70 protein-coding genes, 1 tRNA gene, 2 rRNA genes and 2 pseudogenes (2 of these 75 only partly in view) are annotated in these 96,798 nt (G+C 72.3%); 19 read left to right on the forward strand and 56 right to left on the reverse strand.

What is annotated here, in order from left to right:
- Nucleotides 1-2,478 carry the beginning of an SDR family NAD(P)-dependent oxidoreductase gene (locus OHQ87_RS13140; RefSeq protein ID WP_442930767.1) on the reverse strand. It extends 3,057 nt beyond the left edge of the window, so only the first 2,478 of its 5,535 coding nucleotides appear in the window; its start codon is at nucleotides 2,476-2,478; its stop codon lies off the left edge, out of view.
- A gap of 275 nt (nucleotides 2,479-2,753) precedes the next feature.
- Here OHQ87_RS13140 and OHQ87_RS13145 point away from each other — a divergent pair, with 275 nt between their 5' ends.
- Nucleotides 2,754-3,512, forward strand: a complete 759-nt coding sequence (locus OHQ87_RS13145; RefSeq protein WP_328348256.1) for a thioesterase II family protein — start codon at nucleotides 2,754-2,756, stop codon at nucleotides 3,510-3,512.
- Nucleotides 3,513-3,582: 70 nt separating this feature from the next.
- On the opposite strand, the gene OHQ87_RS13150 is transcribed toward OHQ87_RS13145, so the two are convergent.
- The 3 genes from OHQ87_RS13150 to OHQ87_RS13160 are packed head-to-tail and all read right to left on the reverse strand — an operon-like array spanning nucleotide 3,583 to nucleotide 20,935.
- The gene (locus tag OHQ87_RS13150) at nucleotides 3,583-4,470 is read right to left on the reverse strand and encodes an SAM-dependent methyltransferase (protein WP_328348258.1); all 888 of its coding nucleotides are present in this window, start codon (nucleotides 4,468-4,470) and stop codon (nucleotides 3,583-3,585) included.
- A gap of 27 nt (nucleotides 4,471-4,497) precedes the next feature.
- A complete protein-coding gene (mhpA, locus tag OHQ87_RS13155; protein WP_328348260.1) occupies nucleotides 4,498-6,117 on the reverse strand; it encodes a bifunctional 3-(3-hydroxy-phenyl)propionate/3-hydroxycinnamic acid hydroxylase MhpA in 1,620 nt (539 codons plus the stop codon).
- Nucleotides 6,118-6,151: 34 nt separating this feature from the next.
- On the reverse strand, nucleotides 6,152-20,935 hold the full coding sequence (locus OHQ87_RS13160) for an SDR family NAD(P)-dependent oxidoreductase (protein WP_328348261.1): 14,784 nt from the start codon (nucleotides 20,933-20,935) through the stop codon (nucleotides 6,152-6,154).
- A gap of 192 nt (nucleotides 20,936-21,127) precedes the next feature.
- On the opposite strand from OHQ87_RS13160, the gene OHQ87_RS13165 reads away from it, so the two are divergent.
- Nucleotides 21,128-21,952 carry a hypothetical protein gene (locus OHQ87_RS13165; protein ID WP_328348262.1) on the forward strand — a complete coding sequence of 275 codons (825 nt, stop codon included), beginning with the start codon at nucleotides 21,128-21,130 and terminating at the stop codon, nucleotides 21,950-21,952.
- On the forward strand, nucleotides 21,949-22,986 hold the full coding sequence (locus OHQ87_RS13170; protein WP_328348263.1) for a 3-dehydroquinate synthase family protein: 1,038 nt from the start codon (nucleotides 21,949-21,951) through the stop codon (nucleotides 22,984-22,986). Before OHQ87_RS13165 ends, OHQ87_RS13170 begins: the two co-directional genes overlap by 4 nt.
- 157 nt (nucleotides 22,987-23,143) lie before the next feature.
- On the opposite strand, the gene OHQ87_RS13175 is transcribed toward OHQ87_RS13170, so the two are convergent.
- From OHQ87_RS13175 to OHQ87_RS13185, 3 genes are read right to left on the reverse strand one after another with little or no spacing between them, the layout of a single operon-like run.
- The gene (locus tag OHQ87_RS13175; protein ID WP_328348265.1) at nucleotides 23,144-23,839 is read right to left on the reverse strand and encodes an HAD-IA family hydrolase; all 696 of its coding nucleotides are present in this window, start codon (nucleotides 23,837-23,839) and stop codon (nucleotides 23,144-23,146) included.
- A gap of 31 nt (nucleotides 23,840-23,870) precedes the next feature.
- On the reverse strand, nucleotides 23,871-24,992 hold the full coding sequence (locus tag OHQ87_RS13180; protein ID WP_328348266.1) for a Gfo/Idh/MocA family protein: 1,122 nt from the start codon (nucleotides 24,990-24,992) through the stop codon (nucleotides 23,871-23,873).
- Nucleotides 24,989-26,152 carry a DegT/DnrJ/EryC1/StrS family aminotransferase gene (locus OHQ87_RS13185; protein WP_328348268.1) on the reverse strand — a complete coding sequence of 388 codons (1,164 nt, stop codon included), beginning with the start codon at nucleotides 26,150-26,152 and terminating at the stop codon, nucleotides 24,989-24,991. The genes OHQ87_RS13180 and OHQ87_RS13185 overlap by 4 nt, the downstream gene beginning before the upstream one ends.
- A 522-nt stretch (nucleotides 26,153-26,674) precedes the next feature.
- Here OHQ87_RS13185 and OHQ87_RS13190 point away from each other — a divergent pair.
- From OHQ87_RS13190 to OHQ87_RS13205, 4 genes and pseudogenes are all read left to right on the forward strand, one after another.
- Entirely contained in the window at nucleotides 26,675-27,106 is a 432-nt protein-coding gene (locus OHQ87_RS13190) for a type II 3-dehydroquinate dehydratase (RefSeq protein WP_328348269.1), read from the forward strand.
- Between the two features lie 66 nt (nucleotides 27,107-27,172).
- Nucleotides 27,173-27,529 carry a DoxX family protein gene (locus tag OHQ87_RS13195; protein WP_328348270.1) on the forward strand — a complete coding sequence of 119 codons (357 nt, stop codon included), beginning with the start codon at nucleotides 27,173-27,175 and terminating at the stop codon, nucleotides 27,527-27,529.
- Between the two features lie 8 nt (nucleotides 27,530-27,537).
- Nucleotides 27,538-28,446 (forward strand): annotated as a pseudogene (locus OHQ87_RS13200) (ROK family protein); the annotation flags it as partial.
- A gap of 78 nt (nucleotides 28,447-28,524) precedes the next feature.
- On the forward strand, nucleotides 28,525-29,346 hold the full coding sequence (locus OHQ87_RS13205; RefSeq protein WP_328348833.1) for a shikimate dehydrogenase family protein: 822 nt from the start codon (nucleotides 28,525-28,527) through the stop codon (nucleotides 29,344-29,346).
- A 167-nt stretch (nucleotides 29,347-29,513) separates the two neighbouring features.
- On the opposite strand, the gene OHQ87_RS13210 is transcribed toward OHQ87_RS13205, so the two are convergent.
- Nucleotides 29,514-30,797 carry a glycosyltransferase gene (locus OHQ87_RS13210; protein ID WP_328348271.1) on the reverse strand — a complete coding sequence of 428 codons (1,284 nt, stop codon included), beginning with the start codon at nucleotides 30,795-30,797 and terminating at the stop codon, nucleotides 29,514-29,516.
- 593 nt (nucleotides 30,798-31,390) lie between these two features.
- On the opposite strand from OHQ87_RS13210, the gene OHQ87_RS13215 reads away from it, so the two are divergent.
- Nucleotides 31,391-31,825 carry a hypothetical protein gene (locus tag OHQ87_RS13215; protein ID WP_328348273.1) on the forward strand — a complete coding sequence of 145 codons (435 nt, stop codon included), beginning with the start codon at nucleotides 31,391-31,393 and terminating at the stop codon, nucleotides 31,823-31,825.
- A gap of 246 nt (nucleotides 31,826-32,071) precedes the next feature.
- Here the strand turns inward: OHQ87_RS13215 and OHQ87_RS13220 are convergent, their stop codons facing one another.
- The 4 genes from OHQ87_RS13220 to OHQ87_RS31360 form a co-directional block, all read right to left on the reverse strand.
- Nucleotides 32,072-32,377 (reverse strand): transposase, encoded by a 306-nt coding sequence (locus OHQ87_RS13220; RefSeq protein ID WP_328348275.1) that lies wholly within the window; start codon nucleotides 32,375-32,377, stop codon nucleotides 32,072-32,074.
- Between the two features lie 51 nt (nucleotides 32,378-32,428).
- Nucleotides 32,429-33,169, reverse strand: a complete 741-nt coding sequence (locus tag OHQ87_RS13225) for an MBL fold metallo-hydrolase (RefSeq protein WP_328348277.1) — start codon at nucleotides 33,167-33,169, stop codon at nucleotides 32,429-32,431.
- Between the two features lie 161 nt (nucleotides 33,170-33,330).
- A complete protein-coding gene (locus OHQ87_RS31355) occupies nucleotides 33,331-34,023 on the reverse strand; it encodes an FAD-dependent monooxygenase (RefSeq protein WP_442930824.1) in 693 nt (230 codons plus the stop codon).
- Complete coding sequence (locus tag OHQ87_RS31360; protein WP_442930768.1) at nucleotides 33,924-34,289, reverse strand: FAD-dependent monooxygenase; 366 nt, start codon at nucleotides 34,287-34,289, stop codon at nucleotides 33,924-33,926. The genes OHQ87_RS31355 and OHQ87_RS31360 overlap by 100 nt, the downstream gene beginning before the upstream one ends.
- Before the next feature lie 92 nt (nucleotides 34,290-34,381).
- On the opposite strand from OHQ87_RS31360, the gene OHQ87_RS13230 reads away from it, so the two are divergent.
- On the forward strand, nucleotides 34,382-34,969 hold the full coding sequence (locus tag OHQ87_RS13230) for a TetR/AcrR family transcriptional regulator (RefSeq protein WP_328348279.1): 588 nt from the start codon (nucleotides 34,382-34,384) through the stop codon (nucleotides 34,967-34,969).
- A gap of 616 nt (nucleotides 34,970-35,585) precedes the next feature.
- On the opposite strand, the gene OHQ87_RS13235 is transcribed toward OHQ87_RS13230, so the two are convergent.
- From OHQ87_RS13235 to OHQ87_RS13260, 6 genes and pseudogenes are all read right to left on the reverse strand, one after another.
- Nucleotides 35,586-35,858 (reverse strand): alpha/beta hydrolase fold domain-containing protein, encoded by a 273-nt coding sequence (locus OHQ87_RS13235; protein WP_328348281.1) that lies wholly within the window; start codon nucleotides 35,856-35,858, stop codon nucleotides 35,586-35,588.
- 322 nt (nucleotides 35,859-36,180) lie between these two features.
- Nucleotides 36,181-36,642 (reverse strand): cupin domain-containing protein, encoded by a 462-nt coding sequence (locus tag OHQ87_RS13240; RefSeq protein WP_328348283.1) that lies wholly within the window; start codon nucleotides 36,640-36,642, stop codon nucleotides 36,181-36,183.
- A 76-nt stretch (nucleotides 36,643-36,718) separates the two neighbouring features.
- On the reverse strand, nucleotides 36,719-37,426 hold the full coding sequence (locus tag OHQ87_RS13245) for a TetR/AcrR family transcriptional regulator (RefSeq protein ID WP_328348285.1): 708 nt from the start codon (nucleotides 37,424-37,426) through the stop codon (nucleotides 36,719-36,721).
- Nucleotides 37,427-37,470: 44 nt separating this feature from the next.
- The gene (locus OHQ87_RS13250) at nucleotides 37,471-37,809 is read right to left on the reverse strand and encodes a winged helix-turn-helix domain-containing protein (RefSeq protein ID WP_328348286.1); all 339 of its coding nucleotides are present in this window, start codon (nucleotides 37,807-37,809) and stop codon (nucleotides 37,471-37,473) included.
- The gene (locus OHQ87_RS13255; protein WP_328348287.1) at nucleotides 37,806-38,309 is read right to left on the reverse strand and encodes a hypothetical protein; all 504 of its coding nucleotides are present in this window, start codon (nucleotides 38,307-38,309) and stop codon (nucleotides 37,806-37,808) included. Before OHQ87_RS13255 ends, OHQ87_RS13250 begins: the two co-directional genes overlap by 4 nt.
- 387 nt (nucleotides 38,310-38,696) lie before the next feature.
- Nucleotides 38,697-38,924, reverse strand: a pseudogene (locus tag OHQ87_RS13260) (transposase family protein); the annotation flags it as partial.
- A gap of 132 nt (nucleotides 38,925-39,056) precedes the next feature.
- On the opposite strand from OHQ87_RS13260, the gene OHQ87_RS13265 reads away from it, so the two are divergent.
- Entirely contained in the window at nucleotides 39,057-39,257 is a 201-nt protein-coding gene (locus OHQ87_RS13265; protein WP_328348291.1) for a hypothetical protein, read from the forward strand.
- Nucleotides 39,258-39,334: 77 nt separating this feature from the next.
- Here OHQ87_RS13265 and OHQ87_RS13270 read toward each other — a convergent pair whose 3' ends face one another.
- Nucleotides 39,335-40,231 carry an SDR family oxidoreductase gene (locus OHQ87_RS13270; RefSeq protein WP_328348293.1) on the reverse strand — a complete coding sequence of 299 codons (897 nt, stop codon included), beginning with the start codon at nucleotides 40,229-40,231 and terminating at the stop codon, nucleotides 39,335-39,337.
- Nucleotides 40,232-40,376: 145 nt separating this feature from the next.
- On the opposite strand from OHQ87_RS13270, the gene OHQ87_RS13275 reads away from it, so the two are divergent.
- The 4 genes from OHQ87_RS13275 to OHQ87_RS13290 all read left to right on the forward strand — a co-directional run bounded on the left by OHQ87_RS13275 (nucleotide 40,377) and on the right by OHQ87_RS13290 (nucleotide 43,292).
- Entirely contained in the window at nucleotides 40,377-40,901 is a 525-nt protein-coding gene (locus tag OHQ87_RS13275; protein ID WP_328348294.1) for a TetR/AcrR family transcriptional regulator, read from the forward strand.
- 277 nt (nucleotides 40,902-41,178) lie between these two features.
- Nucleotides 41,179-41,949 carry an IS630 family transposase gene (locus tag OHQ87_RS13280; RefSeq protein ID WP_328348297.1) on the forward strand — a complete coding sequence of 257 codons (771 nt, stop codon included), beginning with the start codon at nucleotides 41,179-41,181 and terminating at the stop codon, nucleotides 41,947-41,949.
- A gap of 140 nt (nucleotides 41,950-42,089) precedes the next feature.
- Nucleotides 42,090-42,590: a hypothetical protein gene (locus OHQ87_RS13285; protein ID WP_328348299.1), complete on the forward strand. Its 501-nt coding sequence runs from the start codon at nucleotides 42,090-42,092 to the stop codon at nucleotides 42,588-42,590.
- Between the two features lie 33 nt (nucleotides 42,591-42,623).
- Nucleotides 42,624-43,292 (forward strand): O-methyltransferase, encoded by a 669-nt coding sequence (locus tag OHQ87_RS13290; protein ID WP_328348301.1) that lies wholly within the window; start codon nucleotides 42,624-42,626, stop codon nucleotides 43,290-43,292.
- A 43-nt stretch (nucleotides 43,293-43,335) separates the two neighbouring features.
- Here OHQ87_RS13290 and OHQ87_RS13295 read toward each other — a convergent pair whose 3' ends face one another.
- The 11 genes from OHQ87_RS13295 to OHQ87_RS13345 form a co-directional block, all read right to left on the reverse strand.
- Complete coding sequence (locus OHQ87_RS13295; RefSeq protein ID WP_328348302.1) at nucleotides 43,336-44,445, reverse strand: HAD-IIIC family phosphatase; 1,110 nt, start codon at nucleotides 44,443-44,445, stop codon at nucleotides 43,336-43,338.
- Between the two features lie 73 nt (nucleotides 44,446-44,518).
- On the reverse strand, nucleotides 44,519-45,652 hold the full coding sequence (locus tag OHQ87_RS13300; protein WP_091253105.1) for an acyl-CoA dehydrogenase family protein: 1,134 nt from the start codon (nucleotides 45,650-45,652) through the stop codon (nucleotides 44,519-44,521).
- Nucleotides 45,645-45,947, reverse strand: coding sequence for an acyl carrier protein (locus tag OHQ87_RS13305; protein WP_328348306.1), 303 nt, complete (start codon nucleotides 45,945-45,947; stop codon nucleotides 45,645-45,647). The genes OHQ87_RS13300 and OHQ87_RS13305 overlap by 8 nt, the downstream gene beginning before the upstream one ends.
- Complete coding sequence (locus tag OHQ87_RS13310; protein ID WP_328348308.1) at nucleotides 45,947-46,837, reverse strand: 3-hydroxyacyl-CoA dehydrogenase family protein; 891 nt, start codon at nucleotides 46,835-46,837, stop codon at nucleotides 45,947-45,949. Before OHQ87_RS13310 ends, OHQ87_RS13305 begins: the two co-directional genes overlap by 1 nt.
- Nucleotides 46,838-46,898: 61 nt before the next feature.
- A complete protein-coding gene (locus tag OHQ87_RS13315; RefSeq protein WP_328348310.1) occupies nucleotides 46,899-48,107 on the reverse strand; it encodes a Rieske 2Fe-2S domain-containing protein in 1,209 nt (402 codons plus the stop codon).
- Between the two features lie 10 nt (nucleotides 48,108-48,117).
- Nucleotides 48,118-49,569: a cytochrome P450 gene (locus OHQ87_RS13320; protein ID WP_328348312.1), complete on the reverse strand. Its 1,452-nt coding sequence runs from the start codon at nucleotides 49,567-49,569 to the stop codon at nucleotides 48,118-48,120.
- A 3-nt stretch (nucleotides 49,570-49,572) separates the two neighbouring features.
- Nucleotides 49,573-50,592 (reverse strand): 3-oxoacyl-[acyl-carrier-protein] synthase III C-terminal domain-containing protein, encoded by a 1,020-nt coding sequence (locus OHQ87_RS13325; RefSeq protein ID WP_328348313.1) that lies wholly within the window; start codon nucleotides 50,590-50,592, stop codon nucleotides 49,573-49,575.
- A gap of 17 nt (nucleotides 50,593-50,609) precedes the next feature.
- Nucleotides 50,610-56,525 (reverse strand): SDR family oxidoreductase, encoded by a 5,916-nt coding sequence (locus tag OHQ87_RS13330; RefSeq protein ID WP_328348314.1) that lies wholly within the window; start codon nucleotides 56,523-56,525, stop codon nucleotides 50,610-50,612.
- Nucleotides 56,522-58,024 (reverse strand): acyltransferase domain-containing protein, encoded by a 1,503-nt coding sequence (locus OHQ87_RS13335; protein WP_328348316.1) that lies wholly within the window; start codon nucleotides 58,022-58,024, stop codon nucleotides 56,522-56,524. The genes OHQ87_RS13330 and OHQ87_RS13335 overlap by 4 nt, the downstream gene beginning before the upstream one ends.
- A gap of 148 nt (nucleotides 58,025-58,172) precedes the next feature.
- The gene (locus OHQ87_RS13340; RefSeq protein WP_328348318.1) at nucleotides 58,173-58,487 is read right to left on the reverse strand and encodes a DUF5988 family protein; all 315 of its coding nucleotides are present in this window, start codon (nucleotides 58,485-58,487) and stop codon (nucleotides 58,173-58,175) included.
- A gap of 3 nt (nucleotides 58,488-58,490) precedes the next feature.
- Nucleotides 58,491-61,361: an ATP-binding protein gene (locus OHQ87_RS13345; RefSeq protein ID WP_328348320.1), complete on the reverse strand. Its 2,871-nt coding sequence runs from the start codon at nucleotides 61,359-61,361 to the stop codon at nucleotides 58,491-58,493.
- A gap of 918 nt (nucleotides 61,362-62,279) precedes the next feature.
- Here OHQ87_RS13345 and OHQ87_RS13350 point away from each other — a divergent pair.
- From OHQ87_RS13350 to OHQ87_RS13360, 3 genes are all read left to right on the forward strand, one after another.
- Nucleotides 62,280-62,606, forward strand: coding sequence for a hypothetical protein (locus tag OHQ87_RS13350; RefSeq protein ID WP_328348322.1), 327 nt, complete (start codon nucleotides 62,280-62,282; stop codon nucleotides 62,604-62,606).
- A 353-nt stretch (nucleotides 62,607-62,959) separates the two neighbouring features.
- Nucleotides 62,960-63,292, forward strand: coding sequence for a DsbA family oxidoreductase (locus OHQ87_RS31365; protein WP_442930825.1), 333 nt, complete (start codon nucleotides 62,960-62,962; stop codon nucleotides 63,290-63,292).
- A gap of 265 nt (nucleotides 63,293-63,557) precedes the next feature.
- Entirely contained in the window at nucleotides 63,558-64,622 is a 1,065-nt protein-coding gene (locus tag OHQ87_RS13360) for a tyrosine-type recombinase/integrase (RefSeq protein ID WP_328348326.1), read from the forward strand.
- 84 nt (nucleotides 64,623-64,706) lie between these two features.
- On the opposite strand, the gene OHQ87_RS13365 is transcribed toward OHQ87_RS13360, so the two are convergent.
- From OHQ87_RS13365 to OHQ87_RS13470, 22 genes are all read right to left on the reverse strand, one after another.
- Nucleotides 64,707-64,780, reverse strand: a tRNA-Pro gene (locus OHQ87_RS13365).
- Between the two features lie 184 nt (nucleotides 64,781-64,964).
- Nucleotides 64,965-66,362 (reverse strand): ribosome biogenesis GTPase Der, encoded by a 1,398-nt coding sequence (gene der, locus OHQ87_RS13370; protein WP_328348328.1) that lies wholly within the window; start codon nucleotides 66,360-66,362, stop codon nucleotides 64,965-64,967.
- Nucleotides 66,359-67,039, reverse strand: coding sequence for a (d)CMP kinase (cmk, locus tag OHQ87_RS13375; protein WP_328348330.1), 681 nt, complete (start codon nucleotides 67,037-67,039; stop codon nucleotides 66,359-66,361). Before cmk ends, der begins: the two co-directional genes overlap by 4 nt.
- Before the next feature lie 212 nt (nucleotides 67,040-67,251).
- Nucleotides 67,252-68,022, reverse strand: a complete 771-nt coding sequence (locus OHQ87_RS13380; RefSeq protein ID WP_328348331.1) for a pseudouridine synthase — start codon at nucleotides 68,020-68,022, stop codon at nucleotides 67,252-67,254.
- Complete coding sequence (scpB, locus tag OHQ87_RS13385; RefSeq protein WP_328348333.1) at nucleotides 68,009-68,893, reverse strand: SMC-Scp complex subunit ScpB; 885 nt, start codon at nucleotides 68,891-68,893, stop codon at nucleotides 68,009-68,011. Before scpB ends, OHQ87_RS13380 begins: the two co-directional genes overlap by 14 nt.
- Before the next feature lie 4 nt (nucleotides 68,894-68,897).
- On the reverse strand, nucleotides 68,898-69,836 hold the full coding sequence (locus OHQ87_RS13390) for a segregation and condensation protein A (protein WP_442930826.1): 939 nt from the start codon (nucleotides 69,834-69,836) through the stop codon (nucleotides 68,898-68,900).
- 162 nt (nucleotides 69,837-69,998) lie between these two features.
- Nucleotides 69,999-70,922 carry a ParA family protein gene (locus OHQ87_RS13395; RefSeq protein WP_067315071.1) on the reverse strand — a complete coding sequence of 308 codons (924 nt, stop codon included), beginning with the start codon at nucleotides 70,920-70,922 and terminating at the stop codon, nucleotides 69,999-70,001.
- Nucleotides 70,923-71,164: 242 nt separating this feature from the next.
- Nucleotides 71,165-72,127, reverse strand: a complete 963-nt coding sequence (locus OHQ87_RS13400; RefSeq protein ID WP_328348834.1) for a site-specific tyrosine recombinase XerD — start codon at nucleotides 72,125-72,127, stop codon at nucleotides 71,165-71,167.
- Nucleotides 72,128-72,249: 122 nt separating this feature from the next.
- Nucleotides 72,250-73,365, reverse strand: a complete 1,116-nt coding sequence (gene ald / locus OHQ87_RS13405) for an alanine dehydrogenase (RefSeq protein WP_328348340.1) — start codon at nucleotides 73,363-73,365, stop codon at nucleotides 72,250-72,252.
- Nucleotides 73,366-73,710: 345 nt separating this feature from the next.
- Complete coding sequence (locus OHQ87_RS13410) at nucleotides 73,711-74,316, reverse strand: NUDIX hydrolase (RefSeq protein ID WP_328348342.1); 606 nt, start codon at nucleotides 74,314-74,316, stop codon at nucleotides 73,711-73,713.
- The gene (locus tag OHQ87_RS13415; RefSeq protein ID WP_328348344.1) at nucleotides 74,313-76,094 is read right to left on the reverse strand and encodes a CTP synthase; all 1,782 of its coding nucleotides are present in this window, start codon (nucleotides 76,092-76,094) and stop codon (nucleotides 74,313-74,315) included. Before OHQ87_RS13415 ends, OHQ87_RS13410 begins: the two co-directional genes overlap by 4 nt.
- Nucleotides 76,095-76,223: 129 nt before the next feature.
- Nucleotides 76,224-78,626, reverse strand: a complete 2,403-nt coding sequence (locus OHQ87_RS13420) for a hypothetical protein (protein WP_328348346.1) — start codon at nucleotides 78,624-78,626, stop codon at nucleotides 76,224-76,226.
- Entirely contained in the window at nucleotides 78,626-79,846 is a 1,221-nt protein-coding gene (locus OHQ87_RS13425; protein ID WP_328348347.1) for a glycosyltransferase family 4 protein, read from the reverse strand. The genes OHQ87_RS13420 and OHQ87_RS13425 overlap by 1 nt, the downstream gene beginning before the upstream one ends.
- Nucleotides 79,843-81,513 (reverse strand): murein biosynthesis integral membrane protein MurJ, encoded by a 1,671-nt coding sequence (gene murJ, locus OHQ87_RS13430; RefSeq protein WP_328348348.1) that lies wholly within the window; start codon nucleotides 81,511-81,513, stop codon nucleotides 79,843-79,845. The genes OHQ87_RS13425 and murJ overlap by 4 nt, the downstream gene beginning before the upstream one ends.
- A gap of 1 nt (nucleotide 81,514) precedes the next feature.
- The gene (locus OHQ87_RS13435; RefSeq protein WP_328348349.1) at nucleotides 81,515-82,381 is read right to left on the reverse strand and encodes a hypothetical protein; all 867 of its coding nucleotides are present in this window, start codon (nucleotides 82,379-82,381) and stop codon (nucleotides 81,515-81,517) included.
- A gap of 58 nt (nucleotides 82,382-82,439) precedes the next feature.
- A complete protein-coding gene (locus tag OHQ87_RS13440; RefSeq protein WP_328348351.1) occupies nucleotides 82,440-83,375 on the reverse strand; it encodes a copper transporter in 936 nt (311 codons plus the stop codon).
- 27 nt (nucleotides 83,376-83,402) lie between these two features.
- Nucleotides 83,403-84,581, reverse strand: coding sequence for a putative cytokinetic ring protein SteA (gene steA, locus OHQ87_RS13445; protein WP_328348353.1), 1,179 nt, complete (start codon nucleotides 84,579-84,581; stop codon nucleotides 83,403-83,405).
- A 119-nt stretch (nucleotides 84,582-84,700) separates the two neighbouring features.
- Complete coding sequence (gene recN / locus OHQ87_RS13450; RefSeq protein ID WP_328348355.1) at nucleotides 84,701-86,458, reverse strand: DNA repair protein RecN; 1,758 nt, start codon at nucleotides 86,456-86,458, stop codon at nucleotides 84,701-84,703.
- Nucleotides 86,459-86,609: 151 nt separating this feature from the next.
- Nucleotides 86,610-87,494 (reverse strand): NAD kinase, encoded by an 885-nt coding sequence (locus OHQ87_RS13455; protein ID WP_067313367.1) that lies wholly within the window; start codon nucleotides 87,492-87,494, stop codon nucleotides 86,610-86,612.
- A gap of 109 nt (nucleotides 87,495-87,603) precedes the next feature.
- Nucleotides 87,604-88,449 (reverse strand): TlyA family RNA methyltransferase, encoded by an 846-nt coding sequence (locus tag OHQ87_RS13460; protein WP_328348359.1) that lies wholly within the window; start codon nucleotides 88,447-88,449, stop codon nucleotides 87,604-87,606.
- Nucleotides 88,450-88,471: 22 nt separating this feature from the next.
- Nucleotides 88,472-88,819 carry a hypothetical protein gene (locus OHQ87_RS13465; RefSeq protein WP_328348360.1) on the reverse strand — a complete coding sequence of 116 codons (348 nt, stop codon included), beginning with the start codon at nucleotides 88,817-88,819 and terminating at the stop codon, nucleotides 88,472-88,474.
- A 22-nt stretch (nucleotides 88,820-88,841) separates the two neighbouring features.
- Nucleotides 88,842-89,438: a phasin family protein gene (locus OHQ87_RS13470; RefSeq protein WP_328348361.1), complete on the reverse strand. Its 597-nt coding sequence runs from the start codon at nucleotides 89,436-89,438 to the stop codon at nucleotides 88,842-88,844.
- 111 nt (nucleotides 89,439-89,549) lie between these two features.
- Here OHQ87_RS13470 and OHQ87_RS13475 point away from each other — a divergent pair, with 111 nt between their 5' ends.
- Nucleotides 89,550-89,885, forward strand: coding sequence for an SCP2 sterol-binding domain-containing protein (locus tag OHQ87_RS13475; protein ID WP_328348362.1), 336 nt, complete (start codon nucleotides 89,550-89,552; stop codon nucleotides 89,883-89,885).
- A gap of 113 nt (nucleotides 89,886-89,998) precedes the next feature.
- Here OHQ87_RS13475 and OHQ87_RS13480 read toward each other — a convergent pair whose 3' ends face one another.
- Both OHQ87_RS13480 and OHQ87_RS13485 read right to left on the reverse strand, forming a co-directional pair.
- Entirely contained in the window at nucleotides 89,999-91,018 is a 1,020-nt protein-coding gene (locus tag OHQ87_RS13480) for an HAD-IIA family hydrolase (protein ID WP_328348363.1), read from the reverse strand.
- Nucleotides 91,015-92,061 carry a hypothetical protein gene (locus OHQ87_RS13485; RefSeq protein ID WP_442930769.1) on the reverse strand — a complete coding sequence of 349 codons (1,047 nt, stop codon included), beginning with the start codon at nucleotides 92,059-92,061 and terminating at the stop codon, nucleotides 91,015-91,017. Before OHQ87_RS13485 ends, OHQ87_RS13480 begins: the two co-directional genes overlap by 4 nt.
- On the opposite strand from OHQ87_RS13485, the gene OHQ87_RS13490 reads away from it, so the two are divergent.
- Nucleotides 92,020-94,014, forward strand: a complete 1,995-nt coding sequence (locus tag OHQ87_RS13490) for a hypothetical protein (protein WP_328348365.1) — start codon at nucleotides 92,020-92,022, stop codon at nucleotides 94,012-94,014. The two genes, OHQ87_RS13485 and OHQ87_RS13490, sit on opposite strands and share 42 nt — an antisense overlap.
- A 90-nt stretch (nucleotides 94,015-94,104) precedes the next feature.
- On the opposite strand, the gene rrf is transcribed toward OHQ87_RS13490, so the two are convergent.
- Together rrf and OHQ87_RS13500 are read right to left on the reverse strand one after the other, a co-directional pair.
- Nucleotides 94,105-94,221, reverse strand: a 5S ribosomal RNA gene (rrf, locus tag OHQ87_RS13495).
- 95 nt (nucleotides 94,222-94,316) lie between these two features.
- Nucleotides 94,317-96,798, reverse strand: a 23S ribosomal RNA gene (locus OHQ87_RS13500) (it continues 626 nt past the right edge of the window).

Consider the following 96,798-nt stretch of genomic DNA (forward strand, 5'->3'; position numbering starts at 1 on the left):
CCCATACAACGTGGCGACCCCGTCGGCGAACCGCACCGCCTCACGAACATGCCGCACCCAGTAATCCGGACCCGCGATCTCCACCGGATCCGCCACCCCACCGGTCAGATTCGACACCACCGGCAACCTCGGCGCACACCAGGCCAGACCCGCAATCGCGGCCCGGAACTCATCGAGCATCGGCTCCATCAACCGCGAATGAAACCCATGACTCACCAACAACCGCTTCACCCGCCAACCCCGCCCAACACACCACCCCGCCACCCGATCCAAATCCTCCACCAGACCCGACAACACCACCGACGCCGGACCATTCACCGCCGCCACATCCACACCACCACCAACCAACTCACGCACCTCGGCCTCAGAAGCACCGACGGCCAACATCCCCCCACCAACCGGCAACCCCTGCATCAAAGAACCCCGCGCCGCCACCAACACACACGCATCCTCCAACGACAACACCCCCGCCACCCACGCCGCCGCCACCTCACCCACCGAATGCCCGGCCACAAAGTCGCCGGTCACACCCCACGACGACAACAACTCATACAACGCCACCTCCACCGCGAACAACCCCGCCTGCGTGAACACCGTCTGATCCGCCAAACCCGCCAGATCAGACCCCGGCTCGGCGAACACCACCTCCCGCAACGAACGCGGAAGCCGACCCTCGAACAACCCACACACCCGATCGAACACATCCGCGAACACCGGGAACCGGTCGTAGAGTTCCCGACCCATGCCGGACCGCTGCGCACCCTGACCCGTGAACACCAACCCCAGACGACCAGACACCACCTCACCCGTCACCACACCAGGCGACGACCCGCCGTCGGCCAACGCCTCCAACCCCGCACACAGGTCATCCCGAGACGCGTCCAACACCACCGCCCGATGCTCCAACGCCGCCCGACTCGTCGCCAACGACCAACCCACATCCACCGGCGACAACTCGACGTGCTCCCGGACGAACCCCACCAACCGACCCGCCTGACCGACCAGAGCCTCCACCGACCGCCCCGACACCAACCACGGCACCACCGGCAGGTCCACCTCGACCGCCGCCTGCGATACATCCACGTCGGCCGGCAGGGGTTCGGGCTGCTCGATGATCACGTGCGCGTTCGTGCCGGAGATACCGAACGACGACACCGCCGCCCGACGCGGCCGACCCACCACCGGCCACGGCATCGCCTCCGTCGCCAACACCACCCCACCCACCGACCAGTCCACCCTCGACGAAGGCACATCCACATGCAACGACGGAGGAACAACACCATGCCGCATCGCCAACACCATCTTGATCACACCCGCCACACCCGCCGCCGCCTGCGTATGACCGATATTCGACTTCACCGAACCGAGCAACAACGGCTCGTCCCGCCCCTGCCCGTACGTCGCCAACAACGCCTGCGCCTCGATCGGATCACCAAGAGTCGTCCCGGTGCCATGCGCCTCCACCACGTCCACGTCCGCCGCGCCCAGACGGGCATTCGCGAGAGCCTGCCGGATCACCCGCTGCTGCGACGGACCGTTCGGCGCCGTCAACCCGTTCGACGCACCATCCTGATTCACCGCACTACCCCGCACCACGGCGAGGATTCGACGGCCGAGCCGCTGGGCGTCGGAGAGGCGTTCGACGAGAAGGACGCCGACCCCCTCGGCGAGGGAGGTGCCATCGGCGGCGTCGGCGAAGGCGCGGCACCGGCCGGTGCGGGAGAGGTTCCCCTGGCGGGTGAAGTCGACGAAGACCGCCGGGGTGGGCATCACGGAGACGCCGCCGGCCAGGGCCAGGTCGCACTCCCCCGACCGCAACGACTGCACCGCCAGGTGCAACGCCACAAGCGACGACGAACACGCCGTGTCCACGGTGACCGCCGGCCCCTCGAACCCGAAGGTGTAGGCGACCCGGCCGGAGCTGAGGCTGCCGGCGTTGCCGAGGCCGAGGTAGTCGACGACGCCGTCGGGCACGTCGGTGGCACCGGCCGCGTAGTCGCCGTGGGTGAGGCCGGCGAAGACACCGACCGGACCGCCCCTCAACGCGGTCGGGTCAACCCCGGCGGACTCGAACGCCTCCCAGGAGACCTCCAGCAGCAGCCGCTGCTGCGGGTCCATGGCCAGGGCCTCACGGGGCGAGATGCCGAAGAAGCGGGGGTCGAAGTGGCCGGCGTCGTGGAGGAAGCCGCCCTCCCGGACGGAGGAGGTGCCGGGGCGTTCCCCGGTCGGGTCATAGAGATCGTCGAGGTCCCAGCCCCGGTCGGCGGGGAAACCGGCGACGGCGTCCCCGGACGCGGCGACGAGTTCCCACAGCGCCTCGGGCGAGGTGACGCCGCCGGGGAACCGGCACGCCATCCCGACGATGGCGATCGGCTGCCGGGCCTCGTCCTCGACGTCACGGAGCCGTTGCCTGGTCCGCCTCAGGTCGGTGGTGACCCGCTTCAGATACTCCCGGAGCTTCTCTTCGGTGTCCATCAACCTGACCCATCGCAGTGGCCGGCGGAGACCTGACGCGGTTGACGGTGCGCATGCGCGAATTCTCAGGCCAGTTCGGTTCCACGTCCTTGAGTACACGTCACCCGAGAGCCACGGGTCCCCCTCTGCGGGGAAGCTATGGCGTCGTATGACCTGCGACAACCCCTAACCGGTACGGCCGGTCCGCTAGGGGTGGCCCACCTCCGGCGGCGCGGATAGCGTCCGGTGGAGTGGCCGGGTCGCCCGGGCCCCATCGCTGGGAAGGACCGCGCAGAGATATGACCGAGCACGACAACGGCCTGTGGGTACGCCGGTTCCACCCGGCTCCGGCCGGTACGCCCCGGCTGGTGTGCCTGCCGCACGCCGGCGGGTCCGCGAGCTTCTACTTCCCGGTCTCCCGGGCGCTGTCGCCGGCCGTGGAGGTCCTCAGCATCCAGTACCCGGGGCGGCAGGACCGCCGCCACGAGCCGTGCGTCGACAACATCCCGGAGCTGGCCCGGCAGGTCTTCCGGGTGCTGCGGCCCTGGATCGACGAGCCGTTGGCGATCTTCGGACACAGCATGGGCGCGAGCCTCGGCTTCGAGGTGGCGCGGCTGATGGAGGCGGAGACCGGCAGGCCGGTTACGCGCCTGTTCGCGTCGGGACGACGGGCGCCGTCCTGCCACCGGGACGAGACGGTGCACCTGCTCGACGACGAGGGCCTGCTCGCCGACGTGGAGAAGCTGAGCGGCACGAACGTGGCGACGCTCGGCGACCCCGACATGCTCCGGGCCGCGCTGCCGGCCATCCGCAACGACTACCGGGCGGCGGAGAAGTACGAATACACCCCCGGGCCGAAGCTGTCCTGCCCGGTGACGGTGTTCACCGGCGACGACGACCCGAAGACCACTGTCGACGAGGCCAGGGTGTGGCAGGAGCACACCACCGGGCCGTTCGACATGCACGTCTTCCCCGGCGGGCACTTCTTCCTGACCCCGCACCAGCCGGCGATCCTGCGTACCCTCTCGGCGACGCTGACCCGGACGGCGGTCGGCTGACCGGAGCTGCCCCGACGCACGTCGTGGCCCTCACCACCGGGTGTCCCCGGACGGTGAGGGCCACGTCGTGTCACGGCTTGTGGGCGACGGCGATGACGTAGTCGAGCAGGGCGATCTCCTTCTTGATCAGGTTCTCGTCGCGCCAGTGGTTCGCCATCCCCTTGACGGCGCTGCGCTCGGCGGCGGCCTGGAACGCCGGGTCGTCGGGCCGGGCGGCCTGGAACCGTCGCCATCCTTCCCAGGTGCGGTCCTGGATCGACTGCACGTCAGGATTGACGAACCCGGCCGCGGTGAGCTGCTCGGCGTAGACACTCCGGTCGTGCCAGTTCTCGTCCGGGATGCTGAACTTGACGAAGCTCAGCGGCCCGGAGCTGATGGACATCCGGGGGGTCCCGCCGTTGAGCGGGATGATGTCGGCGGTGGCGAGGGTGCCGCCGGGCTTGAGCACCCGGAACGCCTCGGCAAAGAAGGCGCTGCGCGGATAGAAGTGGAAGGCCGACTCGAGCGCGACGACCCGGTCGAAGGTGTCGTCCGGGAAGGGCAACTCGGTGGCGGTGCCGAGCTGGAAGTCGGTCTGCCCGGTCAGGCCCTCGCGCCGGGCACGGTCACGTGCGTGCTCGACGTGCCGGGGGGTGACGTTGATCCCGTGCACCTTCGCCACCCGGCGGTCGCGCAGCCAGGCGAAGTCCTGGTCACCGTAGCCGAAGCCGACGTCGAGGAGGGTGTCGTCGGGCTTGAACCCGGCGGCGTCGGCGAGTTTCCCGGCCAGCGCCTCGCCGGCCACGTCCAGGCTGGTCACGCCCTCCTCCCAGTAGCCGACGTTCATGTACCGGCTGCTGCGGGCGGCGAACTCCACGTCCGGGGACTGGATCTCGTAGAAGCGGCGGACCCGGGTCACCGGATCCTTGGTGGCCAGGGTGCGGATCACCCGGCCGAGGGTGCGGAGGTTCTCCAACATGTCTGCTCCTTCAGCAGCGGGGAATGGTCAGGGGTGCAGGGCCCGAGCGGAGACCTGGCGACGCAGGTCGTCCACGAGGGCGGCCGGGCCGGCCGGGCCGGCCGCCACGCCGAAGACGTAGAAGTCGGGTCGGACCAGCACGGCGTCGGCGTTCGCGTCGGCCAGCCAGGCCAGGTGGACGCCGTCGAGGTCGACGACGTCGATCGGCGCGGTGGGGTCGTCGACGGCGGGGGTGCCGCCGCCGGGGGCGGAAGGGGTGGTGTCGGTGTGGTCGGCGGTGCGCACGGTGACCCGGTGGGCACCGAGGGTGTGAAGGAACGCGGTGGCGTCCGGGTCGAGCGTGGCCGGACCTCGGGTGAGCAGGACGAATCCGGTGCCGACCACCTCGTCGAAGCGTCCGGTCCGGCCGCCGACGGCCACCCGACCCTGCACGGCGGGGGCGCCGGCGAAGGGGGCGGGGCTGCCGTCCGGGTTGCGGTGCAGTACGCCGTCGACGATCGCCTCACGCAGCGAGCGGGCGTGCCGCTGCTGGGTACGCCGACGCAGCGCGGCCAGCATCACCGCGTCCCGACCGGCGGCCTTCTTCTGGTCCGTCTCGCAGATCACGGTGCCGGAGTCGATGGACATCCGGATGGCGTGCTGCACGTGGGCCCGTCGCTCCGTCTCGTACGTGTCGAGCAGGGACTCGTCGGCGACGCCCCGGTGCACCAGGTCCAGCTTCCAGGCGAGGTTGACCACGGCCCGGAAGCCGGAGCTCATGCCCTGGCCGAGGAAGGGGGGCATGACGTGGGCGGCGTCGCCGGCCAGGAACACCCGCCCGGAGCGCCAGGTGTCGGCGTAGCAGGCCTGGGTGGTGTAGACGCCGTAGCGGTCCAGCCGGGCGGTGTCCGGGGTGATGTCGAACAGACCCAGCAGCCGCCAGGCGCTCGCCTCGCTGCGGAACTCCTCCAGGCTCTCCCCCGGCACCCGCATGAACTCCCACCGGCGGTGGTCGGGGCCCGCGGAGACGGCGGTGCGCGGCCGGGCCGGGTCGCAGATCTGGAGGTTGTTGGGCTTGAACTCGTGCGGCTCGTTGAGCACCACGTCGCAGACCAGCCAGTCGTAGCCGAAGCCCAGGTCGGTGACTGTGGTGCCGAGCCAGCGGCGGACGAAGCTGTTCGCGCCGTCGCAGCCGAGCACCCAGGAGGCGGTGAAGGTGTGCTCCGCGCCGTCGCCGTCGACGGCGGTCACGTCGACCCGGTCGCCGTGGTCGGTCAGGTCGGTGACCTCCAGCCCTCGGTGCACCTCGACACCGGGCAGGGCCCGCCCCCGTTCGGCGAGGCGGTCCTCCAGACCCGGCTGGTAGAAGGAGATGGAGTCCGGCCAGCCGGTGGGGCCGTCCTCGGCCACCTTGGCGTGCAGCAGCGTCCGGCCGAACCCGTTCTTCCAGGTGTACTCGCCGGACAGCTCGGTGACGGCGTCGAGGCGGTCGCCGAGGCCGCAGGCGGCGAGGATCCGGCTGGCCTCGCCGTCGTAGGACACCGCACGGGGCATGCTGTACGGGGTCGGCCACTTCTCCACCACGCGCACGGTGAATCCGCGCTGGGCGAGCAGGATCGCCGCCACCTGGCCCACCGGGCCGTAGCCCACGATCAGTACGTCGGTCATCGCCGTTCCTCGTGTGTCCGCGTCGGGCCGGGCATCAGAGCCCGAGTTCCGTGTCGATCAGGCTGAAGATCTCGTCGTCACTGGCCTGGTCGAGGTCCAGGTCGTGGTCGGTGGTGGAGGCGCCGCGCATGGTCCGCCACTTGGCGACCAGCACCTCCAGCCGGGCCGTGACCTGGATGTGCAGGTCGGCCCCGACTGTCGTCTCGACGAGGGTGCGTTCCAGGTTCTCCAGCTCGGTGAGGATGGCCGCGGTGGCCTCCGCGTCGTCGGGGACGAGCCGGGAGCGCAGGAACGCGGCGAGCGCTGTGGGTTCCGGGTAGTCGAAGACCGCCGTCGCCGGCAGTCGCTCGCCGGTCACCTCGGTCAGCCGGTTACGCAGCTCCACGGCGGTCAGCGAGTCGAAGCCGATCTCGTTGAACGCCTGCTCCGGCCGGATCGCGTCGGGGCTGGCGTGGCCGAGCACCGCCGCCGCCTCGGCCCGGACCAGGTCGAGCAGGAACGCGGACCGCTGGGTCGCGGTGAGCGCGCGCAACCGTCCGGCGAGGTCCTGACCACCGGCGACCGCCGTGGCCCGGGAACGGGGTCGCTCCCGCCGCACCAGGCCGCGCATCAGCGCCGGCACCACGGCCCGGCCGGCGAGGGCGGTCACGTCGACCCGGGTGGGCACCAGGTGTTCCTCGTCGGTGGCCAGACCGGCGTCGAACAGGGCCATGCCGAGGTCGGTGGGGATGGCCAGCTGACCGTCCCGGGCGGTGATCCGGGGGTCGGTGCGGTCCAGCCCTCCGGTCATCGCGCTGGCCTGCTCCCACAGCCCCCACGCGTACGACTGGGCGGGCAGGCCGGCGCCGCGCCGGTGCCGGGCCAGGGCGTCCAGGTACGCGTTGGCGGCGGCGTAGTTGCCCTGCCCGGGCACACCGAAGACACCGGCGCCGGAGGAGAAGAGCACGAACCCGGCGAGGTCGAGGTGGCGGGTCAGCTCGTCGAGGTGCCGGGCGGCGTCCACCTTGGGTCGGAAGACGGTGTCGATCCGGTCGGGGGTGAGCGCGGTGACCACCCCGTCGTCGAGCACCCCGGCGGCGTGCACCACGGCGGTGAGTGGGTGCGCGTCGGGCACCCCGGCGACGAGTCGGGCGACCTCGGTCCGGTCGGCGACGTCGGCGGTGGCCACGCTGACCGTGGCGCCGAGGGCGGTCAGCTCGCCGGTCAGCTCGGCCACGCCTGGGGCATCCGGGCCACTACGGCTGGCCAGCAACAGGTGCCGCACCCCGTGCCCGGTGACCAGGCGGCGGGCGACCAGCCCACCGAGCAGGCCGGTGCCACCGGTGAGCAGCACGGTGCCGTCCGGGTCCCACCTGGCGGGCATGGTGAGCACCACCTTGCCGACGTGTCGGGCCTGGCTGACGTACCGGAACGCGTCGGGGGCCTGGCGGACGTCCCAGGCGCTGACCGGCAGCGGACGCAGGGTGCCGTCGGTGAAGAGGGCCATCAGGGTGATCAGCATCCGCTGGATCTCGTCGGGATGCACAGTGGTCAGGTCGTACGCCTGGTAGGCGACGCCGGGGTGGTCGACGGCGACCCGGCCCGGATCGCGCAGGTCGGCCTTGCCCATCTCCAGGAACCGCCCGCCGCGCGGCAGCAGCCGCAGCGACGCGTCGACGAACTCGCGGGCCAGGGCGTCGAGCACCACGTCGACTCCGCGTCCGCCGGTGGCGGCGCGGAACCGCGCCTCGAAGTCGAGCGTGCGGGACGAGGCGAGGTGGTCCCCGGGGATGCCCATGGCCCGCAGCGCCGGCCACTTGCCGGGGCTGGCGGTGGCGTAGACGTCGGCGCCGAGGTGGGTGGCGATCTGGACGGCGGCCATGCCCACGCCACCGGCGGCGGCGTGCACGAGCACGGATTCGCCGGCCCGCAGCCCGGCCAGGTCGACCAGACCCCGGTACGCGGTGAGGAAGACCACCGGCACGGACGCGGCCTGGGCGAAGGTCCACCCGTCGGGCATCGGGGCCAGCAGCCGGCGGTCGGTGACCGCGACCGGTCCGAAGCAGCCGAGGAAGACCCCGAGCACCCGGTCACCGGGGCGCAGGTCGGTCACGGCCGCCCCGACCTCGGTGACCACGCCGGCAGCCTCGCCACCGGGCGGGCCGGGATCGCCTGGGTAGAGGCCGCGCGCGTTGAGCACGTCCCGGAAGTTCAGTCCGGCGGCGCGGACCCGGACGCGCACCTCCCCCGGACCGAGCGGGACGTCGGCCGCGTCGGTGGGCACCAGCGTCAGCTGTTCCAGGCTCCCCCGGGTCGGCACGTCGAGCCGCCACGCCGGGGCGGCCGGCGGGGTGAGTGTGGCCGCGTCGGCGCGGCGGGCCAGGCGCGGGGCGTACGGGGTGCCGTCCCGCCACGCCACCTGCGGCTCGCCGGTGGCGAGCACGGCGGCGAGCTGCCCGGCGTCCGGTGTGACGTCGGAGTCGAGCAGGACGAACCGGTCGGGGTGCTCGGACTGGGCGGAGCGGACCAGCCCCCAGGCGGTGGCCGCGTCCGGGTCGTCGACCTCGGCGGGACCGTGCACGCCGACGGCGCCCCGGGTGAGCAGGACCAGCGGGATGCCCACCCAGCGGGCGTCGGCGAGCCATGCCTGCACCGACGCGAGGGCCTCGGCGGCGACGAGCCGGGCCCGGTCGCCGGTCGCAGCGACGGCGGTGGCGCGCCGGCCGCCCGCCGTCGGCTCGGGCCAGCCCGGCGCGGCGAGCACGACGTCCGGCGTGGGTGCCCCGGCGTCGACCGACCGGGCGAGCGCGGCCGGGTCGGCGTGGTACGGGAACCCGCCGACGGACCGGCCGAGCGCGACCACCCGGGCCGGGGTGACGGGTTCGGGCACGGCCAGCGGCTGCCAGCCGAGCCGGAACAGCGCGTCGTCGACGGCCGCGTCCCGCGCGCCCAGTTCGGCGCGGGAGATGGGACGCATGGTCAGCGAGGCGACCTCGGCCACCGGGGCACCGGCCGCGTCGACGGCGGCCAGGGTGAAGGCGTGCGCGGCCACCCGGCGCAGCCGGACCCGCAGCGTGCCGGCCCCGGCGACGTGCAGGGTGACCCCGTTCCAGGCGAACGGCAGCAGTATGCGGTCGGCTCCGGCGTCGGCGAGTCCGCCCAAGTGCGCGGCGTGCAGCGCGGCGTCGAGCAGCGCGGGGTGCAGGCCGTACCGGTCGGCGTCGACGCGCGGACCGGCGGGCAGTTCCACCTCGGCGTGGACCTCGTCGCCGGTGGTCCAGACCGCCCGCAGACCCTGGAACGCCGGTCCGTACGCGTAGCCGTCGTCGGCCAGGCGGGCGTAGAAGCCGGTCAGGTCGACCGGGCGGGCGTCGCGCGGGGGCCAGGCGGGGAACTCCGGCGACGGCGTGCTCTCCCCGGCGGAGAGGGTGGCGGTGGCGTGCCGGGTCCACGGTGCCCCGGCCGGGCCGTCGGCGGGACGGGAGTGCAGGGTCACCGGGCGGCGGCCGTCCTCGCCGGGCGGGCCGACGGCCACCTGCACCTGGTTCGCCCCGTCGGCCGTGAGGGCGAGCGGGGCCTCGATGACCAGCTCGTCGAGGGTGGGGCAGCCGACCTCGTCACCGGCGCGCAGGCACAGCTCGACCAGGCCGGTACCGGGCACCAGCACCGTCCCGCCGACCGTGTGGTCGGCCAGCCACGGCTGGTCGGCGACGCAGAGCCGGCCGGTGAACAGGTGGCCGCGCGCCTCGGCCAGCGGCACGGACGCGCCGAGCATCGGGTGGTCGGCGGCGGCCAGGCCGACCGCGCCGACGTCGCCGCGTCCGGTCACCGGCCGGGGCCAGTAGCGGCGGTGGGCGAAGGCGTACGTGGGCAGGTCCACCCGCCGCCCGCCGGCCAGGGCCGGACGCCAGTCGACCGGGACGCCGCGCACGTGCAACTGGGCCAGGGAGAGCAGGAAGCGGTCCAGGCCGCCCTGGTCACGCTGGACCGACCCGACCGTCACCGCCCCGACATCGCCCTCGTCGTCGGAGAGGATCGGTTCGATGCCGACGGTGAGCACCGGGTGCGGGCTGCACTCGACGTACGTGTCGTGGCCCTCGGCGGCCAGCGCGCGGACCGCCCGCTCCAGCTCGACCGGCTGGCGCAGGTTGCGGTACCAGTACCCGGGGTCCATCTCCGGGCCGTCGAGCCAGCGCAGGTCGGTGGTGGAGTACAGCGGTACGGCGGCCGGGCCGGGCGTGATCCCCGCCAGTGCCCCGGCCAACTCGTCGCGGATCCGCTCCACCTGGGCGGAGTGGGAGGCGTAGTCGACCGCGATCCGGCGGACCCGGACCTGCTCGGCGGCGAGTTCGGCGAGGAGGTCCTCGACGGCCGTCTCCTCGCCGGAGACCACCACGGCGGCCGGACCGTTGACGGCGGCCACGGCGACCCGGTCGCCGAAGCGGCCGATCCGTTCCCGGACCACGTCGGCGGCGAGCGCCACCGAGGCCATCGCCCCCTGCCCGGCCAGCGTGCGGAGGGCGCGGCTGCGCAGCGCCACCACCCGGGCGGCGTCGGGCAGGGAGAGCACCCCGGCGACGCACGCGGCGGCGATCTCGCCCTGCGAGTGGCCGACCACGGCGGCGGGTTGGACGCCGTACGAGCGCCACAGCTCGGCCAGGGAGACCATCACCGCGAACAGGACGGGCTGCACCACGTCGACCCGCTCCAGGCCGGGCGCGCCGGGAACCCGACGCAGCACGTCCAGCAGGGACCAGTCCAGGTGCGGCCGCAGCGCGGCGTCGCAGGCGGACAGTCGCTCGGCGAAGACGGGGGCCTGGTCCAGCAGGTCCAGGGCCATGCCGTCCCACTGGGAGCCCTGCCCGGGGAAGACGAACACGCACCGGCGGTCCGGGCCGGCGTCGCCGCGCACCAGTTCGGGCGCGGAGCGGCCGTCGGCGAGCGCGTCGAGCACGGCGGCGATCCGGTCGGGATCGGTGCCGACGAGCACCGCCCGGGTGTCGAAGGTGGCCCGGGTGGTGGCGAGCGACCAGGCCATGTCGAGCGGACGCTGGTCGGGCCGCCCGGCGAGGTGGGCGCGCAGCCGCCGGGCCTGGCCAGCCAGTGCCTCGGGGGTACGCGCGGAGAGCAGCCACGGCAGGGCCGGCGCGTCGCGGGGCAGGTCGACGGCCGGCGGGTCGGCGGGTGCCCCGGCGGCCGGCACGTCGGCGGGTGCCCCGGCGGCCGGCTCGGTCCCGGGCACCGCCTCGACGATGACGTGCGCGTTGGTGCCGCTGATGCCGAACGAGGAGACGCCGGCCCGCGCCGGCCGGTCGGTACGGGGCCAGGGGCGGGTCTCGGTGAGCAGGTCGACCGACCCGGCGGCCCAGTCGACGCGGGAGGTGCGCTGTTCGGCGTGCAGGGTACGGGGCAGCAGGCCGTGCCGCATGGCGAGGACGACCTTCAGCACCCCGGCGACACCGGCGGCGGCCTGGGTGTGCCCGAGGTTGGACTTCACCGAGCCGAGCAGCAGGGGCGGGACGTCGGCCGGGCGCTGCCCGTACGTGGCGAGGATCGCCTCGGCTTCGATCGGGTCGCCGAGCGGGGTGCCGGTGCCGTGCGCCTCGACCACGTCCACGTCGGCCGGGGTGAGCCCGGCGGCGCCGAGCGCGGCCCGGATGACGCGTTCCTGGGAGGGCCCGTTCGGGGCGGTGAGCCCGTTGGACGCGCCGTCGGAGTTGACCGCCGTGCCGCGCACCAGGGCGAGCACGGGGTGGCCCCGCCGCCGGGCGTCGGAGAGCCGCTCCACGACGAGCATCCCGACGCCCTCGGACATGCCGAACCCGTCGGCGGACTCGGCGAACGCCTTGCACCGACCGTCGGCGGCGAGGCCGCGCTGACGGCTGAACCCGGTCAGACCGGCCGGAGTGGACAGCACCGACACACCACCGGCCAGCGCCAGGTCGCAGTCCCCCTGCCGCAGGGCCTGCACCGCCAGGTGCAGCGCCACCAGCGACGACGAACACGCCGTGTCCACGGTCACCGCCGGGCCCTCCAGCCCGAGCGCGTACGCCACCCGCCCGGAGAGGACGCTGCCGGCGGTGCCGGTGAGCAGATGTCCTTCGTCGGCGGTGGTCTCCCCGTCGTCGGAGGAGACTCCGGGGGCGATGTGGTCGGCGTAGTCCTGGCCGTGGGTGCCGGCGAAGACGCCGGTGCGGCTGCCGCGCAGTGTGCCGGGATCGATGGCGGCGTGTTCCAGGGCCTCCCAGGAGGCCTCCAGCAGCAGCCGGTGCTGCGGATCCATGGCGAGGGCCTCGCGGGGGCTGATGCCGAAGAACGCGGCGTCGAAGTCGGCGACGCCGGTGAGGAAGCCACCGGCGCGCACGTACGTCCGGCCGGGGGTGCCAGGGACGGGGTCGTACAGTTCGCCCAGCGGCCAGCCCCGGTCGGTAGGTAGGTCACCGACGACGTCGTCACCGGCGTCGAGCAGCCGCCACAGTTCCTCCGGGGAGCCGATGCCGCCGGGGAACCGGCAGGCCATGGCGACGATCGCCACCGGCTCGTCGAGGGCGACGGTGGTGGCGTCGGCGACCTCGGTGGCCGCGGTGCCGAGCAGCCGGGCGTGCAGGTGCGCGGCGAGCAGTTCCGGGGTGGGGTGGTTGAACACCGCGTGCGGGGCGAGCCGGACCCCGGTGACGGCGGAGAGCCGGTTGCTCAGCTCCACCGCCGTCAGCGAGTCGAAGCCGAGTTCCTTGAACGGGCGGTTCGGCTCGACGGCGGTGGGGTCGGTGTGCCCGATGACGGTGGCGCACCGGCTGCGGACCAGGTCCAGCAGCAGGGCGGCCCGTTCGGGCTCGGCGAGGCCGGCGAGGCGGTCGGCGAACCCGGCACCGGTGCGCGGGGCGGGGTCGGCGTTGACCGCCCGGCGGGGCGGCGGGGGCAGCAGCGCCCAGAGCAGGGCGGGCACCTCCCCTGAGGCGCGCACGGCGGCCAGGTCCAACCCGATCGGCACCAGGGTCGCCCGGTCGGCGGCCAGGGCGTCGTCGAAGAGGGCCAGGCCGGCGGCGGTGTCGAGCGGACGGGTGCCGCCACGGGCGAGGCGGGCCAGGTCGGCGGCGCCGAGGCGGCCGGCCATGCCGTCCTGCTCGGCCCAGAGTCCCCAGGCCAGCGCGGTGCCCGGCCGTCCGTGGGCGCGCCGGTGCGCGGCGAGCGCGTCGAGGAACGCGTTGCCGGCGGCGTAGTTGCCCTGGCCGGGACTGCCGAACACCGCCGAGGCGGAGGAGAAGAGCACGAACGCGGCGAGGTCGAGGCCGGCGGTCAGCTCGTGCAGGTGCCACGCGCCGTGCACCTTGGCCCGCAGGGCGTTGGACCACCGGACCGGGTCGAGGTCGGTCAGCAGCGCGTCGTCGGTGACGCCGGCGGCGTGCACGACGGCGACGAGCCGGTCCGCCAGCGGGGTGAGGACCGTTTCGAGGGCCGCGCGGTCGGCGACGTCGACGGCGACCACCCGTACGCTCACCCCGGTCTCGGCGAGCGCGTCCGTCCAGGGGGCCGGCCGACCGGTCCGGCTGAGCAGGACCAGTTCGGTGACGCCGTGCGCGGTGGCGAGGTGGGTGGCGACGTGCCGGCCGACACCACCGGTGCCACCGGTGACCAGCACCGTCCCGCCGGCGAGCATCGGCGGCGGGGTGCCGGGGTCGGGGTCGGCGGGGCGCAGCCGGGGCACCAGGGCCCGGCCGGCGCGCACGGCCACCTCCTGCTCGTCGACGGCGGCGGCCAGCGCCGCCCGGACGGTGGCGTCGTCGGTGGCGTCGAGACTGAGCAGCAGGAACCGGCCGGGGTGTTCGGCGCGGGCGACCCGGAGCAGCCCCACGACCGGCGCGTGCACCGGGTCGCCGTCACGGACCGCCACCGCGAGCCGGGTGGTCTCGGCGCGCGGGTCGTCGAGCCAGCTCCGGAGGACGCCGAGCAGTTCGAGGCCGACGGCGTGGGCCCGGTCGGGCACCGACACGTCGGGGCCGCCGTCGCCGACACGGAGCACGAGCAGCGGGGGCAGCGGTCCGGTCGGCGGGGTGCCGTCGGCGACGGTCCACGTGGGGACCGGCGTCGCCGGGGTCGCGGCCGGCAGCCAGTCGACCGTGTACAGGCCGGCGGGGTCGGTGTCGGCGGCCGGGGCCGCCACGTCGGCGGGCGGCACCGCCACCTCACGCAGGACGACGCGTTCCACGTCGAGCACCGGGGCCCCGGCGTCGTCGACGGCGCTGAGCGTCACCGCGTCGGCCCCGGCGCGGCCGAGGCTGACCCGCAGCGCGTGCGCGCCGGTGGCGTGCCGGCGGACACCCGTCCAGTCGGTGGTCACCGTCCGCCGGCCGTCGCCGGGGTGCGGGGCGAAGCCGGCGAGCGGGAGCAGGCGCAGGGCGGCGTCGAGCACCTGCGGGTGCACCCCGTACCGCTCGGCGTCGGCGTCGGCGGTGTCCTCGGGCAGGCGCACGTCGACGAGCAGCCGGTCCCCCGCGACCCAGGCGGCCCGGGCCAGGTCACCGGCGAGCATGCGGTGTGCGTCGACGGTCAGGTCCACCGGTCGGGCCCCGGCGGGCGGCCACGACGACCCGGCCGCGGTCGGGACGGCGGTCGGGTCGGCCGGGACGAGCAACGCCTCGGCCACCTCCCGCCAGGACTGGCCGGGTCCGCCGCGCACGTGGCAGCGGGCGGTACGGTGCCCGTCGGAGTCAGGGCCGGCGACCTCGACCTGCACGTCGACGGTCAGGTCGACCGGGAACGGGACCGGCTCGGGTACGTGCAGCCGCGCCACGGTGGGCACGCCGAGCTGCTCGCCGAGATGGGTCAGCACGTCCAGCAGTGCGGTGGCGGGCAGCAACGGTGCGCCCTCGGCGGTGGTCGGACCGGGCTGGCCGGCGGTGACCCGGCCGGTGCCGACCACCTGGCCGGTGCCGGCGACCGGCAGCACGCCGTCGAGGAGCGGGTGTCCGGCGTCGACGAGGCGGCCGGAGCCGGGACCGTCGGAGGGCAGCCAGTAGTGCCGGCGCTGGAAGGCGTAGGTGGGCAGGTCGACCCGGCCGTGCGGGCCCGGGCCGGTGACCGCGGCCCGGTCCACCCCCACGCCGCGTACGTGCAGTCGGGCGACGGCGGTGAGCAGCGCCTCCGGTTCCGGTGTACCGGTGCGCAGGGTGGGGACGAACGCCAACTGGTCGCCGGCGTCGGCGAGGCAGTCCTGGGCCGTGGCGGTGAGCACCCCGGCCGGTCCGACCTCGAGGAACGTGGTGACGCCGTGCCGGTGCAGGGCGCGCACCCCGTCGAGGAAGCGGACGGTGCCCCGGACGTGGTCGACCCAGTAGTCGGCGGAGCAGAGCCGCGCCGGGTCGACCAGCTCGCCGGTCAGGTTCGACACCACCGGCAGGCGGGGGGCGCGGTAGGTCAGGCCGGCGGCCACCTCGCGGAACGCGTCGAGCATCGGCTCCATGCGCGGCGAGTGGAAGGCGTGCGACACCCGCAGCCGGCTGGTCCGGCGGCCGGCGGCGCGCAGGGTCGCCGCGACGGCCAGTACGGCGTCGGTGTCCCCGGAGAGCACCACGCTGGTGGGGCCGTTGACGGCGGCCAGACCGACCCGTTCGGTGAGGTGGGCGGCCACCTCGTCCTCGGCCGCCTCGACGGCGACCATCGCACCCCCGGTGGGGAGCTGCTGCATGAGCCGGGCCCGCGAGGCGACCAGGGCGGCCGCGTCGACGAGCGGGAACACCCCGGCCACATGGGCGGCGGCCAGTTCACCGACGGAGTGGCCGAGCAGCAGGTCGGGACGGACGCCCCAGGACTCGACGAGCCGGTACAGCGCCACCTCGACGGCGAACAGCGCCGGCTGGGTGTAGAGAGTCTGGTCGAGCAGGGCGGCGCGCTCGTCCCCGTCGGGGGCGCAGACCACGTCGGCGACCGGGTGCGGGGCCTCCCCCGCCAGGTGCCTGTCGAGTTCGGTGCAGGCGGCGTCGAACGCCTCGGCGAAGACGGGGTACGCGGCGCGCAGCCCGGCGCCCATCCCGGGCCGCTGGCCGCCCTGACCGCCGAAGAGCACGGCGAGCAGCCCGTCGTCGACCCGGCCGGTGAGGACGGTGGGCAGGTCGGCGTCCCCCCGGGTGAGCGCGGTCAGCCCGGTCCGGGCCCCGGCCGGGTCGGAGACCAGCAGGACGGCCCGGTGGTCCAGCGCGGCCCGGGTGGTGGCCAGGGCGTGCGCGACGTCGCCCGGGTCGGCGTCCACCCCGGGGCCGTCGCACCAACCGAGCAGGCGGGCGGCCTGGTCCCGCAGACCCTCCCGACTGGCGGCGGAGAGCAGCCAGGGCACTGTCGTCCCGGTGCGGACCCCGGCCGGCTGCGGCGCGGCGGGGTCGGGCCGGGTGTCCGGGGCGGCGGGTTCGGGGGCCTCGACGATGACGTGGGCGTTCGTGCCGCTGATGCCGAACGACGAGACGCCGGCCCGGCGGGGTCGGTCGACCGCCGGCCACGGGCGGGCCTCGGTGAGCAGTTCCACCGCCCCGGCCGTCCAGTCCACCTCGGCGGTCGGCGCGTCCACGTGCAGGGTGCGGGGCAGCGTCCCGTGCCGCATCGCGAGGACCATCTTCATCACCCCGGCCGCCCCGGCGGCGGCCTGGGTGTGCCCGAGGTTGGACTTCAGCGAGCCGAGCAGCAGCGGCCGGTCGGCGGGACGGTCCTGCCCGTACGCGGCGAGCAGCGCCTGTGCCTCGATCGGGTCGCCGAGGCGGGTGCCGGTGCCGTGCGCCTCGACGGCGTCCACGTCGGCCGGGCGCAGGCCGGCGGCGGTCAGCGCCCGCCGGATCACCCGTTCCTGGGCGGGTCCGTTGGGCGCGGTGAGCCCGTTGGACGCGCCGTCGGAGTTTACCGCCGTCGCCCGCAGCACGGCGAGGACCGGGTGCCCGTTGCGTCGGGCGTCGGAGAGCCGTTCCAGCAGCAGGACGGCCACGCCCTCGGACCAGCCGGTGCCGTCGGCGGCCTCGGCGAACGCCTTGCACCGCCCGTCCGGGGCGAGACCGCGCTGGCGGCTGAACTCGACGAACGCCTGCGGGGTGCCCATCACCGCCACCCCGCCGGCCACGGCGAGGGAGCAGTCCCCGGCGCGCAGCGCCTGCGCGGCGAGGTGCAGTGCCACCAGCGAGGACGAGCAGGCGGTGTCGACTGTCACCGCCGGGCCCTCCAGCCCGAGCGTGTACGCGACGCGGCCGGAGACGACACTGCCGGCGGTGCCGACGCCCAGGTAGCCCTCGACGCCGGGCGGTGCCTGGCGCAGGTTAGCGGCGTAGTCATGGTGCATGACGCCGGTGAAGACCCCGGTGGCGCTGCCCCGCAGCGTGGTCGGGTCGATGCCCGCGCGCTCGAACAGCTCCCACGAGCTCTCCAGCAGCAGCCGCTGCTGGGGGTCCATGGCCAGCGCCTCGCGGGGACTGATCGCGAACAGGGTGGCGTCGAAGTCGGCCGCGTCGGCGAGGAAGCCCCCGACCCGCGCGTACGAGGTGCCCGGCTGGTCCGGGTCGTCGGAGAAGAGGTGGGCGAGGTCCCAGCCCCGGTCGGTGGGGAACCCGGTCAGTCCCTCCCGGCCCTGTTCGAGCAGCTCCCACAGTTCCTCGGGCGCGGTGACGCCGCCCGGGAGCCGGCAGGCCATGGCGACGATCGCCACCGGCTCGTCGGTGGATGACGGCGGGGCCGCCTCGTTCGCGGCCACCGGGGCGGCGCCGCGTAGCCGGGCGGCCAGGTGCCGGGCGAGCGCCTCCGGCGTCGGGTGGTCGAAGGCGGCCGTGGCCGAGAGCCGGGCCCCGGTCTCCCGGGCCAGCCGGTCGCGCAGGGCGACCGCGCCGACCGAGGTGAACCCGAGTTCCTTGAAGGCCCGCCCGGGGCGGACCGCCGCCGGACCGGGCATTCCGGCGACCTCGGCGGTGGCTGTCCGGACCAGGTCAAGCAGGAGCCGGTCGCCCTCGGCGGCGGTCAGCACGGCCAGCCGGCGGCGCAGCGCGCCGGCCGCGGCGACGGTGTCGCCCGCCGGCCGGCTGGGTTCCCGCCAGGCGGCATGGTCGGCGGCGGGCCGGGCGAGCAGGACGAGGTCGGCACCGTCGTGGGCGATGTCGAAGGCGTCGAGGTCGCGGCGGAGGTCCACGACCGCCGGGGTGGGGCCCCGGGTGACGGTGCCGGCCAGCCGGGCGGGGAGCCCGGCCGCGCGCCGTCGGGCGAGCAGGGCGTGCAGGGCGCCGACGACGGCGGCTGCCCGGTGGCCGCCGGCCGTCCCGAGCAGCGGCTCGGTCGGCACGAGCACGGTGAAGGCGGTGACGTCGGCGTGCCGGGTCCGCCGGTGCAGCCCTTCGGCGAGGGCGAGCAGCCGCCCCGCCTGGTCGTCGGCGTCGTCGTCGGGGCGGTCCCGACCCGGACGGGCGTCCGGGTCGGCGACGTCGGCGGTGAGGTCGTCGCCGGTGAGGCAGAGAACGGCCGCCCCGATCTCCTCGTCCCCGAGCGACGCGGCAGGGTCGGCGACGGGCCCGGGAGCCAGCGGGGTGGCCTCGGCGCCGGCGGCGGTGAGCTCCGCCGCCAGGGCGGCCAGGGCGGGGGCGTCCGCCGGGCCGGTGGGGAGCAGTCGCAGCCGCCGGACGCCGTGGGCGGTGACCAGGTGCCGGGCCAGCGCCGCCCCGAGCGGGGTGCCCGCGCCGGCCAGCACGACCGGTTCGGCGAGGGTGGCCGCGCGCCCCGAGGCCGGGACGGGTACCGGTCCGAGGTGCGCGTGGCGGACCTCACCGGACCGCAGGGCGACCTGGGCGGCACCCGTGGCCACGGCCACCGGCAGCAGGGCGGCCGGGTGGGCGTCGGTGTCCCGGTCGACCAGCACGATCCGGCCCGGATGAGCGGCCTGCAGACCCCGGGCCACCGTCCAGGTCGCGACGGCTGTCGGGGCGAGGTCGGGGTCGTCGGCCCGGTCCGGGGTGGAGGCGTCCACCGCCCCGCTGGTCAGCAGCACCAGCCGGGTGCGGGTGTAACAGTCGTCGGAGAGCCAGTCGCCCAGCCGGTCGGCGAGTGCCACCGGGTCCGCGTCCGCCGACCCGACCGGCAGGACCACCACGTCCGGCACCTGCTCGCTGTCGCGCAGGGCGGCCAGGTCGGGATGGAACCGGAGGCGGTCCGGGTCCGCCGCCGCGTCGAGCGCGTCGTCGGTGCCGACGACAGCCCAGTTCCGGTCCGGCACCGGCACGCCGGCCAGGTCCAGGGGAGTCCAGCCGATCCGGACCAGTTCGTCGTGGTGACTGCCGTTGACCGCGCGGAGCCGGGCCGGCTGGTCGGGCAGCAGCCGACGGGTGACCTTGCCGGAGGCCGTGCGCGGCACGGCAGCGATCTCGTACAGCTCCTGCGGGACCTTGTGATAGGCCAGCCGTTCGCGGCAGGCGGCCAGGGCGGCCCGGGGCGCGAAGCCCTCCGGTCCGGCGACGACGTACGCCACCGGTACGTCGCCGAGCACCTCGTGCGGCCGACCGGTGACCGCGACGTCGGCGACGCCGGGGACGGTGCGCAGCACCTCCTCCACCTCGGCCGGGTGGATCTTCTCGCCACCCCGGATGATCAGCTCCCGGTGCCGGCCGGTGACGAAGAGGTTGCCGGCGTCGTCCCGGCGCGCCAGGTCACCTGTGCGGTACCAGCCGTCGCGCAGCACCGCGTCGGTGTCGGTGGGCCGGCCGTGGTAGCCGAGCATGACGCTCGGTCCCCGTACCCACACCTCGCCCTCCACCCCGGCGGGGACGTCCCGGCCGGTCTCGGGGTCGACCAGCCGGACGTCGACGCCGGGCACCGGACGCCCGCAGGACCCCTCGACCCGGGGTTCGTCCGGGCGGGTGACGGCGATCGAGCCGCAGGTCTCGGTGCTGCCGTACGCGTCGAGCAGCGGCGCGTCGAAGACCTCCTCGAACGCCCGACGCAGCGGGCCGGTGGTGATCGCACCGCCGACCAGGCACACGCGCAGTGCGGGGGCCCGGAAACCGGTGTCCCGGGCGGCGGCGACCAGGTGGTGGTACATGGCCGGCACCCCGGCCAGCACCGTGGCCTCGTCCTGCTCGACCGCGCGCAGGACGTCCTCGGCGGAGAACCCGTCGACGAGCCGGGCGGTCGCGCCGACCGCGGTCACGCTGAGCACGCAGCCGATGTGGGAGAGGCTGTGGAACAGCGGCAACGGCCAGACCACCCGGTCCTCGGAGGTCAGACCGGGGATCGGCACGTAGCAGGAGGCGACGGACCAGAGGCAGGTGCGCTGGGTGGAGAGCACGCCCTTGGGCCGGCCGGTGGTGCCCGAGGTGTACAGCATCCAGGCGACCTCGTCGAGGCCGAGGTCGTCGCGGGCGTCCACGGCCGGCTCGGCGTCGGCACGTTCGGACCAGGCGGCGACGCCGTCGGGGAACGGACCGGTGCCGGTGACCCACACCCGCAGGTCGGGGCGGTCCCGGCGCAGCCGGAGCAGCTGGTCGAGGTGCTGCGGGTCGGTGACCACCAGTACCGCGCCGGAGTCGTCCAGCAGGTGGGCCAGCTCGGCGTCCGTGCTGCGCGGGTTCACCGGTACGCCGACCGCCGCCGCGCGCGTGACGGCCAGCCACGTCTCCACGGTCTCGACCCGGTTGCCCAGGCAGAAGGCGACCCGGTCGCCCCGGGCCACCCCGGTCGCGGCCAGGTGCCCGGCCAGGCGGCGGGTCCGCTCGGCGAGCGCGGCGTAGCCGACCGACCGGTACTCGTCGCGGAACGCGACCCTGTCCCCCAGCCGGGCGGCGTGGGCCCTCAGCAAGTCGGGCAACGGCTGGATCAGGTCGCTCCGAAGCATGTCGCCACATCCGTCCCTCGCCGTAACGGCCCAAGTCTTCCCAGCGACCTTCCGGTGACCTACCCCTGTCACCCCCTAAAGTCGTCCCCAGATCCCCAGGTGGAGGCGATGACCAGGGGCGTCGTGAGCCGATGATGGGGTGGCCCGGGGGCCGTCGCACCCGTCCCGGTCCCGCCCCGCCCACCAGTCGAGGTGCCGTCGTTGGAACGCTCCTGGATGTTCGCCCACCTCGCCGTACCCGGCGGGGGGCGTCCGGACGCCCGCGCGGCCGAGCTGGTCGGCACCGTCGTGGCGGGACTGGTCGCCGCCGTGCGCGCCGCCGACCCGCGGTCCCGCTGGTTCTACGACCGGCTCGGCTCCCCCGCCGGCCCGCGCCTACGCGTCGGTCTGCACGCCAGCGCCACCGCCCTCGACGCGGCCCGGCGGCGGCTGGGTGACGCGCCGACGGCCCTCGCCCCGGACCCGTACGCCGTCCGGGACGCCGCCCGCGGCGGGCCGCTGGCGCAGGCGGGCAGCGAGGTGGCCCTGACCCTGCTGGGAGGGGATGTGCCCAGGCTGACCGGCATGGAGCTGCCGCTGGCCGTTGCCCACCTGCGGCACCTGTGCGACCTCATGCCGGTGGCCGACCGGCCGGCCTTCCTCTTCCTGCACTGGCAGGACCGCAGCCGGTCGCTGACCGGCGCGCACCGTTGCGAACTCGCCGCCCAGGCGGACACCGGGGCGGAGAAGATCGCCCTGGCCGCCGGGGACCTGCCGTCGACCGGTCCGGTCGCGGCGGCCTGGCGGTCCTACCTGGACCGGGTGACCGAGGTGATGGGCGAAGACCACCAGACGGCACCGCGCGGTTTCCTACTGGCGGCGCACGCCCAGCTCACCCACGAGCGGTGGGGCATCGACGCCGCCGTCGACTCGCTGGCCGCGATGGCGCTCCGGCTGGCCCTGCTGCGGGACCGTCCCCCACCGTCCGCGCCGCCCGTCCCCACCGCCGCCTCGACGAGGAGAACCACCGCCGTATGAACCCCACCCGCGCCGACGGTCCCGACCCGACCGCCACCCGCGTCGACGTCGTCCTCGGCGACCGGAGCTACCCGGTGCTCGTCGGCCCGGGGATCCGCCACCAGCTGCCGGAGGAGGTGGCGCGCATCGGTGCGCGCCGGGTCGTGGTGGTCTCCGCCCGGCCACCGGAGTGGACCCCGGATCCTGGGGTGCCGCACCGCGTCGTGCCGGCCCGCGACGGCGAGCACGACAAGACGCTGTCCACAGTGGAACACCTGTGCCGGGCGTTCGCCGACTTCGGCCTGACCCGCGCGGACGCGGTGGTCTCCTGCGGTGGCGGCACCACGACCGACGTGGTCGGGCTGGCCGCCGGCCTCTACCACAGGGGGATCTCGGTGATCCACCTGCCGACCTCGCTGCTGGCCCAGGTGGACGCCAGCGTCGGCGGCAAGACCGCGGTGAACCTTCCCGAGGGCAAGAACCTGGTCGGCGTCTACTGGCAGCCCAGGGCGGTGCTCTGCGACACCGAGCAGCTCGACACCCTGCCCGCCGTGGAGTGGCGCAACGGCTACGGGGAGATCGCCCGGGCCCACTTCATCGGGGCCGGGGAGCTGCGCGACCGCCCGGTGACCGAGCAGATCACCGCGTGCGTGGCGCTCAAGGCGCGGGTGGTGGCCGCCGACGAGCGCGACGCCGGCCCGCGGCACATCCTGAACTACGGCCACACCCTGGGCCACGCGTTGGAACGCGCCACCGACTTCCTGCTGCGCCACGGTGAGGCGGTCGGAATCGGCACGGTGTTCGCCGGTCGGCTGGCCGGCCTGCTGGGCCGGATCCCGGTGGAGCGGGTCGACGAGCACCACGAGGTGGTCGCCGGCTACGGCCTCGACACCGGCCTGCCCGCCGGGGTGGACCACGACGGCCTGCTGGCGTTCATGCGGCGGGACAAGAAGTCCACCTCGGGCCTGTCCTTCGTCCTCGACGGGCCGACCGGTCCGGAACTGGTCGCCGACGTCGACGAGGCCGCCGTCCGGGCCGCCCTCGCCACCATGTGACGCCCCGGCGCTCCCGGCCCGCGAGCGCAGGCCCGGGTGGTCGCATCCCCGGCACGGTGCGGTCGGCGGCCCGGCCCGGCGCGGGCCGCCTGCTACCGCTTGCTGACGGGCAAGAGCCTCCTGCGACCCGACCGGAACCCGCCGGGCGAGCTGGTGGTCAGGCGGCGGGCACGGCCGGGCAGTGGGCGAGCAGTTCCTCCGGCTTGCGCGCGACCAGGTCGGGGGCGGCGGCCAGCAGGTCCTCGACGTCCCCGCCGTGCCAGGTGGTGGCGACCGTCGTCACCCCGGCGTCCCGGCCGCTGGTCAGGTCGGTGATCGCGTCACCGACCATCATCGCCTGCCGCGGGGGTACGCCGAGCAGGTCCAGTGCCCGCAGCACGATGTCCGGCGCCGGCTTCGGACGGGGCACCTCGTCCGAGCCGATCACGTGGTCGAACAGGTGGAGCACACCGAGCAGGTCGAGCAGCGAACGGGCCCGGGGGCCGCTCTTGCCGGTGGCGATCGCCATCCTGATGCCCCGCCCGGACAGCTCCTCCAGCGTCTCCCGGACTCCCGGGAAGAGCGGCACCCGGTGGGCGAGCCGGTAGCTCTCCCGGACGAAGGGCTCCTCCATCTCCAGCGGCAGCCCCATCAGCCGCATGATGTCCGGGAAGTACCGCCCCATGTGCTTGTTGTACTCCTCGAACGGCGCGGGACCCGTCCCGACCACCTCGGCGTAGGCGACGCTGAACGCCTGACGCATCACTGCCGAACTGTCGACCACGACCCCGTCGAGGTCGAAGACGACCGCCCGGATCGGGCCCGGTCGCGCCGGGACCGTGCTGGCCTCGATGGTGGACGGCGGATGGCTCATGGCTGCTCCCAGGTGGGTTCGCCGGTGGTTCTCACCGGTCGAGGGTTCCCGCCAGCGCGTACGTCGGCGCGGTGGGCCGGGCGCAGCGGTAGATCCGTTCGATGACGTCGATGGTCCGGCGGGCGTCGGCCGCCGCCCCCCGGCAGGTCTGCGCGGCGAGCAGCTCGGGCAGCACGTCGAGCTGACTGTCGTATTCGGCCCCGATGGGCTCCACGGGCAGCGGCAGGCGGACGGTCTCGCCGTCGCGGGTCCGGGTGAGGACCGGCGTCGGTTCGCGGTGGGGGCTGAACCCGAACGTGCAGTGCAGGGTCACCGAGCCCGCGATGCCGTGCACGGTGATGGTGGTACGGTCACGCGCCTCGTGCGAGGCCCAGCAGGCGTGCACACTGGCGGAGGCGCCGTCGGCGTTGAGCAGGAACGCACGGGCGGTGTCCTCGACGTCGCCACGGGCCCGGCCGGTCGCCGCGGCCGTGCCCCGCCAGGCCGCGGCGGCGTCGTCGTGGTTGACGAAGTCGTCCGAGACGCTGCCCACGGCATGGACCACCGGGGACGGGCCGAGCAGCGGCAGCACCGTGTCGAGCAGGTGCCAGCCGAGGTCGACCAGGGCTCCGCCACCGGCCAACTCCCGCCGGGTGAACCAGCCACCGGCGTCGGGCACGCCGCGCGCCCGTACCCAGGCCACGTCGACGTGGCGGATGGCACCCAGGTCGGCCGCGGCCTCGACCAGCGCCCGGACGTCCGCCCGGTAGCGGGCGGCGCTACCGGCGAGCAGCACCGCCCCGCCGGCCTCTTCGGCCTCGGCCAACTGCTCCGCCTCGGCGGAGCTGAGGCAGACCGGCTTCTCCAGGAAGACCGGTACGCCCCGGCGCAGCAACCGGGCCGCCACGCCCGCGTGCAGGTGGTTCGGCACGGCGACGACCACCAGGTCGACGGTGTCGGCGGGGACCTCGTCGACGTCGGCGTACGCGGACGGCACCCACCGGGCGGCGCGGGCCCGGTCGCGCGCCGCCGGGTCGGGGTCCACCACTGCGGTGACCTCGAAGCGCGGGTGCAGGGCGAGCCGGGGCAGCCAGATCTCCCGTCCGGCCCAGCCGAGGCCGGCCACGGCGACCCGGACCTGCCCCGGCGTCGCGGTCGACGACGGCACTGTCATTCGCCGAGGACGTCGGCGAGCACGGCGGCGATCTGGTGCATCTGCTCCTCGGTGCCGAGCAGCGTGCGGTGGTGCAGCCAGATGCAGTCGAGGTGGATCTGCTCGACGTTCGGGCACCGGGCGGCGACCTGGTCGACCGTCTCGTCCGGGGCACCGGCGAGCCAGAAGCCCTCACACCGGTAGATGGCGCGGAACGCGACGAAGGCGGGGATGCCCCGGGCGATCAGCTCGTCCACCACGACCCGGCGGCGCTTCTCACCGATGCCGGGGATCCGGAACATCGCCATGTAGTGCGGGTTGCGGTCGCCCCGCTCGTCGCGGCCCTGCGGCACCACGCCGGGGATCTGCGCGAGCAGGCTCGCCAGCAGCGGCCAACGCTGCTCGCGCAGCGCGATCTGGCTGTCCAGCCGGGACAACTGGGCCCGCAGGACGGCGGCGCTGAACTCGTTCATCCGGTAGTTCGATCCGGTGGTGCGGTGCAGGTAGTCGCGGTCGGTGCGCGGCCGGCCGCAGCTGTGCACGAGGAACGCCCGCTCGTACAGCTCCTGGTCGGGGAAGAGCACCGCGCCGCCCTCGCCTGCGGTCATCAGCTTGCCGTTCTGGAAACTGAACGCGGCCACCGAGCCCAGTTCGCCGACGCGCTTGCCCTGCCACTGCGCGCCGTGGGCGTGCGCGGCGTCCTGGAGGATCGCGGCTCCGGCGTCCGCGGCGATCTTGTCGAGGGCGTCCATGTCGGCCATCTGCCCGGCCATGTGCACCGGCATGATCACCCGGGTCCGGTCGGTGATCGCGGCGGCGACGGCCTCCGGCTGGATGCAGTACGTGTCCGGCTCCACGTCGACCGGTACGGCCACCGCGCCGAGCCGCTGCGCGGCCAGCGACGACGAGATGAACGTGAACGCCGGGACGATCACCTCGGTGCCCGGTCCGACCCCGAGCACCTCCAGGGCCACCTCAAGGGCGTGGGTGCCGTTGGTGACGGCCAGCGCGTGCGGCGTGCCGTGGTAGGCCGCGAACTCCGCTTCGAAGGTGTCGACCTCGCTGCCGCCGACCCGCCACCACTGGCCCTGCTCCAGGGCGCGGACCAGTCCGGCCCGCTCCTCGTCACCGAACTGCGGCCACTCGGGGAACTCCGGCGCGCTCGCCGACAGACCACTCATGATGTCCCACTTCCCAATCCTGGAACGGCGGTTCACTGGCCGTTCGCCGACGGCTGCGCCGCCCCGCGCCCAGGGGCACCGGGCGCCACCCGTGCCGCCCGGCGGGTTCTCGGGGCGGACGCCACCGTCGATAGCGGCGACGTGCCTGGCTCGCGGTGGACGCTAACCGACCTGACCGGCGGCTCAACTCCCCTAACGGCCCCTAACCGCCCCTAACCGCCCCTAGCCAGCATGTCTTACGGCGCCGTCCGGGCCGGCAGGGCAGTAAGGCTGCGGGGGCGACGCGAGCCGCCTCCGTGCCCGGATCGCCGACCCGCTCCCGGCCACTCGCGGGTGGGCATCGGACGGGCGGGGACCCGACCGGCCGGGCGGGTCGGCCGGTGCCCCTAGCTGCCCCTACGCACCCCTTAGTTCGCGCCGGGTGTCGCGGCCATCGGTGGTAGCCGACGCGATACTGCGGGGACCCGTCGTCCGAACCCCGTCGGGACGCCGACCGACGCCGACCGCTCCGCGAGGTGAACCGTGCCCCACGTGCTCCTGCTCAACGGCCCGAACCTGGGCATCCTCGGTCGGCGGGAGCCGGAGATCTACGGCACCGACACCCTGGCCGACATCGAGCGGGCGGTCGCCGAGGAGGTCGCGCCGCGCGACTGGCAGGTGGCCGCCGAGCAGCACGACTGCGAGGGCGCCCTGATCCGCGCGATCCAGGACAGCTACGACACGGTAGGCGCGATCGTCAATCCCGGCGCGCTGATGATCGCCGGCTGGAGCCTGCGGGACGCGCTGGCCAACTATCCCCGCCCGTGGATGGAGGTCCATCTGTCCAACGTGTGGGCGCGGGAGAGCTTCCGGCACGACTCGGTGCTCGCCCCGCTCGCCAGCGGGGTGATCGTCGGACTCGGCGCGCTGGGCTACCGCCTGGCCGCTCGGGCTCTCGTCGAGACCGTACCCTGATCGTTTCCCTCCACGGCCGTCACCAGCACGGCCGTCGTCCGTTCCGCCCGACCTGAGGACAGTCCCGTGCGTATCCCCATCATCACCCTGACCGTCATCATCGCCTCCGTCCTCATCTCCGTGGCGCTGCCGAAGCTCCTCGGCCAAGGGGAGATGCGGAAGCGGATGGCCCACATCGGCGTCTCGGCCGGCCTCACCCGGACGATCGGCGCGCTGGAGGTCGCCGGCATCGCCGGGCTGCTGCTCGGCCTGCTCTGGTGGCCGTTGGGCGTCGCCGCGGCGGTCGGGCTGACCCTGCTGCTGATCGGGGCGGCCGTCTACCACCTCCGCGCCAAGGACCCCGTTTCGATGGTGGCGGTGCCGGTGGCGTTCGCCCTGGCGGCGGCCGCGCTCGCCGTCCTGCACATCCTCCACAACAACTGACCGTCGACATGACGGGCGGGCCCGACGGCGGCGTCCTGGGGGTCGACGTCGGAGGCACGAAGGTGGCGTTGCGCGCCGAGGCGGCTGGCCGGACCGCGTACCAGTCGACCTTCACCTGGCCGCCCGGCGGCGATCCGGCCGCCGACCTGGCCGCGCTCGACGCGGCGGTGGCCGCGCTGCGCGCCGCCTGGGGACCGGTCAGCGCCGTCGGCGTGGCGATGCCCGCCATCACCGACCGGGACGGGAGGGTCCTGACCTGGCCGGGCCGGCCGAGCTGGGCCGGACTCGACCTCACCGCCGCGCTGCGGCGGCTCTTTCCCGACGTCCCGACCGCGTACGCCGACGACGGTGACCTCGCCGCGCTGGCCGAGGCGCGGAACGCCGGCCACGACGACCTGGTGTACCTGGGGGTGGGCACCGGGATCGGCGGCGGGATCGTGCTGGCCGGCCGACCCGTTCCCGCCCACGCTTCCGCCGAGGTCGGCCACCTGGCCGTCGACCTCGACGGCGACCGGTGCGACTGTGGCCGTACCGGATGCCTCCAGTCGGTCGCCTCCGGCCCGGCCACGCTGCGGCGGGCTGCTCGGGAACGCGGGGGCGAGGTCACGTTCGACCAGCTGCGGGCCGGGTTGCGGGGTCACCGGCCATGGGCGGTCGAGGCGGTCCACCGCAGTTGCGCCGCGCTGGCCGCGGCGGTGGTGAGCCTCGGCGAGCTGCTGGCCGTGCCCGTGGCGGTCGTGGGCGGCGGCTTCGCCGACGGACTGCCCGGCTTCGTCCCGCTCGTCGCGGACCTCGCCCGCCAGGCGGGACGCCCCGGACGACCGGCCCCGACGGTACGGGCCGCCGCCCTCGGCGGTCTCTCCTCGCTACACGGCGCGCTCTGGCTGGCCCGCGACCTCACGAACGGACAGGGCCCCCGGACCGACGGGACCGACAGGGCCCCCGGGACCGACAGGGCCCGACCAGGTGAGCCGCACCCGGAAGGAACGCGACCGATGGTCGTCGTCGCCGCCCCGGCGCCGACCGGGTCGGGGATCAGCGGCACCACCCGGGTGTACGCCCTGCTCGGCGACCCGATCGCGCAGGTACGCGCGCCCGGTCTGCTCAATCCGGTGCTCGCCCGACGCGGCGCCGACGCCGTGCTGGTCCCGGTGCACGTGACGGCGGCCGACCTCGAACCGGTGGTGCGCGAACTGCGGCAGATCGTGAACCTGGACGGGATGCTCGTCACCATGCCACACAAGGCGGCAGTCCTCGACCTGGCAGACCGGGTCACCGACCGTGCCCGCCTGGCCCGCAGCGCGAACGCGCTCCGCCGCGAGCCCGACGGCACCTGGACGGCCGACACCTTCGACGGTGACGGGTTCGTCCGCGCTCTGGTGGAGGCCGGCCACGATCCCCGGGGACGCCGCGTCTGCCTGGTGGGAGCGGGCGGCGCCGGAAGCGCCATAGCGGTCGCGCTGCTCGACGCCGGGACGGCCGAACTACGCCTGGTCGACACCGACCCCGGCCGGCTCGGCACCCTGCACCGGCGGTTGTCCCCGGTCTACCCGGGACGGATCGGTGCCTCGACCCACCCGCTCCTGACCGACGTCGATCTCGCGGTCAACGCCACGCCCCTGGGACTGCGTACCGATGATCCGCTGCCGTTCCCGGTGGCCGACCTGCCGGCGCACGCGGTGGTGGCCGACATCATCATGACTCCGGCGGAGACGGCGTTGCTGCGTGCGGCGACCGCCCGTGGCCTCACGGTCCAGCCCGGTCTACCGATGCTCGCCCACCAGATCGACGCCTACCTGGAGTTCTTCGGCCTCTAGCGGCATCCGGGACGGCCGGCCGCGCTGGTGGTCGAGGCGCGACCGGAACAGCCGCCGGTCGGCCTCTGACCACCATCGGAGGGCCGCCCGTCCAGCGGGCGGCACCTCGGTGGCCCGAACCGGCCGGCACCGCCCTCCGGCCGGCACCGCCCTCCGGCCGGGTCCGGTCAGCCGGCGACGGCTCCGGCGGGTTCGGGGGTCGGATCGACGAACGGGCCGCGCACCGTCCGGCCGATCCGCCCGGCCTCGGCCAGGACGTGCGCCCGCCACCGCCGGAGCGGGATCATCCGGGATGTCACCAGCACGACGTCGACCGCGTCATCGGGCAGCACGGTACGGATGCCGAGGCTGTGGTGGACGGTGTGTGCCGGGTCCGCCGGCAGCCCCCGGAGCAGCTCCTCGTCGAAGTCGAAGAGGTGGGCGGCGGGAAAGCCGGGCGGCAGGGTGCCGCCGCAGCCGATCACCGCGATCCGGCTGCCCGCCGGCACGGTGTCGCGCAACTGCGCCAACTCCGCCGTGACGTCGCGGTTGCGGGCGTAGGTGATCGCGCGCCGGATGGCTGGCAGTTCCTGCCGGAGATGCCCGGCACGGGTGTCCTTCAGTGGGGGCAGGTGCCGGCAGAACCATGCCCAGAGCAGTTCCATGACCGGCTCGGGATGCTTGTGCAGAAGAAGCAGCGTGTTGCTCGGATTGGTGCCGGTCGTCTCCCGTTTCTCCCGGGGGTGCGGGGTGTCGACCGCCCACGCGTCCCGATCGACCTCGAAGGTCAGGCCGTGCCGCTCCAACCGGTACCCCAGTTCGATGTCCTCCCCGCCCCAGGAACGGAAGTCCTCGTCGAACCCGCCCACGGCGTGGAAGTCCGTGGCCCGGACGGAGCAGTTCAGGGACCAGAACAGCTGCCAGGCCAGCGGGACCCGGGAGAGGTCGAAGCCACAGGAGGCGAACGTGGGGTACCGACCGTCCTGGAAGTCGGGTGACGTGCCCAGGGTGCGGACGATCTCCTCGGGTGTACGGGCACGGACGTCGCCCCCCGGTCCGGGGGTCGGGTCGTCGGGCCGGTAGCCGTAGGTGTAGCCGAGAACCGCGCGGGGCCGGCCGGGCCGCTGGTGGGCGGCGAGGTGTGCGGCGAGGAAGTCGGGTCCGGGTAGCACACCGGTGTCGACGAACACGAGGACCTCGCCGCTGGCGAGCCGGGCGCCGGCGTTGCGGGCGGCGGCGGCACGGAAACCCAGGTCGTCCTGGTGGTGGTAGCGCAGCGTCAGGCGCTCGGTGAACGCCTCCACCGTCTGTCGGGTGTCGTCGGTCGATCCGTCGTCGGCGACGACGACCTCGAACCGGGCCGTCGGCATCCGTTGGTCGGCCAACGCCGCGAGGGTGCGGTGCAGCAGCGCGGAGCGATTGTAGGTGGGGACGACGACCGAGATCAGTGGCGTTGCGGTGCCAGTGAACATGGTGGGGCTCCTGTGCCGTTTCTGTCACGCAGGTCAAGGGGTACGGCAGGCGAGGATCCGGCCTGGGCGAGGCTCCCGTGGGACAGCAGTCGACCGGGAACCGATGCCCCGACCGGGAGCCTCGCTGCTGTCATACCCTGCCGCGATCCGGCTGTCCACAGGCACCCGACGGCCACCGTCGAAAGAGGGGTGACCGTCGGCAACCCGGTGGGAGGGTCGGCTCCGCGGCGACGGCTCGCGGGTGTCGAGGATGCGGGCGCGGTGTGCGACCTGCAAGCGCCGGGGCGGGTCCGGCTGGGGCAGCACGCCACGAACGACGATTCCGGCGAGCATGACCGAGGCGGCTTTCACGGTCCGGGATCACCGCAGGTTTTCCCACCTTGGACGTAGGTCCGAGTCCCACGCCGACCGGTGGGGCAGCCGCTGCACACGGGTTCGGTGTCGCATCGGATCACGTGTTCGTCCGGCGAATCGACGAGTCGATCCGCGCCGACGGCAGCCCTGCGACCGGGTGGAGTCCGCGCGTTCTCGCCGAGCGGAACTGAGTACGCCGACTCATGCTTGGCCGGGGCGAGCCGTCCACGCTGGGCTGCATGACGTCTGAGACGGTCGGCGCAGGTCGGCGGGGTGGCCCGATCGTAGGATTCCTGGTCCTGGTCTGGGTCTGCGGGCTGATCGCGGCAGCCGTGTGGTGGGTGGGCATCGGCTTGGAGCAGTGGAGCGTCAGCTACGGCGACCGGCCCGGCGAGTTCGCGGACCTTAGACATCGGGCGAGCCTGGCCCTGCTCGTCGCCGCGTTGGTGGCGACCGCCGGGCCGGCAATCATCGCGTTCGTCGCGTACCGGCTGCGGCTGGTCCGCACCGCGGTCGTCTTTCTGGTGCTGGCCGTCGTGATCGCCGTGCCCGCCCTACCGTTCGCTGTGCTCGTCGGCCGGAACCTCGCTCCGGCGACGGCAACGACGACGCCTGGCCCGCCGGGGCACTGCGTGGAACACAGCGGCGGTGACACCCGCTGTCCGGGCGGCTGACGGGGAGCGGTTCCGTCGGACCATCATGCCGCTCACCCGGGGCGAGGAGCGCGGCGCAAGCTCCAGCAGGCTGTCGCACTCCCCGCCCTGACCGCGCTGGCCAACCACGACCCGCCGGCCGCCGCGGTCGACGCCGTCCACGACGCGGCGATCGCCCACGGCAACGACCGCGACCGCTTCCTCCGAGGCCCGTGCCGCCCTACCCTGAGCTACTTCCTGTCGCGGCAGCAGTGACGGCGTCGAAGCTCAGCCTTGATCGCCTTGCGAGAAGACAGAGGTGCACCTCGACGGCGCCGTGACCATGGATCGGATCTTCGACGCTGAGGCGTAGTCCCCCAGTTGGTCGCTGCCACTGACGCCAGGCCTGGTTCCGGCGTCGATGTCGGCCTGGCGCAGCCATGTGCACAGCGTCATCGGGTGGACTCCGCAGTCCTTGGCGATCTGCTCGACCGTCACGCCCGGGTCACGGTCCCGGGCCACCCGCATGACATCATCACGGAACTCACGAGGATAGGGCTCGGGCACAGCAACATCTTCTGCCAGGCCGCCCACAGGGCAAGCCACCTCAGATGTCACCTATCGGTGCAGCAGACCCGCTCATTCCTATCGCCGGTAGCTGTAGAGCTTTCGATGGGCGATGACCTCGCCGAGGTTCTTGTTGGGTTCGGTGTCGAACAGGCCCCCGTGATAGGTGATGATGGCGGCGATGTCGTATCCCGTGAGCTTCCTGAGAGCGGAAATGGCATCTTCCGCCACAACGCCGTCCTCGGCCATCGGGTCCTCGTTTGGACCGACCAGTTCTGCGTGCAGGATGTTCAGCGCGTCTCCGGCGATGAGGGTCCTGCTTGCGTGGTGGTAGAGGCAGATGTGGCCGACCGTGTGGCCCGGGGTGTGGATCACCGTCACGCCGCCACAGAATGGAAGTTGGTCACCATCGTGCAGGACTCGGTTCACCGGTGTGGCGGCGTTGTCAAACATTTGCAGGATCCGGGCCTGTTCCTCCTCGGAGCGGTCGGAAATGCGCTCCAGGAACGCGTCAGTCAGCCGGCTCAGCTTTTTCTCACCCCGGATGTGTGGCGCATCCTTCTCGTGGGCATACACAGCCACGCCGGGATTCCCGGCAAGAAGGTCTGCCGCACCCGAGATATGATCGATGTCCTGTTGCGTGAACACGATGTGGTTCAGCCTGGAAAACGGCACGCCGGCAGCCTCGGCCTGGTTCCTGATCTCTTCCAGGCTGCCCGCTACTCCGGTGTCGATGAGGACGACACTCTCTTCGTCCCACATCAGGGTCGGGTGGAACACCCGCGGAACGCCCATCACCCGCGTGTGCACGTCCAACATCTCGAGATTTTCTGCTACTCGCATAGCGCTGCTCCTCTTGGTCGTAGCGTTCGGATTTCGCCGTTGGTGGTCTCTCGTCGTGCCGGTGAGAGCTGTTGCCTTCCCCCGTCCCGGCGGCGCGCTAGGCCGTCGCCGGGCAGACCATCGGCGGCCCGCACGCGTCATGCACCGGTCTCGAACCATTTCCGTAACGCGCCGGTCATGTCTTCGCCCGGGGCGGTCCAGCACACGTATCCGTCCGGTCTGATCAGAACTGCCTGAACATCCACCCAGGGCAACGTGTCAGTCACCGTGGCGGCGATCCGATCCTGGTAGGGCACAGCGGCGCGAGGTATCTCTCGTCGCGGGCCAGTAGGACACCCTGGCACTTGTGGAACAGTTGGCTCGCCCAGCCCGTGCCCGCCGTGAAGTCGGTCGGCGACGTCCTCGCTCGCGACATCTCCTTCTGCCGCATCGGAATAGACGAACCGATACAGCCCTGGTTCCCCGAGCGGCACAATGCGGGCGAAGGTCCCATCCGCCCGGCGACGGGGCGCCATGCCCGCCAGCGACCAGCCGACCGGTGGCTGCGCCGCGCCCGGGCCGCATACGACGTCGGCTACGGCGGTCCACCGAGTGGCGTCGGTGCCGGCGAACTCGACGCCGAGCAGTTTGCGTACCGCGCTACGGCCGCCGTCGCATCCGATCAGGTACCGCGCTCGCAGTTGTTCGGGGCCATAGACGGTGACACCGTCGTCATCCTGATCGAACCCGGTCAGCCGCCCAGTTCCGGCGGACCCTTCCCCCGAGTTCCGCCAGCCGGTCCTGGAGAATCTCCTCGACGCGCGCCTGCGGGACGCCCACCTGGTAGGGATACCGGCTGTCGAGTGCGGCGTAGTCGAGGGATTCCGGCGAACTCTCCACCCTCGACCCGCCCGATCGACTGTTCGTCGACACCCGTCAACAGGCCCCGCATTGCCAAGATCTCAGCGGTTCGGGGCTGCAGGTTCGTCGCCTTGCTTTGCCCTGAGCGCGTCGTGAGTGTCTCGACCACGATGGCGCACACGCCCGCGAGGGCCAGCTCGGTCGCGAGCATCAATCCAGCAGGCCCAGCGCCCGCGATGACGACGTCCGTATCCATGGAAACCCCTTCAACGAAGACTGACACTGGTACGGTACCATACTTGGTATCGTACCACCCTTGCTCGAGTGTCTCGCCGGTAAGCTCAGATCGTGGATGCTGAACTGGCTCAGGCGGGACGCCGGGAGCGCAAGAAAGCGGCGACTCGTGCCCACATCTCAGCCACTGCGCTCAAGTTGTTCCTGGAGAAGGGGTACGAGAACGTGACCGTGCGTGACGTCGCGGCCGCTGCCGACGTCTCCCCCACGACGCTGCTGAACCACTTCGCGACGAAAGAAGCACTAGTTGTCGACCGCGGGAGCGAAATTTCGGCGGAACTCGTCCGAACGGTGGCCGACCGTGGTCCCGGCGTCGGCATTCTCGACGTCCTGCGTGTCTACGCCCACAACCGGATAGAGCAGGCCGTAGCCGCCGCCGACCCGAACACCCAGAGCTTCATGGCCCTTGTCGTCGGTAACCGCGATCTGTCGGAGTACTGGCACAGGACGTGGATGGGCCACGAGGACGTCCTCGCCGAGGCAATTCGCGAACAGGCCGGCGCCCCACCAGGGGATCCACGCCCCGCGGTCATCGCACATCTGGTGCTCGGCGCGATCGACTTCGCCTTACGCTCGGCCGATCCCCGGAGGATCCTCGATGCGGCATTCGACGTCATCATCAATGGTGGATCGATTGAGTGAAGGAGCAAGTCGTTGCCGAACTCCGCCGCGGGGTGTTGAGAGAGCGCCGCAAGCGCCGTATCGGCGGTCATAGCCAGAGCCGTCGGCTCTACCCACACCCGATCCCTCCCCGGGAAGCATCAGCTCCGGCGGAAGAGGCCCGCCTGCACGCCACCCGCTCCTGGCCGTCGTCGAGGTGCTGCATTTGGACACCGATTACTTGACGTGGTGGCGTCATGTGTTACGTGTGATTGGCGAGACGGATCCCCGGCGGCCGGCCTCGATCGTCATCTCCGCGATGTCCGGCACCGCCGGGCCGGCACGCTGGAGGCCCTGGTCTCACACCCTTGACCTTTGACCAGTCCGCCACCCTGGGGCACCAAACCCTCACCGGAAGCAGATTCGGTGAGGCATCCCGATCCGATGCTCGAGCCTGGCCGCGCCTGCGGGATGTGACCGAGGCCGCTCTACCCGACCCCGAGCAGACCGCAGCCGCGATCACTGCCATCGCTCGTGGGAGCGCAGGTCAGCCGCCAGAACGGAAGCATCGACCAAGTGCCCCAGACACCACACCCGCGTGGGCGGCAAAGCGCCCGGTGTCGTGCGTGGGTGTTGCGGTCGTCGAGCATTGGAAGGATCAGCAGTTGCCCGGTGATCGCGGGCCGCCGCGGTGACGGGCCAGGATGGAGACGGCGGCGGCCAGGCCACCGTCGGCGCTGTTGCCCATCACGGCGATGCGGGCTGGGTCGATGCCCAGTTCGCCGGCGTGTCCGTGCAGCCATTGCAGGGCTGGGTAGGCGTCCTCGACCGGGGCCGGGAACGGGTGTTCCGGGGCCAGGCGGTACTCGACCGAGAGGAACGGCCGCCCTGCGCGACACGATGCGGCTGATCGGGCCGTCTCACCTGGCAACGCTGTCGAGGATAATGCCTCCGCCGTGGAAGTAGGACACTGCCGAGCCGGGCTGGGCACCGGCTTTGGTATACCAGCGCAGCAGCAGATCGGCGCCGTCCGGGGTGGTGACTGGTGGTCGGTGGTGCTGACATCGTCAGGTACGGCTTCGATGCCGTGATCGCGGTGAGCATTCCGTCCATCGCGGTGCGGCGGGCTCCGACGTCACCGCCCGGCGGCGGCTTCACCTCGCCCGCGTTTTCCAAGATCGCGGTGAGAGCTGCAGCGATCTGCGGGTCGAGTGGCAACGTCATGCGTGCCTGCCCCCAGACAGGTGCAGGGGTCAGCGGGGCGGGCCGACGATGACGTTTCCGTATTCCGCGGCGATTGCCGGGTTCGGCGTGATCTTGAAGTCCGGCGGGCGAGGGGTGGACTTGTCCCGCCCGGATGCGCGGAACATGCCCTCGATGCCGGCCGGCGTATTGATCATCAGCAGGTCGGCCCGGTCGGAGGTGATGCGGTAGGCATGTGGGAGGCCTTTGGGTAGGAACACCACGCCACCCTCGGCCACCTCGTATTCCTGGTCGTCGTACCAGACCAGGGCGGTGCCCTTGATCAGCATGAAGACCTCGTCCTCGCGGGTGTGCGTGTGGTAGGGCGGCGCCTCACCTTTGCTGACGTCGAAACGGCCCATCATCAACTGGCCGTCGGTGGCCTTGCCGTCGAGCAACATGGCGAGCGTTCCGCCGTCGAGCCACTCCAGTTGTTGCTGCTGTTCGGGCTGCGCTAGGTAGAGCATGCTCATGTCGGTCTCCTTGCCTGAAGCACCGGGCCGGCGCGGCAAGCCACCAGCTTAGACGGAGGAAACCGTCCGGATAATTCTAGCGTCGGACGTACGGTTCGTCACTCCGGGGCGGCATGCCCGCAAGATAGACGTCTGCCGTCCGTCGTGCGACGAGGTCCCAATCCGTGATGTTGGGCAGCGGCTGGGCCAGCATCGTCGCCATCAGGATGAGGTCGAGGGGAGTCAAGCCGCTCTGGATCGTGCCGTCCGCGACCCCTCGGCGCAGGATGTCCTCAAGTTCTCGGCGGACGTCCTCGCGAAGTCCGGCCGCTTCGGCGCTGACCACCGCAGGGCCGCCGCGCAGTGGGAGGATCAGCTGGTCGCGGTGTTCGATCACGCGGTAGAAGTAACCCCGCACCGCGTCGAGCGCGGTCGCGGCGTCGCCGACCGCATCCCGGATCGCCTCGAGGACAACCCGCAGGGACCGTATGACCAATCCGTCCAGCAGTGCCGCACGGTTCGGGAAGTGGCGGTAGAGGGTGCCGATCCCGACCTCAGCCTCGGCCGCCACCGTCGCCAGGGGCACCTGCAGGCCGTCGCGGGCAACGACCACCGTCGCCACGGCGAGAATCCGCTGCCGGTTCTCCACGCCGTCGCTACGCTCGGCGCGCAGCCTCGACCGTTCTCGCCTGTCATCGGGCACGGCAGGAAAGTACCGCAGAAACCCCTGATGAGCAGACACGAACTGGAGTTCGTCAACCGGCGCCGGACTGACGAGGATCCCGGATGTGACCGGTGGGGTCATGATGGTCTCGTACTCGATAGGTCAACCGGGCTATGGAACGGGACCTAGAACCGCGGGTGTTCTTCGGCTTGAGCGCGTTCCACGATCATTCGGAGCGCCTCGACATGCCTCACGAAACGGGATCGGGCCTCGTCGGTGGCTCGCACCGTGGTTTTGGGCACCCGGCCGTGATACGTGCGCCGTTGCTCGATCTGCCCGTCGTTCTTGAGTGTGGTGAGCTGCTTGGACAGTGCCGAGTCCGACAGTGACACCGCGTCCCGCAGGAAGGCGAAGTCGCACCAGTCCGCAGCCGTCAGCACCGACATGATCGCCAGCCGTGTCGGATCCGAGAGCAGCCGGTCCAGGCCCGACGCCCGGCCGGCGGTTGGTGGTGAGTCGGTCATCGGCCGGTTCGGTGTTGGAAGGTCTCGCTCAGCAGCTGACTCAGGGCGAACAACGCGGTGAACGCAGCGCCGAGGAGCATCCCGGCGACGGTGTTCGGGTAGTTGCTCAGGCCGATCGCGCCGGCCACGTTGTCAGCGATCGTGTTGCCGTAACGGAAGAGCAACCAGACGCCGAGACCGCCGACGACCGCCACCGCACCGAAAGCCTGTGGCACGAACGTCTGCCTGCGCCGCACAGCGCGCAGCCTGCTCAGTGGCGCCGATCGGCCGGCATACGTGATCACGGCAACGATGACGAGCACGACCAGGACCACTGCGGCGAGCAGCTTGGCGCCATCGAGGTCGACGAAGTCGTTAGCCGCACATGCCGCGGCACTCAGGAGGAACATCGTTGCGTAGACCCACCACGGCACGCGCGCCGCACGCCGGGTCCGTTGCTGGTGCTCATGGATCGTGGCCAGAGTTGCTGCCGCGTTCTGCTGATCGTCCTGCCTGCTCATCGCGACCTCCTTGACTAGTTGCCTCACTGGAAAGTACTAGCTTCTTTCCAGTGAGGCAACTAGTCAGGTGGCCAGGGCGGCGACGGTGCGCGGATCTTCGCCGGACAGCACCTGAGCGAGACCCCGTCGGCGTGGAAGCGGGCGACGCCCGACTCATGCGTACAGCGGATTGTGCGGCCGAACACCGAAGCGGCGGCGCACCACCACCGTGCCCGACCCGGCAGCGGTCCTGCCGGCGGACCTGGTCCGCACTGCCCTGACACGGCGGCGATCCGGCGTCATGTCCACCCTCGGACACGGACCATTGCCCCGCGGTGCGCGCTGAGATGGATCTCAGCGCGCACCGTGTGCGTTTCCGGCTGGTAGTTCGGCCGGAGGCAGAGTTGTACGTACCCGGAGCACCACCGGCCGCGCATCGACCGGCAGGTCCGCAAGGGGCCGCTGGTGATACCCGTACACCCGGCCCGTCACGGCCGCGCACCCCGGACACGCCACTGGCCTCTGCGGAGTCCGAGCCCGCACCAGGATTCGCTCGCCCTCGTCCGTCACGTCGTCGATCACCAGCGGCAGCAATCCCGAGAACACCGTCTTCGTAAGATCAACGATCTCGCACACAAGGCCTCAACGACATCGACTACCTTCGGTCACCACCGAATGTGAGACAGAGCCGAAAGCTACGCAGTCCCAGGCTGCAAGGTCGCCGGAGCGTGGCACACGCGATCTGTTCGGGATTACCTTGCACCTTCGGTGGATCTTGTTTTGGGTCGGCTGTTCGGAGCTGGACGAGTTCCTGTTGGCCCGCGCGTTGGAGCACGACTCGCCGCTGCCGTTGTTCCGGCCGGCAACATCAGCTTTCTCGGCCCGATCGACGTCGACATCGAGGGCGAGTTGGCCCAGCTCGGCCCGACCGGAAACCGACCGCTGCGGGTACGCGACACCTTGTCCTGAACGGCCGAACGGCTTTCAGCGCGCACCGGTCAGCCTGCGCGGGTGCGCACGACGGCCTACGTCTCGTCGTCGGGTTGTCAGGCGTGGGAGTAGGCGCCTGTGTTGAGGTCGTCCAGGAGGGTGGGGCCGGTGGGTGTCCAGCCGAGGATTTCCTGGGTGCGAGTGCTGGAGGCGGGGATGTCCATGCCGAAGAATCCGCCGATCCAGCCGAAGTGAGCTGGTGCGTTCTCGGACGAGATGGAGGCGACGGGCAGGTCGAGCGCGTGGCCGATCGCCTCGGCGATATGGCGTGTCGGGATTCCTTCCTCGGCGATCGCGTGCAGGAGCGAGCCCGCGGGTGCTTTCTCCAGTCCGAGGCGGACGAGGCGGGCGGCATCGGAGCGATGCACTGCGGGCCACCGGTTCGTACCGTCACCGATGTAGCAGGCAACGCCCTTCTCCCGCGCGATACCGACGAGAGTGGTCATGAGGCCGTTGTCGCCCGCGCCGTGCGTGGTGGGGGCGAACCGCACCCCGACCACGTGCACGCCTCGGGCGAGGTAGTCCAGTGCGAGGTTCTCGCCGCCGCCGCGAGGGGTGTCGGGGCCGTGGAACGGGGAGGCATCGTCTTCGGTGGCGGGACGACCACCGCCGACCGGGATGATGCCCGAGGCGAACAGGAACGGCCGACCCGAACCTTCGAGGGTGTCCCCGATTGCCTCGATCGCGGCTCGTTCGGCCTTGTTCGAGACGGCGGGGTTGTCGAAGTCGTGCTTGTTGGCGAGATGAATCACGGCCTCCGCGTCCGCGGCGCCCGCGCGGATGCCGTCGAGGTCGTCGAGGTCGCCGCGCAGGACCGTGACGCCCATGGCTTCCAGAGCGGCGGCGGAGGCGTCGGAGCGGGCGAGGCCGACGACGTCGTGACCGGCCGCGAACAGCTCGTCGACGGTGGCGGAGCCGATCCAGCCGGATGCCCCGGTGACGAAAACGCGCATGGATGGATCTCCTTCTTGATGCCGGCCAACCAACACCCCGATGATGTCAGTCGCTGTCGTCACCTTAGCGCATGATGTCAGCCGCTGCCATCAGTATGCTCTCGCTATGGCGCGATGGGATCCAGGTGCGAGGCAGCGCCTACAGATGGCGGCACTGGAGCTCTATGTCCGACAAGGCTTCGAGAAGACGACCGTCGAAGAGATCGCCCAGAGCGTCGGCCTGACCGAGCGCACGTTCTTCCGTCACTTCGCCGACAAGCGCGAGGTGCTGTTCGACGGACACGACATGCTGCAACAGGCATTCCTGGACGGCGTGCGCGCGGCCCCGCCGTCCGCGTCGCCGCTGGAGATGGTCACCGCAGCCCTGGCGGTCTCGGCGGAGTCCTTCACCGACGAACGACGGCCCTGGTCACGTCAGCGCCACGCGGTCATCACGGCGAACCCCCGCCTACTGGAACGCGAGCTGCTGAAGAGGGCATCGCTCGCGGCGGTGGTAGCCGGCGCGTTGCGTGCGCGCGGCGTCGCCGAGCGAGCGGCCGTCCTCGCGGCGGAAACCGGCGTGACGGCTTTCACCGTGGCCTTCTCCGAGTGGATCGCCGAGGACGAACAGAGGTCACTAGCCGAGGTCGAGCGTGAGGTGCTGGAAGAACTGAAAGCACTGGCAGCTTGACATTCGTCGCCGTCGAAGCCCCGATGGCCGGCGGCGATGCGCAAGATCAATCCGAACGGCGCAAGATCATGTGCAACCTCAGCGCGGACGGTGCAGTCTCGACGCGTACAGGACATAACACAACCAGAATCACGCGACACTAGCGCCTCGTCTTTGAACGTTGGTCGGGTAATGCGTCGGTTCTGGGGATGGATCGGGCAGGCTGTCTCCCAGCACTCGTGGTGGGAGGTGGTGGCCGGTGGGCAGAAAGCCGGAAGTGTGCGTCCGGCAGGTGTCGATGGCTGAGGGCCAGCGGTTGCGGCGGATCACCAGGACGGCGAAGGACCCGGTGAAGCTGCGGCGGGCGATCGTGGTGCTGATGTCCGCCCAGGGACAGCCGGCCCCGGACATCGCTCACCTGCTCACGAGCAGCGTGGATGACGTCCGCGACGTGATGCACGCGTTCAACGAGCGGGGGTTCGACGCCCTGGACCCAAAATGGAGCGGGGGCGCACCGAGACGGATCGATGAGCAGACCCGCGACTGGATCTGCGTCACCGCCCGGTGCGACCCCCGCTTCCTCGGCCAACCGTTCTCCCGCTGGTCGCTTGCCGAACTGCGCGATTACCTCGTCGCCGCGGGTTACGTCACGACGATCAGCGTCGAGACCGTGCGTCGTGTCCTGCACGAACGCGGGGTGACGTGGCAGGCCACCAAGACGTGGAAGGCCAGCACCGACCCCGGCTTCACCACGAAGATGCGCCACCTCTACGACCTCCCACCCGCCGATGGCAGGGTGCTCTGCGTCGACGAGTTCGGGCCGCTGAACCTCAAACCCGCCCAGGACGGGGCCTGGCGACCCGTCGCACACCCGGTGCGACTTCGTGCCACTTACACCCGCGACCAGGGCGTACGACACATGATCGCCGCCCTGGACCCGGCCACCGGCCGCCTGCACTACCGCATCCGCGACCGCAAACGGTGGCGCGAGTCCCTGACCTTCCTCAAGACCCTGCGCCGTTCAAGGCTGCGTGACGAGGCACTAGAACGAATGACCGATGACGTTTGAGATCGTCATCCGACGTTGCCTTCATCTCATCCCGAGCGGACGAACGCCGAGACCGATGACGAGCCGTGCCACTTTGCCGGTTGGCCAGCCCACGGCTGGTCGCAGTGCGGGCAGGCGAGGGCGGAGAAGAAGGGGCTGAGTTGATCATCGACCCGCTCCTGCTTCGGCTTTACGCCGGCGACGCCTCCGCCGGCATAGGTCAGCTCGCGATGCTGGGCGCGTCGGTCGGCTACTACTCGCCCCTGGCAGCAGAGGTTGTCGTGGGTGATCAACGGCGCAGGGCCGCGAAACTGTCCCCTGCGGCGCAAGATGCACAGAGGCCCAATACAGAGAAGGTCAGCCTCGCTGAGGGTCCGGTATCGCGATCCGCATCGGAGTCGTTGTCGGAAAGACGACACCGTGGCGTTCATGCCAACCTCAGTACCGCTGGCGGACCTTCCCATCGTGGCGACACGTCGGATGACCGCGTCATGGCCGACAGCTACGTTGCTGGAACTGATCTCGATCAGAGACACCGTGGTCAGCTCCAGCCGGAGCTGGCTGGCACCTGCAAATTCACCACCGGCCCCGCCCTCGGCGACGGCACCACCGCTTCCCGCCGCATTCTCGTAGCCGCAAAAATGGCTTGTGCCACACCTTGAGTACGGTGGCGAACGCTCTCTAGAATTGCTGGCATGGCTAATCAGATCGGGGTCGGCCCGGAGCTTCTGGCCTATGTCCGGGAATTCTCGCTCAGAGAGGACGACGTCCTTCGGGCGCTACGCACGCACACCGGCGAGCTTCCCGGCGGGCAGTCCCTGCAGGTGATGGCCGAGGAGGGACAACTCCTTGCGCTGCTGGTGTCCCTGGTCGGGGCCACGAGGGTGCTGGAGGTGGGCACCTTCACCGGCTACAGCACCCTGTGCATGGCCCGGGCGCTGCCACCGCACGGCCGGCTGGTGACCTGTGACATCAGCGCGCGGTGGCCGGAGATCGGTGCCGAGTACTGGCACCGCGCGGGGGTCGCCGACCGCATCGAGGTACGCATCGGTGCGGCCGTCGAGACCCTTGACAAAATGCTCGACGAAGGCACCGACAGCAGTTTCGATCTCGTTTTCATCGACGCCGACAAAGCAAACTATCCGCAGTACTACGAATTCGCGGTGCAACTCGTACGCCCCGGCGGTCTGGTGGTGGTGGACAACACGCTGTTCTTCGGCCGGGTGGTCGACCCGACCGCCGGTGATCCGGACACCGCCGGGGTGCGGCGGGTCAACGCCATGATCCGCGACGACCAACGGGTGGATGTGTGTCTGCTTCCAATGGCCGACGGCATCACGTTGGCCCGGCGGCGGGCCGGCTGATCTCCACACCGCGGTCCGGCCGGTGGAGGCCGGGTGCGGGCGGTCAACCCGCGCCGACGGTCGCCGGGCCGGCCAGGTCGGGGGCGGTCAGGTGGAACGTCGACGGTGCCGGTTGCCGGCGTGCCGCCAGGTGCAGTCGCTGGACGGCCCGGTCGCTGTCGACGGCGATGCGGTCCCGGCATGCGCAGGGCTCCTCGTCGAAGCCGGCGAACCGGTAGGCGATCTCCATCATCCGGTTCCGGTCGTTGGGCCGGAAGTCGGCGATCAGGTGCACGCGAGCTCGAGCGGCCTGGTCCACCAGCCAGGTCAGCAGGACGGTGCCGGTGCCGAAGGACACCACCCGGCACGAGGTGGCGAGCAGCAGCAGGTGCCACACCCCGGGGTGTTTCTCCAGGACCAGCACACCGACCGCGCCGTGCGGCCCGAACCGGTCGGTCAACGTCGTGACCAGGACCTCGTACCGGGGGTCGGCCAGCAGGGCCCGCAACGCCTGATCCGGGTAGTGCACTCCGGTCGCGTTCATCTGGCTGGTCCGCAGGGTCAACTCCTCGACCCGCGACAGGTCTGCGGCGTCGGCCCGCCGGATGCGCATCACCAGTTCCAGCGAACGCAGGAAGTCCTCCGCCGGGCCGGTGAACCGGGCCTGCTCGTCGGCCCGCCGCTGACCGGCCTGGTACATCTGCCGGCGTCGCCGGGCGTCCACGGTCACCGACGTCGGAGTGAACTCCGGCCGGTCCAACAGGGCTGTGGCCGCGCTGGCGTCGTAGCAGCGTACCTGCGGGAGGTGGAAGGCGACCTCGGCCCGTTCGACCGGTTGGTCGTCGATGAAGGCGACGGTGCCGAGCGCGAAGCCCAGCCGGTCGGCGATCCGCTGGACCGCGTCGGACTTGCGTCCCCACCCGATCTGCGGTGCCACGAAGTACTCGGCGACGCCGAGCGCGCACAGCCGGGCCCAGGCCGGCTCGTGGTCGTTGCGGCTGCAGACCGACTGGAGGATGCCCCGGGCGTCCAGCCCGGTGATCACCGCCCGGATCGGGTCGGGGAGCACGACCTGTTCGTCCTCCAGCAGGACACCCTGCCAGAGGGTGTCGTCCAGATCCCAGACCAGGCACTTCACGGTCACGGGTGGGACCGTCGGGACCTCGTCGGTCACGTCGACTCCTTCGTGGACTGCCGTTCGTCGGCAGCATGGGATGAGTGGGCGGGCGATCGGCGCGGCGGTGGGGTCACCGGCGGTTCACCGCGTGGTCGGCCAGCATCAGCTGACACATCTCGGTGCTGCCTTCGATGATCTCCATGAGCTTGGCGTCGCGGTACGCCCGGGCGACGGGGTGCCCGTCGACCGCACCGGCCGACGCCAGGATCTGGACCGCGTCGGCGGCGGCCCGGGTGGCGTGCCCGGCGCTGACGTACTTGGCCAGGACGGTGGCGGTGACCACTTCGGGTGAGCCGGTGTCCCAGCAGCGGCTGGCGTGCTCACAGACCCGGGTGGCCACCTGCTCGGCGGCCCACAGGTCGGCCAGGTGCCGGGCGACGAGCTGGTGTTGGGCCAGCGGGCGGCCGAACTGGTGGCGGGAACCGGCGTGTGCGACGGCCGCCGTCAGACAGGCCCGCAGGATCCCCACGCAACCCCAGGCGACCGACATCCGGCCGTAGCTCAACGCCGTGGTCACCAGCAGGGACAATGACTGCCCGCCGGCACCGAGCAGGCTGCTGGTGGGCAGCCGTACCGCGTCGAACCACACGTCGGCGTGTCCGGCCGCCCGGCATCCCAGGGGATCCGCCCGCCGGTGCACCCGTACCCCCGGGGTGGCCCGGGGCACCACCACCACGGCTCCCTGGTCGCCGAGTCGGGCGAAGACCAGGAGCAGGTCGGCGTGGTCGGCGGCGGTCACCCACACCTTGTGGCCGTCGAGGCGCAGGGTGTCGCCGGTCATGGTGACGGTGGTGGTCATCGCCGACAGATCACTGCCCGCCTGCGGTTCGCTGAAGGCCACGGCGGCCGTGTCCGTGGCGGCCAGGCGGGGCAGCAGCGACCTGGCCTGGGCCCGGTCGGCCAACCGTTCGATGGTCCAGGCCGCCATTGCCTGGGAGGTCATGACGCTGCGCAGGGAGCTGCACAGGCTGCCCACCTGGGCGGTGAACTCGCCGCTGTCCAGGCTGCTCCATCCCGCTCCGCCGTACCCGGTCGGGATCTGGGGGGCGAGCAGGCCTGCGGTGTTGAGTGCGCGCACCACGTCCACGGGTAGCCGGCCCGCCCGGTCCCAGTCGCCCGCCCGGTCGCCGACCAGGCGGGCGGCGAGCGTGGCGGCCTGGGCGGGCGTGACGGTGGGCGCGGTGGCGGCGACGGTCTCAGGCACCGTGGTCGCCGGGTTCGCTGTTGCGGAGCCGGTCGACCAGGGCCACCATCCGGCGCACCGTGCGGAAGTTGTCCAACCGCAGGTCGGTGCCGCGCACGGAGACCCCGTACGTCTGCTCCAGGTGCACCACCAGCTCCATCGCGAACAGGGACGACAGCCCACCGGTGGCGAAGAGGTCCGTGTCCGGCGGCCAGGTCCGCCCGGTAAGCGCCGTCAGGAAGCGCACCAGTTCCGGCGCGGCGGTGTCGACCCGGTCACCAGTGTCCGACACCTCCTGGTCGGATGGCACAGTCATCACAGGTCTCCCTCGTAGTGGTAGAAACCCCGTCCGCTCTTGCGGCCGAGGTGGCCGGCCCGGACCTTGGTCAGCAGCAGCTCACAGGGGCGGCAGTTCTCGTCGCCGGTGCGTTCGTGCAGCACCCACAGGGAGTCGACCAGGTTGTCCAGGCCGATCAGGTCGGCGGTGCGCAGCGGACCGGTCGGATGTCCCAGACATCCCTGCAGGAGTTTGTCGACGGACTCGACGCTTGCCGTGCCGGCGGCCACCACCCGAACCGCACTGTTGATCATCGGGTGCAGGATCCGGCTGGTGACGAAGCCCGGCGCGTCCTCGACCACCACCGATTCCCGGCCCAGGGTGGTGAGCAGCCCGCGTACCGCGTCCAGGGTGTGCGGACCGGTACGTGGGCCGCGGATCACCTCGACGGTCCGGATCAGGTAGGGCGGGTTCATGAAGTGGCTGCCGATCAGGTCTTCCGGTCGTGCCACCGACCGGGCCAGTTCGCCGATGGGGATCGAGGAGGTGTTGGACACCACCGGGGTGCCTGGTGCCACCAGGGCGGAGACGTCCGCCAGCACCTTCGCCTTGGCGTTGGGGTCCTCGGTGACCGCCTCGACCACCGCGGTGAGGGTGCCGGTCCGCCCTGTCGAGACGTCCGCGAGGGACACTCCGACGTCGAGCAGGCCGGGTCGGGTGCCCTCCGGTAGGGCACCCATCAGCCGGGCCGTCCGGACCTGCCGGTCGACCCGGTCGGTGGCCTCGGCCAGGCGACGGCGGTCGACGTCGATCATGGACACGGCGATCCCGTGCCCGATCGCCAGTGCGGCGATGCCCGTCCCCATCACTCCCGCGCCCAGCACCGCCAGTCGTTGCGCGGCACCCGGCGTGGTGTTCTGCCCCGCCATGAGGGTCTCCCTTCGTTGCCGAGACGGCACCGACACGGTTCACAGGCCACGGTGGCCACGGTCACACCCCGGAACGGCCGGCCTTCCGTTCGTCGACGGACGATCCGTTGGCGACCGGCCAACCGTTGACAACTGACGATCCGTTGACAGCCGGCACACCGTTGGCGGCCGGCGAACCGTTGGTGATGGACGTCCCGGTGGCGGCGGCGTCGGTGGGATCGCCGGACGGGGTGGGGTCGGTGTAGAACTGCCGCGCCCACTGCCGGTACCGCCCGATCGGGCCGTCTCCCCGGGCGAGCTTCGGCTGTTCGACGTGCTCCTGGTGGTGCCACATCAGCAGGTCCGCGCCGGTGTCGACCGAGGCCACCCGTTGGGCGATCGCGCCGAGCAGCCGGGCGACGGGCATCGCCGTCGCGCGGGCGGCCCGCTCGGGCAGGAACGGCAGACCGGCCAGCTCCAACTTGGTACCGAACCGCAGTTGGATCCGACCGGCGGTGGTCGGGGTCGCGTGCAGCATGACGTGGAGGTCGCCCGCGCCGTTGGGCAACCGGGTGCGGGCCGCGATGGTGGCCAGTCCGATCACGGTGAGGGTGTAGGACTGGCGGCTCTGGCGCATGACGGTGCCCCGGGCGGTCGCGGTGACCGTGCTGATCGGCTCCCCCATCACCGGTGCCCCCTCGATGACCAGGTCCCGCAGCCCGTGCAGGGCCGGGAGGTGCCCCCAGTCGAAGGCGTTCTCGATGACGTCCTGCGGGTGACCGGCGATGTCGAAGGTGTTGTGGCTGAAGGGTTGCCGCTCGTCCATGCCGAAGATCGGCACCTGCCACTGCGGTGCGAGGCCGAGCGCGTGCCGCCACACGTAGATCGACCCGTTGGCCTCGCAGACCGGGAACTGGGTCAGGGTCGCCTTGGGCGGCGGCAGGTCGTACCCGGTCCGTACGCAGGCCCCGGAGGGGTCGAAGGCGAACCGGTGGAAGGGACAGACGATCTCCTCACCTTCGAGTGTTCCACCGACGCCCAGGTGCGCCCCGAGGTGGGGGCAGCGTGGGCGGACCGCACGCAGCAACCCGCGGGGAGTCCGGTAGACGACCACCTCGCCACCCATGAACGGGCGGGTGGTGATGGCCCCGGGGCGGACCTCGTCGGAGAAGGCCACGCAGAACCACCCGTTCGGGTCGGGACGCGTGGGCGGGTGGAGCCGGTCGGCCGGTGCGGCGGTGTGCCGGCGGATCTCACGGTTACGGAGCAGCTGTTTGACCAGCGACCTCATGGTTGTTCTCCTAGTGGGCGACCGGGCAGGCGTCAGGGCCCGGTCCGGGGGTCGACGGAACGGGTAGTGGCTGCGACGTGGCGACCGGCGGCGCGTCGGTCCCGGAGGTCTCCGTCCGACACCGCAGCCGCAGGCGCAGCCCGCGGGAGCTGAGGCTGGTTTCCACCTTGGGTCGGAAGGGTTCCTCGCCGACAGGGGACAACTCCCAGCGGGCCGCCACCGCGGTCAGGGCCAGGATCGCCTCGGTGAGCGCGAACTGGTCCCCGATGCACTTGCGTGCGCCGGCGCCGAACGGGACGTAGCCCGTCCGGTCGGGTGAGGTGCCGCGCCAGCGGTCCGGGTCGAAGCGGTCCGGGTCGGCGTACAGGTCGGGGCGCCGGTGGATCAGGTACGGGCTGAGCACGAGGGTGTCGCCGCGTCGTAGCCGTACCCCGTCGAGTTCGGCCTCCTGGGCGACGGTGCGGGTCATCATCCAGGCCGGCGGGTAGAGCCGGAGGGTTTCGGTGACCACCCGGGTCGCCAGGTCGAGTCGGGGCAGGTGTTCGGGGCCGGGGAGCGCGCCTGCCAGGACAGTGTCGGTTTCGGCCTGCAGTGCGTGTTGGATTTCCGGATGGGTGGCCACCAGGTGCAGTGCCCAGGCCAGGGTGATGGCGGTGGTCTCCATGCCGCCGAGGAAGAAGGTGAGGGCCTGGTCGGCCAGTTCGGCGTCGCTGAGCCGCTGCTCGTGGTCACGGCTTTCCACGTCGACGGCCGCGACCAGTGCGGAGAGCAGGTCGGCGTGGTCGGTGGGGTCGGCCCGGCGGGCGGCGACGATCTCGGTGATGGTGGCGAAGAGCCGGGCCCGGGCCTGGTCGTAGCGTCGCTTGGCGGGGGTAGGTAGCCGGCGCATCAGGGCCGGGGTCATCATCCGGCGGAAGAAGGCGCTCACCACGGTGTTGGTGTCGGCCAGGGCCCGGCGGAGGGTGTCCGCGGGGAGGGACCCGCTGAACATCGTCTCCATGGTGGCCTGGGTGGTCAGCGTCATCATCTCCCGGGTGACGTCGAGCACCTGACCGTCGTGCCAGGAGCCGGCGGTGGCATGGGAGGCCCGGCCGAACACCGCCGCGTACCCGTGTAGGCGCTGTGGGTGGAACGACGGTTGGCACAGTCGTCGTTGTCGCCGGTGCAGCGGGTACGGGCAGGTGGACAGCCCGTCGCCGATGACCTCCCGGATCCGGTCGTAGATCGGGCCGCCCTTGTCGAAGGTCCGGTCGTTGACGAAGATGTGCCGGGTCAGGGTCGGGTCGCAGATCAGCACTGCGGAGGTCGGGCCCAACCGGACCCGCACCATCCTGGGGTAGCCGGCCAGGGAGCGGATGAAGGCCAGCGGATCCCGCAACAGGGGCAACGCGTGTCCGAGGAGCGGCAGTGCGCCTGGTGCCAGGGGAATCGACGCGGTGGTCGTCGTAGTCGTCTCGGTCATGGGTTACCTCGTTCTCCGGTCTGGCGTCGTCGCACCGGGCGGTGGGCGGGTGATCTCGAGCAGGGCGGTGGTCCAGCGGAAGCCGAGGCCGAAGCTCACGACGAGGACGTGGTCCCCGACCCGCAGTGCGCCGGTGCGGAACATCCGGTCCAGGGCGAGCAGCACGTCGCAGGGGCCGGCGTGGCCGAGGTGGCGGCCGAAGGTCCAACTGCTGTCGGTGGCGCGGCGGTGCAGCGGGGGTCCGGAGAGCACCAGGTCGAGCACGGCTGACCCGATCGCGATGGCCACCACGTGCGAGATGTCCGCCGCTGCCAGGCCGGTCTCGCCGAGGACGGTGTCGACACAGTGCCGGGTGCGGCGTTGAAGTGTCCCGATGTGCGGCAGGAGTCCGGTCTGTTCGGCGAGGAACCGTCGGCCGTCGCCGGCGGCGGTGCCCTGCTCACCGGCGCGGGTCAGCACCTCCAGCTCCGGTTCGGTGGCTTGGGCGGTGGCCAGCAGCCGGGCGAAACCGGTGCCCCGGGTGAGCACCGCGGCGGCGCCGGCGTCACCGGCGACGTAGCCGATGTCGCGGACGTGGCCCCACCGCTGGTGGGGGAAGCGGGCTCCGGCGGTGACCAGGGCCGCCGGGGCGGTGGGTTGGGCGGTGAGGTGTTCGGCTGCGGTGACCAGGGCGGCCGCGCCGCCGTCACTGGCCGCGCCGATCTCGATGCCGGTGGTACGGGTGGCTCCGAGGACCCGCAGCAGGTACGGCGCGGGCGTGTAGTGGTCCTCGTCCTGGAAGGTGGCGTGGGCCAACAGGCTCACGTCGGCGCTGGGGACCTCGGCGTGGCGCAGTGCCAGCAGGGCGGCCCGGGCCGCCATCTGGGTCGCGGTCTCCCCGGTCGAGACCGCCGCCGAGGTGAACCCGTTGGCCGCCGCCATGGACGACGGACCGGCCTGGGTGCCGCCCCACGGGTCCTGCTCAGGTCGGATCGGGGGTATCCAGGAACCGGTTCCGGCGATCGTGATGTCGTGCCACAACACCGCTGTCTCCTCGGCTGTCAGGGAAGGGCCGGCTGGGGGATGTCGGCGTGCGGCCGGATCAACCTCCCGCTGTGGTCGGTGGCGTGCGCGCTGACCCCGGTGATCCGGGCCAGGACGTGGCCGTCCGTGGTCGACGCGGTCAACGCGCCGTCGGCGAACCGGCAGTGCAGCCGGATCGTCGGATGCGCGGCGCTGAGCTGGCAGTCGTTGCCCGGTCCACCGAGGTCCACCGCCTCGATGCCGGCCATCGGGCCGACCAGGGGTGGCCGGTCGCCGTGTGGCGGCAGGAGCAGCAGGTGCACCATCGCGTCCAGCAGAATCGCCGGTACGGTCATCCCGGCCAGGGCCGGGCTCCACGCCTCGTGGTCCAGGCGGAACGTGGCGCTCGTGCCGTCCGGTCCCCGGGCGTACCCGCTGGTGCCGGCGAACGGGCCGCTGAGGGTGATCGGCAGGTCGGCGGAGTAGACCGGCATGGTGAAGTCCGGTTCGGGTCGGTGCGCCACCTGGTCGGTCGGCGCGGGCAGTGCGGGGTGCCGGTCGGCCAGCACGACTGTCGTCTCGCAGAGCAGGTCGTCGAAGCGCAGGACCTTGCCGTTGCGGCCGACCCGGTTGGTGGTGATCCGGACCGTCACCACGGCCCGGTCCGGGGACCGGTCGGTGAGTCGGGCCTGCACCGTGATGGTGCGGGGTGGTCCGGCGGACCTGACCGTCACCGACGTCCGGCAGACCAGGTCACGGAATCCGGTGACGACGAGGTCGGGGCAGAGGTGTCCGGCTGCGCCGGCGGCGGCCTCGAGGGCGAAGGTGCCGGGGAGGACATACTCCCCGTTGACCCGGTGGTGGCGCATCCACCGGCCGTCCTGCTCCGCGAGGGTGTGTGGTTCCCAGGTCTTGGTGAACACCGCCCAGCGGCGGCCGCGCAGCAGCACGCCGTCGAGCAGCGGCGTGGCCAGGGACGGATCCGGTGGGGTGGGTGGTGGTGCGTCGGGTACGGGCAGTGGCAGCCGGCCGCTGGTGGTGTCGGTGCTGATTCCCCGCTGCCCCAGCAGTACGCGTTCCTCCTCCCGGATGTAGAAGACCGCCGCCCCGCTGCCGGGCCGGGTCACCGCGTCGAGGAACTGGGCGGCACCCTGCCTGCTGCTGATGTAGGCGTCCATCCGGTTGCGGCGCAGGGTTTCCTGCATGGCGGCGCTGCTGGCGACGCCGACTTCCCGCCAGCCGCTCCAGAGGATGGCGAGTTCGCGGTGTCCCTCGGGTGCGTGCCGGTCGGCCCAGGCGCTCGCGTACGCCAGGTATTCGTTGACGGCGCAGTAGTCGACGTCTCCGGGGGCGGGGGCGAGGGTGGCCAGGGTGCTGAAGTTGCACCAGGTCCGGGGCGGCCGGCCGGCCAGGGCGCGTTTGAGGTTGCGGTAGCCGGTGGCTTTGGTGGCCCGTACCGCCCGGAAGTCGACCAGGGTCTTCGCGTGCAGTGCCCGGGAGCGCAGGTCGAGGACGGTGTTGATGAGCAGGTCGATGCGCCCGTGCCGGTCCATGACCTCGTCGAGGACCGCCCTGGTGCGGTCCGCGTCCAGAACGTCGCACACCCGGTGGTGGACCCGGTCCGGCCCGCACAGTTCGGCGAGCCGGTGCACGGTCCGGCGTACCTCCAGGCGGGCCTGGGCACGTTCGTAGGCGGTCTTGAGTTCCCGCACCGACGCGTCGGGGTGTTCCCGGCGTCCGGCGGCGATGAACTCGGCCTGGGGTGGCAGTTCGTCGTCGGTCTCGGGTAGCAGGGTACGGCCGACGAGGTACAGGTGGGGGCGGTCGGTGGTGCGGGCCACGGCATCGAGGAGTTCGGGGGTGATGCCGCGGGCGCCACCGAAGGCGACCACGATCGCGCCCGGTGGCAGGGTGGGTTCTGCCGTGCGGTGCGGTCGGGCTTCGTCGTCGGCGACGGCCAGCTCGGACCAGGTCTGTCCGTGGCAGGCCAGGGTGTGCGTGGGCACCCGGGCGGTCGCCGCCCGGGCCAGCTGTGCCAGCGCGGTCGGGGCTTGCGACGCGTCGGTGATCAGGGTGTTCCCGCTGCACTGCGGGACCTCGGCCCGTACCGAGCGGACGAGTCCGCTGAACAGGCCGGCGAGCGGGTGGGTCGTTCCCTGCGGTAGGGCGGCGAGCAGCAGCGCGGCGAGCGACCCGCCGGCCCGCAGCGCGGGCAGCGCGGCCTGGATGGTGGTGAACGCCAGGTCCTGGAGGTCCTCCAACCGGGCGGCCTCGATGTCGTCGGCACCGCCGTCGGGGGTTTCCAGCCGGGTGAGGATCCGGATGTGGCGTGGAACGAACGGCAGGTCGGCCAGCGCGTCGGCGGCGGCGTCGGGCGGTACGTGGGTGGCGGCGTCGACTCCCGGCCGCGGTGACCAGACGGCGATGTCCGGTCCGGTGACCGCAGCGGCGAGGTCCGCGGCGTCGGTGAGCACGATGCTCCCGGCCGGGATCGCCGGCCCGTCCGGGTCCGGTGGGGTCAGCGGACGCAGCTGGAGGGTCTGCCGGCGGCCGATCGGCTGTTCGGCCGGTTCCGGGACGGCCCCGCCCGGGTCGGGGCCGGAGCCGGTCGGCCCGGTGAACCGGATCGACGGTGATCCGGGGGCGGCCGGTGACACGACGGTGTCGGTGCCGGTGACGACGGCCCGGAGCACCGCCAGCAGGGCGTCCAGGGCCAGGTAGGTGCGGTCGGTGCCGGCCGGTGCCGGCAGGGTGTGTGCCGGGTCGTCGGCGGTGCCCTCGGGTGCGGTGGCGAGCGTACCCAGGATGGGCAGGCCGTACTCCCGGGCGGTGGAGCGGCGGGCGACGGCGACGACGGCGGCGCCCTCGGCGACCGATCGACCCGCCGGTACGAGGGTGTCCAGGTGCCGGTCCCATCCGCTGATCGGTCGGAGGCTCACCGCGCCGACGAGGGCCAGGTCGCAGGCCCGGTGGCGGAGTTGGCGCAGGGCCAGATCGAGGGCGCTGTGGGTGGAGTCGCGGTGGGCGTAGACGCTGGTGCCGAAGCCCCGCAAGTCGTAGTAGTTGGCGGCCCGGCCGGACAGGATGCAGGAGACGGCACCGGTGAAGTCGTCCTCGTTGAGCTCGTCGGGTATGACGTCGCCGGCGTCGGCGAGCGCCTTGGCGAGGTATTCCCGCAGTGTCTGGGCCTGCCCGGGGTCGGGTAGCAGGTCGAACGTCGAGGCGCACTCCTGCGCGTGCACCCGTAGGGCGGCGCGGGCGTTGTGCGTGGTCGGCAGGCTCGCCCCCACCAGGATCGCGGTGGTGGGTCGCAGTGCGGTTCCCGGCTCACCCAGGTCGGCCAGGAGCGGCCCGAGGGCTTGGAGCATCATCAGGTGGGCGGGGTCCATGTGCCGCATCGTCCGGGGCGGGATCCGCACGTCGAGGGGGGACGGCAGCGGGTACGGGCTGCCGAAGCTGAGCTGCGGGGCCGGGCCGTCGCCGACGAGCCAGCCGGGCACCCGGTCGCGGTCCAGGCCGGGCAGGTGGGTGCTCCAGCCCACCACGACCAGGTCCTCGGTGTCCGGGGTGCGGTCGGGCACCGACGGTCGGGGCGCGGGTCGGGTCGACGGCACCCGGTCGGCGAGCACCACGTGGGCGTCGGCTCCCCCGAGGCCGAACGAGGACACCCCGACCATCCGGGGGCGGGCCTCGTCGACCGGCCAGGGCGCATCGGTGACCGGCACCGTCAGTCGGGTGCCGTCGCCCAGCAGCGGGTGGGGATCGGTGACCACGGTGTGGCCGGGAATCGTGCGGTGGGCGAGGGCGACCAGTGCGTGCGCCACCGACACCAGCCCGGCCAGGACACCGGTGTGGCCGAAGACCTGTTTGTTCGACGTCAGCAGGCACGGCCGGTCCCGCTCGCCCAGTCGTGACAACAGGGAACGTAGTTCCACCTCGTCACCGACGGGGGTGCCGGTGCCGTGGGCCACCACCCAGTCCACGTCGGAGGCGTCGACGCCGGCGTCGGCCCAGGCCCGGCCGATCGCCAGTTCCTGTCCCCGGGTGGCCGGGGCGTGGATGCCCTTGCCGCGGCCGTCGGCGGCCAGTCCGGTGCCGAGGACGACGCCGTGGATGTGGTCCCCGTCGGCCACCGCGCGGGCGTACGGTTTCAGCGCGAGCATGACGGCGCCCTCACCGATCAGTGTCCCGTCGGCCGCCTGGTCGAAGGGGCGGATCCGGCCGCTGACGGTGATTCCCTGGGCCCGGCAGAACAGCGTGAAGCCGATCGGTTCGATCACCGACGTGCCGCCGACCAGTGCCACGTCGCAGCTTCCCTCGCGGAGGGCCTTGACGGCGGCGTCGAGACAGAACAGGCCGGTGGCGCAGGCCGCGTCGAGGGTCAGGTGTTGGGCGTCGCCCGGGATCAGCCCGCGTAGCGCGTTGCGGGAGACCGAGGCGGGCAGGTAGGCCAGCGGGTTGCCGCCGTCGCCGCCGTAGTGGGCGCTGATGGCGTGGTCGGCGAGTTCGGCCAGCCAGTCGTCGCCGCCGCTGCTCTGGATGGCGTCGCGGATCAGGCGTTGGTACTCGTCGCCGAGGACGACGCCCTGGGTGCCGAGCCCGGTCTGGTCGTGGATGCCGGTGGTCGCCGCCAGCCACCGGTCGCCGGGCCGGCGGCGCACTCCGGCCAGGGCCTGGACGGTGCAGTGCCGCAGCCACCGGGTGGTGCGTGGCCAGCCGGGGTGTCCCAGGAACCCGTCGGGTTCGGTGATCGAGGCGGGGTCGGGGACGAACCCCTGCACGTAGCCGGCTTCCCGGATGTAGAAGCTGTCGGTCTCCGCCGCGCTGGCCGACCAGAAGTGCCGCAGGTCGAACGCGGACGGCTCGCTGGCCAGCAGGACGCCCTCCCGGAGCCGGTCGTAGAGTTCGGCGGGGTTGTTGGCGCCGGGCAGGACCACCCCGAGGCCGACCACCGCGATGGCATCCGGGTCCTGCTCGGCGGGGCCGGTCTCCGGTCGGCGCGGCTGCGGGTCGCGCACCGGGCGTGGTGTCGCGGCGGCGGGGGCCGGTTCGGGTACGACGACGACCTCGGTGGTCGAGGGGTGCGCCTCGGGTGCCCTGGCTGCTGCGGTGGGGCGGACCGGTGGGGTTCGGGTGGGCACACCGACCTGCGCGGCGAGTTTGCTGTGCAGTCGCAGACTCTGCATTCCGCCGATGCTGATGCCGCCGTCGGCGACGAGGGTCTGCCCGGTGATGAATCCGGTGTCCGGGTGCAGGAGGTGGACGAGCAGCCGGGCCGCTTCGGGGGTGGAGATGGTGCGGCGCATCAGGTCGCTGGTGCGCGGCGAGTCTCCGAGCGCGGCGGCCGGGTCGTCGAGGTTGACGACGATTTCGCTGGCCACGGAGCCCAGCAGCACGGTGTTGACCCGGATGTCCTGGTCGGCCAGTTCCAGCGCCAGGTACCGGACCAGGGACTCCAGGGCGGCCTTGGTGACGCCGCCGGGGCCGTACCCGGGGACCGGCTGGTGGGCGCCGACGCTGGACAGACAGAGGATGGCTGCTCCCGGGCGGCCCACCATCAGCTCGGCCGCCCGGCGGGAGCAGTGGTACGCCCCCATGACGTTGGTGGACCAGGCCCGCTGCCAGTACGTGTCGTCGACGTCGAACAGGGGCAGGAACGCGCCGCCGGCCGCGTTGTTGACGAGGAAGTCGAGGCCGCCGTGCCGCTGCCGGACCAGGCCGAACATCCGGTCGATCTCGGTGCGTTTGGCCACCGAGGCCCGGATGAACTCCGCGCTGAGGCCGGCCTCCGCCAGCTCGGTGCGCAGCAGTTCGGCCTGCTCGACGGAGTGGAAGTAGTTGACGACGACGTGTGCGCCGCAGGTGGCCAGTCGACGGACGATGTCCGCGCCGAGGCTCTTGGCCGCGCCGGTCACCAACGCGATCCGACCGTGCAGGCTTGGCGTGTCGGTCATCGGGCGGTCGCCTCCCCCCGGGCCTGGACGACGGCTTGCGCGATCCGCCCCAGGGTGCCGACGGTCAGCAGGGAGGTGTTGGCCCGCAGGTCCGGCAGGCCGTACCGGTCGGCGACCCGGCCGAGGAGGGCGACCTGCTTGAGTGACTCCACGCCCAGGTCGGATTCCAGGCCGTCGTCGTCGCCGAGCAGCTCCGGCGGATAGCCCAGGTAGTCGCCGTACAGGGCCCGGATCTCGGTCAGCACCACCGCGTACTGCCCGTCGGCGTCCGACGCGGACGACAAGTGGTCCACGGTGGCCGGGGAGGCCGGCGTCACCGGTGCCTGCGGGGTCGGCGGCGCCAGGACGGACAGGACAGGCGGCGTCGGGGCGATTGGGGCGGGCAGGACCTCCGGGGCGCTTGGGGCAGCCGGGACCGCAGCCGCCGGGACGGTCGGGACCGCCGGGACCGCCGGGGCGGGTGTGGTCGCCACGGGTGGCGGCAGCACGAGGGTGGGAGCCGGTCGAACCGGGACAGGTGGCGACGCCGGCGTCCGTACCTGCGGTGACACCGTTTCGGTGCGGCCGGCGACCAGCGCCCGGACCGCCGCGACCGGGTCGTGTTCGCTCAGCGGAACGACCGACTGGATGCCCGGGACCGACGCCTCGACGAACCGGGTGACGACCGGCCACTCCCCGCATTCGATGAACGTGTCCGCGCCGGCGGCGTGCAGGGCACGCACCGTGTGCAGCATCCGGACCTGGGCGGTGAGCGCGCCGGCCACCAGCTCGACCGGGTCCTCGTCGCCGATGTCCCGGCCCAGCCACGGTGAGGACACCCGCCACCGTCCGCCGCCGTAGGACACCCGGGGGGCGGTGGCCAGCAGGTCCCGGGCGGCCTGCGCGACCGCCGGGGTGTGGGTGGGGTGCGGAACGTCGAGGCGGACACTCGACCAGCCGAGTGCCTCGGCCACCCGCTCCGCCTCGTCGATCTGCCGTCGCGGACCGCTCAGGACACTCTGCCGGGGTGTGTTCTCGCAGGCCAGCACCAGGTGCGGGTGGCCGATCAGCCCGGCGAGTGACCCCGCGCGGCGGCCGTCCACCCCGACGGCGAGCATCGTGCCCGGCCACGCCTGCCGGGTCAGTGCCCGGGACCGGGCCACCGCCAGGCGCGCGGCGTCGCCCACCGACACGTGCCCGGCGGCGGCCAGGGCCCAGAGTTCCCCGATGCTCTGTCCGACGATCGCCACCGGTTCGACGCCCTCGGCGACGAGCAGGTGGTACGTGGAGAGGCTGACCGCGAAGATCTCCAGGTACTGCACCTCGGGGCTGTAGGGGCGCCCACCTGCCACATCCTCGATCAGACGGGTGCTGATGTCGGGCAACCCCAACTCCCGGGCCGCCTTGTCGATGCGGGTCAGTGCCTCACGTACCGTCTCGTAGCGGCTGTGCAGGTCACGCAGGATGCCCGTACGGGGAGCAGCCACTGTGCCGGGCATGACGAAGACAGAATCCACCATGTGCGTCACCCTCGTTTCCGTCCCGGTGAACGGGCTCTGGCGCGCCGTGCCGGCGCAGGGACAATCGACGACGTGCGGCCTGCGGGTCCGGATGGACCCTGCGGTCACCCCGGCCCGGACCGCCCGGCCGGGGCAGGTTCCCGGCCGGCTATTCCGCGATCCGCGACCGGTACGCCCAGCGGAAGACGAGCGGCTCACCGTCGCCGTCGTCGGGGCGTTCGAAGTGCTCGTAGCCACCGTGGTGCGGGACCTTCACCTTCGGTGCGTCCGGCGAGATCCGTTGACTGCGAAGCTCGGGCGGAAGGCTCGCCGGGCCGCCTTCGAGTGCGATCACAACGGTGGTGCGGGGGGTTGTGGTGTCGTCCGGCTGGGGGGACACGGTCATGCGGATAGCCTCCCCCGGGATGACGAACGAGACATGCGTCAGTTGACCCACAAAACCGACCCGGTGTCGCCGAGTCATCCGTCATCGGGAACCCGCGTTGCGTAGCACCTCCCGGGCGATCTGGTTACGGCTGCGCAGCCCGAGCTTGTGCAGGGCGCGGGAGATGTGCGTCTGGACCGTCCGGCGGGTCAGGAGCATCGCGGCAGCGATCTCGGGCGTCGAACGGCCCTCGGCGACGAGGACGGCGACGCGCCGTTCTGTGGCGGTGAGCGCCGCCCAGCCCGACACCGGCCGGGCCGCGCGGGGGCCGCTGACCCCTCGGCGTACGCCCCTGCCCCGCAGCCGCGCCTCGGTGCGCCGGACGTCCCAGGTCGCGCCCATCCGGGTATACAGGCCGACCGCCTCGGTGGCGGCCGCCCGGCACTCGGCGGTCGCGCCGTGGCCGGCCAGCACCACCGCGAGGTCCTCAAGTGTCGCCGCCAACTCGGTCCCGGGGCCGGCCGACCGGTAGTGCTGCACGGCTGTGCGCAGCGGCTCGGGGTCCTCGGTGGCGAGGCCCACGCAGCGCTGCCGCATGGTCGCGGCCCGCCCCGGCGTCTTCTCGGCCTCGGTCCAGACCCGCGTCCGTTCGAGGGCAGCCGTCACGGTCGAGGAATCCGTGCCGGCCGACGCCATCCGGATCAGGTCCGCGAACCACGGATGGTGGGGCCCCGTCCCGGAGTCGGGTCGGTGCTGCAGCATCGTGGCGAGCAGGGCGGCGCCCCGTTCCGGTTCGCCCCGCTGTTCGGCGTGCACGGCCCGGGCGGCGAGGAGGAAGCCCTCGCTGTCCTCGTCGATGCTGCGGTCGGCCGGCGCGTCCGGGTCAGAGCGCAGGTGCGCCTCGGCGAGCGCGCGGTCGTCGCGCCGGACGGCGATCAGCGCGGTGACGCCCCGCCGCAGTAGCGCAGGCCCACCCCGGTGCAGACCCGGATAGAACGGCCCGCAGGGGTCGTCAGCCACCGGGACCAGTGCCGTCAACGCCTCGTCCCAGCGGCCGACCCAGTAGTGCAGCATCGCCTCGGTGACGCCGATGGACCCGGCGGCGACGTCGTGTGCCCGGCGACGGATCTCCCGGGACAGCCGCAGCACCCGTTCGGCCTCCCTCCACCGGGCCATGTTCTGCAGGCTCACCACGCGGCAGTGCAGGGCGAACATCTCCAGTTCCGGGTGGTCGGGGTGACCGACGAGGGCGGCGAGCGCCTGTTCGGCGTACCGCAGTGCGGCCAGGTGGTCACGCCGGTCGGAGCGGGTGAGGGACAGCACGACGCTGGCGCCCGCGATGGCGCAGTCGTCGCCCGATCGGCGACCGGCGTCGAGGGCCTCACCGGCCAGAGCCTCGGCTTCGTTCGGCCCGCCGGTGCCGGCCCGGCTGATCAGGGCCAGGGTGCTCAGAAGACGTCCGCGCCACGGTTCGGGTATCGCCTGTCGGGTGAGCACCTGCCGCAGGATCAGTTCGGCCTCGTCGGTCTTCCCGCTGTTGTTGAGCGCACGGATCAGCAGCCAGTGCAGCTCGCCGTGCGCGTCCAGCCCGGTCGACGACGCGAGGGCCTCGCGGGCCCGGTCGGCGGCCTCCTCCCACCGGCCCAACAGCTGTAGTGAGCGGGCCAGCGCAACGCTCAGCGAAGCCTGGTGCGGGTCCTTTGCCGGAAGCTGTCCGAGCTGTGCGCGCAGCAGCCGGACCGTGAGTCCCGGGTCGGCGTCCGCCAACGCGTGGACGGACCTGTGGAGCCAGTCGGGCACCCACCGGTTCTCGACGCCGCCCGCCGCCACCAGTTGGTGTGCCACGGTGAGCGGTTCGGCGGCTGCGGCGGCCAACTCCTGGGCCAGGTCGAGGTGCAGCGCCCGGCGCAACGGCAGCGCGACGGCGTCGTACAGGGCCTGGCGGATCAGCGGATGGCAGAAGGTCATTCGTTCACCGGTGCCGGCGAGGATCCGGGCCGCGACGGCCCGCTGCAGCACGTCGGCGAGGACCCGCACCGGCCGCCCCAGCACGACACTCAGGTCGGTGACGGTGAACTCGGTGCCGAGTAGTGCGGCGGTCCGCAACACGTCCCCGGCGTCCGGCACCAGACCGAGCCGGCTGGTCAACGCGGCGGTGAGGGCCGGAGGTATCCGGTCGTCGTCGTCACGCAGGTCCGCGTGTCCCGCCACGACCTGGACCAGGTCCTCCCGCACCAGGACGTCGGCCAACTCACGCAGGTAGAGCGGGTTACCCACCGCCGCATCCGACCACCGGCTGAGGGTCGGGCCGGGCGGCGCTCCGAGCAGCCCGGCCAGCAGCTGCGAGACCTCCGCTTCGTCCAGCGGCACGAGGCACAGCAGGTGTTCGTGGCCCCGGCCGGCGTTGGCCGGGGTACGGGCCGGACGGGACGGGTCCTGACTGTGCGCGGCGACCAGGAGTAGGGGCAGATGCTCGGTGCTCGCGGCCAGGCGCCGCCAGACCACTGTCGACGCCTCGTCCATCCAGTGCGCGTCGTCGACGATCAGGACGGTGGGGCCCGCCGTACACAGGTCGTCGACCAGGGAGACCAGCATCTCGGCCACGGCAGCCAGGGCCGGCCCGTTGGCGGGGAAGACCGGCGGTTGGCCGACCAGGGTCTGGGTGATCTCCGCCCGGGACGGGTCGCCCGGCCGCTGCCGGACTCCGAGGCAGGCGAGCAGGACGCTCAGTGGTGACTGCTGGGAGAGTTCGTCGGCGACGGCGTGGAACACCTGGTAGCCGCGGGCGGCTGCGGCCCGGGCGGTGATGGTGAGCAGTGCGGTCTTGCCGATGCCCGGCTCACCGACCAACCGGAGCACCGAGCCGGTCCCCCGCGCCAGCCGGGTCAACGCTGTCTGCGTGAGGCTCAGCTCACGCGCTCGCCCGACCCATACCTCGGACCCGGACTCCGGGCCTATTCTCAGCATTCCCATCGAAGGTGAATTGCCGCCGGGAATCTCCCCGACGACGGATATCCTTTCCCCGGCCGAGCCGACCACCAGCACACCGTGTCGACCGGGAAATCAACTCTGAACTCGTCCGCTCCGACGCCCTACGATGAGCCATCCTGATAGGAGTTAGTCAAAAAATCAAGGGAAGCTCGTCGGGTTCATAGAGAGTCACTTCTCAGTGAACCAACAGGGCATTTTCCGGATCGCAAAACGCGTTTCGGTCAGGTTAATTTATGATGGTCGCCCGGTCCTGCGGCGGCGGACGGGCAGTACCGCTTCACCGATCAGCCCTGCGCCGCGCCCGAAGGACGCGAGACGGCAGGGTGAATTCACATCATCATCGCGAGGAGTTCCCGAATTCCTACCCGCCTTCGCATCGATTCCGGCGAGGTCACCGAATCAGGACGCCAATAACCACTTCGAAAGGGGCTTGGTCTCCCAAGGTCGAGTTCGATGCTACAACGCCGCCCGTCAAATCCGATAGCCCTGAGTGAATCTTCACGCACCTTCGGTAACGACCGCGGGCCACTCCCCCTCCCCCGCCGTGGCCGGACCGTGTGGAACAGGCGCAGGCGGCGGGCACCGCCGGGGATGTCGAGGGTGAGGCGGTCCGCTCAGGCCGCGCCCTCACGCGTGACACTGACCCGAAACGGGCGGGTGGACTCGGTGCCGCAGCCGGAGCACGGGGCTCGAAACAGCAGACTGATCGCCCGCGTTCGGTGAGGGGCGACGCGCCGCGCTGACCGGGCGGCGAGGACCGCAGCCCGCTGCGGCGATCGTGCGGACGGCAGGCGGTGCAGAACCGTGCCGGCCGGGTGAGGCCGAGCTCCCTACCATCCCCCTGCTGCAGGCCGTCCTGGCTCTGCAAGGCGCCTACACGCCATCCACGCGGCTCCCGTCGTGGTGGACGTCAGCAGTGGCCTGGGCTCACTGGCCGTCACCGCCGACCCCGTGGGCCACGCGTCGGTGGTGCCCGTCTGGGTCCCGGCGCTGGCATACGGCTCCGCCAAGGCCGCGCTGGACATGGTCACCGCACAGTACGCCCACGCGTATCCAACAATGAAAGTCAACTCGGTCGATCCCGGTCACACCGCTACCGACCTCAACGGCCGCACCGGTGCCCAGAGCGTCGAGGAGGGCGCCGAGATCATCGTGCGGATGGCCGTGATCGGGCCGGACGGCCCGACGGGTGGCTACTTCGCCGCCTGCGGTCCGGTTCCCTGGTGACGCATCGAAGGCCACCCGCTGCCGGGCCAGCACCCGGAGGCCGTGTCCGCCGAACGACCAAACAGTCACAGCCGCAGAAGGGGTCGAGTATGGAAAAGCCGCGCAGGGTAGAGGTCGTCCTGGACTTCATGTGTGTGCATTCTTATCGTGGATTCAGCCGCTTTACTCGAGCCACTCGTCGCTTCCGCGCCGATGGCGGCCAGGTGGAAACGGTCTAATGCCCGTTCCAGTTCCAGCCCGAAGCGTCCTGCGCCGGCGAGCCGCTGTTCGAGGTCGGGAAGCGGCAACGCGGCGAGGAGGTCGCGCGTGCCCTCGTATCCGATGAGTCCTTCGGTGTTGCCGACGGTCTTGAGCTGAACTTCGGTCGGGCATGGTTCACCAACACGTTCGACGCGCACCGGGTCCATGCTCAGGCGTCTGCCCAGGGAAGGGGCGAGCAGATGGCCGAACGGCTGTTCCGGGCCTACTTCACCGACGGACTGAACATCGCCGATCCTGACACGCTTACCCGACTCGCAAGCGAGACGGGAGTGGTGACCAGCGAGACCGGTGCCGCCGGCCTGCGGGCCGAACTTGAGCGGGTACGACGGTTCGGCGTCCAGCCGCCGGCTTTCCGCTTCGAGGGCGGACCTGTCCTGGAAGGAGAGCAGTCCGAGGAACTGTTCCTCACGACCCTCATGAGGTGATCGCCAAGCCACCATCAGCACCCCTCGCCCCCGCCGCCGACGATGCGGCAGGGCGGCGTCCATGTGCAGCTCCTTGGCCTACCCTGCGGGGTGCCAGTGCAAGGTCCCTGAAAACGGCGGGGTAGCAGTGGTTGCTGAGACCGACAACAGCGGGTGCTGCTCACCGGTCAACATCGAAAGCGCCCGGGCGACCTCGTAAACGTCTGCTCGCGCGTAGGTGCTCGTCGTGCCCGCATCGGCTCTGCCGTTGTGGCCTGCAAAATCGGTGGCAACGCCCGAGGAGGCGCAAGCGTGGATCGACGCCATGGTCAGCGCGGCACAGGGTGGCGTCGACCCGCTCGCCGCGACAAAGCGACTGGCCGAGCACGGCGAAAGCGTGATGACGCTGGCCCTGCGCGGCCTGGAACGCAAGACGCTCGACCCGTACCTAGCCGGTTGGCGTAAACGGGTGGTCCCCGCACTCGGCCACATCCCGATTCGCATGATCACCAACGGCGCGACAGACCGGGCCGTTCACGGCTGGATCGCTGACGAATGCAGTCGATCGACGGTCAAGAACAGTCTTGCCGTGCTGGCCCGGGTGATGCAGCAGGCAGTACGCGACGGCGTCATCGCGCGGAATCCCGCACAGGTCACCGGGTGGCAGCGCGAATACCAGCGGGCCGAAGACGAGTTGGACGACCCGCGCACGCTCGCCCTGCCGCACTGGGAAGCGCTGACCGGACTTGCCACAGCCCTGGTCGAACGATCCGCGAACGGGTTCCCCGGATGGGGCGACGTGACGATTTTCGCCGCGTGCACCGCCGCCCGGATCGGCGAGGTGTCCGGCGTCCGCGCCGAGGACATCGACCGGGAAACGTGGATGTGGACCGTCCGCCGACAGACCACACCCGGCCCCGGTGGCCTGATCGACAAGGGCACCAAGGGAAAGCGCGCCCGGATGGTGCCGCTGATCGAGGAAGTGCAACCGATCGTCGTCCGCCGCCTGGACTCGGTGACCGCGCCGCACTCCCGGCTGTTCACCGGCCCGCGTGGTGGCCGGATCAGCACTGCCGTGCTGCGGGACGCGACGCACTGGGATGAGGTGGTGACGAAGCTCGGCTACGAACACCTGGGACGGCACGACCTGCGGCACACAGGGTTGACCTGGATGGCCGACGCCGGGGTCCCGGTGCACGTCCTGCGGAAGATCGCCGGCCACGGGTCGCTGACCACGACACAGCGCTACCTGCACCCCGACCGGCAGTCGATCACCGACACGGGAACGGCACTCAGCGCCCACTTGAAGGCCCGCCGGTCCCCAGGTGGTCCCCAGCTACGCGCCGTCTAGATCAGCAATACTCTACTGAGGAAGAATGAAATAGAACCCGTTGACCAGGGCATACACCCTGGTCAACGGGTTCCTTAGCAATTGTCGGGACGGCCGGATTCGAACCGACGACCCCTTGACCCCCAGTCAAGTGCGCTACCAAGCTGCGCCACGTCCCGATGCTCCCCGCAGGGTCTCCCCCGCAGCAGCCGCTTCAGCTTAGCGCAGGATCTTCGTGCCGCACGCACAGGCCCCTGCCGCATCGCGTGCCCGCCGCCACCACTCCTAAGGCATCCTAGGAAAGAGGGCCGGGAGATGAACTCCCGGCCCTCTTTCTGGTTCTCGTCGAGTGGAGGAGGTACGTCAGCCGTGCGCCTTGCCCCGGCCACCGGGGCCGAGCTTCTTGCGGGGGCGTACCGAGATCTCCACCGGGCTGCCCTCGAAGCCGAACTCCTCGCGGAGCTTGCGCTCGACGAAACGCTGGTAGCCGGCGTCCAACGGTGCGGTGGTGAAGAGCACGAACCGGGGCGGGGAGACACCCGCCTGGGTGGCGAAGAGGATCTTCGGGGCCCGGCCCCCGCGCACCGGGTGCGGGGTGGCCTGGACCAGGGCGGTGAGCCACTGGTTGAGCTGTGCGGTCGGCACCCGGGTCTCCCAGCTCGCGAGTGCCTTGCGTAGCGCGGGGGCGAGCTTGTCGACGGCCCGGCCGGTCTGCGCCGACAGGTTGAGCCGGATCGCCCAGGGGATCCGGCGCAGCTCCCGGTCGATCTCCTTGTCCAGGTAGTACCGACGGTCGGCGTCGACCAGGTCCCACTTGTTGAAGGCGATCACCAGGGCCCGGCCGGCCTCGACGACCATGGTCAGGATCCGCTGGTCCTGCTCGCTGATCGGCTCGCTGGAGTCGAGCAGCACCACCGCCACCTCGGCCGCCTCGATGGCCCCGGCGGTACGCAGACTGGCGTAGTACTCGGTGCCGCTGGCCTTGCCGACCCGCTTGCGCAACCCGGCGGTGTCGACCAGTTGCCAGGTCTCGCCGCCGATCTCCACCAGGCTGTCCACCGGGTCGACTGTGGTGCCGGCGACCGAGTCGACGACCGCCCGCTCCTCGCCGGAGAACCGGTTGAGCAGGCTGGACTTCCCGACGTTGGGCCGACCCACGAGGGCCACCCGGCGGGGGCCGCGCGGCCGGTTCTCGATGATCTTCGGCGCGTCGGGCAGCGCGTCGAGGATGGCGTCGAGCAGTTCACCGGAGCCCCGGCCGTGCAGTGCGGAGACCGGGAACGGTTCGCCGAGACCCAGCGACCACAGCGAGGTCGCCTCCATCTCGATGGCGGTGTTGTCGGTCTTGTTGGCCACCAGGATCACCGGCTTGGCGCTGCGTCGCAGCATCTTCACCGCGGCCTCGTCCACATCGGTGGAGCCGACCATGGCGTCGACCACGAAGATCACCACGTCGGCGGTGACCACCGCCGTCTCGGCCTGGGCCGCGATGGCCGCCGCCCGGTCCTTCGCGTCCGGCTCCCAGCCGCCGGTGTCCACCACGGTGAACGACCGACCGTTCCACTGTGCGTCGTACGGCACCCGGTCCCGGGTCACCCCGGGGACGTCCTCCACGACCGCCTGCCGCCGGCCGATGATCCGGTTGACAAGTGTCGACTTGCCCACGTTGGGGCGACCGACCACGGCCACCACCGGCTGCGGACCGGTCGGCTCCTCGACGGCGGCCTCCGGCTCGCGCAGCTCCACCCATCCGTCGCTCATGCCACTCCCCGCTCGGTGAGCAGCTCACGCAGCCGGGTGACGACCTCGTCGATGCCCAGCTCGGTGGTGTCCAGTTCGACGGCGTCGGCCGTCTGCCGCAACGGGTTCACCGTGCGGGTGGAGTCGAGCCGGTCCCGCCGGGCCAGGTCGGCGGCGGTCGCCGTGACGTCGGCGGCGTCCTCGGCGCTGCGCCGCCTGGCGCGGGCCGCCTCGGACGCGGTCAGGTAGACCTTCAGGTCGGCGTCCGGGGCCACCACGGCACCGATGTCCCGGCCCTCGACCACGATCCGGCCGGCATTGGCGATCAGTTCCCGCTGCCGGGCCACGAGCAACGCCCGCACCGCCGGCACGGCGGCCACCGCGGAGACCGCACCGGTCACCTCGGAACCCCGGATCTCCTGGTCGACACCCACCCCGTCGACGCTCACGCCGTACCCCTGGGGGTCGGTGCCGATGCGCAGCTCGACCTCACCGGCGACCTTGCCCACGGCGGCGGCGTCGGTCAGGTCGACGCCGGAGCGCAGCACCGCCCAGGTGACCGCCCGGTACATCGCGCCGGTGTCCAGGTAGCGGGCACCGAGGCCGGCGGCGAGCCGCCGCGAGACGGTGGACTTACCCGAACCGGACGGCCCGTCCACAGCGACCACGCAGCGCCCGGCCCGTACGTTTTCCTCCACCGTTGTCCTCCTCAGCCCGTACCTCGCGGGTCGCCGGTTACCCCGGCGCCGTTGAGCGGTTCTCCATCGTCGTCAATCATCCCGCGCCTCGCGGGTCGGCCGCGCGCCGCCGCCGGGGGCGACCCGCGCCACCCGACGGCCCGCGGGCCGGGGGGAAGCCTACCGGCACACCTACCCGCTGCGACTCCGGTCAGTCACCCACGGCCCTGAACTCAGTCACCCACGGCCTTGAACAGGGCGGCGACCTCCGCGTTGGTCAGCCGCCGGATCCGCCCGGTACGCAGGTCGCCGAGCTTGATCGGCCCGATCGAGGTACGCACCAGCCGGGACACCGGATGCCCGACCTCGGCCAGCAACCGGCGGACGATGTGCTTACGCCCCTCGTGCAGGCTCAGCTCCACCTGGGCGCTTTTGCCCAGCGTGTCCACCACCTTGAACGAGTCGACCTTCACCGGCCCGTCCTCAAGCTCGACGCCGGCCAGCAGCCGCTTGCCCAGGTTGCGCGGGATCGGCCCGGCCACCTCGGCCAGGTAGGTCTTGAGCACCTGGTACGACGGGTGCATCAGCTTGTGGGTGAGGGTCCCGTCGTTGGTGAGCAGCAGCAGTCCCTCGCTGTCCGCGTCGAGCCGTCCGACGTGGTAGACCCGCTGCTCCACCCGGTTGCCGATGAACTCGGCGAGCTCGTTGCGGCCCTTGTCGTCCGCCATCGTGGTGACCACCCCGCGCGGCTTGTTCATCGCCACGTAGACCAGGCGGTTGTCGGCCTGGAGGCGTTCGCCGTCGACGTGGATCACGGCGGTGGCGGGGTCGACCTTGTCGCCGAGCTTGGCGACCCGCCCGTCGACGGTGACCCGACGCCGGAAGATCAGGTCCTCGCAGGCACGGCGGGAACCGACACCGGCGGCGGCGAGCACCTTCTGGAGGCGTTCGGCACCCTCGTACACGGGGGCGTCGGGCTTGGGGGAACGGTCATCGCGTGGCATCGGCAAGCTCTTCTACGTCGTCGGGGAGGAACGGGGCGAGCGGGGGCAGGTCGGCGACCGAGTCCAGGCCCAGTTTCTCCAGGAACATCGTGGTGGTCCGGTAGAGGAACGCCCCGCTGTCCGGTTCGGCGCCGCACTCCTCGACCAACCCGCGGGAGACCAGGGTACGGAGCACCCCGTCGCAGTTGACACCCCGGATGGCCGAGACCCGGCCACGGGTCACCGGTTGCTTGTAGGCGATCACCGCGAGCGTCTCCAGCGCGGCCTGGGTCAACCGTACCGACTGCCCGTCCAGCACGAACCGTTCCACGTGCGTCGCGTATTCCGGCCGGGTGTAGAGCCGCCAGCCACCCGCCGCCCGGCGCAGCTCGAAACCGTGCCCGGCGGCGGTGTAGCCGGCGGCGATGTCGTCGAGCACCGGCCCGATCCGCTCCGGTGACTGCTCCAGCACCTGGGCCAGCACCAGCTCGCTGACCGGCTCGTCGACCACCAGCAGGATGGCCTCCAACGCGCCGCGCAGCTCCGCGTCGTCCAGCTCGGGTGCGGGCTCCGGCACGACCGTCGCCCGCCGCCGCCCCGCCGGCCGCCGCTTCGGTACGTCCTCAGCCGTCCCCTCCCCCATCCTGGCCGCTCCGGCACCGACCCGCTCCGCCGGTCCACCCGGTACGTCCGGGTCGACGGTCACGGCGTCCGTCGGAGCATCACCCGGTGCGGCGGGCGCGACGTCCGCCGGGGAGTCCGCGGTCTCACCGGCGGTGTCGGCGGTGTCGTCCGTGGGGACGGGCTTCTGCCGGGGGGTGGGCCGCTCCCACGGGGGGACCCAGGCGGCGGCCTGATCGGCCAGCGAGTCCCGGTGCTCCTCGTCGCTCATCACGTCACTCCTGCGTCGTCGCGGGATCGCCCGCCGGGTCGGTGAACACGGCGGGTCCGCCCGGCACGGGACCAGCCGGGGCAGCGGGCCCGTCCGGGGCGGGAGCGGTGTCGTCGGGGTCGGCGGGGGTGCCGGCGTACTCGTCGACGTGCAGGGCGGCCCCGCCGTCGGCGGGGCCGGTCCAGCGCACGGTCAGCTCCTCCAGGGCCTCCTCCTGGACGAAGGCGACCAGTCCCTCCCGGTAGAGCTCCAGCAGCGCCAGGAAGCGGGCCACCACCTCCAGGGTGATCTCGCAGTCGGCGCAGAGCAGGGTGAAGGTGGCTAGGCCGGCCCGGCGCAGCCGCTCGGCGAGGATCGCCGCGTGTTCCCGGACGCTGACCCGCACCAGGTGCACGTGCGCGATGGAGACCTCGGGCACCGGTTTCGGGGTCATCGCCCGGACCGCCAGCTTGAGCAGCCGTTCGGGGCCGATGCCGAGCACCAGGTCGGGCAGGGCGTCGGCGTACCGGGCCTCCAGGGTGACCGCGCGCGGGTAGCGTCGCCCGCCGACCGCCTCCAGTTCGGCGATGTGCGCCGCCGCCTCCTTGTACGCCTTGTACTGCAACAGCCTGGCGAAGAGCAGGTCCCGTGCCTCCAGCAGGGCGAGGTCCTCCTCGTCCTCCACCTCCGCCGAGGGGAGCAGCCGGGCGGCCTTCAGGTCGAGCAGGGTGGCGGCGATGAGCAGGAACTCGCTTGTCTCGTCGAGGTCCCACTGGTCGCCCATGGCGCGGATGTAGGCGATGAACTCGTCGGTGACGGTGTGCAGGGCCACCTCGGTGACGTCCAGCTTGTGCTTGCTGATCAGCTGCAGCAGCAGGTCGAACGGGCCGGTGAAGTTCGCCAGCCGGACGGTGAAGCCGCCGCTCTGCCCGTCCTGCGGTACGCCCGCCGGGTCGGTCGCCACGTCGGCGGCGACCTCGGCGGCCAGCACGGGCGGCTGCTCCGGGGTCGTCGGCGGGTCCAGCGGCGGGGCGGTCACCGGACGACCGTAGTCCACGCCCCGGGCGCGGACGTGCTCGCCGTCCCGGGCACCTCGGACGCGGCGCGGCGGAGACGCACCCCAGGCCTACCGGTCGGCCTGGGCGGCGATCACCTCACGGGCCAGCTGCCGGTAGTTGCGGGCCCCGGAGGAGGCCGGGTCGAGGGTGGTGATCGGCGCACCGGCCACCGTGGACTCGGGGAACTTCACCGTCTTGGTGATGACCGTCTGGTAGACCTTGTCGCCGAACGCCTCGACCACCCGCTGGAGCACCTGCCGGCAGTGGGTGGTGCGGCTGTCGTACATGGTGGCGAGGATGCCTTCGAGTTCCAGGTCGAAGTTGAGCCGCTCACGAACCTTGTCGATGGTGTCCAGCAGCAGCGCCACCCCGCGCAGGCTGAAGAACTCGCATTCGAGCGGGATGAGCACCCCGTGCGCGACGGTCAGCGCGTTGATCGCCAGCAGGCCCAGTGACGGCTGGCAGTCGATCAGGATGTAGTCGTACTCCTTGCGCACGTTGCGCAGCACCCGGGCCAGGGCCATCTCCCGGGCGACCTCGTTGACCAGCTGAATCTCGGCGGCGGAGAGGTCGATGTTGGCGGGCAGGATGTGCAGGCCGGCCACGTCGGTCTTGATCAGGACGTCCTCGGCCATGACGTCGTCCTGCATGAGCAGGTTGTAGACCGACAGGTCGAGGTTGTGCGGGTTGACGCCCAACCCCACCGAGAGCGCGCCCTGCGGGTCGAAGTCGACGAGCAGCACCTTGCGGCCGTACTCGGCGAGCGCCGCGCCCAGGTTGATGGTGGTGGTGGTCTTGCCGACGCCACCCTTCTGGTTGGCCATCGCGATGATCCGGGCCGGTCCGTGCCGGTCGGTGGGCATCGGCTCGGGGATCGGCTTGCGCATCGTGTAGGCGGCCGGGTCGGCCGGGCCCAGGTCGGCGCCGAGCGACGCCTGCTGCTCACGGAGCTCCGACGTCCAGGCGTCGGCACGATCACCGTTGCCAGCCATGTCCTCGTTGCCCCCTCCCGACGACCCACCCGGCATCGGAGCAGTCCGACGTCCTTCGCGGCGCCGCTGCGCACCCCGGTTGTCGCCCCAGGAGGTCCGCGCCGATGCCGACTCTACGCCACCGACGACCAGCGCGTTCGGCACCGGTCCGGCGTGTCGGGCGTATCGGCCGGTCAGCGGCCGGGTCACCGGCGGGCGCGGCGGGAAGGAGCGGCCCGACGGGCGGTTCGCGCCCCGGACGGTCAGCGGCCCGAGGGAGGGCTGGCGTCCCGGGCGCGGGGGTGGGTGGTGGCGTACACCTCGCGCAGCCGTTCCACGGTGACCAACGTGTACACCTGGGTGGTGGTGACCGAGGCGTGGCCGAGCAGTTCCTGCACCACCCGCACGTCGGCGCCACCGTCGAGCAGGTGGGTGGCGTACGAGTGGCGCAGGGTGTGCGGGGAGACCGCGTGCGGGCCGTCCACCGGCAGCCCGGCCCGCTGAGCGGTCCGCCGCAGCACCGTCCACGCCCCCTGCCGGGTCAGCGGACCGCCCCGGGCGTTGACGAAGACCGTCGGGGTGCCCCGGCCGGCGGCGACCAGGCCCGGTCGGGCCCGCACCAGGAAGGCCCGCAGCGCCTCGACGGCGTACCCGCCGATCGGCACCAACCGGGTCCGGCCGCCCTTGCCCCGCAGCAGGGCGGTGCCCTCGTCGAGGTCCAGGTCGTCCACGGCGGCGCCGACCGCCTCGGAGATCCGCGCCCCGGTGCCGTACAGGAACTCCAGCAGCGCCCGGTCCCGCAGCGCGAGGGCCGCCCCGTCGCCGGCGGCGGTGACCGGGCCGGCGGCCTCCAGCAGCCGGGTCACGTCGTCGACCGGCAACGCCCGGGGCAACCGGCGCGCGGCGGGCGGTGGGCGGACGTCCCGGCTGGGGTCGGCACCGGTCAGCCCCTCGCGGACGGCGAACCGGTGCAGTCCCCGCACGGCGGAGGCGGCCCGCGCGGCCGAGGCCACCGCCAGCGGCGGATGGTCGTCGTCGCCGGCGCGCAGCCGGGCCAGGTGCGCCTCGACCTGTCCGCTGCCGACCGACGCCAGGTCGGTCACCCCGGCGGCGGCCAGGGTACCCAGGTAACGCTCCAGATCCCGACGGTACGAGGTGAGGGTGTTCGCCGACAGCCCCCGCTCGACGGTGAGGTGGTCGAGGTAGCCACGCACCGCCCGACGCAGGGCCGGCGCGGGTTCCCCGCCCGCTCCGGCCCCGTCGTCCGTGCTGCCGGGAACACCCTCGGGTGCCGGCTCGGGTGCTGCGGCGCGCACCCGGTCCGGTGCCGCGCCGCGCGGCCGACCGGTCAGGCCAGCACCTCCGCCAGCGGGAGGGCGGCCATGCCGTGCGCCTCGGCGACCGGGCCGTAGACCACCCGACCGTCGTGGGTGTTCAGGCCCAGCGCCAACGCGGGGTCGCGGCGCAGCGCGTCGCGCCAGCCCTGGTTGGCCAGCTCCAGGGCGTACGGCAGGGTGACGTTGGTCAGCGCGTAGGTGCTGGTGTGCGGCACCGCGCCGGGCATGTTCGCCACACAGTAGAAGATCGAGTCGTGCACCTGGTAGGTCGGCTCGGCGTGCGTGGTGGGACGGGAGTCCTCGAAGCAGCCACCCTGGTCGATGGAGATGTCGACGAGCACACTGCCGGGCTTCATCCGGGACACCAGCTCGTTGGAGATCAGCGTCGGGGCCTTCGCCCCGGGGACGAGGACCGCGCCGATGACCAGGTCCGCGTCGAGCACCGCACGCTCGATCTCGTACGCGTTGGAGGCGACCGTCTGCAGGTGGCCCCGGTAGATGGCGTCGGCCTGCCGCAACCGGGCCACGTTCATGTCCAGCAGCAGCACCTCGGCCTGCAGGCCCAGTGCGATGGCGGCGGCGTTCATGCCGGACACGCCCGCGCCGATGACCACTGTCTTCGCCGCGTACACCCCGGAGACGCCGCCCATCAGGATGCCCCGGCCGCCGCCCTGCCGCTGGAGGTGGTAAGCGCCGACCTGCGGGGCGAGCCGCCCGGCCACCTCGGACATCGGGGCGAGCAGCGGCAGCGACCGGTCGGGCAGCTCGACCGTCTCGTACGCGATGCCGGTGACCTTCCGGTCGACCAGCGCGTCGGTGCACTCCTTCGAGGCAGCCAAGTGCAGGTAGGTGAAGAGCACCTGCCCGGCGCGCATCCGGTGGTGCTCCTCGGCGATCGGCTCCTTGACCTTGAGCACCAACTCGGCGGTGTCCCACACCTCGTCGGCGGTGTCGAGGATGGTGGCCCCGGCGGCGGCGAACTCGTCGTCGGTGAGGCTGGACCCGACGCCGGCGCCGGCCTCGACGAAGACCTGGTGACCGTGGCGGACGAACTCGTTGACGCCCGCCGGCGTGATCGCCACGCGGTACTCGTGGTTCTTGACCTCGCGTGGGATTCCGACCTTCACGATGCAGACACCTTCCTCCGGGATGACGCACCCCGGACTGCGCGGTGCCCCGCCGGCTCCGTTGCCGACGCGGTCCACCGGTCCCGCCGGCGGCAGTCTAGGCGCGCCGCCACCCTCCGACGGCCAGCACTGTGACAACCGGTGCCCGATCCACCTGACGAGGTGTCAGGCATGGCGCACGGGCCTGCCGTTCGGTGTCTCCCCCATGGTCGCACCGGTCGGCCCCGCCCGCCGGATGGAACCCGGCCGGGATCACCGTGTCCGACGCCGACGGCCGGAACCGGGCGGAGACGGCGCAGGGGCCGTCGCGGCGGTCCGCGGCGGCCCCTGCGGGCGTACCGGAAATCAGCGGTGCAGCGGGGTGTCGGCCCGGCGCAGCACCGACCAGCCGGCGTCCCGGGCCCGGGCCGCGGCCAGCAGGCCGGTCGCGCACGGACCGTTGGTGATCTCGCCGCCCAGCACCATGCCGACCGCCTCGTCCAGGTCGATCCGGACGACCTGGAGGTCGGCCTCCTCGTCGTGCCGCTCGTGCCGCTGCCCGACGGGCACCTCGGCCAACTCCCGGGCGAGGAACACCCGGACCACCTCGTCGGTGAACCCCGGCGAGGTGTGCACGTCGACCAACAGGTCCCACCGGCCGGCGGTCAGGTCGGCCTCCTCGGCCAGTTCCCGGGCGGCGGCCACCGCCAGGTCCTCGCCGGCGACGTCCATCAGCCCCGCGGGCAACTCCCACAGGTGCCGTCCGACCGGCTGCCGGTACTGCCTGACCAGCACCACCTGACCCGCCTCGTCGAGGGCGACCACGCCTACCGCGCCGACGTGCCGGGCGTAGTCGCGGCTGGCGGTGCCCCCACCGGGCATGGTCACCTCGTCGGTGACCACCGTGAAGATCCGACCGGCGTAGCGCTCGACCCGGGAACGCAGCTCGTAGCGGTGTTCGACGGCGCTCACGACGTGGCCGACGCCTTCGCCGACGCGCCGTTGCGGGCCGCGTCCTTGGGCGTGGGCGCCTCGTTCTTCGGTGCCGCGGTCTTCGGCGTCTCGACCACCGGATCGAGGTCCACCGGCAACTGGTCGGCCTGCGAGTACGCCACCGCCGCTTTGACGAACCCGGCGAACAACGGGTGCGGGCGGGTCGGGCGGCTCTTCAGCTCCGGATGCGCCTGGGTGGCCACGAAGAACGGGTGCAGGCTCCGGTCCAGCTCGACGAACTCGACCAGCCGACCGTCCGGGGAGGTGCCGGAGATGTGCAGGCCGGCCCTGGTGAGCTGGTCGCGGTAGGCGTTGTTCACCTCGTACCGGTGCCGGTGCCGCTCGCTGATCTCGGTGGCGCCGTACGCCTCGGCCACGATCGACCCCTCGGCCAACGTCGCCGGGTACGCCCCGAGCCGCATGGTGCCGCCCAGGTCACCCCGACCGGCGACGATGTCCTCCTGGTCGGCCATGGTGGCGATGACCGGGTGCTTGGCCTCCTCGTCGAACTCCAGGGAGTTCGCCGCGTCCAGCCCGGCCAGGTGGCGGGCCACCTCGATGGTCATGCACTGCAGGCCGAGGCAGAGCCCGAGCAGCGGTACCCCGTTCTCCCGGGCGTACCGGGCGGTGCCGATCTTGCCCTCGATGCCGCGTACGCCGAACCCGCCGGGGATGACGATGCCGTCCACGCCGGCCAGCGCCGAGGCCGCCCCGGCCGGGGTGACGCAGTCGTCGCTGGGCACCCAGCGCAGCTGCACCCGGGCCCGGTGGCCGAAGCCGGCGGCCCGGATCGCCTCGCTTACCGACAGGTAGGCGTCGGGCAGGTCGACGTACTTGCCGACCACCGCCACGGTGACCGTGTGGTGCGGCTGGTGCACCCGCTCCAGCAGGTCGTCCCAGCTGGTCCAGTCGACGTCGCGGAAGGACAGGCCGAGCCGGCGCACCACGTACGCGTCGAGGCCCTCGCGGTGCAGCACCTTCGGGATGTCGTAGATGCTCGGAGCGTCCGGGGCGGCGACGACCGCCTCGGAGTCCACGTCGCAGTAGAGGGAGAGCTTCTCCTTGAGCTTCACCGGGATCTCCCGGTCACAGCGCAGCACGATGGCGTCGGGCTGGATGCCGATGTTGCGCAACTGCGCCACCGAGTGCTGGGTCGGCTTGGTCTTGAGCTCGCCCGACGGAGCCAGGTAGGGCACCAACGAGACGTGCAGGTAGAAGCAGTTGTCCCGGCCCAGGTCGTGGCGGACCTGGCGGATCGCCTCCAGGAACGGCAGCGACTCGATGTCGCCGACGGTGCCGCCGACCTCGGTGATCACCACGTCGGGGATCTGGCCGTCGGCGTCCGGGTCGGCCATGCCGACGATCCGCGCCTTGATCTCGTTGGTGATGTGCGGGATGACCTGGACGGTGTCGCCCAGGTACTCGCCGCGCCGTTCCTTGGCGATCACGTCGGAGTAGATCTGACCGGTGGTGACGTTGGCCTTGCCGGAGAGGTCCCGGTCGAGGAAGCGCTCGTAGTGCCCGACGTCGAGGTCGGTCTCCGCGCCGTCCTCGGTGATGAAGACCTCACCGTGCTGGAACGGGTTCATTGTCCCGGGGTCGACGTTGAGGTAGGGGTCGAGTTTCTGCATCACCACCCGCAGACCCCGGGCGGTGAGCAGATTACCGAGGCTGGAGGCGGTGAGGCCCTTTCCGAGCGAGGAGGCGACGCCCCCGGTGACGAAGATGTGCCGGGTCGTCCGTGCTGAAGGGGCCAAGGCCTGCTCCCGTGTCGTCCGTAGCGGTCGTGCGAACCGCCGTGCCGATCAGCAAAGTGATCACGCGATCCACGGGACTCCACGGTAACACCTCCCCGGCGGCCCTCCGGCGTCGCACCCGATCCCGGGCTATCCGGGCCCCGCGCCGGGCCGACCGGCCACCACCTCGGTCGACGCCGGAGCCGCCGGGCCGGGCACCCGTGCCGCGGGGACCGTCGCCCCACCCCGCCCCGCCGGCCGGGCCCCGTCCCCACCCGGGCCAGCTGCCGGATCGCCGTCCGACGCCACAGGCGGTGGGGCGTGCTCCGGGGTCGGGTCGTCGCCGTCCCCCACCGGGTCGCCGCCGTCGTCGGGCCGTCCGCCGGGCGGGGTGCCGTCGGACGGGGCACCGCCGGGTGGTCCAGCCGGGCCCTCCGGCCGGGGGTGACCCGGATCGGGCAGGGTGCGGTCCGTGGAGTGGTCGAGCACCCGCAGCGAGGCCAACGCCGCCATCGGCACCACCAGCGCCGCGGCCGCCCCGGCCACGTCCAGCGCGGAACCGCCGAGCAGTCCGGCGATGACCGCCGCGACCGCCGTACCGGCCAGTGCCGCCCGGATCGCCGGGTAGATGCCGAACAACCGCATCAACCCGCCCCAGGGTTGCAGCAACGCGAACCAGACCAGCAGCAGGCCGACCACCGCCAGCACGGTCAACGGGCTGTTCACCAACGTCTGGAAGTTCGCCGTGCTGGACCGGTGCACGGTCAGCCCGCCGGTGCCCTCGCCCAGTGCGGTCAGGAACCGGCCCAACGCCCCCCGTTCCTCCACCGGCCGGCGCAGGTCCACCACCGCGAAGCCGATGGTCAGCGCCAGCCCGGCCATGGTGGCCCAGACCAGCCGACTGACCGTCAGCCAGCCGCCGGTGCTGATCGCGGCGGCCACCGCCACCCCGGCGGTCAGCGCGATCGCACCGATGGAGTCCGCACCCAGGTAGGGGCTCCCGATCACCACCACGGCCAGTCCGCCCACCGCGACCACCACCATCGGTCGCCACTGCCGGCGGACCCGCTGGGCGAGCCAGCCGGCGCTGAGCAGCGAACCGGCGAGGAAGACGCCGAGCCCCACCGTGCCGAGGCCGGAGAACCGGCCGCCCTCCAGCGCGGAGTAGCCGACCACCCCGTTGAGCTGCAACCGGGCACCGCTGAGCACGTCCGCCCCGACCACCAGGGTGGCCAGGCCGGCGACCACGCCGAGCGGTCCGAGGGTGCGGTCGTGGCCGGGGGCGAACCGGACCAGGGCGGTCGCGCCGACGACCAACGCGACAGTCACCCCCGCGAAGTACGCGCCGGCGTGGTCGCCCCGCCACCACGGCACCGCGTCGGCGAGCAGGGCCGCGGGCACCGCCAGGGCGACGGCGATCAACAGCAGTTCCACTGTCGACACGATGCGGCGGGACACCGGCGGCGGGCTGTGCGGGCCGGCGAGCCGGCGGGCCCGGCGCAACAGCGGCAGGACCGCGACGGCGAGGGCGATCTGGGCCGCGGCGAGCAGGGCGAAGAACCAGCCGGCCACGGCCCGCTGGGCGGCGGCCTCCCGGTCGGCGTCGGCGGGCGCGGTGATCGCGGTGGCCAGGTCGTCGGGTCGATCGTCGATCTTGACGGCGGGACGACCGAGGAAGATCCGCTCGGGCATCGGCCGGCCCAACGCGATCAACGCGGTCGGGGCCAGGTCCACCAGTTGCAGGTAGCCCTCCCGGCCGGTGCTGGGCGAGGTGAGCCAGCCGTGTTCCCAGCCGGGGCCGTCGGCGACGACGACGTGCAGCCGGGCCGGAGCCTCGGTGTCGGACACCCCGGCGACCAACACCAGGGAGCGTTCCGGCCGGGCGGCGAGCACCTTCGCCAGCGCCTCGTCGGCGCGGCGGGCCTGCGCCTGCCGGTCGGCCGGATCCGTGCCGCTGACCGTGCCCAGGTCGACGATGCTCAGCACACAGGAGCCGAGCAGCTCCGCCGGGTCGGCCGGCAGCGCCGGGGCGTACCGGTCGACCCGGCCGAAGGGACGGGCGGCGGCGACGGCGGCGCCCGGGCCGACCGCCACCGAGCAGCGCACCGACTCCGACAGCGAGCCGGGCACCGTGCCCCACGGCTGCCGGTCGGCGTTGTACGCGACCACGCTCTCCTGGTCGGGCAGGTTGGCGCCGATCCCGTCGGGCTGTTCGACGGTCACCTCTGCCGGCGGACAGCCGCCCGGTTGGCGGTTGCCGTTCCAACCGGCGTAGCTGCCCGCGCCGAGGGTGAGCCAACCGTCCACGGGGCAGGTCGGACGGTGCGCGGAGCGGGTCGACAGCGAGCCGATGGAGCCCCGCTGGGCCATTCGCCACAGCGCCGGGGTCCGCTGCGGGTCGACGTCGGACCAGCGCAACCCCGCCACTCCGACGAGGACCACGTAGTCGGCGGTGCGCCGGGGTGGGCTGCTGTCGGGGCGGGCGGCCAACGCGGTCACGCCGAGCGCCACCACGATCAGGGTGAGCAGGACCGGGGTGAATCTGCGCAGCATCAGGCGCGTCCCGTCGAGGGGGTGTCGGTGCCGGGCGCCGCCGGCCCGACCTGGTCGCCACGCCCGGCCGGCCGGGCGTGCCCGGCGTCGTCGCGGCGATCGGCACGGCCGGCGTCGAGTTCGGCGTAGAGGGCACCCAGCGCGGCGACGGTGTCCGCCTCGGTGGGCCAGCCGGCGGCGCGGGCGGCGCCCCGACGGGCCAGGTCGGCACGCAGGCTCGGGTCGTCCAGCAGCGACCGGACGGCCGCGTCGACCGCGTCGACGTCGCCGGGCGGGACCAGCAGCGCGCCGTCGCCGACCAGCTCGGGCAGCCCACCGACGGCGGTCGTCACAAGCGGTACGCCGGCCCGCAGCGCCTCCTGGGCGAACAGTTGCCGGGCCTCCCAGTCGCTCGTCACCACCGCCAGGTCGGCACCGGCGAGCAGGTCCGCCACGTCGGTGCGGTGCCCGAGCAGGGTCACCGGGGCGCGGGCGGCGGAGATCCGGGCGGCCAACGGCAGGTACGCCGGGCCGCTGCCGGCGATCACCACCACCGGCGGCGGCGTACGGGTACGCCACCGGGCGGCGGCGTCGACGAGCACGTCGTAGCGTTTCTGCGGGTGCAGCCGGCCGACGGAGAGCACCAGCGGCCGATCACCGGCGACGCCGAACTCGGCGCGGACGGCGGCGCGGCGGCGACGTGGGGCGGGCAGGGCCGGCGCGGCGACCGGGGCGAGCCGGGCGTCGGTGGCGCCCAGCGCCGCAGCCCGGTCCACCAGGTCGGCGGAGGCCCCCAGGGCGACCCGGGCGGACCGCGCGACCACCCGTTCGGCGAGCCGGGACAGCCGTCCGCGCAGCCCTCCGGCGAGCACCGCGTTGTGCCAGGTGACCACGAGCGGGGCGGCGGGCCGGGCGAGCGCCGCGACCAGCCCGGCGCGCAGCCCGTGGGCGTGCACCACCCGGGCGTCCACGTCGGCCAGCGCCCGGCGCAGCGCGGTGACCGCGCGGGCGTCGGCGGGGGTGGGGTTGGCCGAGATCTCCACCGGCGTGAACCGGGCCCCGGTGGCGGCGAAGTCGAACTGCTCGCCGGTGGCGGCCGGGCCGCAGACCAGCACCGGTTGGCCGGCCTCGACGAGCCCCCGGGCCACCGACCGCACGTGTTGCCCCACCCCGCCGGTGCTGGAGGCGAGCAGCAGCACCACAGTGCCCCGGGGGTCGGGGGCGGGCGTCGCGTGGGTCATGGGGAGCGGGTCTCCTTCCCGTCACCGGCGTTGCCGGCAACGCCGTCCTGCGGGGCACCCGCCGGTCGCCGGCCGCCCAGCCGACGACGTACGCCGGCGAGCAGCGGCCCGACGTCCCGCCGGTCCGCCAGCCAGGCCACGGCGAGGAACAGCACACCGACCACGGCCCCGGACAGCATGCCCTGAACGAATGCTCCCGCTGTCGTCGGGGTGCCGTCGCCAGCGAGCAGGCGGGCGGTGAGGACGCCGGCCGGGGCGGCCAGCAGCGCGCCCAGCAGACCGGCGAGGGCAGCCCGACCGCAACCGGCGAGGGCGGCCCGACCGGCGGCGCGGAGCACCGCGCCGACCAGCAGCACCCCGAGGACCAGCATGCCGACGGAGTTGGCCAGGGTGACGGCCAGCACCCGGTCGGCGCGCGGCAGCAGCGCCGCCAGCGGTACGGCGACCAGCGGCACCACCAGCCAACCGGTGGTGATGGCGGCGGTCGCCACCCGGGTGGCGCCCCGGGCGTAGAGCGCCCTGGACAGCACCGCGAAGAGCCCGTAGCCGACCAGCCCGGGGGCGAACCCGGCGATGGCGGCGGCGGTCGGCTCCGCGCCGAGCGGGAAGAACCGGCCGACCGGTTCGGCGGTGCCGATCAGGGCCGCCGCGCCGAGGAAGCTGCACAGCAGCACCCCCCGGGTGGTCGCGGCGACCGTCGTGCGGTAGCCGCCCTCGTCGCCGGTGGCCGCAGCGGCCGACAGCCCCGGATACGCGGCGACCGCCAGCGGCACCGCCAGCACCGCCCAGGGCAGCAGGTACATGGTCTGGGCGAGGTTGTAGACCTGCGGGGCTTCGGTCGGGCCGCCGGAGATCCGGTTGAGGATGACCACCAGGGCGAGTTGTTGGGCGGTGACGGTGACCGCCCCGGCGACGGCGAGCCCGCCGACCCGGGCCCGGGCGTCGGCGGGGAAGGCGTAGCCGGGCCGCCAGGCCAGCCCGAGCCGGCGCAGCGGGATCAACAGCGACAGCGACAGCACCACCACACCGAGGGTGGTGCCGCCGGAGAGGACCAGCTCCCCGGCCCGGCTCACCTGGGCGATGCTCGCGTCCCGCCCCTGGGTGGCCCCGAAGACGAGGTAGACCAGCACGACGGTGAGGCTGGACAGCAGCGGGGCGACGACCGGCCAGGCGAACCGGCGGTGCGCCTGGAGCACCCCGGTCAGCACGATCCCGATGCCGTAGAGCGGCAGTTGCGGGGCGAACACCCGCAGCATCCGTGCCCCGGCGGCCAGTTCGGCCGGGGAACGCCCGTCGGAGATGACCGCCACGATCGGGTCGGCGAAGAGCGCCACCAGCGCCGCGAGCGGCACCAGCAGGGTCACCGTCCAGGTCAGCAGCGCGCCGGTGGTGGCGGCCACCGCCCGCCGGTCACCGACCGCGACCGGCCCGGCCAGCAGCGGTACGACGAGACTCGCCAGCGCCCCACCGGCGACGATCTCGAAGATGATGTTCGGAACGGTGTTGGCGATCACGTACATGCCGCCGAGGTCGCTGCGTTCGACCACCCAGGTGAACACGGCGGTACGCCCGAACCCGGCGAGCCGGGCGAGGACGGTGAGTACGGCGATGAGGGCGGCGGCGCCGGCCACCCGACCGGCGCCGGCGAGGGGTGCCGGTCTGGTCACGTCAGTCGGATCGCCGACCCAGCGCGTCGAGTTCCCGCAGCACCGGGGTGCGCTGGATGACCGCCGTGAAGCTGACCTTCTCGCTGGCCGCGGTGAGGCCGGCGAGCGCCGCGAGCAGACCGGCCCGGCCGAGCGGCCCGGTCCGGGCGGCGAGCGCCACGCCGAGCAGCGCGCCGAGCGCGTTGGCCCCGCTGTCGCCGATCATCACCCGTTCGCCCAGGTCCTCGCCGAGCAGCCCACCGGCGGCGCCGACCGCGCCGGCGGCGATGCCGGCGTGCGGACCACCGGCCAGCGGGACGCCGAGCAGCACGCCCGACTTCAACGCCCGGCCGGGACGCAGGTCGAGCAGGTTGAGCAGGTTGGCGGTGCCGGCCACCACGCCCGCGCCGAGCAGCACGTCGACGGTGCGACCGAGGGAGCCGTGGCGCTGCCGGCGGGGGTGCGCGGCGACCCGGGGGTCGGCGGCGAGCAGCGCGGCGGCGGCGAGCCCGGCCGCGCCCACCCCGGCGACCTTGACCAGGCCGGCGGTGACCCGGCCGGCACGCAGGGCGGCGAGGTGACCGGCGAAGCCCTTGGCGGCCTTCTGCTCCGGCCGGGCACCGACCACGTCGTCGTAGAGGCCGACCGCGCCCGCGCCGAGGCCGGCGACGAGCGCCGCCGCACCGGCCGGGACGCTTGCGGCGCCGAGCGCCCCGGCGCCGGACGCCCCGACGGCCAGCGCCGGCCCGGCAGCGAGGCTGACGGTACGGCCCCGGAAGTTGGTGCGTTCCAGAGCCGGCCCGACCGGCGCGGTACGGATCTCCCGCAGCGCGTACCGGGCGGCGGCGGCGCCGGCGGCGGCGGCGAGCAGCCGCCCGAGCCCGCTCATGCGACGCCGCCGGACGGGGCGGTCGGGTGGTTACCGGTCACCGGGGTACGTCGTTCGCTCACTGGGGCAGTCTAGGCACCAGTGTGGCGTTGTCGCCGACGCCGTACTGACCGGCCCGCTTCTCGGTGAGCTGTTGGACCAGGGCCAGGCTGGTGACCAGCTGCCCCTGCACGGTGTTGGCGTTGTCGACGGTGGAGATGGTCTGGGCGAGCACCGGGTCGCCCCGGACCACGGCCACCAGGTTGCCCCCGGCGGAGCCGTTGCCGCCGACGACTATCGCGCCGGTGCGGTCGAACTGCTCGGCGATCTTCACCATCGACTCGTCCTTCTTGGCGGAGTCCTTGTCGACGTAGGGCTGCCCGCTGACCACCACCACGGCCTCCGCCGGGCCGGTGACCTTCTCCTCGCTGGTGAGGTACCCGGCGTTGGCGTACGCGGCCAGCACCGCCCGCCGGTCGGCCTCGGTCACCACCGGGGTGCCCTGCGGGCGGTCGAGCAGGACGCTGGCCAGCAGGGCGCTGGAGGTCTCCACGCCGTTGCCGTTGCCGGGCAGCGCCGAGGCGGGCGCGGTGGGCCGGGCGGCGGTGACGGCCAGCTCCATCAGGTTGGTGTTGTTGTCCGGGTTGATGAACTTGTCCTGCACGTCGACCCGGCCGGTCACGGTGGCCCCGGCGGTCTGGAGCATCTTCAGCACGCCCTCGGTGTGCTCCCGGCCGGTGGGCAGGCTGAGCACCATCACGCGCTTGCCGGTGAGCTTGCCGGGCAGGTAGAGCTGCGCCATCTCGGCGGCGAAGTCCTCCTCGAGGTCCAGCTCCTTCTGGAGGCTGTTGACCGACTGGCGCATCTGCTGGTTGTCCTTGCGCAGCGAGTTGACGGTCTCCTTGAGCGAGTCGGCGACCGGGCCGTTGAGGGCGGCCGTGCCGACCACCAGGCCGATCGCCAACGCCAGGAAGACCGCGGTCAGGGACACCACGTGGTACCGGAAGTTGATCACGCTTGCAGCCTCTTGATCGATCGGGAGCTAGAAGAGCTGGCCGAGCTGGAACACGAAATTGTCCCACCACTCGGAGACCACTCCCAAATACGCCTTGCCGACGGTGGAGACCGCCACGGCGGAGGCCATCGCGGCGATCGCCGACAGGACCAGGAGCAGCAGGGACGAACCGGAGATGTTCTGCCGGTAGAGCCGGCTCACGCCCTTGGCGTCGACCAGCTTGCCGCCGACCTTGAGCCGGGTGAGGAAGGTGGAGGCCATCCCGCCGCGCCCCTTGTCCAGGAACTCGACGAGGGTGGCGTGGGTGCCGACCGCGACGAGCAGCGAGGCGCCCTTCTCGTCGGCCAGCAGCATGGCGAGGTCCTCGCTGGTGGCGGCGGCCGGGAAGGTGATCGCCGGAACCCCGAGGCCGTTGACCCGGGCCAGGCCGGGCGCCCGGCCGTCCGGGTAGGCGTGCACGATCACCTCGGCGCCGCACCGCAGCACGTCGTCGGTGACCGAGTCCATGTCCCCGATGATCATGTCGGGGGTGTAGCCCGCCTCGACCAGCGCGTCCGCACCGCCGTCCACGCCGATCAGCACCGGCTTGAACTCCCGGATGTACGGGCGCAGCACGTCCAGGTCGGCCTTGTAGTCGTAGCCCCGGACCACGATCAGGCAGTGTCGACCCTGCACCTGGGTCTGGATCTCCGGGACGCCCACCCCGTCGAGCAGCAGGTCCCGTTCCTGGCGCAGGTAGTCCATCGTGTTGGCGGCGAACGCCTCCAACTGCACCGACAGGCCCTCCCGGGCGTCGGCCATCGCCTTGGCGACCGTCTCGGCGTCCTGGAGGTCACCGTGCGCCACCGGCTCGTCGCCGGCGAAGACGGTGTTGCCCTCGATCCGGACGGTGTCGCCCTCCCGGAGCCGCTCGAAGACCCCCTCGCCGAGGTCGTCCAGGAGCAGGATGCCGGCACCGATGAGCACCTCGGGGCCGAGGTTGGGATACCGGCCGGAGACCGACGGCTTGGCGTTGAGCACCGCGGCGACCCCGACCGCGACAAGCGAGTCGGCCGCGACCCGGTCCAGGTCGACGTGGTCGATCACCGCGATGTCACCGGGGCGGAGCCGGCCGACCAGCCGTTTGGTACGGCGGTCCAGACGTGCGGTGCCGAGAACTGAGTCCGGTTCCGCGTTCCGGGTCCGGCGCAACGTGGGTAGACGCATCGTGACCATCCTGGCATGGGAAGCAGGCATTTCCAGCGCGACATGCCTGAGCAGGGCCGCCTACCCAGGGAAGCACACCGGAGCGCGGGCCGGTGTGCCTCCGCTCACAATCGTCGCGCTCAGGGCCGCCTTTCCTTCGCCGCGACGGCCAGGAGCTCCTCGGCGTGGGCGATACCCAGATCCGAATCCGGCAAACCCGCAAGCATCCGGGCCAGCTCCCGGGCCCGCTCGGTGTCCTCCACCACCCGCACACCGCTGGTGGTCACCGCGCCCCCGGTGTCCTTCGCCACCACCAGGTGCCGGTCGGCGAACGCGGCCACCTGTGGCAGGTGGGTCACCACAAGCACCTGGTGGCTGCGGGCCAACCGGGCCAACCGTCGACCGATCTCCACCGCCGCCTGGCCGCCCACCCCGGCGTCGACCTCGTCGAAGACCAGGGTCGGCGGGCCACCGGAACCGGCGAACACCACCTCGATGGCGAGCATCACCCGGGACAGCTCGCCACCGGACGCACCCCGCTGCAACGGCAGCGACGGCGCCCCGGGGTGGGCCAGCAACCGCAACTCCACCTCGTCGGCGCCGTCCGGACCGACCCCGCACCCGACCCCGTTGACCGTCAGCGTGGGCTCGGACCGACCGGCCGGCCGGGGCAGCACCGCCACCTCGATCCGGGCGTGCGGCATGGCCAGCCCGGCCAACTCCGCTGTCACCTGCTCGGCGAACCGGACCGCCGCCTCCTGCCGGGAAGCCGACAGCCGACCGGCCAACTCGGCCACCTCACCGGCGAGACGCTGGGCCTCCCGGTCCAGCTCGTCGAGCACGTCGTCGGAGGTGTCCAGGTCGGACAGTCGGGTCCGGGCCCGCTCGGCCCAGGCGATCACCCCGTCGACGTCGTCGGCGTACTTGCGGGTCAACGCCCGCAACGCCGCCCGCCGTTCGTAGACGGTCTGCAACCGGGCCGGATCGGCGTCCAGCACCGCCAGGTAGGTCGACAGCTCCGCCGACACGTCGGCCACCAGGGTGGCCGCCTCCTCCAGCCGGCCGGCCAGCTCACCCAGCGCCGGGTCGGTGCCGGCCTGCGCCTCCAGGGTGCGGCGGGCCGTGCCGAGCAGCACCGTCGCGTCCGGGGTGTCGTCGGTCGCCTCCACCCCTCCGGCCACGCACTGCTGGGCCAGCTGCGCGGCTGTCCGCAACCCCTCGGCGTGCTCCAACCGCTGCGCCTCGGTCTTCAGCTCGTCGTCCTCGCCGGGCTGCGGGTCGACCCGGGTGATCTCGTCCAGGCCCAGCCGCAGCAGGTCGGCCTCCTGGTGCCGGGCCCGGGCGTTGCTGCGCCGGTCGGCCAGGTCGTCGACCACCTGCCGCCACCGCCCGTACGCCTCCCGCAGCGCGTCGACGAGCTTCTCGTGCCCGGGGCCGGCGAACCGGTCCAGCGCGGCCCGCTGCTCGGCCGGGCGGAGCAACCGCAACTGGTCGGACTGACCGTGCACCGCCACCACCTGCTCGCCGACCTCGCCGAGCATCGACACCGGCATGCTCCGGCCGCCCAGGTGCGCCCGGGACCGCCCCTCCACGGTCACCGTACGGCTCATCAGCAGCGAGCCGTCCTCGTCGGGCCCGCCACCGGCGTCCACGATCCGGGCGTGCACCACGTCGGCGACCCGGCCACCGAGCCGCAACCGCCCCTCGACGGTGGCCCGCCCCGGCGCGGCCCGCACCCGACCCGCGTCGGCCCGACCGCCGAACAGCAGGCCGAGGCCGGTCACCACCATCGTCTTGCCGGCACCGGTCTCACCGGTGATGACGTTCATCCCGCCGGCCAGCGGCAGGGTGGTGTCCTCGATGACGCCCAGTCCGGTGATCCGCAGCTCTTCCAGCACAGCACCCGACAGTAGACGCGTGCTGCGACAGTTGACCAGCCGGCACGGGCGAGCGTCGCGGCCGGGAACGATCCACCGTGCCGGCCGCCGGGGCAGCGCCGCTGGTGGGCGGCACCCGGGGCGACGACGAACACACCGCCACCGGGCGGGCTCAGCGGCGGCTGCCCCGCCAGCCCTGCACCGGCAGGTCGAACTTGGCCACCAACCGATCGGTGAACGGCCGGTCCCGCAACCGTACGACCCGCACCGGCAGGGCGCCCCGACGCACCGTCACCGTGGCGCCCGGCGGCAGGTCGTAGACGCGCCGGCCGTCACAGCAGAGCACGGCCAGGGTGGTGAACGGATCGACGGTGATGACGAACGTCGAGGTGGGCGCGGTCACCAGCGGACGGCTGAACAGCGCGTGCGCGCTGATCGGCACCAGCAGCAACGCCTCCACCTCCGGCCAGACCACCGGCCCCCCACCGGAGAACGCGTACGCGGTGGAGCCGGTGGGGGTGGCGCAGACCACGCCGTCGCAGCCGTAGCGGGACAGCGGTCGACCGTCCACGTCGACAAGCAGCTCCAGCATCTGGGCGCGCTCGCCCTTCTCGACGCTGATCTCGTTGAGCGCCCACGACTCGATGGTCGGACCACCGTCGAACTCGGCGGTGACATCGAGGGTCAGCCGTTCGTCCACTGTGTAGTTGCGCCCGACGACGTCCCGTACGGCCGTGTCGAGATCGTCGATCTCCGCCTCGGCGAGGAAACCCACCTTGCCCAGGTTGATCCCGAGCAGCGGCACCTTCGCCGGGCGGGCCAGCTCGGCGGCGCGCAGGAAGGTGCCGTCCCCGCCGAGCGCGAAGACGATCTCGGCCCCCTCGGCGGCCCGCAGCCCGGCCATCGGCACCACCCCGGGCAGGTCCAGGTCCTCGGCCTCCTCGGCCACCACCCGTACCTCGAACCCGGCCGCGATCAGGTCGGCGGCGACCGCCCGGGCGTGCTCGGTGCTCCGTCGCCGCCCGGTGTGGGTCACCAGCAACGCGGTCCGGCTCACCGGTGCCACCGCCCGTCCCGCACCCGGTCGGCCAGGTCCTCGCTGAGGTCCACCGGACCCGCCTCCCGTCCACCCTCGCGGGACACCGTCCCGACGTCGCCCACCACGCTCACCCTGCCACCTTCCCGGACGCCGCGTCCGGCCCGGGGCCGACCGGTCCGGCGACCACCACGGCGTGCACCCGCTCGGGGTCGGCCGCCGGCGCATCCCGGCGTAACCATACGAAAAACTCGACGTTGCCGCTCGGACCCGGCAGCGGACTGGCCGCCACGTCCGCCAGGCCCAGCCCGAGCCCCGCGGCGCTCGCCGCCACCGCGAGCACCGCCTCGGCCCGCAGCGCCGGATCTCGGACCACGCCGCCGGCACCGACCCGCTCCTTGCCGACCTCGAACTGCGGCTTGACCATCAGCGCCAGGTCCCCGTCGGTACGGGTGCAGCCGGCCAGCGCGGGCAGCACCAACCGCAGCGAGATGAACGACAGGTCGGCCACGGTCAGGTCGACAGTCCCGCCGATCACCTCCGGGGTGAGGGTGCGCACGTTGGTGCGGTCCAGCACCCGCACCCGTTCGTCGGTACGCAGCGACCAGGCGAGCTGGCCGTAGCCGACGTCGACGGCGACCACCTCGGCCGCGTCGGCGCGCAGCAGCACGTCGGTGAATCCCCCGGTCGACGCCCCGGCGTCCAGGCACCTCCGACCGGCCACGGTCAACCCGGCGGGGGCGAAGGCGGCGAGCGCACCGGCCAACTTGTGGCCGCCCCGGGAGACGTACTCGTCGGCCGGGTCCGCCCCGGTGACCAGCAGCGGATCGGCCGGGTCGACCATCGCGGCGGCCTTGCGCGCGGGCACCCCGCGCAGCTGGACCCGGCCGGCCTCGATCAGCGCGGCGGCCTGTTCACGGGAACGGGCCAGGCCGCGACGGACGATTTCGGCGTCGAGTCGGGTACGACGTGCCATGAGGCGGTTCTCTCCGGTCCGGTCAGGCCTGGTCGATGGTGGCGAGGGTTTCCCGCAGCGTCTGGTACGCCGCCTCGTACTGGGCGATCTGGTCGGCCGGTGGTAGGCCCTCGGCGTTGGCCATCGCCCGGACGGCGGCGTCGACGGCCGGGTGCCGGGCGTCGTCGCCGCCCTCGTCCGACTCGACGACCGGCGGCGGAACGGGCCGGGGGGCGTGCGGTGGAACCGGCCGGGGGGTGTGCGGCGGCGGGGCCTGGCGGCCGGCGGGCGGCGGGCCGGGCCTGCCGGGCGGCGGCGGGCCGGGCCTGCCGGGCGGCGGCGGGCCGGGCCTGCCGGGCGGCGGCGGGGCCGGACGGACCGGGCCGGTCACGACCGGCTCCGGGGGACGTCGTTCACTCGGCACCGCCTGCGCCCCGTCGGCCGGGGGCGGCCTTCCTGGCCGGCCGGGACGGCGGCGGTGCGCCCTCGTCGAGCGGGCCCGACCCGGCGGATGCCGCTCCCGCCTTCTTCACCGCCTTCTTGGCCACGGCCTTCTTCGCCACCGCCTTTTTCGCCACGGCCCTGGCCGGTGGGTCGGCGGCACCGGGCTCTCCGCCGGCCGCCGACCCGGGAACCGGCTGAGTCGGCGCGGTTGCCGGGACGGTGGTGTGGGGGGCGGCGTCAGCGGCCCGTAGCGCGGTCGACCCACCCTTGGCCTCACGGAGCTGCCGTTCCAGCTCGTGCACCCGACGGGTCAGCTCGGCCACCTCGTCGGCGGTGGCGAGGCCCACCGCGCCGAGTGCCCGGTCGACCTCGAACCGGACCAGCTTGGTCAGCGCCTCCCGGTTCGCCGCGCCGGTGGCGAGGAGTTCCTCGGCGAGCGCCTGGAGTTGCCCGGCGGTCGCGCCACTCGTACCCGCCAACCGTCGGGCGGCGTCCTGTGCCCTCCTCCGGGGCGCTTCCGTCAGGCCCAGGGCCAGCTCCAGGTAGGCGCGCCACGCGTCCTGCATGACCGAGTCCTTCCGCCGGGGCAGTGTGCGGCCCTCACGCTACCGGGCGCCCCGAGACGCCCATTGCGGTACGGTGCCGGGAAACGGCGTGGCGGGTACGAGGGAGACGATGTGGCAAGCGTGGACGAGTGCCGACAGGCTCTGCGGGATCTTGCCGATCGTCTGGACCGGCACGCCGAGGCATCCGGCAAGATCGATCTGGATCGCACCCTGGCCTGCCGGCTCACCGACCTGGAGACGGCCTTCCACGGCCGGATCACCGGTGGTCGACTGCGCGATCTCGCCGACGGCGACGACCCGAAGGCGAAGATCGCGCTGATCACCACCAGTGACGATCTGGTCGCCCTGACGCATGGTCAGCTCGACGTCACCAAGGCGGTCGCCGCCCGGCGGATCTCCATCAAGGCCAGCCCGTTCGACCTGCTGAAGCTGCGCAAGCTGCTCTGATTGGCGGCACCGACGCCTGGTGCGGTGCGGTGGGCCGGCCAACAGGCAGGGGCGGCACCGCCCGTTGTCGGGTCGGTGCCGCCCCGGGCCCCGCTGTCAGATCGTCGAGATGGTCAGGTGGCCAGGCCGAACCCGGCCAGCACCTGCTCCGCCTCCGGTGAGGCCGGTCGCACGTCCGCACCGGTGCCGGCCGACCAGGCGACCGCACAGAGCGCCGCCAGGGCGTCCAGCGGCCGTCCGGCACCGCGCAGCTCCACCGCCCCCTCCACCGCCGTCGCCGACCATCCGCCGGCCTGTGGATCGCCGGGAACCCGGACCACCGCCGCCGGGTCGAAGAGCCCGGCCAGGTCCGCCGCGACGTGGGTCGGCCGCCGCTGTTCGGCAGCCGTCAACAGCTCGGGTACGTCGCTGACGCCGGTGAGCACCAGCAGGCTGTCCAGCCCGGCCCGGCGGGCACCCTCGATGTCGGTGTCCAGCCGGTCACCGACCACAAGCGTCCGGCCGGTGCCTGCGCGTCTGGCAGCGGTGGCGAAGAGCGCCGGCTCGGGTTTGCCGACCACCACGTCGGGTGCCCGGTCCAGGGCATGCCGCAGGGCGGCCACCAGCGACCCGTTACCCGGCAGCGGGCCACGCCCACTCGGTAGCGTCCGGTCGGTGTTGGTGGCCACCCAGGTCGCCCCGGCCCGGATCGCCACCGATGCCTCGGCCAGGTCCATCCAGCTCACCTGCGGGCCGTACCCCTGAACGACGGCGACCGGCGCGGCGTCGGCGCGGTCGACGGGGGTGAGCCCCACGGCGCGGATCTCGGCGCGCAGCGCCTCCGCACCGACGACGAGCACCGCAGCGTCGCCGGGAAACCGGTCCCGCAGCAGCTCTGCGGCGGCCGCCGCAGAGGTGAGAACCTCCGCGGGGTCGGCCGGTACACCCATCCCCGTGAGCAGGTCGGCGACCTCGCTCGAACGTCGTGAGGCGTTGTTCGTGGCGAACGCCACCGACCGACCCTCGGCCCGCAGCGCACCGAGCGCCTCGACCGCGCCGGGGATCGGCCGGTCGATCAGGTAGACCACCCCATCCAGGTCGAAGACGACCAGAGCGTACCCGTCGATCAGCCGGTCCCCGGCGACCTCGGTCATCGCTGGTCCGCCCCCGACCCACGCCCGTCCACCGGCCGGGTCTCCGCCGGGGTCGTCACGTCGTCGACGGTGTCGGCCGGACGCGCGATCGTGCCGGGCCGGGTATCCGCAGTACCGCCGTCGGTCTCGTCGGCGGCGGTTTCCCGCCCACCGTCGCGCCGGTCGTCGTCGAGGTCGCCGCGATCCTCGTCGCTTCCGTCCCCGTCGCGGTCACGATCGTCGTCCCCGTCCCCGTCCCCGTCCTCGTCGTCGCGGTCGCCCTCGTCGTCGAAGTCGCCCTCGTCGTCGCGGTCGCCCTCGTCGTCGAAGTCGCCCTCGTCGTCGCGGTCGCCCTCGTCGTCGAAGTCACCGTCCTCGTCGCGGTCGCCGGGGGTTCGCCCGAGTCCGGTGTCCGCGCCGGCCGGCAGCGCGCCGGCGGCCGATTCTTCGACCGGCTCGTCGTCCTCGTCGTCGCCCTCGATGACGACGCCGTCGAGCTCCAACAGCCGCTCCGGGGCATCGGTCTCACCGTCGGTGTCCACGTCGGCGGCGCGCGAGAACCACTCCCGGGCCTCCTCGCGGCGACCCACCGCGAGCAGCGCGTCGGCGTACGCGTAGCGCAGCCGGGCGGTCCACGGCTCGGCCACGTCGGTGGTCAGCTCCGGGACCTGCAGCATCGCCACGGCCGCGTCCTTCTGCCCCAGGTCCCCCCGGGCACCGCCGGCGACGATGAGCAGTTCGACCGCGACGGCCTTGTCGAGCTTGTCGTTGTCGGCCCCCCGGAACAGGTCGATCGCCCGCTCCGGACGCCCCAGGGCGCGCTCACAGTCGGCGAGCACGGCCAGGTGGCTCTGCAACCCGGTCATCCGGTGGAACGTACGCAGCTCGGCGATCGCCGTCTGCCACTCCCCCGCGTGGTAGGCGGCCAGACCGACCGCCTCGCGTACGGCGGAGATCCGCGAGGCCAGCCGCCGGGCCGCCATAGCGTGGGCCAGTGCCTCGACCGGGTCCTCGTCGATCAGTTGACCGGTGGCGACCAGGTGTCGTGCGACGGTCTCCGCCACCGGCTTGTTCAGCGAGAGGAGTTCCGCCCGAACGGCCGTGTCGAGGTCGCTCGCGGCAATCTCGTCCGGCAGCGCCGGCGCGGCCGATCGGCCGTCGGCCTCGTCCCGACGCTCCCGATCGGGGCCGAACCCGCCCTCGCGACGTCGGTCCTCGTCGCCTCGCTGGTCGTCGCGGCGCGGCCGGTCGTAACCGCCACGATCCGCGCCCCGGAAGCCACCCTCGCGGGAGTCACCGCCCCGGAAACCACCCTCACGCGGGCCGGACCGGAAACCACCCTCACGGCGGTCACCACCCTGGAACCCACCCTCACGGGAATCACCACCACGGAAACCACCCTCACGGGAGTCACCGTCCCGGCGGAAACCACCCGAACGGGAATCACCGTCACGCGGACCCGACCGGAAACCACCCTCACGGCGGTCACCACCCTGGAACCCACCCTCACGCCGGTCACCACCGCCGGGACGGCGGTCACCACCCCGGAAGCCACCCTCACGGGAATCACCACCCCGGAAGCCACCCTCACGGCGGTCGCCACCGCCGAAACCACCCGGACGACGCTCACCCCCGGCAGCACCCTCCCGACGATCCCCGCCACGGAAGCCACCCTCGCGGGAGTCACCGCCCCGGAAACCACCTTCACGCGGACCGGACCGGAAACCACCACGGTCACCACCACGCGAATCATCACGACGGTCCCCACCACGGAAACCACCCTCACGCGAGTCACCGCCCTGGCGGAAACCACCCGAGCGGGAATCACCATCACGCGGACCCGACCGGAAACCACCCTCACGGCGGTCACCACCCTGGAACCCACCCTCACGCCGGTCACCACCGCCGGGACGGCGGTCACCACCCCGGAAGCCACCCTCACGGGAATCACCACCCCGGAAGCCACCCTCACGGCGGTCGCCACCGCCGAAACCACCCGGACGACGCTCACCCCCGGCAGCACCCTCCCGACGATCCCCGCCACGGAAGCCACCCTCGCGGGAGTCACCGCCCCGGAAACCACCTTCACGCGGACCGGACCGGAAACCACCACGGTCACCACCACGCGAATCATCACGACGGTCCCCACCACGGAAACCACCCTCACGCGAGTCACCGCCCTGGCGGAAACCACCCGAACGGGAATCACCATCACGCGGACCCGACCGGAAACCACCCTCACGGCGGTCACCACCCTGGAACCCACCCTCACGCCGGTCACCACCGCCGGGACGGCGGTCACCACCCCGGAAGCCACCCTCACGCGAGTCACCGTCCCGGCGGAAGCCACCGGGCCGCGAGTCTCCGCCCCGGAAACCACCCTCCCGACGATCCCCGCCACGGAAGCCACCCTCGCGGGAGTCACCGCCCCGGAAGCCACCCTCACGGCGGTCGCCACCGCCGAAACCACCTTCACGCGGACCGGACCGGAAACCACCACGGTCACCACCACGCGAATCATCACGACGGTCCCCACCACGGAAACCACCCTCACGCGAGTCACCGTCCCGGCGGAAACCACCCGAACGGGAATCACCATCACGCGGACCCGACCGGAAACCGCCCTCACGCGGTCCCGCGCGGTAGCTACCGTCACGACGATCGCCGCCGGAACCGGTGCCCTCACGCCGGTCGCCGCTGCGGAACCCACCGCTTCGAGGGGCGTCAGCATCGCGTCGGAAACCGCCTTCGCGGCGGTCCCCGCCACGGAAACCGCCGTCGCGGGAGTCGCCACCGGAACGGAAACCACCGGGCCGGGAGTCACCGGTACGGGGGCCCGAGCGGAAACCCTCCTCGCGCCGGTCGCCGCCCCGAGGTCCACCCTGCGAGGTGCCGCGGTCGTCGCGGTCGCCCCGGTACGGGGGACGGTCGTCCCGACGGGGGCCGGCGTCCCGCTGCTGGGGCCGGTCGGAGCGGTCTTCGTAACGGCGCGGACGATCTCCGCCCTGCGGTCCTGAACTCACAGGTACATCCTTCCTGATTGCGCCACCAACGGCGCGACGCAGTCGAGGGCCGACCCGGATGGGGCGGCCCTCGACTGGAAAGTTGTCCGGCGGTGTCCTACTCTCCCACACCCTCCCGAGTGCAGTACCATCGGCGCTGGAGGGCTTAGCTTCCGGGTTCGGAATGTGACCGGGCGTTTCCCCTCCGCCATGACCGCCGTAACTCTATGAACATATCAACACACGCGCGGGCTGGTCGTGTGACCAGTCGGGGTGTTTGCTTGTTCAGAGTTGCACAGTGGACGCGTAGCAGCTTCGTAGTCAAGTCCTCGGCCTATTAGTACCGGTCAACTGAACCCGTTACCGGGCTTACATTTCCGGCCTATCAACCCAGTCGTCTAGCTGGGGGCCTTACCCCACCATAGGTGGGTGGGATACCTCATCTTGAAGCAGGCTTCCCGCTTAGATGCTTTCAGCGGTTATCCCTTCCGAACGTAGCTAACCAGCCGTGCCCCTGGCGGGACAACTGGCACACCAGAGGTTCGTCCGTCCCGGTCCTCTCGTACTAGGGACAGCCCTTCTCAAGTATCCTACGCGCACGGCGGATAGGGACCGAACTGTCTCACGACGTTCTAAACCCAGCTCGCGTACCGCTTTAATGGGCGAACAGCCCAACCCTTGGGACCTGCTACAGCCCCAGGATGCGACGAGCCGACATCGAGGTGCCAAACCATCCCGTCGATATGGACTCTTGGGGAAGATCAGCCTGTTATCCCCGGGGTACCTTTTATCCGTTGAGCGACACCGCTTCCACTCGCAAGTGCCGGATCACTAGTCCCGACTTTCGTCCCTGCTCGACCTGTCAGTCTCACAGTCAAGCTCCCTTGTGTACTTGCACTCAACACCTGATTGCCAACCAGGCTGAGGGAACCTTTGGGCGCCTCCGTTACCCTTTAGGAGGCAACCGCCCCAGTTAAACTACCCACCAGACACTGTCCCTGAACCGGATAACGGTCCGAAGTTAGATACCCAAATCAACCAGAGTGGTATTTCAAGATTGCCTCCACCCATACTGGCGTACAGGTTTCACTGGCTCCCACCTATCCTACACAAGCCCATTCAGATACCAATGTCAAGCTATAGTAAAGGTCCCGGGGTCTTTCCGTCCTGCCGCGCGTAACGAGCATCTTTACTCGTACTGCAATTTCGCCGGGCCTGTGGTTGAGACAGTGGGGAAGTCGTTACGCCATTCGTGCAGGTCGGAACTTACCCGACAAGGAATTTCGCTACCTTAGGATGGTTATAGTTACCACCGCCGTTTACTGGCGCTTAAGTTCTCCGCCTCGCCCCGAAAGGCTAACAGGTCCCCTTAACGTTCCAGCACCGGGCAGGCGTCAGTCCATATACATCGAATTACTTCTTCGCATGGACCTGTGTTTTTAGTAAACAGTCGCTTCCCCCTGCTCTCTGCGGCCATACAACGCTCCACCCGCATGGGGCTTCACGTCTCCGGCCCCCCTTCTCCCTAAGTTACGGGGGCAATTTGCCGAGTTCCTTAACCACAGTTCGCCCGATCGCCTCGGTATTCTCTACCTGACCACCTGTGTCGGTTTGGGGTACGGGCCGCTAAGAACTCGCTAGAGGCTTTTCTCGGCAGCATAGGATCACTGACTTCACCTGAATCGGCTCGGCATCACGTCTCAGCCCTGTGCACCGCGGATTTGCCTACGGCACGGCCTACACGCTTACCCCGGCACAACCACCGGCCGGGCTCAGCTACCTTCCTGCGTCACCCCATCGCTTGACTACTACCTACCAGGTTCCCACGCTCCCCGTTCTTGGTCCGAAGACCGCCAACAGTTCGGGCAGTTAGCACAATAAGGTTCATCACGGGCGCTCTTTCGCGGGTACGGGAATATCAACCCGTTGTCCATCGACTACGCCTCTCGGCCTCGCCTTAGGTCCCGACTCACCCAGGGCGGATTAGCCTGGCCCTGGAACCCTTGGTCATCCGGCGGAAGGGTTTCTCACCCTTCTTTCGCTACTCATGCCTGCATTCTCACTCGTGCCGCGTCCACAACTGGGTCACCCCGCTGCTTCACCCCCGGCACGACGCTCCCCTACCCATCCACACACCTGCACCAGATATCAAGACCTGGCGAAGTATCATGTGAATGCCACAGCTTCGGCGGTGTGCTTGAGCCCCGCTACATTGTCGGCGCGGAACCACTTGACCAGTGAGCTATTACGCACTCTTTAAAGGATGGCTGCTTCTAAGCCAACCTCCTGGTTGTCTATGCGACCCCACATCCTTTTCCACTTAGCACACGCTTAGGGGCCTTAGCTGGTGATCTGGGCTGTTTCCCTCTCGACTACGAAGCTTATCCCCCGCAGTCTCACTGCCGCGCTCTCACTTACCGGCATTCGGAGTTTGGCTGATTTCGGTAAGCTTGTGGGCCCCCTAGACCATCCAGTGCTCTACCTCCGGCAAGAAACACGCGACGCTGCACCTAAATGCATTTCGGGGAGAACCAGCTATCACGGAGTTTGATTGGCCTTTCACCCCTAACCACAGGTCATCCCCCAACTTTTCAACGTTGGTGGGTTCGGCCCTCCACGCGGTCTTACCCGCGCTTCAGCCTGCCCATGGCTAGATCACTCCGCTTCGGGTCTAGAACATGCGACTACGACGCCCTATTCAGACTCGCTTTCGCTACGGCTCCCCCACACGGGTTAACCTCGCCACATGCCACTAACTCGCAGGCTCATTCTTCAAAAGGCACGCCGTCACCCCGCAAG

Source organism: Micromonospora sp. NBC_00421, assembly GCF_036017915.1.
Classification (GTDB): Bacteria; Actinomycetota; Actinomycetes; order Mycobacteriales; family Micromonosporaceae; genus Micromonospora.

What these genes read in the sequence shown, in the direction of transcription:
- der (WP_328348328.1), bottom strand. Translation starts at nt 66,362, where the DNA reads ATGAGCGACGGATGGGTGGAGCTGCGCGAGCCGGAGGCCGCCGTCGAG.
- OHQ87_RS13330 (WP_328348314.1), bottom strand. Translation starts at nt 56,525, where the DNA reads ATGACCGACACGCCAAGCCTGCACGGTCGGATCGCGTTGGTGACCGGC.
- OHQ87_RS13145 (WP_328348256.1), top strand. Translation starts at nt 2,754, where the DNA reads ATGACCGAGCACGACAACGGCCTGTGGGTACGCCGGTTCCACCCGGCT.
- OHQ87_RS13205 (WP_328348833.1), top strand. Translation starts at nt 28,525, where the DNA reads ATGGTCGTCGTCGCCGCCCCGGCGCCGACCGGGTCGGGGATCAGCGGC.
- OHQ87_RS13345 (WP_328348320.1), bottom strand. Translation starts at nt 61,361, where the DNA reads ATGGGAATGCTGAGAATAGGCCCGGAGTCCGGGTCCGAGGTATGGGTC.
- OHQ87_RS13305 (WP_328348306.1), bottom strand. Translation starts at nt 45,947, where the DNA reads ATGACTGTGCCATCCGACCAGGAGGTGTCGGACACTGGTGACCGGGTC.
- OHQ87_RS13420 (WP_328348346.1), bottom strand. Translation starts at nt 78,626, where the DNA reads ATGCTGCGCAGATTCACCCCGGTCCTGCTCACCCTGATCGTGGTGGCG.
- OHQ87_RS13185 (WP_328348268.1), bottom strand. Translation starts at nt 26,152, where the DNA reads ATGAGTGGTCTGTCGGCGAGCGCGCCGGAGTTCCCCGAGTGGCCGCAG.
- OHQ87_RS13175 (WP_328348265.1), bottom strand. Translation starts at nt 23,839, where the DNA reads ATGAGCCATCCGCCGTCCACCATCGAGGCCAGCACGGTCCCGGCGCGA.
- OHQ87_RS13470 (WP_328348361.1), bottom strand. Translation starts at nt 89,438, where the DNA reads ATGCAGGACGCGTGGCGCGCCTACCTGGAGCTGGCCCTGGGCCTGACG.
- OHQ87_RS13245 (WP_328348285.1), bottom strand. Translation starts at nt 37,426, where the DNA reads ATGACCCCACCGGTCACATCCGGGATCCTCGTCAGTCCGGCGCCGGTT.
- OHQ87_RS13215 (WP_328348273.1), top strand. Translation starts at nt 31,391, where the DNA reads ATGACGTCTGAGACGGTCGGCGCAGGTCGGCGGGGTGGCCCGATCGTA.
- mhpA (WP_328348260.1), bottom strand. Translation starts at nt 6,117, where the DNA reads ATGACCGACGTACTGATCGTGGGCTACGGCCCGGTGGGCCAGGTGGCG.
- OHQ87_RS13255 (WP_328348287.1), bottom strand. Translation starts at nt 38,309, where the DNA reads ATGAGCAGGCAGGACGATCAGCAGAACGCGGCAGCAACTCTGGCCACG.
- OHQ87_RS13280 (WP_328348297.1), top strand. Translation starts at nt 41,179, where the DNA reads ATGGCTGAGGGCCAGCGGTTGCGGCGGATCACCAGGACGGCGAAGGAC.
- OHQ87_RS13150 (WP_328348258.1), bottom strand. Translation starts at nt 4,470, where the DNA reads ATGTTGGAGAACCTCCGCACCCTCGGCCGGGTGATCCGCACCCTGGCC.
- OHQ87_RS13160 (WP_328348261.1), bottom strand. Translation starts at nt 20,935, where the DNA reads ATGCTTCGGAGCGACCTGATCCAGCCGTTGCCCGACTTGCTGAGGGCC.
- OHQ87_RS13380 (WP_328348331.1), bottom strand. Translation starts at nt 68,022, where the DNA reads ATGCCACGCGATGACCGTTCCCCCAAGCCCGACGCCCCCGTGTACGAG.
- OHQ87_RS13315 (WP_328348310.1), bottom strand. Translation starts at nt 48,107, where the DNA reads ATGAGGTCGCTGGTCAAACAGCTGCTCCGTAACCGTGAGATCCGCCGG.
- OHQ87_RS31360 (WP_442930768.1), bottom strand. Translation starts at nt 34,289, where the DNA reads ATGGATACGGACGTCGTCATCGCGGGCGCTGGGCCTGCTGGATTGATG.
- OHQ87_RS13395 (WP_067315071.1), bottom strand. Translation starts at nt 70,922, where the DNA reads ATGGCTGGCAACGGTGATCGTGCCGACGCCTGGACGTCGGAGCTCCGT.
- OHQ87_RS13270 (WP_328348293.1), bottom strand. Translation starts at nt 40,231, where the DNA reads ATGCGCGTTTTCGTCACCGGGGCATCCGGCTGGATCGGCTCCGCCACC.
- OHQ87_RS13170 (WP_328348263.1), top strand. Translation starts at nt 21,949, where the DNA reads ATGAACCCCACCCGCGCCGACGGTCCCGACCCGACCGCCACCCGCGTC.
- OHQ87_RS13210 (WP_328348271.1), bottom strand. Translation starts at nt 30,797, where the DNA reads ATGTTCACTGGCACCGCAACGCCACTGATCTCGGTCGTCGTCCCCACC.
- OHQ87_RS13180 (WP_328348266.1), bottom strand. Translation starts at nt 24,992, where the DNA reads ATGACAGTGCCGTCGTCGACCGCGACGCCGGGGCAGGTCCGGGTCGCC.
- OHQ87_RS13425 (WP_328348347.1), bottom strand. Translation starts at nt 79,846, where the DNA reads ATGACCCACGCGACGCCCGCCCCCGACCCCCGGGGCACTGTGGTGCTG.
- OHQ87_RS13435 (WP_328348349.1), bottom strand. Translation starts at nt 82,381, where the DNA reads ATGAGCGGGCTCGGGCGGCTGCTCGCCGCCGCCGCCGGCGCCGCCGCC.
- OHQ87_RS13290 (WP_328348301.1), top strand. Translation starts at nt 42,624, where the DNA reads ATGGCTAATCAGATCGGGGTCGGCCCGGAGCTTCTGGCCTATGTCCGG.
- steA (WP_328348353.1), bottom strand. Translation starts at nt 84,581, where the DNA reads ATGCGTCTACCCACGTTGCGCCGGACCCGGAACGCGGAACCGGACTCA.
- OHQ87_RS13275 (WP_328348294.1), top strand. Translation starts at nt 40,377, where the DNA reads ATGGCGGCACTGGAGCTCTATGTCCGACAAGGCTTCGAGAAGACGACC.
- OHQ87_RS13250 (WP_328348286.1), bottom strand. Translation starts at nt 37,809, where the DNA reads ATGACCGACTCACCACCAACCGCCGGCCGGGCGTCGGGCCTGGACCGG.
- OHQ87_RS13240 (WP_328348283.1), bottom strand. Translation starts at nt 36,642, where the DNA reads ATGAGCATGCTCTACCTAGCGCAGCCCGAACAGCAGCAACAACTGGAG.
- OHQ87_RS13460 (WP_328348359.1), bottom strand. Translation starts at nt 88,449, where the DNA reads ATGGCACGTCGTACCCGACTCGACGCCGAAATCGTCCGTCGCGGCCTG.
- OHQ87_RS13225 (WP_328348277.1), bottom strand. Translation starts at nt 33,169, where the DNA reads ATGTTGGACGTGCACACGCGGGTGATGGGCGTTCCGCGGGTGTTCCAC.
- OHQ87_RS13335 (WP_328348316.1), bottom strand. Translation starts at nt 58,024, where the DNA reads ATGGTGGATTCTGTCTTCGTCATGCCCGGCACAGTGGCTGCTCCCCGT.
- OHQ87_RS13480 (WP_328348363.1), bottom strand. Translation starts at nt 91,018, where the DNA reads ATGACCGAGGTCGCCGGGGACCGGCTGATCGACGGGTACGCTCTGGTC.
- scpB (WP_328348333.1), bottom strand. Translation starts at nt 68,893, where the DNA reads ATGAGCGACGAGGAGCACCGGGACTCGCTGGCCGATCAGGCCGCCGCC.
- OHQ87_RS13340 (WP_328348318.1), bottom strand. Translation starts at nt 58,487, where the DNA reads ATGACTCGGCGACACCGGGTCGGTTTTGTGGGTCAACTGACGCATGTC.
- OHQ87_RS13320 (WP_328348312.1), bottom strand. Translation starts at nt 49,569, where the DNA reads ATGACCGAGACGACTACGACGACCACCGCGTCGATTCCCCTGGCACCA.
- OHQ87_RS13310 (WP_328348308.1), bottom strand. Translation starts at nt 46,837, where the DNA reads ATGGCGGGGCAGAACACCACGCCGGGTGCCGCGCAACGACTGGCGGTG.